Origin of the sequence: Kosakonia arachidis (genome assembly GCF_900116535.1) — a bacterium.
Taxonomy (GTDB): domain Bacteria; phylum Pseudomonadota; class Gammaproteobacteria; order Enterobacterales; family Enterobacteriaceae; genus Kosakonia; species Kosakonia arachidis.
This window is the reverse complement of the sequence record NZ_FPAU01000001.1, coordinates 343,312-458,654: the sequence shown is the minus strand read 5'-3', so window position 1 is coordinate 458,654 and position 115,343 is coordinate 343,312. Positions and strand designations below refer to the sequence as shown.

The 115,343-nt window shown below is 53.8% G+C and carries 101 protein-coding genes and 4 pseudogenes (1 of these 105 running past the window's edge); 46 read left to right on the top strand and 59 right to left on the bottom strand.

What is annotated here, in order from left to right:
* Positions 1-166 precede the first annotated feature (166 nt).
* Positions 167-1,129, top strand: coding sequence for a MurR/RpiR family transcriptional regulator (locus tag BM427_RS02180; protein ID WP_090118802.1), 963 nt, complete (start codon positions 167-169; stop codon positions 1,127-1,129).
* A 538-nt stretch (positions 1,130-1,667) separates the two neighbouring features.
* Here the strand turns inward: BM427_RS02180 and BM427_RS25170 are convergent.
* Together BM427_RS25170 and BM427_RS02175 are read right to left on the bottom strand one after the other, a co-directional pair.
* Positions 1,668-1,771, bottom strand: a pseudogene (locus BM427_RS25170) (VapC toxin family PIN domain ribonuclease); the annotation flags it as partial.
* A 119-nt stretch (positions 1,772-1,890) separates the two neighbouring features.
* Positions 1,891-2,685 carry a hypothetical protein gene (locus BM427_RS02175; protein WP_139234373.1) on the bottom strand — a complete coding sequence of 265 codons (795 nt, stop codon included), beginning with the start codon at positions 2,683-2,685 and terminating at the stop codon, positions 1,891-1,893.
* Between the two features lie 1,601 nt (positions 2,686-4,286).
* On the opposite strand from BM427_RS02175, the gene BM427_RS02165 reads away from it, so the two are divergent.
* Both BM427_RS02165 and BM427_RS02160 read left to right on the top strand, forming a co-directional pair.
* Positions 4,287-5,825, top strand: a complete 1,539-nt coding sequence (locus BM427_RS02165; RefSeq protein ID WP_090120652.1) for a methyl-accepting chemotaxis protein — start codon at positions 4,287-4,289, stop codon at positions 5,823-5,825.
* A gap of 408 nt (positions 5,826-6,233) precedes the next feature.
* The gene (locus BM427_RS02160; protein WP_090118795.1) at positions 6,234-6,539 is read left to right on the top strand and encodes a transposase; all 306 of its coding nucleotides are present in this window, start codon (positions 6,234-6,236) and stop codon (positions 6,537-6,539) included.
* Between the two features lie 152 nt (positions 6,540-6,691).
* On the opposite strand, the gene BM427_RS02155 is transcribed toward BM427_RS02160, so the two are convergent.
* Positions 6,692-7,093, bottom strand: coding sequence for a winged helix-turn-helix transcriptional regulator (locus BM427_RS02155; protein WP_090118793.1), 402 nt, complete (start codon positions 7,091-7,093; stop codon positions 6,692-6,694).
* Positions 7,094-7,178: 85 nt separating this feature from the next.
* Here BM427_RS02155 and BM427_RS02150 point away from each other — a divergent pair, with 85 nt between their 5' ends.
* Together BM427_RS02150 and BM427_RS25165 are read left to right on the top strand one after the other, a co-directional pair.
* Complete coding sequence (locus BM427_RS02150; RefSeq protein WP_090118791.1) at positions 7,179-8,114, top strand: aromatic alcohol reductase; 936 nt, start codon at positions 7,179-7,181, stop codon at positions 8,112-8,114.
* 80 nt (positions 8,115-8,194) lie between these two features.
* Positions 8,195-8,326 (top strand): annotated as a pseudogene (locus tag BM427_RS25165) (IS30 family transposase); the annotation flags it as partial.
* A gap of 163 nt (positions 8,327-8,489) precedes the next feature.
* Here the strand turns inward: BM427_RS25165 and BM427_RS02145 are convergent.
* The gene (locus tag BM427_RS02145; RefSeq protein ID WP_090118789.1) at positions 8,490-9,485 is read right to left on the bottom strand and encodes a LacI family DNA-binding transcriptional regulator; all 996 of its coding nucleotides are present in this window, start codon (positions 9,483-9,485) and stop codon (positions 8,490-8,492) included.
* 264 nt (positions 9,486-9,749) lie between these two features.
* Between BM427_RS02145 and BM427_RS02140 the strand changes: the two genes are divergently transcribed.
* The 7 genes from BM427_RS02140 to BM427_RS02110 all read left to right on the top strand — a co-directional run bounded on the left by BM427_RS02140 (position 9,750) and on the right by BM427_RS02110 (position 19,182).
* Complete coding sequence (locus tag BM427_RS02140) at positions 9,750-10,988, top strand: MFS transporter (RefSeq protein WP_090120651.1); 1,239 nt, start codon at positions 9,750-9,752, stop codon at positions 10,986-10,988.
* A 19-nt stretch (positions 10,989-11,007) separates the two neighbouring features.
* The gene (locus BM427_RS02135) at positions 11,008-12,444 is read left to right on the top strand and encodes a glycoside hydrolase family 32 protein (protein ID WP_090118788.1); all 1,437 of its coding nucleotides are present in this window, start codon (positions 11,008-11,010) and stop codon (positions 12,442-12,444) included.
* Positions 12,445-12,538: 94 nt separating this feature from the next.
* A complete protein-coding gene (locus BM427_RS02130; protein WP_090118786.1) occupies positions 12,539-13,813 on the top strand; it encodes an OmpG porin family protein in 1,275 nt (424 codons plus the stop codon).
* Between the two features lie 15 nt (positions 13,814-13,828).
* Positions 13,829-15,322: a glycoside hydrolase family 32 protein gene (locus BM427_RS02125; RefSeq protein ID WP_090118784.1), complete on the top strand. Its 1,494-nt coding sequence runs from the start codon at positions 13,829-13,831 to the stop codon at positions 15,320-15,322.
* 12 nt (positions 15,323-15,334) lie between these two features.
* Complete coding sequence (locus BM427_RS02120) at positions 15,335-16,348, top strand: OmpG porin family protein (protein WP_090118780.1); 1,014 nt, start codon at positions 15,335-15,337, stop codon at positions 16,346-16,348.
* Positions 16,349-16,468: 120 nt separating this feature from the next.
* Positions 16,469-17,425 (top strand): PfkB family carbohydrate kinase, encoded by a 957-nt coding sequence (locus BM427_RS02115; protein ID WP_090118778.1) that lies wholly within the window; start codon positions 16,469-16,471, stop codon positions 17,423-17,425.
* A 554-nt stretch (positions 17,426-17,979) separates the two neighbouring features.
* Positions 17,980-19,182, top strand: a complete 1,203-nt coding sequence (locus BM427_RS02110; protein ID WP_139234372.1) for a dienelactone hydrolase family protein — start codon at positions 17,980-17,982, stop codon at positions 19,180-19,182.
* A 92-nt stretch (positions 19,183-19,274) separates the two neighbouring features.
* Here the strand turns inward: BM427_RS02110 and BM427_RS02105 are convergent, their stop codons facing one another.
* From BM427_RS02105 to BM427_RS02080, 7 genes and pseudogenes are all read right to left on the bottom strand, one after another.
* Complete coding sequence (locus BM427_RS02105; RefSeq protein ID WP_090118776.1) at positions 19,275-19,556, bottom strand: hypothetical protein; 282 nt, start codon at positions 19,554-19,556, stop codon at positions 19,275-19,277.
* A gap of 36 nt (positions 19,557-19,592) precedes the next feature.
* A pseudogene (locus tag BM427_RS26420) lies at positions 19,593-19,703 on the bottom strand (IS481 family transposase); the annotation flags it as partial.
* A gap of 53 nt (positions 19,704-19,756) precedes the next feature.
* On the bottom strand, positions 19,757-20,302 hold the full coding sequence (locus tag BM427_RS02100) for a DinB family protein (RefSeq protein ID WP_244316598.1): 546 nt from the start codon (positions 20,300-20,302) through the stop codon (positions 19,757-19,759).
* A 227-nt stretch (positions 20,303-20,529) separates the two neighbouring features.
* Complete coding sequence (locus BM427_RS02095) at positions 20,530-20,781, bottom strand: hypothetical protein (RefSeq protein ID WP_090118770.1); 252 nt, start codon at positions 20,779-20,781, stop codon at positions 20,530-20,532.
* A gap of 312 nt (positions 20,782-21,093) precedes the next feature.
* The gene (locus tag BM427_RS02090) at positions 21,094-21,372 is read right to left on the bottom strand and encodes a MafI family immunity protein (RefSeq protein WP_175539120.1); all 279 of its coding nucleotides are present in this window, start codon (positions 21,370-21,372) and stop codon (positions 21,094-21,096) included.
* A complete protein-coding gene (locus BM427_RS02085) occupies positions 21,369-21,698 on the bottom strand; it encodes an SdpI family protein (RefSeq protein ID WP_090118768.1) in 330 nt (109 codons plus the stop codon). Before BM427_RS02085 ends, BM427_RS02090 begins: the two co-directional genes overlap by 4 nt.
* Positions 21,699-21,846: 148 nt before the next feature.
* Positions 21,847-22,827, bottom strand: coding sequence for an AraC family transcriptional regulator (locus tag BM427_RS02080; RefSeq protein WP_208809150.1), 981 nt, complete (start codon positions 22,825-22,827; stop codon positions 21,847-21,849).
* A gap of 82 nt (positions 22,828-22,909) precedes the next feature.
* Here BM427_RS02080 and BM427_RS02075 point away from each other — a divergent pair, with 82 nt between their 5' ends.
* Entirely contained in the window at positions 22,910-23,935 is a 1,026-nt protein-coding gene (locus BM427_RS02075) for an SDR family oxidoreductase (protein WP_090118766.1), read from the top strand.
* A gap of 109 nt (positions 23,936-24,044) precedes the next feature.
* Here the strand turns inward: BM427_RS02075 and BM427_RS02070 are convergent, their stop codons facing one another.
* The 10 genes from BM427_RS02070 to yiaK all read right to left on the bottom strand — a co-directional run bounded on the left by BM427_RS02070 (position 24,045) and on the right by yiaK (position 32,806).
* Complete coding sequence (locus BM427_RS02070) at positions 24,045-24,818, bottom strand: hypothetical protein (protein ID WP_090118764.1); 774 nt, start codon at positions 24,816-24,818, stop codon at positions 24,045-24,047.
* Positions 24,819-24,820: 2 nt separating this feature from the next.
* Positions 24,821-25,012 carry a hypothetical protein gene (locus tag BM427_RS02065; protein WP_090118762.1) on the bottom strand — a complete coding sequence of 64 codons (192 nt, stop codon included), beginning with the start codon at positions 25,010-25,012 and terminating at the stop codon, positions 24,821-24,823.
* 215 nt (positions 25,013-25,227) lie between these two features.
* Positions 25,228-25,923 (bottom strand): L-ribulose-5-phosphate 4-epimerase, encoded by a 696-nt coding sequence (araD, locus tag BM427_RS02060; protein WP_090118760.1) that lies wholly within the window; start codon positions 25,921-25,923, stop codon positions 25,228-25,230.
* Positions 25,917-26,777 carry an L-ribulose-5-phosphate 3-epimerase gene (locus BM427_RS02055; protein ID WP_090118759.1) on the bottom strand — a complete coding sequence of 287 codons (861 nt, stop codon included), beginning with the start codon at positions 26,775-26,777 and terminating at the stop codon, positions 25,917-25,919. Before BM427_RS02055 ends, araD begins: the two co-directional genes overlap by 7 nt.
* Complete coding sequence (gene ulaD, locus BM427_RS02050; protein WP_090118757.1) at positions 26,777-27,433, bottom strand: 3-keto-L-gulonate-6-phosphate decarboxylase UlaD; 657 nt, start codon at positions 27,431-27,433, stop codon at positions 26,777-26,779. Before ulaD ends, BM427_RS02055 begins: the two co-directional genes overlap by 1 nt.
* Complete coding sequence (locus BM427_RS02045) at positions 27,430-28,935, bottom strand: FGGY-family carbohydrate kinase (protein ID WP_090118754.1); 1,506 nt, start codon at positions 28,933-28,935, stop codon at positions 27,430-27,432. Before BM427_RS02045 ends, ulaD begins: the two co-directional genes overlap by 4 nt.
* A gap of 69 nt (positions 28,936-29,004) precedes the next feature.
* A complete protein-coding gene (locus tag BM427_RS02040; RefSeq protein ID WP_090118752.1) occupies positions 29,005-30,324 on the bottom strand; it encodes an MFS transporter in 1,320 nt (439 codons plus the stop codon).
* A gap of 55 nt (positions 30,325-30,379) precedes the next feature.
* Positions 30,380-31,306, bottom strand: a complete 927-nt coding sequence (locus BM427_RS02035) for a DUF4862 family protein (RefSeq protein ID WP_090118750.1) — start codon at positions 31,304-31,306, stop codon at positions 30,380-30,382.
* 24 nt (positions 31,307-31,330) lie between these two features.
* Positions 31,331-31,798 carry a YhcH/YjgK/YiaL family protein gene (locus BM427_RS02030; RefSeq protein ID WP_090118748.1) on the bottom strand — a complete coding sequence of 156 codons (468 nt, stop codon included), beginning with the start codon at positions 31,796-31,798 and terminating at the stop codon, positions 31,331-31,333.
* 9 nt (positions 31,799-31,807) lie between these two features.
* On the bottom strand, positions 31,808-32,806 hold the full coding sequence (gene yiaK, locus BM427_RS02025; protein ID WP_090118746.1) for a 3-dehydro-L-gulonate 2-dehydrogenase: 999 nt from the start codon (positions 32,804-32,806) through the stop codon (positions 31,808-31,810).
* Between the two features lie 245 nt (positions 32,807-33,051).
* Between yiaK and BM427_RS02020 the strand changes: the two genes are divergently transcribed.
* Entirely contained in the window at positions 33,052-33,849 is a 798-nt protein-coding gene (locus BM427_RS02020) for an IclR family transcriptional regulator (RefSeq protein ID WP_090118744.1), read from the top strand.
* 40 nt (positions 33,850-33,889) lie between these two features.
* On the opposite strand, the gene BM427_RS02015 is transcribed toward BM427_RS02020, so the two are convergent.
* On the bottom strand, positions 33,890-35,167 hold the full coding sequence (locus tag BM427_RS02015; protein WP_175539119.1) for an oligosaccharide flippase family protein: 1,278 nt from the start codon (positions 35,165-35,167) through the stop codon (positions 33,890-33,892).
* A gap of 385 nt (positions 35,168-35,552) precedes the next feature.
* Between BM427_RS02015 and BM427_RS25905 the strand changes: the two are divergent.
* A pseudogene (locus BM427_RS25905) lies at positions 35,553-35,825 on the top strand (tetratricopeptide repeat protein); the annotation flags it as partial.
* Positions 35,826-36,026: 201 nt separating this feature from the next.
* Here BM427_RS25905 and BM427_RS02000 read toward each other — a convergent pair.
* Positions 36,027-37,301, bottom strand: coding sequence for an MFS transporter (locus BM427_RS02000; RefSeq protein WP_090118738.1), 1,275 nt, complete (start codon positions 37,299-37,301; stop codon positions 36,027-36,029).
* Positions 37,298-38,722 (bottom strand): M20 family metallopeptidase, encoded by a 1,425-nt coding sequence (locus BM427_RS01995; RefSeq protein WP_090118736.1) that lies wholly within the window; start codon positions 38,720-38,722, stop codon positions 37,298-37,300. Before BM427_RS01995 ends, BM427_RS02000 begins: the two co-directional genes overlap by 4 nt.
* 164 nt (positions 38,723-38,886) lie before the next feature.
* Between BM427_RS01995 and BM427_RS01990 the strand changes: the two genes are divergently transcribed.
* Positions 38,887-39,810, top strand: a complete 924-nt coding sequence (locus tag BM427_RS01990; RefSeq protein ID WP_090118734.1) for a LysR family transcriptional regulator — start codon at positions 38,887-38,889, stop codon at positions 39,808-39,810.
* Between the two features lie 3 nt (positions 39,811-39,813).
* On the opposite strand, the gene BM427_RS01985 is transcribed toward BM427_RS01990, so the two are convergent.
* From BM427_RS01985 to mtnA, 4 genes are all read right to left on the bottom strand, one after another.
* Positions 39,814-40,602, bottom strand: a complete 789-nt coding sequence (locus BM427_RS01985; protein ID WP_090118732.1) for an ABC transporter ATP-binding protein — start codon at positions 40,600-40,602, stop codon at positions 39,814-39,816.
* Entirely contained in the window at positions 40,599-41,627 is a 1,029-nt protein-coding gene (locus BM427_RS01980) for a FecCD family ABC transporter permease (protein WP_167518579.1), read from the bottom strand. Before BM427_RS01980 ends, BM427_RS01985 begins: the two co-directional genes overlap by 4 nt.
* Before the next feature lie 44 nt (positions 41,628-41,671).
* Positions 41,672-42,790: an ABC transporter substrate-binding protein gene (locus BM427_RS01975; protein WP_090118730.1), complete on the bottom strand. Its 1,119-nt coding sequence runs from the start codon at positions 42,788-42,790 to the stop codon at positions 41,672-41,674.
* Positions 42,791-43,094: 304 nt separating this feature from the next.
* Positions 43,095-44,117 (bottom strand): S-methyl-5-thioribose-1-phosphate isomerase, encoded by a 1,023-nt coding sequence (gene mtnA, locus BM427_RS01970; protein ID WP_090118728.1) that lies wholly within the window; start codon positions 44,115-44,117, stop codon positions 43,095-43,097.
* 101 nt (positions 44,118-44,218) lie between these two features.
* On the opposite strand from mtnA, the gene mtnK reads away from it, so the two are divergent.
* Positions 44,219-45,418, top strand: coding sequence for an S-methyl-5-thioribose kinase (gene mtnK, locus BM427_RS01965; RefSeq protein WP_090118726.1), 1,200 nt, complete (start codon positions 44,219-44,221; stop codon positions 45,416-45,418).
* Positions 45,419-45,867: 449 nt separating this feature from the next.
* Here mtnK and BM427_RS01960 read toward each other — a convergent pair whose 3' ends face one another.
* From BM427_RS01960 to BM427_RS01945, 4 genes are all read right to left on the bottom strand, one after another.
* Complete coding sequence (locus BM427_RS01960) at positions 45,868-47,112, bottom strand: LVIVD repeat-containing protein (protein ID WP_090118724.1); 1,245 nt, start codon at positions 47,110-47,112, stop codon at positions 45,868-45,870.
* Between the two features lie 66 nt (positions 47,113-47,178).
* Entirely contained in the window at positions 47,179-48,243 is a 1,065-nt protein-coding gene (locus BM427_RS01955) for a sugar ABC transporter substrate-binding protein (RefSeq protein ID WP_090118723.1), read from the bottom strand.
* A 19-nt stretch (positions 48,244-48,262) separates the two neighbouring features.
* The gene (locus tag BM427_RS01950) at positions 48,263-49,258 is read right to left on the bottom strand and encodes an ABC transporter permease (protein ID WP_090118721.1); all 996 of its coding nucleotides are present in this window, start codon (positions 49,256-49,258) and stop codon (positions 48,263-48,265) included.
* On the bottom strand, positions 49,255-50,757 hold the full coding sequence (locus BM427_RS01945) for a sugar ABC transporter ATP-binding protein (protein WP_090118719.1): 1,503 nt from the start codon (positions 50,755-50,757) through the stop codon (positions 49,255-49,257). Before BM427_RS01945 ends, BM427_RS01950 begins: the two co-directional genes overlap by 4 nt.
* A 161-nt stretch (positions 50,758-50,918) precedes the next feature.
* On the opposite strand from BM427_RS01945, the gene BM427_RS01940 reads away from it, so the two are divergent.
* Complete coding sequence (locus BM427_RS01940) at positions 50,919-52,007, top strand: oxidoreductase (RefSeq protein ID WP_090118717.1); 1,089 nt, start codon at positions 50,919-50,921, stop codon at positions 52,005-52,007.
* Between the two features lie 71 nt (positions 52,008-52,078).
* Here BM427_RS01940 and BM427_RS01935 read toward each other — a convergent pair whose 3' ends face one another.
* Positions 52,079-52,666, bottom strand: a complete 588-nt coding sequence (locus tag BM427_RS01935) for a TetR/AcrR family transcriptional regulator (RefSeq protein ID WP_090118716.1) — start codon at positions 52,664-52,666, stop codon at positions 52,079-52,081.
* Positions 52,667-52,777: 111 nt separating this feature from the next.
* On the opposite strand from BM427_RS01935, the gene BM427_RS01930 reads away from it, so the two are divergent.
* Positions 52,778-53,521 (top strand): SDR family NAD(P)-dependent oxidoreductase, encoded by a 744-nt coding sequence (locus BM427_RS01930; RefSeq protein ID WP_090118713.1) that lies wholly within the window; start codon positions 52,778-52,780, stop codon positions 53,519-53,521.
* Positions 53,522-53,540: 19 nt separating this feature from the next.
* On the opposite strand, the gene BM427_RS01925 is transcribed toward BM427_RS01930, so the two are convergent.
* From BM427_RS01925 to entC, 7 genes are all read right to left on the bottom strand, one after another.
* On the bottom strand, positions 53,541-53,738 hold the full coding sequence (locus BM427_RS01925) for a YbdD/YjiX family protein (RefSeq protein WP_090118712.1): 198 nt from the start codon (positions 53,736-53,738) through the stop codon (positions 53,541-53,543).
* Positions 53,739-53,786: 48 nt separating this feature from the next.
* Complete coding sequence (gene cstA / locus BM427_RS01920) at positions 53,787-55,892, bottom strand: pyruvate/proton symporter CstA (protein WP_090118710.1); 2,106 nt, start codon at positions 55,890-55,892, stop codon at positions 53,787-53,789.
* 167 nt (positions 55,893-56,059) lie between these two features.
* Positions 56,060-56,473 (bottom strand): proofreading thioesterase EntH, encoded by a 414-nt coding sequence (gene entH / locus BM427_RS01915; protein ID WP_090118707.1) that lies wholly within the window; start codon positions 56,471-56,473, stop codon positions 56,060-56,062.
* Positions 56,474-57,229, bottom strand: a complete 756-nt coding sequence (entA, locus tag BM427_RS01910) for a 2,3-dihydro-2,3-dihydroxybenzoate dehydrogenase EntA (RefSeq protein WP_090118705.1) — start codon at positions 57,227-57,229, stop codon at positions 56,474-56,476. It lies immediately after the preceding gene.
* Positions 57,229-58,080, bottom strand: a complete 852-nt coding sequence (locus BM427_RS01905) for an isochorismatase (RefSeq protein WP_090118703.1) — start codon at positions 58,078-58,080, stop codon at positions 57,229-57,231. The genes entA and BM427_RS01905 overlap by 1 nt, the downstream gene beginning before the upstream one ends.
* A 10-nt stretch (positions 58,081-58,090) precedes the next feature.
* Entirely contained in the window at positions 58,091-59,689 is a 1,599-nt protein-coding gene (entE, locus tag BM427_RS01900) for a (2,3-dihydroxybenzoyl)adenylate synthase EntE (protein ID WP_090118701.1), read from the bottom strand.
* 9 nt (positions 59,690-59,698) lie between these two features.
* Positions 59,699-60,874, bottom strand: a complete 1,176-nt coding sequence (entC, locus tag BM427_RS01895; protein WP_090120644.1) for an isochorismate synthase EntC — start codon at positions 60,872-60,874, stop codon at positions 59,699-59,701.
* Between the two features lie 188 nt (positions 60,875-61,062).
* Between entC and fepB the strand changes: the two genes are divergently transcribed.
* Positions 61,063-62,022 carry a Fe2+-enterobactin ABC transporter substrate-binding protein gene (fepB, locus tag BM427_RS01890; protein WP_090118700.1) on the top strand — a complete coding sequence of 320 codons (960 nt, stop codon included), beginning with the start codon at positions 61,063-61,065 and terminating at the stop codon, positions 62,020-62,022.
* A 79-nt stretch (positions 62,023-62,101) separates the two neighbouring features.
* Here fepB and entS read toward each other — a convergent pair whose 3' ends face one another.
* Positions 62,102-63,337 carry an enterobactin transporter EntS gene (entS, locus tag BM427_RS01885; RefSeq protein WP_090118698.1) on the bottom strand — a complete coding sequence of 412 codons (1,236 nt, stop codon included), beginning with the start codon at positions 63,335-63,337 and terminating at the stop codon, positions 62,102-62,104.
* A gap of 113 nt (positions 63,338-63,450) precedes the next feature.
* Here entS and fepD point away from each other — a divergent pair, with 113 nt between their 5' ends.
* From fepD to fepC, 3 genes are read left to right on the top strand one after another with little or no spacing between them, the layout of a single operon-like run.
* A complete protein-coding gene (fepD, locus tag BM427_RS01880) occupies positions 63,451-64,455 on the top strand; it encodes a Fe(3+)-siderophore ABC transporter permease (protein ID WP_090120642.1) in 1,005 nt (334 codons plus the stop codon).
* Positions 64,452-65,444 (top strand): iron-enterobactin ABC transporter permease, encoded by a 993-nt coding sequence (gene fepG, locus BM427_RS01875; RefSeq protein ID WP_090118696.1) that lies wholly within the window; start codon positions 64,452-64,454, stop codon positions 65,442-65,444. The genes fepD and fepG overlap by 4 nt, the downstream gene beginning before the upstream one ends.
* Positions 65,441-66,247, top strand: coding sequence for an iron-enterobactin ABC transporter ATP-binding protein (gene fepC / locus BM427_RS01870; protein WP_090118695.1), 807 nt, complete (start codon positions 65,441-65,443; stop codon positions 66,245-66,247). The genes fepG and fepC overlap by 4 nt, the downstream gene beginning before the upstream one ends.
* Positions 66,248-66,371: 124 nt before the next feature.
* Here fepC and entF read toward each other — a convergent pair whose 3' ends face one another.
* From entF to fes, 3 genes are read right to left on the bottom strand one after another with little or no spacing between them, the layout of a single operon-like run.
* Positions 66,372-70,259, bottom strand: coding sequence for an enterobactin non-ribosomal peptide synthetase EntF (gene entF / locus BM427_RS01865; protein WP_090118693.1), 3,888 nt, complete (start codon positions 70,257-70,259; stop codon positions 66,372-66,374).
* Complete coding sequence (locus BM427_RS01860; RefSeq protein ID WP_090118691.1) at positions 70,256-70,474, bottom strand: MbtH family protein; 219 nt, start codon at positions 70,472-70,474, stop codon at positions 70,256-70,258. Before BM427_RS01860 ends, entF begins: the two co-directional genes overlap by 4 nt.
* Before the next feature lie 27 nt (positions 70,475-70,501).
* Positions 70,502-71,710 (bottom strand): enterochelin esterase, encoded by a 1,209-nt coding sequence (gene fes, locus BM427_RS01855; RefSeq protein WP_090120640.1) that lies wholly within the window; start codon positions 71,708-71,710, stop codon positions 70,502-70,504.
* Positions 71,711-71,961: 251 nt separating this feature from the next.
* Between fes and BM427_RS01850 the strand changes: the two genes are divergently transcribed.
* Both BM427_RS01850 and entD read left to right on the top strand, forming a co-directional pair.
* Positions 71,962-74,217 carry a TonB-dependent siderophore receptor gene (locus BM427_RS01850; protein ID WP_090118689.1) on the top strand — a complete coding sequence of 752 codons (2,256 nt, stop codon included), beginning with the start codon at positions 71,962-71,964 and terminating at the stop codon, positions 74,215-74,217.
* Positions 74,218-74,500: 283 nt separating this feature from the next.
* A complete protein-coding gene (entD, locus tag BM427_RS01845) occupies positions 74,501-75,163 on the top strand; it encodes an enterobactin synthase subunit EntD (RefSeq protein WP_090118688.1) in 663 nt (220 codons plus the stop codon).
* 333 nt (positions 75,164-75,496) lie between these two features.
* Here the strand turns inward: entD and BM427_RS01840 are convergent, their stop codons facing one another.
* Positions 75,497-77,167: a methyl-accepting chemotaxis protein gene (locus BM427_RS01840; RefSeq protein ID WP_090118686.1), complete on the bottom strand. Its 1,671-nt coding sequence runs from the start codon at positions 77,165-77,167 to the stop codon at positions 75,497-75,499.
* A gap of 828 nt (positions 77,168-77,995) precedes the next feature.
* Here BM427_RS01840 and BM427_RS01835 point away from each other — a divergent pair.
* The 4 genes from BM427_RS01835 to BM427_RS01820 are packed head-to-tail and all read left to right on the top strand — an operon-like array spanning position 77,996 to position 82,319.
* Positions 77,996-79,564, top strand: a complete 1,569-nt coding sequence (locus tag BM427_RS01835) for an ABC transporter substrate-binding protein (RefSeq protein ID WP_090118684.1) — start codon at positions 77,996-77,998, stop codon at positions 79,562-79,564.
* Between the two features lie 55 nt (positions 79,565-79,619).
* Positions 79,620-80,669: an ABC transporter permease gene (locus BM427_RS01830; protein ID WP_090118682.1), complete on the top strand. Its 1,050-nt coding sequence runs from the start codon at positions 79,620-79,622 to the stop codon at positions 80,667-80,669.
* A complete protein-coding gene (locus BM427_RS01825; protein ID WP_090118680.1) occupies positions 80,669-81,502 on the top strand; it encodes an ABC transporter permease in 834 nt (277 codons plus the stop codon). The genes BM427_RS01830 and BM427_RS01825 overlap by 1 nt, the downstream gene beginning before the upstream one ends.
* Positions 81,495-82,319, top strand: a complete 825-nt coding sequence (locus BM427_RS01820; protein ID WP_090118678.1) for an ABC transporter ATP-binding protein — start codon at positions 81,495-81,497, stop codon at positions 82,317-82,319. Before BM427_RS01825 ends, BM427_RS01820 begins: the two co-directional genes overlap by 8 nt.
* Positions 82,320-82,329: 10 nt before the next feature.
* Here the strand turns inward: BM427_RS01820 and BM427_RS01815 are convergent, their stop codons facing one another.
* The 4 genes from BM427_RS01815 to BM427_RS01800 form a co-directional block, all read right to left on the bottom strand.
* Complete coding sequence (locus BM427_RS01815; RefSeq protein ID WP_090118677.1) at positions 82,330-82,683, bottom strand: hypothetical protein; 354 nt, start codon at positions 82,681-82,683, stop codon at positions 82,330-82,332.
* 122 nt (positions 82,684-82,805) lie between these two features.
* Complete coding sequence (locus BM427_RS01810) at positions 82,806-83,522, bottom strand: T6SS immunity protein Tli3 family protein (protein WP_244316599.1); 717 nt, start codon at positions 83,520-83,522, stop codon at positions 82,806-82,808.
* Between the two features lie 33 nt (positions 83,523-83,555).
* Positions 83,556-85,796, bottom strand: a complete 2,241-nt coding sequence (locus BM427_RS01805; RefSeq protein WP_090118673.1) for a T6SS effector phospholipase Tle3 domain-containing protein — start codon at positions 85,794-85,796, stop codon at positions 83,556-83,558.
* Entirely contained in the window at positions 85,793-88,357 is a 2,565-nt protein-coding gene (locus BM427_RS01800; RefSeq protein WP_090118671.1) for a type VI secretion system Vgr family protein, read from the bottom strand. Before BM427_RS01800 ends, BM427_RS01805 begins: the two co-directional genes overlap by 4 nt.
* A gap of 178 nt (positions 88,358-88,535) precedes the next feature.
* Here BM427_RS01800 and BM427_RS26280 point away from each other — a divergent pair, with 178 nt between their 5' ends.
* Together BM427_RS26280 and BM427_RS01785 are read left to right on the top strand one after the other, a co-directional pair.
* Positions 88,536-88,811 (top strand): PAAR domain-containing protein, encoded by a 276-nt coding sequence (locus BM427_RS26280; RefSeq protein ID WP_090118669.1) that lies wholly within the window; start codon positions 88,536-88,538, stop codon positions 88,809-88,811.
* 407 nt (positions 88,812-89,218) lie between these two features.
* Complete coding sequence (locus BM427_RS01785) at positions 89,219-89,923, top strand: ABC transporter ATP-binding protein (protein WP_090118665.1); 705 nt, start codon at positions 89,219-89,221, stop codon at positions 89,921-89,923.
* A 34-nt stretch (positions 89,924-89,957) separates the two neighbouring features.
* Here the strand turns inward: BM427_RS01785 and BM427_RS01780 are convergent, their stop codons facing one another.
* Positions 89,958-90,665 (bottom strand): GNAT family N-acetyltransferase, encoded by a 708-nt coding sequence (locus tag BM427_RS01780; protein ID WP_090118663.1) that lies wholly within the window; start codon positions 90,663-90,665, stop codon positions 89,958-89,960.
* Between the two features lie 156 nt (positions 90,666-90,821).
* On the bottom strand, positions 90,822-92,159 hold the full coding sequence (locus tag BM427_RS01775) for an aspartate aminotransferase family protein (RefSeq protein ID WP_090118661.1): 1,338 nt from the start codon (positions 92,157-92,159) through the stop codon (positions 90,822-90,824).
* 182 nt (positions 92,160-92,341) lie between these two features.
* Here BM427_RS01775 and BM427_RS01770 point away from each other — a divergent pair, with 182 nt between their 5' ends.
* From BM427_RS01770 to BM427_RS01720, 11 genes are all read left to right on the top strand, one after another.
* The gene (locus BM427_RS01770; RefSeq protein WP_090118659.1) at positions 92,342-93,109 is read left to right on the top strand and encodes an SDR family NAD(P)-dependent oxidoreductase; all 768 of its coding nucleotides are present in this window, start codon (positions 92,342-92,344) and stop codon (positions 93,107-93,109) included.
* 513 nt (positions 93,110-93,622) lie between these two features.
* Positions 93,623-94,462 carry an ABC transporter ATP-binding protein gene (locus BM427_RS01765; RefSeq protein ID WP_090118657.1) on the top strand — a complete coding sequence of 280 codons (840 nt, stop codon included), beginning with the start codon at positions 93,623-93,625 and terminating at the stop codon, positions 94,460-94,462.
* Positions 94,452-95,333 (top strand): ABC transporter permease, encoded by an 882-nt coding sequence (locus tag BM427_RS01760; RefSeq protein WP_090118655.1) that lies wholly within the window; start codon positions 94,452-94,454, stop codon positions 95,331-95,333. Before BM427_RS01765 ends, BM427_RS01760 begins: the two co-directional genes overlap by 11 nt.
* A complete protein-coding gene (locus BM427_RS01755) occupies positions 95,330-96,409 on the top strand; it encodes an ABC transporter permease (protein ID WP_244316600.1) in 1,080 nt (359 codons plus the stop codon). The genes BM427_RS01760 and BM427_RS01755 overlap by 4 nt, the downstream gene beginning before the upstream one ends.
* A 47-nt stretch (positions 96,410-96,456) precedes the next feature.
* The gene (locus BM427_RS01750; protein WP_090118650.1) at positions 96,457-97,470 is read left to right on the top strand and encodes an ABC transporter substrate-binding protein; all 1,014 of its coding nucleotides are present in this window, start codon (positions 96,457-96,459) and stop codon (positions 97,468-97,470) included.
* 41 nt (positions 97,471-97,511) lie between these two features.
* Entirely contained in the window at positions 97,512-98,159 is a 648-nt protein-coding gene (locus tag BM427_RS01745) for a TetR family transcriptional regulator C-terminal domain-containing protein (protein WP_090118648.1), read from the top strand.
* Between the two features lie 206 nt (positions 98,160-98,365).
* Positions 98,366-99,757: an NAD(P)-dependent oxidoreductase gene (locus BM427_RS01740; RefSeq protein WP_090118646.1), complete on the top strand. Its 1,392-nt coding sequence runs from the start codon at positions 98,366-98,368 to the stop codon at positions 99,755-99,757.
* Entirely contained in the window at positions 99,750-101,054 is a 1,305-nt protein-coding gene (preA, locus tag BM427_RS01735; RefSeq protein ID WP_090118643.1) for an NAD-dependent dihydropyrimidine dehydrogenase subunit PreA, read from the top strand. The genes BM427_RS01740 and preA overlap by 8 nt, the downstream gene beginning before the upstream one ends.
* A 25-nt stretch (positions 101,055-101,079) precedes the next feature.
* Positions 101,080-102,528, top strand: a complete 1,449-nt coding sequence (gene hydA, locus BM427_RS01730) for a dihydropyrimidinase (RefSeq protein WP_090118641.1) — start codon at positions 101,080-101,082, stop codon at positions 102,526-102,528.
* A gap of 15 nt (positions 102,529-102,543) precedes the next feature.
* Positions 102,544-103,830: a Zn-dependent hydrolase gene (locus BM427_RS01725; protein ID WP_090118639.1), complete on the top strand. Its 1,287-nt coding sequence runs from the start codon at positions 102,544-102,546 to the stop codon at positions 103,828-103,830.
* Between the two features lie 283 nt (positions 103,831-104,113).
* On the top strand, positions 104,114-105,349 hold the full coding sequence (locus tag BM427_RS01720) for an EAL and HDOD domain-containing protein (RefSeq protein ID WP_090118637.1): 1,236 nt from the start codon (positions 104,114-104,116) through the stop codon (positions 105,347-105,349).
* Between the two features lie 159 nt (positions 105,350-105,508).
* On the opposite strand, the gene BM427_RS01715 is transcribed toward BM427_RS01720, so the two are convergent.
* The gene (locus BM427_RS01715) at positions 105,509-106,405 is read right to left on the bottom strand and encodes a LysR family transcriptional regulator (RefSeq protein ID WP_090118635.1); all 897 of its coding nucleotides are present in this window, start codon (positions 106,403-106,405) and stop codon (positions 105,509-105,511) included.
* A gap of 464 nt (positions 106,406-106,869) precedes the next feature.
* Between BM427_RS01715 and BM427_RS01710 the strand changes: the two genes are divergently transcribed.
* The 4 genes from BM427_RS01710 to BM427_RS01695 all read left to right on the top strand — a co-directional run bounded on the left by BM427_RS01710 (position 106,870) and on the right by BM427_RS01695 (position 109,832).
* Entirely contained in the window at positions 106,870-107,124 is a 255-nt protein-coding gene (locus BM427_RS01710) for a YdgH/BhsA/McbA family protein (RefSeq protein ID WP_090118632.1), read from the top strand.
* A 103-nt stretch (positions 107,125-107,227) separates the two neighbouring features.
* Positions 107,228-107,584, top strand: coding sequence for a helix-turn-helix domain-containing protein (locus tag BM427_RS01705; RefSeq protein ID WP_090118630.1), 357 nt, complete (start codon positions 107,228-107,230; stop codon positions 107,582-107,584).
* 659 nt (positions 107,585-108,243) lie between these two features.
* Entirely contained in the window at positions 108,244-109,371 is a 1,128-nt protein-coding gene (ompC, locus tag BM427_RS01700; RefSeq protein ID WP_090118627.1) for a porin OmpC, read from the top strand.
* Positions 109,372-109,577: 206 nt separating this feature from the next.
* Positions 109,578-109,832, top strand: coding sequence for a YdgH/BhsA/McbA family protein (locus BM427_RS01695; RefSeq protein ID WP_090118625.1), 255 nt, complete (start codon positions 109,578-109,580; stop codon positions 109,830-109,832).
* A gap of 84 nt (positions 109,833-109,916) precedes the next feature.
* Here BM427_RS01695 and arsC read toward each other — a convergent pair whose 3' ends face one another.
* From arsC to BM427_RS01660, 7 genes are all read right to left on the bottom strand, one after another.
* On the bottom strand, positions 109,917-110,342 hold the full coding sequence (arsC, locus tag BM427_RS01690) for a glutaredoxin-dependent arsenate reductase (RefSeq protein ID WP_090118623.1): 426 nt from the start codon (positions 110,340-110,342) through the stop codon (positions 109,917-109,919).
* Positions 110,343-110,354: 12 nt separating this feature from the next.
* A complete protein-coding gene (locus BM427_RS01685) occupies positions 110,355-111,644 on the bottom strand; it encodes an arsenic transporter (RefSeq protein ID WP_090118621.1) in 1,290 nt (429 codons plus the stop codon).
* A gap of 43 nt (positions 111,645-111,687) precedes the next feature.
* A complete protein-coding gene (locus BM427_RS01680) occupies positions 111,688-112,008 on the bottom strand; it encodes a metalloregulator ArsR/SmtB family transcription factor (RefSeq protein ID WP_090118619.1) in 321 nt (106 codons plus the stop codon).
* 178 nt (positions 112,009-112,186) lie between these two features.
* Positions 112,187-113,593: a heavy metal sensor histidine kinase gene (locus BM427_RS01675; RefSeq protein ID WP_090120638.1), complete on the bottom strand. Its 1,407-nt coding sequence runs from the start codon at positions 113,591-113,593 to the stop codon at positions 112,187-112,189.
* An 11-nt stretch (positions 113,594-113,604) separates the two neighbouring features.
* Positions 113,605-114,297: a heavy metal response regulator transcription factor gene (locus BM427_RS01670; RefSeq protein WP_090118618.1), complete on the bottom strand. Its 693-nt coding sequence runs from the start codon at positions 114,295-114,297 to the stop codon at positions 113,605-113,607.
* Between the two features lie 156 nt (positions 114,298-114,453).
* Positions 114,454-114,786, bottom strand: a complete 333-nt coding sequence (locus BM427_RS01665) for a helix-turn-helix domain-containing protein (protein ID WP_043954427.1) — start codon at positions 114,784-114,786, stop codon at positions 114,454-114,456.
* Positions 114,787-114,902: 116 nt separating this feature from the next.
* Positions 114,903-115,343, bottom strand: partial view of a methyl-accepting chemotaxis protein gene (locus BM427_RS01660; RefSeq protein ID WP_090118616.1) — the final stretch only. Its footprint extends 1,173 nt past the window's final position; only the last 441 of its 1,614 coding nucleotides appear in the window; its start codon lies off the right edge, out of view — the gene reads right to left on this strand; its stop codon occupies positions 114,903-114,905.

Sequence of the window (115,343 nt, the reverse complement as noted above, 5' to 3'; positions counted from 1 at the left end):
GTTTTATTTATGAAAAAAATTTTCACAAGTGTGATAACCGTCAACCAAACAGGCTAAATAACCATCACTTAACTTTAAAAAAAACGTCTAACTAACGAAAAAAAAAGACGCAATGAAAAAAATTTTCAAGCACAATGGATCTTTAACTAAAGTGGAGTGACAAGTGATGGATTTACTCTGGCATTTACAACAACCTTCGCAGAGCTTTGATACTCAGGAATCTAAACTTGCTCAGTTCATTCTGAATAATTTACCTGAGCAGGCCACCGCGACCCGGGAAAGTCTGATAATTAAGACCGGAGTGAGTCCGGACGTGTTATCACGGTTTGCACTTTCAGCTGGTTGCCGGGATTTGGATGACTTTTTTCTTCAGTTGCGGCAAGCCGGCCAGCTCCGCGGTAGTGAGCCTAAAGAGATTCTTGATATAATCCGCAATCGCCAGGCTGTTTTAAGCCAACAGGAGAGCCGGGTTGCCAGCACGATTCTGAAAGATTTGGAATTTGCCGCATCAGCCACAATTGAGCAGTTAGCTTCCCGTGCCAAAGTCAGTGCAGCAACCATTACCCGTTTCGCCCGGTCAGTCGGTTGTGATGACATTCGTGACTTGCGAATGCGTCTGGCCTTTGCAAGCGCACACTCTGAACGTGTTAATGAACATATATCGCCACAACTGGCACGCATTAATGTGGCTCTCCAGCAGCAGTGGCAGGATGGAGATACCCGCTGCTGGCAACAGGCAGCAATTGCCTTGCGTAAAGCACGAAGCGTTCTGATGATTGGCGCTGCGGGACCAGAAACGTTACTGGTGGGAGAGGTGATACGGCGATTGAAAAGCGCGAATCTTAATATTATCTGGATCCCGGATGATAGCTTACTCCGGATGACAATAAGCCGGCTTCAACCTGACGATTTACTACTAATACTGGCACCGGATGTGAGCAATAATGACGTCGATCGTGCCGTGCACCATGCGCAAATTCAGCATATACCGGTTATCGCATTTTGCCCCCCGGGACAGGCTATAATTAACCACATCAGTTACTGGTTACCATTACCTGAAGATGTTTCCATGAGTAACTACGGTATACTGTTTGCTCTAGATCAGCTGGAGTCTGCGTTACTAAACTGAGTGTTTAAATAGTCACGTTCCGCACCATTAATAATTGCAGACTTATTTTTATACCTGTTTTATTCGCGGCGATTAAAGCAGGAAGTTTAAGGTTTATGTTAATATAAGCTCTCTTTTTATGTCGATACAACCTTATTCCTATGCCATGATAATTTTTAAATTCGATTATCTGGCGACCCTTATCAATTATTTCAGTTATTCGTAAATAGTTTGTTATTCCCTTATATTTCAGTTGCTGAAAGCGTAAACCTCATACCTTTATTTAATTACTAACATAATTAATACAATGGTTTTATGATTCAGGGAGCTAAGGATAGTCTAAGCATGACTCACCCCGTTAACGTTTATGATAATGCAACTACAAGTGAGGGCAATTTCTGCCTCTGGCAGAGCGTGGAAAAATTGTCTTCCCTTACCTGTATAATACGGCCAGGCAGTGCCATAGCGCACGAGTCGGGTTAAGAAATCCCGCAGTCTCTGCGACGGATTATCGATTTTCAGCTCACTCATTCCTTTTATACCCTGCTATATATTTTTATTATTTTACCCAGTCTTCCAGCGTCAGACCCGGCACCCGCTCGAACTCCCTCACATTGTTCATCACCTGCCATTGCCGGCAGCGATGGCATGCCCGGCAAGGGCTGGCAGGGAATGTCATTCTGCACCGTCTGGACTGATGGTCCTGTCGGGTATCCCTGAGTGATACCCGACAGATAAATAACTGCAGAGGGATCCCTCACTAAAGTCTGCATCCATCGATATCAGTCTTGAGCCTTTTCAGTTAAACCGGATGAATACAGAAAATCGAAGAGTGACGACGGCTCACTGGTAAACTTACTTTTCGGCCAGACCGCATCCAGCAGTGACTGTGTCATGCTCTGCTCTGTCGGGATATGCGATTTGTCAGTGGATGAGGTCATGTTCTGAGTCGGCTGGCCGTTTACCAGGCTGAACCCGTGTTTTTTCCCTGTTTCTGTCACAGAAAAAACACCATCCACAGAACTGAAATCAGGCTCCGTCGTATCCAGCGTCACTTCATCAGCGGTTTTAATCACATAATTATTTTTCCCCTGACTCTGGTACGTGGAAAACCGCGACGCGGCATCTCCGTGCATCGCCGGGTTATTTACGACCAAAGCCAGAAAATCAAAACTCGCCGTATGATTGAAAGCGAACCCGGGATCAAGTTCATAGTCCAGAAAACCGGAAGGCAGCACGGAGCCGGAGAGCTTGTTACTGTCCTGTATACGGCTGGCGGTGGCCATGTCTGTGTCCGTGAACGAAAAGGTCAGCCTACGCCCTGCCATATCGTAAATGCCTGTATTTGAATTGCCTTCCACGGGGCTAAACATACGGTAGTCGCCCAGATCCCTGGCCAGGCCGTCGACATAACGAAGGTCAATCCCCTGCTCCTGCGCTGTGGCATACAAATTCGACAGCATGTCACGGTCACCAGACGTCAAGAAATTGTAGGAGCTCATTGATATATTGTTCTTCGTCAGCGTTGTTTGCACCGCCAGCTCGGTGTCAGCATCGCCAAACAGGCGGGACATCATGTTCGCCCTGCCACTTATCCTGGTCTGTACTGATGAGGAGGAAGCAGGCTCCTCATTAGCGGACTCAGACTGGAGGGATAAAGCGGTTTTAGTTACCCCCGAAGATGTCTGAAACCTGGTATAAGCGTTGGTGGATGGACTGATAATCATGCTGTGTTTCCCTCCGGTCTGCTTTCAGATGAAATAATTAATAGCTGTATTCCGCTGTCATGCTCTCCTTACAGGAGGGGAAATTTTTGTGTTAAAAAAACCATCCGGGAATATCCCTCCCCTTTTGCAGTATCCTGCCATACAAGAAAAAAACATGTTATTTTTGTGAGCATTGACATGACAGCAGACTACATGGCTGATTTCTTAATCTATAAAACCACTCGACAAATATGGACAAAACTTTAGGGCTTTAAAAATAAAGCCGGAAGGCTGAATTGCCTAAAGCCGCTTCTGGCGGTGCGCGGGAGTGCTGGCGTGGATTTTTTGCCACCCATTCCAGGGGGAAACTGAGGGAGAACCATTCTGCTCAGGGCGTAAAGTTCCGGATGACTTCACAGCAAACATGAATACAACGGTAACCAATACGTTGTCATCTGGTTGGCATGTTGTGAGTGGTATAACTGTTGGGCAAAGCATCAGATACGGTATTACAAAGGTGGTGAAACCTCCTTTGTAAATACCCCCGATGGGGTCTGAATGGTGAAGTCTCTGAATTTTTCTCACTAAGTACCGGGTCTGTGTAACCCTTCAGTTGGATCCATTAATAATAGCCAACAAGTGTAAGCAAGAGTCCAGGTATAATATGTGTCATATTTAAATGGCCTTGTCGCTAAAAATGATACCCCGCGTCACAACGCGGCACCATTTATAGGTTATCGGGTTGTATGTATACTGAGAGAGCTCAGTAACTCAAACTCTCGTACATATACCGAAACAATAACTATAGGGATGTACTCAAATGTTCGAGTTGAACTTATGGATAAAGAAACAAAGCGTTTATTATGGACAATCTGGCTCGATGATTAAGTTATTCCCGGAGGGATCATTGTTCCGCAACCTGAATTATGACAGGCATGCCAAACTCAACCGTTTCTCCAAAATAATAACGATAAACCAAAGAGCTATGACTATGCTCTGCTAATAAAAATGTTATCCAAAGTCACGTTCTTAAATAACGGCTAAACCAACTGAGAATAAATGTGCTTAATTACTGAAATTGTTAATAAAAAATTTACCGTATGTTGGTGTGCGATTGTGGTTCAGCCCCCTCTTGTAAGCACTCAACGCATCACCTGTCGATGGCCTATCAGATAGCGTTAATCATTATTTTTTATGCTGCTCCATAACTGTATTGCAATAACACTACATTATTCGTTAGTAATATGTAAAAATATAGAATATATTTATCGGGAGAAAACAAACAGAACCGATAATATATCATACAAGCACCATAACAAAACCCTACCACGCACACTTACCCATTGTATTACATGGTTTTTCTTGAACATTTATAAAAAATGATTATTTATTATTTTAACTATGAAGATTTCCCTTTAGTCGCCGATAAAAATAACGTTACCCCTGGAGATGGAATGTTACCTGAGGCCGTTATGACTATTTTAAAAAAACTGCTATTTGTTTTTGCCATTACCTTTGTCGCCATGCTTCTGCTCGGCGGTTTGAGTATTCGCGCATTAGACAAAGCACAAGAACGCTTTGATTATGTTATTGATAATAGTCTGCCAAGTATTAGTAAACTCAGCGAGGCACTACAACATCGCGAAGAGGGAAGGCGGCAAATCCTGATGTCGTTACTGATTAATGATGAAGCCGTTTTTACCAGGCATATGGCACAAACAAAAGATGAATTGAATAAAACCAAAGAGATACTGGAATATTACAAAGCGAATCTCATCAGTGATGATACTGATGCCCAACAATTGGCCAGCACGCAACAGTCCTTTAATGATTACGCACAGAAAGTAGAATCGATGACAGCGGTTTATCACCGTGACGGCATTGATGCCGCACGGCAAATGGTATCGGATGGCGGAGCTACAACCAATGCTTCCGTCGCATTGAGTGCGAATATCGCTGAAATGTTGAAACATAATTATACTATTGCCAAGGAATATGCTGTAAATAACCATACGCAGTATCAAAATACGTTCTGGTTATTACTTTCAACAATTATCTTTTTATTAGTGCTGATTGGCGTATTTACCTATATTATTCTTAGCTATCTGAATAAGGGGTTGAAAAATTTACAAAACAGCATGGGCACCATCAGCGAATCACTGGATTTAACCCTGAAAGTGGATCTCGATAAAAAAGATGAACTGGGCGCTACTGCGGCGAGTTTTAATGGCCTGATGGAGAAAATCCGCAACGTATTAAACAATGTGAAAGAGGCCAGCAGTGAGGTCGATACCGCCGCCAGTGAAATCGCCAAAAGCAACGACGACCTCTCTTCACGCACCGAATCACAGGCGTCCTCGCTGGAACAGACGGCCGCCAGCATGAACCAGCTTTCAGCGACGGTGAAACAGAATAAGGACAACGCGCACGAGGCAAATGCCTTTATTGGCCGTCTGCAATCGATGATGAATGAAAGTCATCTCGAATTGAATTCTCTGCAAAAATCGATCGACGATATTTCCGCGTCATCGGCAAAGATCTCTGAAATCACGGATATTATTGACAGCATCGCCTTCCAGACCAATATTCTGGCGCTGAATGCGGCGGTGGAAGCCGCCCGTGCGGGCGAACAGGGCAAAGGCTTTGCGGTTGTGGCGGGTGAGGTACGTTCGCTGTCGCATCGCTCATCCGTCGCCGCACGGGATATTCGCGGGTTGATCGATGAAGCGATTAAGAATGTCAGTGAAGGTGTCAATTATGCCGCCAGCGTCACCACGAGAATGAATAATGCGCTGGGTGCCGTGGACGAAACCACATTGCTGATTAATCAGGTGAACAACTCCTCCAGCGAGCAGAGCCACGGTATTGAGCAGGTGAATATCGCCGTCAGTCAGATGGAGGGTAACCTGCAACAGAACGCCGCAATGGTCGAAGAGATGGCTACCGCCGCCAATTCGCTCAGCCATCAGGCCGGAAAATTGCTGAATGGCGTAAATGCGTTCAGGCTGTAGCCGAAATGCCGGATGGCATACGCGCCATTCGGCTATCCTGCTTAAGATCTGAATCCGTCTCTGGCTGCGGAATGGCCGCGCCAGAGGGCTTTAGGTGGATTCGTATGATTACCAAGGGATACTGACGATTTTCACTGGTAGCACACAATCAAATCTGACTGGCTACTTTGAACAACGGAAGTTCGGAATGCATACTTACATCAAGGTGCCTTGAGTCATAGGGACAAGTCACTTCAGCTAGCTATAAGGCGAGTCAACGATTAAATTTTTGCGCACACCTTTGAAAATTAAAAATATAATTCAACTAGTTATAATGCATGTTAGGCTATTTTAGATTTCCCTGCCTTTTGTATTGTATCTCCTATCTTCGGTTTGTATATTCATGCAGACAAACTATGGAGAATCACCATGATTTACATTGAATCCCTTGAATTTATTCATAAAAGTGGGGACGTGCTGTATCCTGTAAAGATGACCAGAAAATCATCGGGAAAAACCGCCTTTCACCTTGTACCATTCGGTCTGGATAAGACTGACGACCTTGTAGAGGTGGAAGATCCTTCAGAAGCAATTAGGCTGGTTATTGATGAACGTCATTCCATTCGCTGTAGCACACTTACCGCCACTATTACTGATAAAAAAGGTAAGCGGATTAAGCGAACAGGTTTATACAGCATTAAGGGCGTTAACATCAGAGAATACAACGTCAGGTAATGTCACGGAGCGGACAGCCTAGGGGTATGATGTCCGCTGTGAGCGAAGAGCGGACCTGGTGCCTCTCAGCGCAGGCTGCAATATCGCGTTGCAGCCTTCTTGATGAGAGTTTCAACTTTCATAAATCTTTTGCCATGTTGTCACCAAAAGATTCAATCACTGTCATACTTTGCTCTTGTTTCCCGGAAATAGTTGGCGGATGTGATAATCCACGACCACAAAGGTAGCATCCGCAGAAGCATTTCTTTGCCCATATCTGTAATCGCATAAACCACCCGACGCAACTTTTCCTCATAATCATAGCGGGATATAAGCCCGTCCCGCTCCAGATGGCGCAGTGTTCGCGTCAGCATTCTTTGAGTGACACCCGTAAGGTAGCGGCGTAACTCTCCGTAGCGAAGAGGTCCGTTGGTACCAAGAATATGCAGCACGCCCAGCGACCAGCGATTACCTGCGTGGGCCAGGATCTCACGTTTCAGGCCCTCATCATCGTTGCTTAATTCCTCACAAAATTGACTGGAAAATTGCAATAGCGCTTCCCGCTCAGACTCCATATCACCTCCGGTATCATGCGTGTGCCTAATTGAACCCGTCCATGTCAGCTGTCAGGATGATGCTTTAATACAACAGGAAGCAACAATGAATACCGAAAAAAAACCTACAAATAGGGTTCTAATACTGGGTGCAGGCGAGCTTGGTATTCAGGTATTGAGAGCGATGAGCAATAAAGCGCAGAAACACGCCGATGTAAAACTTAGCGTGTTACTCAGAAGCGAAGCTGCTCATGCCATTTCTGGTTCGCGCAAGGCACGACTGGATGAGCTGATGAAGCTTGGAATCGCTGTAGTAGAGGGCGATCTGCAGGAGAACAGTGTTGATGAACTGAGCGAGCTATTTGCTGCTTTCGACGCCGTCATCAACTGCAGTGGTTTTGTCGGCGGGCCAGGAACGCAGATAAAAATTACGCAGGCGGTATTGAAAGCGGCTGTAGCCCGCTACTTCCCATGGCAGTTTGGCGTTGATTATGACGTAGTGGGTAAAGGTAGTGGGCAACAAGTCTGGGATGAACAGCTCGACGTTCGCCACCTTTTACGCCAGCAAAACGCAACAGAGTGGGTCATTGTATCGACAGGTATTTTTACCAGCTATCTGTTTGAGCCTGGTTTTGGCGTGATTGACGCGCAAAGTAAAACGGTCTGTGCTCTGGGAGAGTGGCAGCACGCGGTAACGCTAACCACACCTGAAGATATTGGCAAGCTGACTGCGGACATTTTCTTCCATCAGCCCACTTTCAAAAACGAGATTGTCTATATTGCAGGCGATACGCTGACTTACAGTGAGCTTGCTGATTTAATGCGTGCTCACTGGGGCACTGAAGTAAACAGAAAATTACTGGACCGGCAAAAGCTTCGGGATGATGTGCAGCACAATCCGCAAGATGTTGGTGCACATTACCGGCTGGCTTTCGCACGGCCAGACGGAGTAGCCTGGAGTAAGCGCAATACTTACAATTACCGTCAGGGAATTTCAACTACAACGGCCAGTCAATGGCTGGCAAAACAGCACGGCATTTAGCATTTAAGTACGGTTAACGTTGTCCGTTATCCTGATGGATACCCGGATTTTACACCGTATGAAAGACAGAGTGTTGATTCACTGACTTATCGGTTCACAGCCAGCAAAGACTTAACAGGGTTGCCAGACAGCTCAACGAAAGGCCGAGAAAAACGCTAGACTATGAATCGCCCGCAGAACGGTACAATAAGTGTGTTGCGTCCATCAGTTGAACTCACAGCACGAAGAAGGCATTAATTTTCTCAAAATATAAAAAACTAACCTTTTGAGTGAAAGCAAGCAATGCTGCGATTGCTTGCAAAATCCCTCAATACTCCATTTCAGACGGCCATACAGCATGGTTACAGCTTGGGCAAACATCCAGCCAATCCGCTTTTAAAATGACTCGCGGGATAACCAGGGGCTATCGACGAGTACCTTTCCATTGCTGTCATCGCCGTTAATAATATGCAATGTACTCAGTCGGCCAATTTCGTAATGCGGTAACTGAACCGTCGATAACGGGGGTAAAAACAGGTTGCCGATGCCTACAAGGTTATCGTACCCAATAACCCCGATATCCTGCGGGATACGTATTCCTTTAGCCATAAGGGTCTGATACACCATGAATGCAATGCGGTCATTACCGCAAATAACTGAATCAAACTGCGGTATCCCCTGATGAATATGAGCCAGGAGGATGTCGGGAATATCACGGTAGTGTTCATCGCCAAACTGCATATAGCAATGATCCAGCGTATCAGGATCGATGCTTACCTCACGACAGGCACGCTCCAGTCCCTTTCGGCGACGGGACGTCGCAAGGTGATTGACCGGTAAATGCAGACAGATGGGCCGACGATATCCTGCCGCCAGCAATGCCTGCACCGCAGTATACTGACCCTGTTCGTCGTCAGGGATGTAACAGGCAACCGGCTCATCTTTATTTTCACAGTTTGCCAGAACACAAGGATGCGTCAGCAACTTGGGTGGAACACGTACTTCGCGAAGCCCCATGGTAGTGAAAATAATTCCTCCGGGACGATGGGCAAGTAGCAGATCGACAATGTCGTCAGGATTATCATCAGAGAACATATTAACCACGAAGCTATTCCAGCCATGCGCGCGAGCAGTCTCCTCGATTGACAACGTGATTTCGACCGAAAAAGGTGTGGTTACCGTATCCAGCGCCAGTACGCCAATCGTTTTATTTTTAGTACCCACACTGCGGATTTGTTTTGCAGACAAATCGGGTACGTAGTTCAGATGCAGAATCGCCTCCTGCACCCGTGCAAGTGTCTCAGGCTTCACGCGTTCAGGGCTATTCAGTGCCCGCGAAACTGTCATTAACGATACATTGGCCATTCTGGCCACATCTTTTAAAGACGCCATAACCTTCCATTTAGCAAAAACACGGCTACATCCTCGTGGCGCAAGCGAACCGCCGCACTTAAAGTAACCGTAAAAATGAACCTATTATTCTAAGCATTGAGCTCGTCATTTTGGGAATTTGGAACAAAAATTTGACGCAGATCTCACATGAATAATGTTAACGTTAACTTTTGTGATTAACATCGAATATTGCGTAAAAACCGATATAAATAATATATGTTAACGTTACCATAAGTGCATATGATCCGCTATGAGATTGCTCAGATGAAAAAAAGGCCTTCCCGCAGCTATTTGCTGCTCAGTGCTTTGCTGTTCTTTTTCTTTGTCACCTGGTCTTCATCCAGCTCACTTCTTTCTATCTGGCTTCACCAGGAAGTGGGAATGAAAGCATCGGAAACAGGCATTATCTTTTCCGTTTTATCGGTATCAGCCCTTTTTGCTCAGGTGTTCTACGGTTTTATCCAGGATCGCCTGGGTCTGCGCAAAAACCTGCTGTGGTTTATTACAGCATTGCTGATCTTCTCCGGCCCTGCTTATCTCCTTTTTAGCTATCTGCTCAGCCTGAATATTCTGCTGGGGAGTGTTTTTGGTGGCTTGTTTATTGGTATGACGTTTAATGGCGGCATTGGCGTGCTGGAATCTTACACAGAGCGCGTTGCGCGTCAGAGTACCTTTGAATTTGGACGGGCCCGCATGTGGGGCTCTCTCGGGTGGGCCGTCGCTACGTTTTTTGCCGGGCTGTTGTTTAATATCAATCCCGATCTCAACTTTCTGGTGGCATCATGCGCCGGTCTGGTCTTCTTCTGTCTGCTGGCCCGGTTAAAAGTTGCCGCACCAGCGAGCATGGAAAAACTGGAGATTGGAGCGAAAAAAGTTTCTCTGGAAGATGCCCTCCGTCTGCTAAGGTTACCGCGTTTCTGGGCACTTATTTTCTTCGTGGTGGGAACCTGTATTTACGGCGTCTACGATCAGCAATTCCCGGTTTATTTTTCCTCACAGTTTCCTACCTTACGGGAAGGAAACGCCATGTTTGGTTATTTAAATTCCTTCCAGGTATTTCTGGAAGCAGCTGGCATGTTCTGCGCACCGTGGCTGGTTAACAAAATTGGTGCCAAAAATGGCCTGATATTCGCAGGCATGGTAATGGCGATGCGTATGATCGCCTCCGGCCTGGTTGAGGGGCCTCTGCTCATTTCGATTACAAAACTGCTGCACGCCTTAGAACTGCCGGTACTGTTGGTGGCCATTTTTAAATACAACAGCCTGAATTTCGACAAGCGTTTGTCTTCCACTATTTATCTGGTGGGATTTGCCTGCACGAGTTCGGTTATTGGCACCGTGTTATCACCACTGGCGGGTTTCAGCTACGAAAAATTTGGCTTCGCCCAGTCCTATCTGATTATGGGTATTATGGTGTTCTGCACCACGTTTATTTCCATTTTCCTTTTGCGCCCCAATAAGCCCTCAACTGAGCAACCCTTTTTACAGCAAGGTGCTGTGTAAATTATCGGGAGAAAACACAATGACATCCTTATTAAAACAGGCCGAAGAGACGCTTGAAAAAGCACATGCCGGGATTAACCCCCGCTGGTATCCGCGCTATCACCTTGCCGCAAGAGCAGGCTGGATGAACGATCCTAACGGACTGGTATGGTTTGACGGTTGGTATCATGCATTTTATCAACATCACCCCTATTCAACGAAATGGGGACCGATGCACTGGGGGCACGCCCGCAGTAAAGACCTGGTTCACTGGGAACATATGCCTGTAGCTCTGGCACCGGAAGGTCCGGCAGATAAAGATGGTTGTTTTTCCGGTTCCGCAGTGGTGGACGGCGACACGCTGGCACTGATTTATACCGGGCATAAATTCCACGGCCCGGCTGATACTGATGACAATCTCTATCAGGTGCAATGTCTGGCAACCAGCCGTGACGGCATTCATTTTGAGCGTCATGGTATGGTGATTGATACCCCTCCAGGACTGCATCATTTTCGCGATCCGAAAGTGTGGCGCGAAGGTGAGTTCTGGTACATGGTTGTGGGTTCACGCGTCGGAAATACCGGCCAGGTGCGCCTTTACCGTTCCACCAATCTTCAGGAATGGCATGATGAGGGCATTCTTGCCGAAGCTGAACAAGGTATGGGCTATATGTGGGAATGCCCTGATTTCTTTGCCCTGAACGGCAGTCGTGTGCTGATGTTTTCACCACAGGGACTGGTGGCAGAAGGTTATAAAAACCGTAACCTTTTCCAGAGCGGATATTTACTGGGAGAATGGCAGCCAGGCCAGCCGTTCAGCCATGACGGGCAATTTATTGAGATGGATAGCGGTCACGATTTTTATGCCCCGCAAAGTTTCCTTAGCCCGGATGGACGCAGAATTGTTATTGGGTGGCTGGATATGTGGGAATCGCCGATGCCTGAGCAACAGGATGGTTGGGCCGGAATGCTCTCACTGCCGCGCGAAGTGAGCTTAGGCGATAATAATCGCCTGATGATGAAACCCATCGCCGAAGTGACCGCCCTGCGAGGCAGCTATTTTCCTGTCCCTGCCCATTGCCTGAATAATCAGCGGGTATTTGTCGCTGCAGAGGCCGAAGCCGTGGAGTTATTACTGGAATGGGAGCGTGGCACGTCTCTGGCGGAACAATATGGCATGGTGCTGGGAGATGGGCTGCGTATTTACGTTGATAATCAGGCTCAGCGCTTAGTGTTAGAGCGTAACTACCCTGATTTCTCGCTTATGGGAACGCGCAGCATTCCCCTGCCCGAGGGCAGTATCCTTTCACTGCGAATTTTCATTGATCGCTCATCCGTGGAAGTATTTGTTAATGAAGGCGAAGCCTGTTTAAGCAGTCGAATTTATCCGCAGCCAGGGCAGCGCGACATAATGCTGTTTGCAAATAGTGGAGCCGCTGCATTAAAAGAAGCCGGATACTGGTCTCTGGATAAATAATTCCATCAGATATCATCTTACTTTTTATATTGCCTGTCTTTATTTCTGCCAGTCTCTGGCTGGCATTATATTGTCTGAATAACGAGATAGAAAAATGGATGAAAGAGTAGAACAACCTCAAGATATAATTAAAAGCAGGACAAAACCATCTCCCGGGGAAATAACACTGGCACTCCTTTTTTCTTTTGCCACTTTTCCCGCTATTGCTGAAAAAAAAGCTGAGATACCGGATAATTATACGGGGAACTATCAAAGCTATTTTTACGATGAGACTGAAAACCAGCAGCACAGTAATTCCGCCGCCAAAAGCGGATCTCAGGATGTAACTGTGCGCGAGCCTTCCTCTGCTATAGCTGGAAACACAGCAACCGTACAGAGTGCCCCTTCTGCCACTGCGGTACAACCTTCTGAGAGTAAAAACACGAATCAGAACAATGCGGTGGATGATTCTGAGGATGTAAGCCTGTTACGCTTAAGGCAGGAAGCACCGCCGGTTCACTGGAACAGTATCGGGCGAAATATGGAAGCTGGCGGTCTGCACGGAAACATCGGTAGCCAGATTGAAATTGATGATGTCCGCTGGAGCAATTCTAAGAAAAATAGTGGGAAATTTAAGCTTGCCACCATGCAGGCCTTTTTAAGACATGATGAATTGCCAAACTGGTACTTCGGTTTCTGGAATGCCAGGGAAGATGATTATAAAGGGCAGTTCAGCAATCAGGATTATAGCGGTGCCACCAATACTATTAATGAGTTTTTTGTCGGACATATTTTTGAAACATGGCGAGGGAATATCGGTACAGAAGTCATGGTCGGCTCCGAAACGGCAACCAAACGCTGGAAAAGTCGCTTTAAGCTCTGGCAGGACTTACGCTTGTCTAATAAATGGAGCATTGCCGGATACGCTTATGGCGAATATCAGCCTCAGGGCAATCAACCGGGCAATGGCGACCTTGAACAGTATATCTTTGAAACTGAACCTGCGATCCAGTATCGGGTGAATCCGGATCTCGGTTTGTATTTACGTCCTTACTATTACTATAACCGTCAGGTGCGTGAAAGCTGGGGTGATATTGTTGAGCAGGAATGGAAAGTGACAGCCGGCTTCTGGCGCAACTGGTATCCATTATTAACGTCACTGTATATCGGTTTTGGACAGGACAAAATTGATAACGCCAGTAACGCCAAAGAACTCTTTTACGACGGCCGCTACAAATTTATTGGTGGCACTATCAGCTATCCCGTCTTTGGTGAAGTTCGCCTTTATGGCGAATTCAAAGCTTCATTCACTAAAGAAGCAGGGCTCTGGACGTACACAGGCCACTCCTGGAATCCGTACACCGTAGTTGGTGTTACTTATAACTTCTGATACTCAGGGGATAGTATGAGAACCTTTATTTCGGCGACTTTATTCGTTCTGCTGGTGTTTTTTGGTGGAAATGTACCTGCGTATTCACAGATGTCTAAAGAAACATTGCAGAACAAGAGCATCACCCAGGTTAGTGACTTTTTCCCTCGCATCGAGGGGTCATTTATTGGCGATCCAATGCCTGTTTATAACGACGGCGTGTTTAATATTTTTTACCTGAATGACGTGCGCGGCGGCAGCGATTTAGGAGTACATGCGATTCACCTGCTCTCCAGCACCAACTTATATAATTACCAGAACCATTCTGAAGTCATTCCTTACGTTAATAACGTCAACGATCCAGAGTTGCTCCTGGGAACCGGCTCCATTATCAAAGTGGGTGATACCTGGCACGCATGGTACACAGCCCATAATGAAAACGTATTTCCGGTCGAGTCCGTCATGCATGCGACCAGTAAAGATCGTCTTCACTGGGTGAAACATCCGCAGGACACTATCCTGCCGGGCAATAACTATCGCGGCAATGACTTCCGCGATCCTCACGTTGTCTGGGTTGAAGAAAAGAAAGAGTACTGGATGCTGATCACAACCCGCAGCAACGGTCGCGGCATTATCGCGCGCTACAGCTCAACGGATTTAAAAAACTGGAAAGATCGTGGTGTATTTTTTGACAACGATACCATTACCAGTAACTCAAATCTTGAATGTCCGACACTTGTCTTCTTTAACGGGCGCTGGTATCTGAGCTTCAGCGATCAGTGGCCACTGCGCCTGACGCAGTACCGCGTTGCAGATAATCCGGAAGGACCGTGGCATAAGCTGGATAATTATGTTGTGGATGGCTCTGGTTTTTATGCCGGTAAACTGGCTATCAAGGATGGTCGTTTATTTATTTTCGGCTGGATCCCAACGAAAGCGGGAAACAATGACAGGGGTAATATCGACTGGGCAGGAAACCTGGCCGTACATGAACTCACCGCAGATGCAAAAGGTGAGCTCAATAGCATTATTCCGCAGGAACTTCAGAAGGCCATAAAAGATAACAATGGCCCGGTTCAAACCATAAAACCTGCTAAAACGGTCAAAACATCAACGCAGTTTGGCCCCTTACAGTCATCAGTTTATCCTCCTTTACCCAAGCGTGGAGAGTTGTCCGCAACGGTGGAGATTCCCTCTTCGGGAATGGTCATGAGCTTTGGGCTGACTGATAATAATGTGAGTGACTCAACACTCAACGTTGTTTTCAACAGGAGTAAGGGCAAAGCCTATTTCTTTAACTCTCCGTTAGCATCGATTAATCAGAGTAATGCAGAATCCTGGGTCGATATTCCGCTTGGTGAGAAAATTGATTTACGCGTGCTTATACAGAATTCAATAGCCGTTTTTTATATTAATGAAAAAGTGGCATTTAGCACTCGCATGTATTCTATGCAGGGGAAACCCTGGAGCATTAGCTTGCCTCAGCATGATAGTTTACATGCAATATTAAAATTTAAAGAAATGATCTAAAGGGATATTGTTATGAAAAACCATCTTACCCTGGCTGTTATTTTCGCGCTTATGCTCCCGACGCTGGCCAATGCAAGTATGAGCATCATGAAGGATTTATCGGGAACGGTCATTGCCGTTGATCCATGGTCATATCTTGATGAAGATGTCATGTGGACCTCAACACGTTCCTCTAATCCTGCTGGAGGCCGCATTCATGGTCAGCTTAAAATAAAATATGCAATTGAGGATAATAACTGGAGTAATAGCCATTTTCATAACGGTAATGATTCCCTGACTTTTGTGCAAGGAGTCATGCGTAACGATGATTTACCCGGTTGGTATCTGGCTTTTTCTGAAGGTAGAACGACGAACTATAACGGTACGTGGGAGAGTCAGACTTACCTCAGTCAGAATCAATGGACACAACTTATTGTCGGTCATGAATATTTCTATAAACGCCTGCGCTATGGATGGGACGTTATGGGAGGAAGTGCGTCAGTTGATGATCGCTGGCAGGCACGCGTCAAATTCTTTACCGATCTGCGTGTAACAGACAAATTTTCGGTCTTCAATTATCTTTACCAACAAATTGATCATCGCCGCAGTGGAGGTTCACAAAATGACCGTGACATGCGCTCATTTCAAATCGAACCAGGTGCTCAATATATTATAAATAACACAACAGGTATCTGGTTCCGGCAACAATTCGCCTCTGCAATTTTAGACAGAGCGCAATGGGGTGATATAGATGATAAAAGTTGGACCACGTCAATGGGTATCTGGCACAACTGGGGAAAACTTTCCACAACCTTTAGCGGGGGGTATGGGCATTACAAGAAAAATAATGCCCGGAGAGAAGATGGAGAAGTATTCCAGAATACCCGCAATCGCTTCCTGAAAGTATCTGCAAATTACCCTCTGACCTCCCGCTTCACCGTTTCTGGAGAGATAACAGGCTCATTAATTAATCAGAACGGGAGTTGGGTAACTCACGGCGATGCCATCACTACCGACTATAAACTCATGCTGGATTACAACTTTTAAAACTCTCTTTTATACGACCAGCGGAGCAAGAGACACGGATATTGCCTTGCGGGAATAACCTGATCCCTCACCGCGGGTCATTCCAGGGTAAGAATAACTAATTACTTTTGAGGAAATGTCATGAACATTTGGACTCTCGGCGATGCGGTAGTCGATCTCTTACCGCTTTCAGATATGCAATATCAGGCTTGTGCTGGAGGCGCCCCCTTTAATGTAGCGGTAGGAACAGCACGTCTGGGCTGTCAGAGTGGGTTTATCGGCCGGGTAGGCGACGACGACTTCGGCTATTTTTTAAAGGAGACGCTCTGCGCATCGGGCGTCTCCGTCCAGAGTATGCAGATGGACCCTCTTCACAGAACCAGTACGGTATTAGTTTCTCTGAATAATAGTGGAGAGCGTGGATTTACCTTTCTGACGAATCCGTCTGCAGATCAGTTTTTAACGCCTGATGCGCTTCCCAATCTTAGTGCAGGAATATTGCATTTCTGTTCTCTTGCGCTGGTCGCCGAAGCCTGTTGCCAGACGTTAGTTACAGCGATCAGGAAAATAAAACAGAGTGGAGGCTTGCTGAGTTTTGATGTGAATTTACGTGAGCAAATGTGGAGTGATAAGCAGAGAATGCACGATGCTGTACACCATTTCTCGCGACAGGCTGATATCCTGAAATTATCTGAAGAAGAGTGGTACTGGTTGGCAGCCACGCATGATTTTACCCTTGCACTGGATTTTCTTAAGACGCTACCAGCACGTCTGAAAGTTGTGACCTATGGTGCTCAGGGGGCCATGATACTCCATGACGATATGGTCATTCATTTCAATGGCTACATCGTCGATAGCGTTGATACAACGGGAGCGGGAGATGCGTTTCTGACGGGTTTGCTTGCATATATAGCTCGCGCTGGAATGCCATATAACCTTGACCAAATCAGCGATGCTATGACTCAGGCCAGTGCCTGTGGTGCGCTGGCGACAACCCGGAAAGGTGCCCTGACAGCGCTCCCGGATAGCCAAACGCTTAACGAATTTATTAGTCAATATCCTCTACCGGACTACGAGATAAAAGAGTTGTCGAATTGATAGCCAGATACATTGTAGTCTGAAACGTGTTGATAAAATAAAGTGAAACCTCACTCTATTCAGTTGAGTGCATATGCAGTCGTAGCGTAGATTCTTAAGTCGCGTTTCTGGTGTACATTTTCGGGTGGTTTGTCACTGCTTTTACCGGGCATACGCCAGAAACGCACTCAGGGATTTTTGCGGTGCGTATAATTAAGGAGGGTATGGTAAATCTTCTGACGTTATGTCAGCTTTGCGCGAACGTCCACAGTTATTATCAACACAGGTAAATAATTACTTAAAATGTGTGTATTAATCAGGGAGAGCTGGGCAATCAGCTAAAAAAAGACCAAACAACCTTAATAAAATAAGGTAACGAAACGTAATATTGTCAGAACAAAGATATCCTGTAATAAATACCTTACCTCCGGCGTGCTACATTGTTCTGATTTCTTGTTTTTAAGGATAGTAGTACTTAATAACGGCAAGAAATAGTAGGCTGCTTTCTATTTTATAAATTCCGTACTACATGATTTCTCTGCTTAAAGGACATCAACCTGGAGAGTGAGTTAAAAATGCATAGAATATATGACTGGGGTCTTATAGCCAAATTTACTATTTTAAGTGTTTTTTGTATAAGTTTTCACAGTAATGCAGATGTAAAAAATTCCTTAGTGAACCAACAGTTTGAAGGGCTTATTCGTGAGCCAATGACAATTCAGGTCGTCCTTGATAATGGTAAACCCGCCATACTTGATGCTTTCGTAACACGGCCAGCGGGGCCTGGAAAATATCCAATAGTAATTATTAATCATGGCACTTCCGAAAGTCCTGAGTTCGATAGAACGGAAATGACACCAAACCGAACATCAGCCACGGCTCTGGCATTTGCAACACATGGTTATGCGGCTGTTTCACTATTACGTGAGGGATATGGCTTTTCTAGTGGCGGTGCTGAATATACCGGAGGTTCCTGTAAGGAACCATTGCATAAGCTAGCCGGGAAAAGGGATGTAAGGGATATACTTGCGGCACTAGAAGTTATCAGGAAACAACCCTGGGCTTTACCTGAAAATACTGTCCTTGCAGGTATGTCTGCAGGTGGTTTTGCAGTCATAGCTACGGGTGCTGTTAATCCTCCCGGCGTAACGGCTGTTATCAGCTTTGATGGTGGCAGAGGTTCAATTGATGGAAGATCTCTTTGCGACCGAAAAGGTTTGCTGGCGGCATATTCATCCTACGGGAAGACTGCGCGTATACCATCCTTATGGCTTTATTCGATAAATGACAAATCTTTTCCGCCCCAGATGGGAAAAGATTTCTTCAATGCGTACCATCAGTGGGGAGCTGATGCTACCTTCATGTTAATGCCAGCTTTCGAAAATAATGGGCATGCTTTTATGGATTCAGCTCCCGGTCGTTTTTGGTGGTCACATATAGAACCTTTTCTCAAGGAGCATAATTTGCCTTATAAGCAAATCGTTTCAATTCCTGAAAATCATCTGCCTATGCCCGAGAATCTCAATAATGAGCAGGGCAAGGCCGCATTTGAGAAATATACGGCATCTGAACTCTATGAAAAAGCATTTGCAACCGGAAAAGATGGTGCATGGGGTGTGGCTTACTGGGAACGAGATGGTCATACAGCAGCAGCAGATGCAATCGAATCCTGCGAAGCGCATCAACCAAAAAATGCGCAGCATTGTAACATATACGCAATCAATAACATTATTGTGAATGGGGGGCAAAAGATAAATAAACCTCTATTATTTAAGTAAGAAATAGTTTAAAAGTCTTATAAAGCGCAGGTGGCTATACTTCATCTGCGTTTCTTTTATAAAGTTTAAGCTTATTTGTAATATATGGCAACTCACTTTAAAACTGCCCCTTTAAAAGCAATAAGAAGAGCCACTGGTTTTTCGTTTAAGTTAACAGAAATATATTTCTTGTTAGCAGGTACGTAAAAAAAGCACCCCTCGTCGAGTTTTTCTTCAACCTCCTGAATTTCCCCATGTATTATTATATAGCATCCTTTTAATGCATATAAAATCGTTTCAGGTGATGTTTTTGAATTATTTCCTTGCCGAGGATCAGAAGCTAAATAAACCAACTTTATAATAATTTGACTATTTTTACATTCGTCATCGATCATGCCAGGATAGTCATTAAATCGGTAATCCCTCCATTTTTAAACGGGCAGATGAGTAAAATCGGATAAGCGCTGAATATGCTGCATTGGTGTGAAGCCATTCAGTGCCATATTCGGTCGTTCATGATTATAGAATCATTGCCATTGTGTATCAGATGTTGGACTAACACTGGCATGTGATAATCAACCTTGAGCAGGTCAATTCAGGGGGCTCCGACAAAATCGCCAAACTCATATTTATCGTGTAGATACCTTTGATATATCAGCAAATCCAGTTCAGGGGCTTCCCCGGATACGCGGGTCAACATTGCATGGACCTGCCCTCTGTGATGGGTCTGATGATTAAACCAGTGAGCCAGAGCAGACCAGATTGCCTGCTGCTTAAGTTCTGGTGTTGAAGCCCGCCGGTAGGAGACGATGCCGTCTAAATCGGTTTCTGATAATCCCATGATAAAATCAACGATCTTTTTATCTTCTTCTCTTCGCGCCATTTCCAGACCGGGAAAATCACTGTCGAACAACATCTGGTCCAGCCGATACCCTGTTTCAGGTAATGCGTTTAAACGATGCCGCCATATCCTGTCCGTCACGAGCAGGTGATTCAGAGTCGCCTCGATAGACCCAAAAAAAGCGCCGCAGTTTTTACGGTAAGCATCTTCCCCAATCTTTCCAACGCTGGAATACAATCGTTCATTCGTCCAGGCGTTGTAACCGGCAAGAATGTTGAAATGCATTTTGAGTGAACTCATGATTTCATCCATTTAAAAGAACAACCGTCATAATTATAGTTGCGCATTTAGCAGAGCAAAAAGATGCTTTGACCCGTTCCCTTTTAGTCAATGCTGTGCGGACTCAGTAATATCTGCTGGCACAGAGCTGCCTGTCAAATTAAGTTTAGATCTGTGCCATAGCTGTGTCAGGTCAAATCTGAGCTAATACATATGATTGGCGGTGATCAGGTCACCGCCTCTACTCTTTAAAAAAATGACGCCACCCCAACAAGACCAACAAAAAGAAGGCTATCAGAATAATCTTTTAATTCTTTCAGATATTCATCGTCATTGTTTTTCATCTTCGCTATAGCGTCCTGAGCACTTTCAGCTTCGACCTCGAAAAAATGTTTTTTGTAACCCTTCTCTTTGAGAAGCTTCCTTGCTTCTTTATTTACGCTACTTTTGGTAAAGACTCTTGCACCAGACTCGTTGTAATAGAAAACATATACACTCACAGTAAACCTCCATGAATAGTACGGCTATTTCCTTTACTAACTTAGCACCGCACCCTATATGAGTGGAGTAATATTATTAAATATAATAATTACCCTGTGCTGGCCCCTCGGATTTCTTGACTCCAGCTCTGCGACGCGTGCTATCAATGCGTCAATCCACGCCATTAACGCTTTATGGTGTAACGCTTACCTGCTCCCCCGTTGATTAGCAGAGATTGATTTTGCAACTTCCGCTCCTGGCACAGAGCCGCCTGTCAGATAGGTTTAGGTCTGTGCCATAGCTGTGTCAGGTCAAATCTGAGCTAATACACGTTAGGATTGTTGTGCCAGGTTTCCTGTTACGATCTGTGCTTTCATAAACTTCAGACAACTGCCGCCCCATTTCATTTCCATATCGCGGTACAGCTCTTCCGCCAGCCGGTACTCTTCTTCGCTGAGAGGAGCATCCATTTCAATGAGGTAATCGCAGATCGTTTCAAAGGCCAGCCCGCTTTCGTTGTAATCCACATAATCGATGGCAAATTGCAGCCTTTCAGCATCCACGCGCCCGAAAAAGCGCGCACCAAAGGCTTTTACTCTTGCGCCCATCATCGCGCTTCTCCACTTTTGGTCGTCACCCGCGCTGTTATCGTCGGAACCAACACCGCAATCAAAAACAATACGACACTGCTCGCCGGGCTACTCGCCTCGCGCCAGTTGCCGAACAACACCGAGAGCAGAAAAAACACCGCGCCGCAAAGCAGCATCGCCACGCCAAATACGCGGTTCGCCCGGTACCAGACCACCTCATCGTGCAGCGTTCGCGCCGTGCGCACACCGTAAAAACGGTTCGGTTTAATGCGCTGCCGCGCCAGCGGGATCGCCAGCGCCATCAGAACCAGACAACCAATGCTGAGGGAGATAAACGTGTCATTCATGGCGCTTCCTTACAGCAGGACAGTAAGCAATGAAAGCTCGCTGATTTTCATACTTTCGCCTACCCCTAACAAGTGGTGTCATAAATAAGCATCGGCACTCTTCACCGACCACGAAGGAGCTAATGGCATCTTAAACTAATCATGTGCGTCAAACGTTTACCGAAGCTGATGCAGGAAGCGTTTGACGATCGCTGTCATAACCGCCAGCTTCCCGCCAGGTCTTCGGTGACATGCCCGTGACTCGGCGAAAGGCATTGCTGAATGCGCTGGCGGAGGCATAACCGAGGGTTTGCGCAATCTCCGCCACTGATGTGGTCTTCTTGCGCAGTGCCTGCTTGCCCAGGTGCATACGCCACTCCTGCAAGTACGTGAGTGGCGCACAACCCACCGACGTTCGAAAACGCAGGGCAAAAGTGGTACGTGACATCGCGCAGGCACTGGCAAGCTCTTCCAGCCGCCAGTTATGCGCCGGATCGCCGTGCAGCATTGACATCGCCGGGGCAATACGCCGATCGCACATCGCCCGTAACCAGCCAGCCGGTAAGGCATCGGCTTTTTGCATATGCACGCGCAGCACCTGAATAAACAGCAACTGTGCCAGTTGTGCCGAGGCAAGCTGCGCACCGGGCTGGCCGTCGGCCTGCTCCGCCACCAGTTGTTGCAGCAGCCAGCGGATCGTCGTAGCCTGTGGCGATGCCGCGTGAATCTGGATCCACGAAGGCAACATTTCGCGCAGCACCGGGCCAAAAACCGGATCGAGCAGTACATGGCCGCCAATCTGCCGGAAATCACTGCCATCCCCCAACTGCGTGCTTTTCTTCCCGCCGCCGGAAAACAGGCTCATCGCGTCCAGCGGCTCAACGTCGGTGTGACTTGCCAGCACAAAACCACGCTGCGCCGACAATAGCCCAACGTCGCCAGTGGCAAAGTGCAACGCTTCGGGCTCGTCATCAATCATTACGTAGCATTGGCCTTGCACTATGGCGAAAAACTTAATCGTGGTGGGCGCAGGAAAGCGGATCGCCCAGCGACCGCCTGCAGTAAATCCGCCGGTGACCAGCGAACGGGCCTCGGCAACTTTGAGGATGTCAGAAAAGATATCAGTGTTCATTTCCGTACTATCACGCATCTATTCCGTACGTTCAACTATTCTGCGTACGGTTCAAGCGACCTAAGATAACCCCGTACTCTACGCTATCTGAGGAAATAACATGAGCATTCAAACCACACGCGTACTGGTCACCGGCGGCACCGGTTTTATTGCCCAGCACTGCATGCTGGCGCTACTGGCACAAGGTTACCGGGTGCGCACTACCGTGCGAGTGTCAGGCCGGGAAGCGGAAATCCGCGCTAACCTGCAAAACGGCGGTATCGACGCAGGCGATCGGCTGGAGATTGTGCTGGCCGATTTAACCCACGATGAGGGTTGGGCGCAAGCCGCTGACGGCTGTCGCTATGTGCTGCATGGCGCGTCCCCTACTCCCTCCGGTCCGCAGGTCAGCGAAGCGGATTGGGTAAACCCTGCCGTTGACGGCAATTTGCGGGTGTTACGCGCCGCCCGTAGCTCAGGAGTGAAACGTGTGGTGCTGACCTCGGCGTTCGGTGCCGTTGGCGTCGGACACGCCGCCGATTATCGACGCCCGTTTGATGAAACGGACTGGAGCGAACTAAACAGTGATGTCGCGCTGTATCAAAAATCAAAAACCTTGTCAGAACATGCAGCGTGGGAGTTTATCGCCCGTGAGGGGAATGGGCTGGAGCTGGCCGCCATTAATCCGGTGGCGGTGCTTGGCCCGGCGCTTGGCGCGGATTACTCGCATTCCGTACGCCTGATCAAAAACCTGCTGGAAGGCCAGCCAGGTTGCCTGCGCATTAACTCCGGTTTTGTCGATGTACGCGATGTGGCGGACCTACATTTGCGAGCAATGACTGACCCGGCAGCCAGCGGCGAGCGCTTTCTGGCAATCGCCGGTGAAAGCATGTGGATGGAGGAGGTCGCGAAAGTGCTGCGCGACAGCTTAGGTGAGCAAGCCCGCCGGGTTTCCACCCAACAAATCCCCGATGAGGTGGTGCTAAAAAACCCGGCGCTGGTTAATGGGCTGGTATCGCTGCTGGGTGTGAACATGAACGCCACTAGCGCCAAAGCCATCCGACTGCTCGGCTGGTCGCCGCGCCCACGCGAAGAGGCTATTATCGCCTGCGCCGAAAGCCTGTTCCGCTTAGGACTGGTGACTTAAGCAACGGTGTACTGAATGTTGCTTACCCAGCGTCGTCTTATCCAGTTGCGCATACTGCGGGAAAAACCCAGCAAACCCCACCGCGCCGAACGACGGTTTGGCCAGCGGTTTACGCTTGTTGTTCCCGCTGGCGATGAATCCCCATTGCCAGCACCTGCGCCGGATCAAACAGCGACAGACTCTCAACCTGCGATAACAGTAACACTTTGCGGAAATCCAGCGCCGGACGCGGCCCGGAAGCCAGCTCAATATTGTGTTCGGCGTACCATGCGCTGTAATTGTGCTCGACATGCAGATCCAGCGTCTTTGCATCGCGATAACCGCTCAGCATTGGGATCAACACAATGTTGTTCGCATCGCCGCTGTCAAAGGTGGCTGTGTGGATCATGCCGATGTAAATGCGCTGCGACTTAAGGGTTATCCACGCCAGATCGCCCGTTTCCATGCACTGATAAATCAGCCCTTCCACACCGTTGGCGCGCGACAGGTGTTTATACAGTTCACGGCGGCCTGCACTGTCCAGCCGCGCGCTGCCGGACCAGTTTGACCGCCAGAAGCAAAACAGAACGGCAAACGCCAGCATCATCACCACGGGTGCCTGAATACCTAAAAAGCTCCAGTTCATAAAGCTCATCTGCAGATGGTGCGTTTGCGGGCCAAATTCCGCAGGCAGTTGGTTCATCACAGTGGATGCGATTAACAGACACAGCCATAACAGCGCCATGGCCAGAATGCCCTGCAGGACAAAAACGCAGCCGTAAAGCGCCACCAGAAAATAAACATCCCAGCCGAAGCTGCGTTTGAATTTAAAGCGCGTGGAGAGATCGTGCGAGGTATACCAGTAGCCGCAAACCATTAATACCATGAAGATGGCGGTTCCCATATTTACACCCTCTTCAAGGCAGCAACATGACGTTTAAAATCATCCTGCACCTGCTGACAGTGAACATTCACCGAGGTATTACCATCGACAACGATACGATCGCCATCTTCAATCGAATCCTGGATCTCGCTATGGCTCATCACCTGCAATAACCGATCGGGACTGGCAAACAACGAATACAACATTTTTTTCATTCATAACCTCCGCTGTCAGTATAGAAACCGACAGCGGATTATGTGATTTTTTATACTCACAGAAGCCGATAGCGAGTGATGAATCACGGCGATGTGCAGAGACGCCGCCATAATGGCAGGTTAATTAAAATCGGTGATGCGCGAAGCGCAAGCAGGAAGAGGCCGCGGAGAATTGTGCGTAAAAAGCCGGAGAAGTCTCCCCTCCGGCCTGGCGTTTACTGGCCGTAATAGGCGTGCGAACCGTGCTTACGCAGATAGTGTTTGTCCATCAGTGCTTGCTGCATATCCGCAAGGTGCGGAGCCAGTTGGCGCGAGAACAGCCCCATGTAAGCGCACTCTTCCAGTACCACCGCGTTATGCACCGCATCTGCCGCGTTTTTACCCCACGCAAACGGGCCGTGAGAATGCACCAGCACCGCCGGGATCTGCATCGGATCAATATCGCGCTGTTCAAAGGTTTTGATGATCACTTCCCCGGTTTCATACTCATATTCGCCGTTGATCTCTTCTTCGGTCATCAGCCGCGTACAGGGGATGGCACCATAGAAATAATCGGCGTGCGTGGTGCCCCACGCGGGCAAATCCAGCCCGGCCTGTGACCAGATAGTGGCGTGGCGCGAGTGCGTATGCACAATGCCACCAATCTGCGAAAAACGGCGGTACAACGCCAGGTGCGTCGGCGTATCGGATGATGGTTTCTTGCTGCCCTCTACCACGCGCCCGCTGGCAATCTCTACCACCACCATATCGTCGGCAGTCATCACGTCATATTCCACACCGGACGGTTTGATCACCATCCGCGTACGCGTGTCATCCACGGCGCTGACATTGCCCCAGGTAAAGGTCACCAGATGATGAGCGGGCAACGCCAGGTTGGCGGCCAGCACCTCGGCTTTCAGTTGTTCTAACATACGAATCCCCCCTCCTGCATACGGGCTTCAATCCAGCGCCGCGCCTGAATAATCTCCAGCACTGGCTCTTTGGCTTTTTCGGTCCACATCTCAATCAAAAATGCGCCGCGGTAGTTCAGTTGTTGCAGCGTGCGGAACACGCCGACAAAATCGACGCAGCCTTCACCAAACGGCACATCGCGAAACTGGCCGGGGCTGTCATCGGTCACCGGCTGCGTATCTTTCAGATGAATGGCAGCAATACGGTCGATACCCAACGACAGTTCGGCACTGACATCGTTACCCCACGCGCTGAGGTTGCCGACATCCGGATAGACGCTGAACCACGGCGAGGCGAGCATCTCATCCCACTTTTTCCACTTGCTGATCGAGTTCATAAAGGCGGTATCCATGATCTCCACCGCCAGCATCACCTGTGCGGCGGCGGCCTGTTCCACCGCCCACGCCAGCCCTTCGGCAAAACGCTGCTGCGTGCCTTCGTCATGCTCTTCGTAATAGACGTCGTAACCGGCAAGCTGAATCGTGCGAATACCGAGATCCCGCGCCAGACGAATCGCTTTGCGCATGATGTCGCGCGCCCGCTCGCGCACCGCTTCATCGCGGCTACCAAACGGAAAACGGCGGTGCGCAGAGAGACACATCGAGGGAATCGCGACACCGGTCTCCAGCATTGCTTCCACCAGCGATGCCCGCTGCGTGGTGCTCCACTCCAGCCGTGATAAGCGCTCATCGGTCTCATCTACCGACATTTCGACAAAATCGAAACCACAGCTTTTCGCCAGCACCAGCCGCTCCGGCCAGCTCAGATCTTTCGCCAGCGCCTTTTCATAGATGCCTAACGGATGCGTACGCATTAGTTGTCTCCCCAGATTGCGCGGATTTGCGCGTGGAAATCGCCCGCGGTCTGCGCCGGATCCGCCGCGCCGGAAAGCGCGCGCCCGGCAATAAAGGCTTTCACGTTGATATCTTTAAACAGCGGCAGGTCGGCAGGCTGCAGACCGCCGGTCACCGACAGTTCAAGGCCGATATCCGACAGCGCTTTCATCCGCGCCAGATCAGCCTCGCCCCACTGCTGGCCGCTGGCCTGCGCATCGCGTCCACGGTGGTAAATCGCCTGACGCACGCCAATGCGGTACCAGTCGCGGGCATCATCAAACGTCCAGTTGCCGAACAGTTCGATTTGAATTTCGCCGTTGTGTGCCTGCGCCACGGCGTGGCCTTTCTCAATAGTCGCCAGTGGCGCAGCACAGATAATGGTCATCCAGTTCGCGCCCGCGCGCAGTGCTTGTTGCGCCAGCGTTTCTCCGGCATCGGCCACTTTCCAGTCGGCAACGATAATCTTCTCCGGAGACTGCGCGCGCAGGGCGCACACGGCGTTTAACCCTTCGCTAAGGCACAAAATGGTGCCAGCTTCAACGATGTCTACGTGATCCTGTAACAGCGCCACATCGCGCTGGGCGTCCACAAGGCTGGTATGGTCGAGCGCCAGTTGCAGTAATGGTCGGCTCATAACGTCTGCTCCTTAATGCGGGCGTGAAAGCCCTGCAGTGCTTCAATCAAAAACTGGTAATGCGCGTATTTGCGTTGGTAGGCGGCGTGCGCAGCCATATCGGGAGTGAGCGTGTGAATGTCGTGCTTCAGCGTTTGCTGCGCATGGCGGAAATCACGGAATACACCGGTGCCGACCAGCGCCGCCAGTGCCGCACCGAAGCAGCCGGTCTCTTCCACCTGCGGTAATTCCACCGGTAAGCCGCTGACATCCGCCAGCATCTGCATCCACACGTCGGAGTGTGCCGGGCCGCCAGTGACCCGCAACGCGCGCACCGCAGTAAAGCGTTCCCGCATGCGATTGAGGTGAGTCATATGGCAGAACACCACGCCTTCATACACTGCCTGTAAAAGATGCGCGCGGGTGTGCAGCGCCTGCATGCCGTAAAAACCGCTGGTCATCTCCAGCCCGGCATTGCTGCCGTAGAGAAACGGCAGGAAGAACAGCTCACTGCCCGCTTTCGGCAGGCTGGCTACCGCCTGGTTGATTTCGTCGAAAGAGATGTCGCCCCATTGAGCGGTGAGCCACTCCAGATTGCCGGAGGAGGTCGGGCTGGCTTCATGTACGATGTACTGGCCGTCATTAACGTAGCGACCGTAAACATAAGGATGCGCTTCATGGTCGCGAAGCCCATTGGCAATACCGCTGGTCACTGCCCATGTTCCCATTACGGCGTTGAGCCGTTGCTCATCCTGCAATCCGGCGCAGAGTGCGGTGGAAACCACATCAAACAGACCGCCAACGACGGGGGTCCCCGCCGCCAGACCGGTTATGGCGGCTGCATGAGCGGTGATTTCCCCGCAGATTTCGGCGCACTGGACAATCGGCGACAGCGCGGCGTCAATTTCCTGAATACCCAGCCACTGCGACAACCGTGTGTCATAGCGCTGGCTTTCCATGTTGTAGAGATTGGATTCGGAGATATTGCTCTCTTCACAGCCTTTGCGACCGGTCAGGCACCAGCGCAGATAATCGTGCCCCATCATCACGCAGCCAATTTGTGCGTAACGTTGCGGTTCGTTCTCCTTCACCCAACGCAGCAACGAAACCGGGTGTCCGGTCCATAACGTCTGGCGGGTGAGCGGATAAAGTTTTTGCGGGATGTCATCCTGCTGCCAGCGCCGGACAATATCCAGCGCACGGCGATCGGAAGATAATATTGCCGTCCCCAATGGCTGGTCGTTTTTGTCGAGCAGAAATAACCCTTTCCCCTGAGCCGAAATCCCCACGCCGCGAATGAGTTTCCCTGGTGTGTGGGTCTGTTTTAGCAGGCGAGAAATCGTTTCGGCACAGGTTGTCCACAGCGCATGCATATCGCGCTCGGCATAGCCTGGTTGCGGGCTGAGCGTTTTCAATGGCTGGCGCTCAATGCCGTGCTCCCGGCCCTGGCTGTCATATAAACCGGCTTTCAGATAAGTACCGCCACAATCGATACCCAGCCAGAAGGTCTCTTTTTCACTCATCTTTATGCTCTCGTTGTTATTGCCGCTTATCTGTATGCCCGGTAAGCACAGCGCCACCGGGCATCGCGGTCAGGCTTCGCGTTTGTGCGTGCCGAGCGGGTTAACAGCAGCGTTTCCCGCATCGCACTTCACTGGCAGCAACAGCGCCATCAGTGCGGCAAGCGCCAGGGAAATCGCCAGGCAGTAGACCCCGGCATCTTTGCTGTAGAGGTTGATCAGCACGCCTACCGCATACGGGCCGCAGAAACCACCGAGGTTACCCAGTGCGTTAATCACGCCACGCGCACCACCGGCCATTTCCGCGCTGAACAGCCGCGCAGGAATAGTCCAGAACACGCCCGCCGCCGATTGCAGGAAGAAGCCGCATCCGACCAGCGCCGCATAGGACAGCCAGATGCTCTCTTTCAACGCCACCGACAAGAACATGCACAGCGCAAAACCCACCAGCGGCAACGAGACAAACAGCTTGCGTTTACCCGTACGGTCAGAGAGGGAGGAGAAGATAAACATCCCGGCAATCGCGCCGATGTACGGCAGAATGGCCAGCATGCCCACCTGTCCCATGGTGCTATGAGTGAGTTCTTTCAGAATGGTGGGCAGCCACAGGGTGTAGCCGTAGATGCCGGTCTGGTAGAAGAAGTTGAGCGCAATCAGTTGCCACAGGGTTCTGTCAGAGAGCACAACGCTCAGCGAGGCATTTTTCACCTCTTTCCCGGCGATGGCGCGCTGCTCTGCCGCCAGCGTCTCAACCAGATATTTTTTCTCAGTCTCAGAGATCCAGCGCGCTTCCTGAGGACGGTCATAGATGGTCATCGACCACAATATCAGCACCACAATGGAGAGCAGGCCTTCAATGATAAACAGCCAGCGCCAGTCCAGCGCGGTGATGATCCAACCGGAGAGCGGCGCGGTGACGATACCGGCAATCGGTACAAACATGATCACAATCGCGTTGGCGCGGCCACGTTCCGCATCCGGGAACCAGTTGCTGATCATCGTCAGCACCACCGGCAGCATGCCGCCTTCCGCCACGCCGAGTAAAAAGCGCAACGCCAGCAACTGATACTGGTTGCTGACCAACCCGGTCAGTACAGAGATCACCGCCCAGGCCACCAACGACCAGCCGATAAATTTCTTGCCGCTACCGTGCACGGCAATTTTGCCGCCAGGCACCTGCAAAAAGAGATAACCGATAAAGAAAATTCCCCCGGCGAGACCGGCCATCGACGCGGTAATACCGAGTTCCTGATCCATTCCGCCGGGCATGGCAAACGCGATATTCACGCGGTCCATATAGGAAATAATGCAAGCGATAAGAATCGGAGGAATTATTCTTAACCAGCGCTGATGCGGAATATCCGCAGATGTAGAGTAAGAGGATGTATTCATAATTAGCATCTCGTTAAAAGTAACAGGTATGCGATGACAGAGGTTGTTGTATTTATTATCTGGCTTTATTTAATGCATTAATGCCGTCACGTAATATCGCGACACGATGGTCAATAGTGGCTTCAGCATCAATTTCCAGTAATTTAATGCCGCTGAATAATAAATTATCGTTTGCTGTGGCTTGAAATAACCCACTGGCACGTTCGACAGTTAATAAACTCTCAGTGCAAAACGGAGCAAATGGTGCGTGCAAATCCTGCCATTCACCGTACGCACCTTGCTGCGTAGTGCCGGAGAACATCAAACCGCGTAGTTTTCCTGCCTGCTGCGCCCGTTGCACATGGGTGAGCGGTAGTGTCGTATTGCGCCCTTCAATGGCGGAGCGCGCCCAGTTAATGCACACGCCAATCTCCACGCCTGCCAGCGTTTCCAGTACATTTCCCAGCGGTAAAAAGCCTTTACGCGGTGCGGGCTGGTTCATGGCATCGCAATGTTCAAGCACCAACTCGCAATCCCAGTCCCAGTGGGCAATTTCCGCGATTGAACGGGCAAATGCCTCGGTGGCTTGTTCCACACTGGCATTCCCCGCCAGCGGCGCGGCCTGCATCTCCAGCGCGATGATTTTGCCGGGAAAACGGGCATTGACTGCGCGGATTTTGTTGTGCAGATGGCGGTAATAATCAACGCAGGCGCGACGCTGTTCTTCATCGCTGGAGGCGAGGCCAAAAGCGCCGTTCAACGCGCGACGACGCATGGTTTCCATCACCGCCGTCACCACCATTTGCCACTCGCCCGGCGTGTGTTTCAGCAGCCACTCATCGCCAAGCGGGTGCAAATTCTCCAGACAAGGCTGTTCCAGCCCGGCAATATGCGGCGTATCCGCCAGTTGCCGCCAGAAATCCCGTTCCTGCTGTTCACCCTGTTGGTGAAACGACGGCGCGCAGGGATACGCACCGATAATATAACCGGCATTATTATTCATATTTCACTCCTGTTCAGTGACGAATTAATTCAATGCAGAAATTGCCACCTTCACAACAATTTTACGAATAGACGTCGCGCAATGCTTATTACAGGCAGGTCGATGAACATCCTGCGGGAAAAATATCGCGTAACTGCCTGGGACCATTTCAAAAAAGGATTCGTTTTCACTGCCCTGGTAATAAATAATATCGCGCTGGGCCAGCAATTCTTCCTGCACAACGTTATTTCCTCGGTCAATAGCAATACCGATCTCTTCCTCACCCCACGCCAGAAACTGAATATCCAGATAGCGGCGGTGAACTTCCGGTCTCTGCTGTTCTCTTGGCTGGGTGGTCAGGTCAAGGATCTGCGCGAAGACCGTGCGCCCGTCAATTTCCACCACGCCAGGTTGCAGGGTACGGAAATCGGTGGTGCGCAGAAATTCCAGCGCGGTTTCAATCGCTGCCGGTAAGCGGCAAGGATTGGGCTGTGAAATATGGCCGAAGATCATCATTCCTCCTTACAGCGCCTGGATTTTGGCCCACACGCTGTCATCCACGGTGATGCCATTGCGGCGGTTCTCTTCCAGCAGACGAGTAAACTCGTGGCCCGGCAGGCGAACCGGCGTATTTTCATCGGCACGTTCCGCGGTGGTGATGTAATCCATAATGCGTTGCAGCTTGGCATCCCGCGAGGCGCCGTCTATCAACTTATCGACTTCAATGGCGATAAAGACCTGCGAAATACCGTATTCATCGCTGTTATCCTCCGTCACTTCTGCGACAGATGCGCCATCAGAAAGCAGCGTGGCAATCATATCCAGCACAATCGACAGGCCAGAACCTTTCCAGTAACCCATTGGCAGAATGCGGCGGTTTTTCTCAATCACACCCGGCTCTTTCGTCAGATTGCCATCATCATCAAAGCCGCCATCCACCGGCAGTTCGCGTCCGGCCAGTCGGTTAACCTCCAGCATGCCGTAGGAGAACATCGACATCGACATATCCACCATGGTGATCGGCGTGGAGGGAATGGCGACAATCAGCGGGTTGGTGCCGATACGGCACTCTTTAGCCCCCCACGGCGGCATCACGGCAATGGAGTTGGTCCAGCAGATACCAATGTAACCTCTCTCTGCCGCTTGCCAGCCATAGCTGCCGCCGCGCATCCAGTGGTTGGCGTTACGCACCGCCACCATGCCAATGCCGTGATCCGACGCCAGTTCAATGGCGCGATCCATCATCTTTTTCGCCGTCAGATTGCCAATCGAGCGCTGTGCATCCCACTGTTCAATCGCACCAAGATTGGCGATGCGCTTAGCCTGTGCCTCCGGAATGATGTCACCGGCATCCAACTGCTGAATAAAACGCGGAAAGCGGTTAACGCCGTGGGAATAAACGCCGGATTCGGTGGTGCGAGCGAACATCTCTGCGCAAGCATCGGCAGTCTCTTCACGCACCTTGCGGGAAAGCAGCACGCGTTTGAAAGCATGTTTCAGCTCTTCGAAGGTTACCTTCATCTTTTTCTCCTGATTGCATCAAACATCTGTACCGTTTTTATACTCCTGAATTTCAAAATACGAAATATCATTCCACATACCAAAACGAGGATATGTGATCCACGCGCCACTTTAAATTTCGAAGTTGATTACTATCAATTAGTTACAAACATATTGCGATGTTGTGTGGCCCGTTCCATTTTGCGTTAGTATTGAAGCTGGCAAATTTAACGGGTCCGTAAGTGGCAGGAAGCGAGAGTGCATCAATGCAAGAAGAAAAAGAGAAACCGTCGGGTAGCCAAAGCCTGTTTCGGGGATTACAACTGCTGGATATTCTGAGTAACTACCCAAATGGATGCCCGTTAGCGCATCTTTCTGAACTGGCACAGTTGAACAAAAGTACCGTGCACCGCCTGTTGCAGGGGTTGCAAGCATGCGGCTATGTCAAACCCGCCCCGGCGGCGGGCAGTTACCGTTTAACCACCAAATGCATCGCCATCGGGCAAAAGGCGTTGTCGTCATTAAACATCATTCACGTTGCCGCGCCGCATCTTGAAGCGCTGAACCTGGAGATCGGTGAAACCATCAACTTCTCCACCCGCGAAGATGATCACGCGATCCTGATTTATAAACTTGAGCCAACCACCGGCATGCTGAGAACGCGGGCATATATCGGCCAGCACCAGGAGTTGTACTGCTCGGCGATGGGCAAAATCTACATGGCTTATGGCCGCCCGGAGTATGTTGTCGAATACTGGACAGACCACCGGGAGATGATCAAGCCCCTCACCCGCTACACCATCGATAAGCTCGATATGATGCAGCAGGAGTTGCAGGAAATTCGTGCGCAGCAGTGGGCAAAAGACAGGGAAGAGAATGAGTTAGGCGTCTCCTGCCTCGCGGTGCCGGTGTTCGACATTCAGGGCCGCGTGCCGTACGCCGTCTCCATTTCGCTCTCCACATCGCGGCTGGAGTTATTAGGTGAAGCGCGTCTGCTTGCCGCGCTGAAAAATACTGCCAGAGCGATTTCCCAGGAGCTGGGCTACGAAGAAAAAACAGCCTGATTGCGCGACACGCCGGAAAGTCATGGCTTTCCGGCCGATGTCATAAGATCCTTCGCACCATGCCAGGTAGCGCGCCAAACATCAGCAGGTGCATTTTCAGCACGGTACCTTTTTTGTAGCCGTAGTTCAGCAGTGTTAGCGAGATAAACTCCAGCACCACCACCGAGACGGCGGCACCGACAATCCCGTCATAGGTGATAAAAAAGAACGACAGCGGCACGCACAAGATGAGCGCAATGAGCGACTTACAGGAGAGATAACGGTAGCCCGACGTCTTTAAAATATAGCGTGACGAAATAGCCCCCATCGTGGAAAGCATCGTGGCAACACATAAAATCAGCGCCGGTAACCAGGCATCGGCAAATGCCGGGCCATACAACATACTAATAAACATTTTACCCACGGCAGCAAAACCGACAATCACGCACAAAGAAATACCCGCAATCGCAATATTCAGCTCCGTGGCTTTCAGTGCCGCCGCACTCTCATCTTTTTCATTGTAGACAGCCGGAAAATAGGAAGTCACCAGCGCCAGCACGACAAAGCTCCACGAGGTGGCTAAAGTGACTGCCACTGAGTAGATGCCTAATTGATGTGCATCACTTAACCCCGAGAGAAAAAACAAATTAATACGTGGATATATCGCTACAGAAATATTAGCAATCAACATCGAACTACCAGTAATAACCAGATACTTCAGGTAAGTTGCTGGTTTCTTTGTTTTCTCCGCCAGCGCTTTTTTATTGCCATGTCTGGCAAAATGGATCAATCGAAGCAAAAAAGGCAATACCGTTGTCACGATAATCGGAATGGTGAGTAATAAGGGGTTTAATTTCAGTTCGGCAATAAAAAAGCGTAGTATCAACGCCGCAATCAACCCGACCACGTTGAAAACTGCATTGATTTTTGAATTCAACGTCGTGTCATTGTAGGTAGCAATAACATCAATGGTGGTAAAAAAGCTGGCCAATGCCACCGCGCAAAAGAAGACAAATTCAATCATATCTTTACTGTGGCAGTACCACAGCACAGGAAGTGCAACAAGAATATAAATACCCGAACGTAGTAGCAGCGATATTCTGGCCAGCACTATGCCCGAATAGATATTTCTCGACAACCGTCTGATAATAATATTTTCACTACCAAATTGTGCAACCACCATCACGATTTGAAAGCTGGCTACAGCCAATGCTATTTTTCCCACCAGCGCTGGGCCAATATATTTAGCAACAAAAGCGCTGACCAAAAAAAGACCGACCATGGAAATAATTTTTTCCATAACCAGCCAGAAGGAATTTATCAGCGATTTACTCTTCATTTTATCACCGCCGCGTGTCATCATTATCTTTATAAAGTAACTCAATGAATTTCATGACATCCATTGAATCCCTTTGCTTTATAACAAAAATGACTAGCGCGGCTATGATTGCAATGAAAATCAATGCAATCCAGCCCATGATGATTACCTTTGCTGTGTGAGCCAAAAAAAAGCAAATAAAAAAATCTAATTTATAGACGCTAATTAAACTCAGCGTAATTTCATTATGACTACAAATTAATAGCAATATTAAAACATCCATTGTGGCTTCACCAGCGCTTTTAAAAATATAGGATTTTCCTTGATGCTTTATTATGATGAATTTACTGCGCCATGTTGGTTTAAGAGCCTATCCAGATGGAACAGGCTCTAAGGTAAGGAAGAAATGGATAACAGAATAGAGACAGCGATCGCGCTGCGAAAACTGGGCGAATACGAACAAAGCCGCCATGTGTTGAAAACGCTTGTCGGGGAACCGGGGCTTCGCGCGCTGGCGTTGCTGAATATCGCCTGGTCGTATGATAACGAAGGTCATGAGCAGGAAGCAGAAAAGTGGTACCGTGCCGCCCTGGAGGCGGGGCTGACCGGGGAGGATGAATTTGAAGCCTGCTTTGGCCTGGCCTCAACGTTGCGCTGCCTGGGGAAGTATGCGCAGGCAAAAACCCTGTTTGAAGAGATCCTTGCCCGCTGGCCGCGGCTACGGAAGTGCGGCCGTTTTATGCGTTGTGCCTGCACAATCTCGGCGAACACCAACAGGCGGTCAGCGTGCTGCTCAACTGTATTGCGCAGCACCCGGACGCGCGTACAGAGCCTTACACCAGGGCGCTATGCGAATATGCACAACACCCTGAAGGGTGAGCTACCGATGCTGTTTCTGCGCTTGCCACAGTGCAATTACGCTGAGAAATACCGTCACCATCAGATACAGCCCCGGTGCGAAATGGCTACCGGTGGCACTGATCAGCAGCGTACAGATAAACGGCGCGAAACCACCAAACACCGTCACCGCCACGTTATAGCTGATCGACATGCCGCTGGCGCGGGTCGAGACCGGGAAGATATCGGCCATCAGCGACGGAATGGTCGAAAAGTAGATCGATTTCAGCAGCGCCATCCAGCCGACCAACAAGGCCAGCGACAAAGGCGTGACGTTCAGGCTGGTCAGCCAGAACGCGGGCAGTAGCGTGAATGCCATCAGTACCAGCGCCACCCACAGCAACTTCACGCGGCCCACACGTTCAGCCAGCAGGCCGCCAATCGGCGTCACTACCGTCAGGATCACCCCGGCCAGTAACGTGGCGCTGTACGCGGAGGACGGCGGCAAACCGAGGCTTTTCGTCGCCCACGTCGGCACATAGTTGAGCATATAGTTGATCGCCGTCGATACCACCATCAGACCAATCGCCAGCAACACCAGCCGCTTCTGTGCCCCGAGCAGCAGTTTCACCGGATGTGCAGGTTTTTCTGCCTGAGCGTAAGCTGCCGATTCATGAATATGGCGGCGGATCCATAGCCCTACCGGGCCAATCAACAGACCAAAGGCAAACGGAATGCGCCAGCCCCACGCCTGCAACTGCTCCGCCGTCAGCCACTGCGCCAGCCCCAGACCAAATGCGGAGGCCAGCAATGTGCTCGCGCCCTGCGTGGCAAACTGCCAACTGGCGATAAAGGCTTTGCGTTCGGGAAAGTGTTCCACCAGAAACGCCGTCGAACTGCCAAACTCGCCGCCCGCCGAAAAGCCCTGAATCAACCGTGCGACCAGAATCAACAGCGGTGCGGCAACGCCCAGCGTGGCATAGCCGGGCATAAACGTGATCATCGCTCCACCAAGCATCATCAAATTGATCGACAGCAGCAGCGACGCCTTGCGCCCATGTTTGTCGGCATAGGCTCCCAGTACAATCGCGCCCAGCGGGCGGATCAGAAAGGCAACGCCAAAACTGCCAAAGGCCAATAGCAGCGACACCGTCGGGTTTGCGGCCGGGAAGAACACATGGGCGATATAGCTGGCAAAAAAGCCGTAAACCGCAATATCAAACCACTCCAGCGCGTTGCCAATACAGGTGGCGAAAAGGGTTTTATAGAGGCCCGGGCGAGTACCACCCTGCTCCATTTCACGCGCCAGCGTACTCATTGCGCACCTCCAGCCTGATGCAGGCGATGGCGCGCCAACAGTTCTGCGCCCTGCTCGCCTAAATCCCAGAATAAACGTGTCATGATCGCCAGCCCTTCGCGGGCGATGGCAACCGGCAGATGCTCATCAGGTGCATGCTGGCCACAGGCCGGATAAGAGTGCGGCACCCACAACGTCGGCAGACCTAAAATTCCGGCGAACACATCGTTGGGCAGGGAGCCACCAAGGTTTGGTAGCAGCGCCGGTTTGTTGGTGCAGGTTTCTGCCATCGCCTCCAGCACCCAGTGCACCAGCGGATCGGTCGGGTCAAAGCGGGTTGCTGGCGTGCCACGCAGGTCACTGATGGTGACCATTGAAAAGCCGTGCGCATCAAGATGCACACGTAGCGCGTGTTCCAGTTGTTGCCAGTCAGTGCCGACAACAAAACGTAGCTGGCAGACCGCCGTCGCCTGGCCGGGAATGGCGTTCATCGGCTGCGCCGGGTTGCCAGTGAGGAACGACAACACTTCCAGCGTGTTCCAGCCAAACAGTTTTTCAGCAGCGCTCAAGCCCGGTTCGCCCCAGTTGGCATCTGTAGCCGGATCGTTTTTACCGCGCGCAGGCGTGATCTCCGCGAGGATCGCTTTCAGTTCCGGCGTCAACGCAGGCGGTTTCAGCGCGGCAATCTGGATTTCGCCTTTGCCGTCCACCAGGCTGGCAATGGCGTTCGCCAGTTGCGTACCAGGGTTACTCAGCAAGCCGCCCCAGTTACCAGAGTGGTAATCTTTGGCGCGGGCATGAATGGTCAGACGGAAGTTGGCACAACCGCGCGAGCCAAGAAACAGCGTCGGGCGATCGGCGCTCAGGCGCGGGCCATCAGAGGCGATAAACAGGTCGGCGTTAAGGCGCGTTTTTAACTGCTTGCACACCTCTGCCAGCCCTGGCGAGCTTATCTCTTCACCCATCTCGCACAGCCAGACGCAGTTAAAACCCAAACGTCCGTTCCGTGCGTGATACACCTGCGCCAGCGCCGCCAGATTCACCGAGTGCTGGCCTTTGTTATCCGCCGCACCACGCCCGTACCAGTTGCCATCGCGTTCGGTCAACGTCCACGGCGAAAGCCCTTCAGCCCAGCGCACATCATCGCCAAATACCACATCACCGTGGCCGTAGCACATCACCGTCGGCAAAGCAGGATCTTCCTGATAGCTGGCGAGCAAAAAAGGCCGTGCAGCGTTCACTGGATTCGCAATGATCTCGGTTTGAAAGCCCATTTCGTGAAACGCCGGAATAAACGCCTCGTCGTAGTAACGACGTAATGCCTCATCACGATCGGTACGCTGGCTCTCGCTGGGGATCGCCACCCGTGTGGCAAGTGTCTCTTTGAAGTGGCCGCTATCAAACCACGCCAGCGCTTGCGCAATAATTTGTTGTGTTGTCATGTTGTTTGCCCTGTCTGATTTGCTGCCAGTGGCGCAAATGTCTGTTGTTGTCTTTTTGTTCTAAACCAGAACAGAGCGTTGCCACAATAATAATAATTGCAATTTGGCGTTGCTTTTTTGATAAGGGTAAACTGCACAATCCGAGGGCAAAGGAAGAAATCACGATGTTGACCAATGAACTGCGCTACTTTTTCGCGGTAGCGACCTCCGGCTCGCTGAGCACCGCCAGTGAGCAACTGTTTGTCGCGGGTTCCGCCATTAGCCGGCAGATCCAGAAGCTGGAAGCGCGGCTTGGTGTCACGCTGTTTGAGCGCCATGCGCGCGGGATGGTGCTGACCGATGCCGGGCAAATTCTGGCTAATCACGTGCGTAAAAGCATGCGCGACATGGAGTTTGCGCTGGCGGAAATTCAGGGGCTAAAAGCAGTACGCAAAGCACTGGTGCGCATTGCCTGCACCGACGGCATGGCGTTTGATCTGCTGCCCGGCTTGCTGGCACGTTTTCGGCAGCAACATCCCGGCGTCAATTTTGATTTGCAGGTTGGTACGGCGTTGCAGGTGGCGCAGTGGATACGCCATAACGAGTGCGATGTCGCGTTTCAGTTCAGTCTTGCACCGGAGCGCGACGTGGAGATCATTGCCGCATGGCCCGCGCCGGTATTGCTGTTGCTTGATGCAGGACATCCGCTAACGCAACAGCCGAGTGTTACCCTCGACCTGCTGCATCACTATCCACTGGTGCTGCCGGAAGCCGGAACGACGATTCGCCAGTTGTTCGATCTCTCCTGCCGGATGGCAGGCACCTTTCTGGAACCGACATTCAGCAGCAATAACTTCTCGGCGTTGTATGAGTTTACCCGCCATACCGCGCAGGCAATTACCGTATGCAGCCATTTTAGCGTGCTGTGGCGCGCCCGGCTGGATGCAATGACGCTGAAGGCCATCAATAACACCTCGCTCAGCCAGCGCACGCTACAGATCCAGGCACCGGGCAGCCGACATCGCCCGGCAGCGGTAGAAACTTTTCTGCAAATGGCCACACAGATGCTCGCCGGGGAGCACAGCAAATGGATGGCGCAACTGGCGTAATGGTCAGTGCGCCGCGTCAGTCAGTCCGTCGATAATCACTTGTTTCATGCCCTGCGAACAGGGTTCCACGCGCCCACGCACGCCATAGACCTGCGCCAGACTTTGTGGGGTGATCACCTCATCAGGTTTACCGTTGGCTAACAGCTTGCCCTGCTTCAGAATCAATACATGGTCGCCGTGGCGTAGGGCGATATTGATATCGTGCACCACCACCACCGTGACAATGTTACGTTGCTGCGTTTCACGCTTCACCAGATCCATCACATGGAACTGATAGTTGAGATCCAGCGCGCTCAGCGGCTCATCCAGCAGCAGCAGCGACGGCTGGCGGATCAGCGACTGCGCCAGCCCCACCAGTTGTTTCTGCCCGCCGGAAAGCTGATCGAGAAAATGCAGCGCCAGATGTTCGATTCCAAGTTGGCGCAGCAGCGTCATCACTTCCGCCTGCTTTGCTGCGCTGTGCAGGCCACCCGAGGCTCGCTGGGCGACGATAATCGACTCCAGCACATGCAGATGCACACCCGCGGGTAACGACTGCGGCAGATAGACCACCTGCTCCGCCCGTTTGGCAAACGACTGACTCAGCAGATCGACATCATCCAGCCGCAACTCGCCCTCGGCTTTGTTCAACCCGGCCATAGCCCGCAGCAGCGTCGATTTCCCGCTGCCGTTTGGCCCGAGTAAAATGGTGACTTTGCCGCGAGGTAACTCAGCGATATTCAGATCCTGAATAATCTGCCGTTTGTGATAGCCCGCGCCAAACCCGCGCAGGCTCAGACCGCTGTGGCTCATACACTCCCCCGATGACGCACGATGATGGTAATAAAGAACGGTACGCCCACCAGCGAGGTAACAATGCCAACCGGGATAATGACGCCGGAGATCAGATTTTTCGAAACGATGGACGCCAGCGACAGCACCAGCGCCCCGAGTAGTGCACTGCCCGGCAGGTAAAAGCGGTGATCCTCGCCAAACAGCAGACGCGCAATATGCGGCGCCACGAGGCCGATAAAGCCAATCGGCCCGACAAACGCCACCGACAACGCCGACAGGATACTGATGCGCAGCAGCGTTGCCAGCCGCAGACGGCGCACGTTAATCCCGAAGCTGATTGCCCGGTCTTCACCAAGGCGCAGCGATGTGAGCTTCCACGCGCTGAGCATCGACAGCGGCATAATCACCGCCAGCGCCAGCAGCAGAATGCCGAGTTTCTCCCACGAAGCTCGGGCAATGCTGCCCATCGTCCAGAACACCAGACCCTGCAAGGTGTCTTCGTTGGCAATAAATTGCAGCATCGACACCAGCGCGTTAAAGGTGAACACCAGCGCAATACCGAACAGCACCACACCGGAGGTCGCTACCTGCGTCCAGCGGGTGATGCCATCCAGCAGTAGGGCCGCCAGCAGCGCGAATATAAAGGCATTTGCTGAGATAAACCATTGCGCCGGAATGCCCGGAATACCAATGCCGAGCACGATCGCCAGCGCCGCGCCGAACGCCGCTGCCGACGAAACGCCAAGCGTAAACGGGCTGGCAAGCGGATTATTGAGAATGGTCTGCATCTCCGCACCGGCAAGGCCGAGCGTCAGGCCGACGATAATCGCCATCAGCGCGTACGGCATGCGAATATCCCAGACAATCACCCGCGTCCCGGCATCGACACTGCCCGGATCAATCAGCGTATGCCACAGCGTAGCCAGCGGCAGACCCGACGGGCCAAGGGTAAAATCAAGCAACATCGACGCCACAATCAATACCGCCAGCACGACCAGCAGACTGACGCGGCGGCGCAAAATCGCGCGGTAGTTGAGCATCAGGCCGTCGGTCTGCGATGCCCCCGCTTCAAGGGTTGTACTCACAGTTATTTACTCTGCTGCCAGCTAAAGACGAAATTGTCGTCCGGTAGTTTGGTGAAGTTTTTGATGATGTAGTGATACGTCGTATCCGGGTTGAGATCCGCGAAAGCCTGCGGATAGATATCTTTCGCCAGATACTCCATTCCCACAATGTTATACGGATGGTTGTAGAAGTGGTGATAAACGCCATAAACGTGTTTCGCTGCCACTGCCGGAATCTGACCAATGCCGGTACGCTGCAACAACACCTGTGCCTGGGCATTAACCTCCTGCGGCGAAGTTTTCAGCCCCAGCGGCAACACCTGGCTGTTACCGCGTTTCGAGCCAGTCATGATGTAAACATCCGGGTTTTCGCTAATCACCTTCTCCAGTGCGATAAAACCGCTGGCACCCGGCAGCAATTCAGACCCGATATTTTTCGCACCGACGGCTTCCACCAGCCCGCCCCAGCCGCTGTTGCCGTGAGTAAAGCAGCAAGCATCCGTGTTACCGGCCAGCGCTTCGACAAACACTTTCGCCTGCGGTTTGATAGTCGCGGTTTTCTGTTCGATGGCGGTTAATTGCTGGCGATAGTAGGTAGTATACGCTGCCGCATTGCTTTCGCGGTTCAGCACTTTTCCCAGCAGATCGACGCTGGAAGCGGTATCTTTCACCGGATTGACTTCATAATCGATAAACAGTACCGGAATATGCAGCGCTGCCAGCTTGCTAAGCACGCCGCTATCGGCGAGCGCCGGTTTAGCCCGTAGCTGAGCGACCATCAGATCCGGTTGTTTGGCCAGCACACTTTCAAGATCGACGTTGCCTTTATCGCTAAAGCCCATATCCATAATGCCGGTCGCTTCCGGCCACTGGGTTTTCAGCATCTCCCAGGTGGCAATATCCTGTTTTTTCGCGAGGTTGTTCCAGGCCACCAGGCGTTTAAACGGATCGTCACGATCGAGCAACGCCATCGACATAATGTCGCGGCCGTCCTGCAAGATCACGCGCTGCGGCTCATGCGCAATGGTCACTTTTTGTCCGGAAAAATCGGTCACAGTCAGGGGATATTGTGTCGCATGTGCCAGCAGCGGAACGGCGAGAAAAGCGGCGAGAACGAACTTACTGATGGATTTTCCTTGCATAAAAAACAACCTTGCTGAGAGTTGGATTGTAATGATTCTGATAATTATTATCATGTTAAACCAAATGAATCATATAAAACATCAATAATTCGTTGTCGCGCAATCCCGCTTTAACATCCTGATGCGTTTTCTCTCTGGCTGACATAATTTATTACGAATGCTCAGGAAAATGCCCGGCCGCGCGAACATTTTCCGGCATGGCGGCGATGCCTTATCCAGCAAGGGCTGATTTGCGAAACCACACACCGTCTAGTGTGCCAGATGGCGTTTGTGCCATCCGGCTTGTGAGCACGTCGGGTAAGCGTTATTTCGGCTGAAACGCGCCGTTTGCCACCTGCGCTGGCGTCACTACGCCACTGTCGAGCACCCAGCCGCTGATAAGTGCCGCGGGTGTTACATCAAATGCCGGGTTGTAGACCTGCGCACTCTCCGGCGCCCACTGCACCGCGCCGAAACTGCCCGCTACACCAGTGACTTCGGCAGCCGCTCGTTGCTCAATCGGAATCGCACCGCCATTCGGACACAGTGGATCAAGCGTGGTCTGCGGCGCGGCAACATAGAACGGCACATTGTGGAACGTCGCCAGCACAGCCAGCGAATAGGTGCCGATTTTGTTCGCCACGTCGCCGTTAGCAGCAATACGGTCAGCGCCGACCCACACCGCATCCACCTGCCCTTTTGCCATCAGGCTGGCGGCCATCGAATCGGTAATCAGTTGATAAGGTACGCCCAGTTCACCAAGTTCCCAGGCCGTCAAACGGCCGCCCTGCAGCAGCGGACGGGTTTCATCCACCCAGACATTCGCCACTTTGCCCTGCTGATGCGCCAGCGCAATAACGCCGAGTGCCGTCCCGACACCCGCTGTCGCCAGCCCGCCGGTATTGCAATGCGTCAACAGGCGGCTGCCACCTGTGACCAGCGCACTGCCCGCCTGCGCAATGCTGTCGCACAGTTGTTTGTCTTCATCGACCAGCCGCAGCGCTTCCGCCGTCAGCGCCGGAACAAACGCCTGCTGCGCCAGCGCCTGCTTCATACGATCAAGGTTATTCATCAGGTTGACCGCCGTCGGGCGCGCCGCGCGAAGCGTTTCCAGCGCCTGTGCCAGCTGGTCGCGGTTTGCGCCTTGCTCAGCAAGCAGCGCCAGTAACAAGCTGGCAGAGAGGCCAATCAAGGGCGCGCCGCGCACGCGCAAAGCGTGAATATGGCCGACAAGTTCCGCTACCGTATTCGCCGACAGCCAACGTTTCTCCTGCGGAAGCGCCTGTTGGTCGAGAATAAATAAGTGATTGTCGGCGACTCGCAGGCTGGTGGTCTGTAATGCATGCATATCGTTAAATCCCTGTTGCGTTGTTGTGTCGTATTGTGTCAGGATGACGTTCAGATGTATAGACGTCTAAATGGCTTAATCAGCAAAAGAGGATCGAGGCAATGTCGCAATACCGTACCTTCTCCGCCCGTGATGCCGTGGCATATGCACAACAATTTGCCGGTCTGGACAACCCGTCCGAACTGGTGGACGCGCAGGAGGTGGGCGACGGTAACCTCAATCTGGTGTTTAAAATTTTCGATGCGCAGGGCGTCAGCCGTATCATCGTGAAACAGGCGCTGCCTTACGTGCGCTGTGTTGGCGAATCCTGGCCATTGACGCTGGACCGAGCCCGGCTGGAAGCGCAAACGCTGGTGGAACACTACCAGCACAGTCCACAACATACGGTGAAAATCCACCACTTCGACCCGGAGCTGGCGGTGATGGTGATGGAAGATCTCTCCGACCATAAGATCTGGCGCGGCGAACTGATCGCCAATGTCTATTACCCGCAGGCGGCGGCACAACTCGGCAACTACCTGGCGCAAACGCTGTACCACACCAGCGATTTCTACCTGCATCCGCATCAGAAAAAAGCGCAGGTGGCGCAGTTTATTAATCCGGAAATGTGCGAAATCACCGAAGATTTGTTCTTCAACGATCCGTATCAAGTGCACGAGCGCAACAATTATCCGGCGGCACTGGAAGCGGATGTTGTCGCCCTGCGCGACGACGCGACGCTCAAACTGGCCGTCGCGGCGCTGAAGCACCGTTTCTTTTCTCACGCCGAAGCCCTGCTGCACGGCGATATTCACAGCGGCTCGATTTTTGTGGCTGATGGCAGCCTGAAAGCTATCGATGCTGAGTTTGGCTATTTCGGGCCGATCGGTTTCGACGTCGGTACCGCTATTGGCAACCTGCTGCTCAACTATTGCGGTTTGCCGGGGCATCTGGGTATTCGCGATGCCGCCGCCGCGCGCGAACAGCGCCTCGCCGATATTCAGACGCTGTGGGCGACGTTTGCTGAGCGCTTCCAGGCGTTGGCAACGGAAAAAACCCGCGACGTTGCGCTGGCGCAGCCCGGTTATGCTTCTGCTTTCCTGAAAAAAGTGTGGGCCGATGCCATTGGTTTTTGCGGTACTGAACTGATTCGCCGCAGCGTCGGGCTGTCGCACGTGGCAGATATCGACACCATTAAAGATGAAGAGATGCGCCACACATGTCTGCGCCACGCCATTTCGCTCGGCAAGGCACTGATCGTGATTGCTGAACGCATTGATAGCGTGGAAGAGCTGATCGCGCGGGTGCGCCAGTATTCGTAACACCATCCGGCAAATATTGTGACCCTATATTAAATGCCGGGTGGCGGCTACGCCTTACCCGGCCTACTCAGTCCCGGCTCTACAGCAACACATTCGCTATTTCCAGGCACAGCCCTTACAGCAATGGGGTTGTGTCTCCCGCTCGAAATCGGCGAACCGAAGCACAGATGACAAGGTCTGGACGCCATGGATGGCGGCCAGAGGCGAATCGAGACACGACGTCGAGTCGAGCCGACCGCAGGCAGATGCGCGGGAGGTGAGCGCAGTGCGCAGCACCGATTTCCCGCGGGCCGCGAGGGATTGAAAAGGGGGAGCGCGGCGGCGCCCCTTTTCCCGTTCACGTGCCACAGAGATTATGTGTCTGCCAAACGTCTGGTGAACGGAAACCATCCTCATACGCCAAACGCGCGGTTTTACCGGGTGCTGGCTTTGCCTTAACCTGCCTGCGTTTACCCCAGATACTCAATCACCGACAGCCCACCGTTATAATCAGTGCTGTAGATAATCCCCTGCGCATCAACAAACACATCGCACGACTGGATCACACGCGGACGTCCTGGCCGGGAATCCATCATCTTCGCGGGCGCAGCAGGTACCAGCGCGCCCGTTTCCACCGGACGATACGGGTTGGAAATATCGTAAGCACGGACACCTGCGTTCTGGTAGGTGGCGAAAATCAGCGTCGAACTAATAAAACTGCCGGGACGGTTTTCGTGCAGGTTATGCGGGCCGAAGTGCGCGCCTTTTGCCACATAATCTGTCTCGTCAGGCTGTGGGAAGGTTGAAATGCTGACGGGGTTCGACGGCTCACGAATATCAAACAGCCAAATCAGCTTCTCGCCATCTTCCTGATTGTCGAGCACCGCTTCATCCAGCACCACCAACAGATCGCGATCCGGTAGCGGCAACGCAGTATGCGTACCGCCGCCAAACGGCGGGCTCCAGTTCCGATGGCTGATCAGCTTCGGCTGGGTACGATCCTTCACATCCAGCAGCGTTAAGCCGCCGTCGCGCCAGCTTCCGTAGGCAGTATCGCCACTGATAATCGCATGGTGCAGCGCATAGCGTTTTCCTTCCGGCCATGTAGGTGTTTCTCCGTCCTGCTGGTTCATGCCCGGTAGCCACCAGCGCCCGGCGACCTGTGGCTTACGCGGATCGGCCAGATCGATGGTCAGAAAAATATAGTCGGTAAAACCGTCGATCAGCGCCGATACATAAGCCCAGCGCCCACCGACGTACCAGATGCGGTGGATACCAATGCCATTGAGCGACAGAAAGCCGATCTCACGCGGTTTATCCGGCGTGGAGATATCAAAAATGCGTAGCCCGGCACTCCAGCCTTTATCCTGCACGTCACTGACCGTGTCGCCTACCGAGCGGGTGTAGTAAACCTTTTCATCGGCAAAGCGCGCATCGGCGAACAGATCGCGGGCATTAATCACCAGCAGCAGATCGTCATGCGCCTGTAAGTGCACATTCCAGGTGCCCGGCGGCGCAGGTATGTAGCCTGCGGGTTTCGGTTTTTTCGGGTCACGGACATCAACAAGAGAAAAACCCTGCGACACCATATGGCCGATATACGCGAAACCGCGATGCACCATCAACTGGACGCCATCCGGGCGTCCCCCCTGATCGCTGTGCCCAATCAACCGCATATTACGGCTGTATTCGGGACGCGGAAGTTCAGTTGCCATGATTAATCCTTTCCGCTGCCGGATTTAAAATGCCGGATGGCGGCTACGCCTGATCCGGCTTGTGTATTATTTGTTTTTCGCTTCCAGCGTCGCGAACCACGGCGCAATAAAGTCTTCCGTCTGGCCCCAGCCCGGGATGATTTTGCCAAGCGATGCGACGTTCACTGCACCTGGCTGGCTGGCCAGCAGCGCCTGCGGGATCGCCGCCGCTTTAAAGTCGTAGGTTGCAGGCGTCTTCTCACCGGCAATCTTTTCGGCAATCAGGCGTACGTTTGTCGCGCCAATCAGCTTCGGATCCACCGCCACGCTCACTTTCCACGGGCTGTTAGCTTCGCGCATCAGTTGCAGATCCTGGTTGGAAATGTCGATGCTGTAGAGTTTGATCTCCGTGCGACCATTCTCTTTCAGCGCTTTATACGCGCCCTGGCTGAAAGCATCCCAGGTGCCCCAGATAGCATCAATCTTACCTTTCGGGTATTTCGCCAGCACCGCGCCGACCTTGTTAGCCGTATCACCCTGCACATCGGAAGAGACCGCACCGATGGATTCCAGCTCTTTAATGCCCGGATTGGCTTTCAACAGCTCGGCGTAAGCTGCCTGACGACGTTCCATCGGCGGGAAACCGGCGACCCACAGTTTGATAATATTGGCTTTGCCGTTGAAATCTTTTACCAGCGCGTCGAACGAAAGTTTGGTCAGCGAGGCGTCATCCTGCTGGGTGACGGTCACGCCCGGAATCTCTCCGTTCACCGCGGTATCGAACACCGACACTTTGATCCCGGCAGCCACCGCTTTTTTAATCAGATCGGTGGAATAGGGATCCCGGCCCTGTGACAGGATGATGCCGTCATACTTCTCGCTGATCGCCTGGTTTACAAAGTCCTGGAATTTGGCATCGTCGCCATTGCTCAAAAAGGTACTGATTTTGAAGCCGAGTTTTTTACCTTCCTGTAAGGCACCGGAGACGAACTGCGTCGTGTTATCGTCAGAGCCAAGGTTACGGATAAGCGCAATGCGCACCGGGCCGTTGTGATTGGCGATGGCATCCGGCACCGGCGCTGGCGTAGTCGCATGGCCCGGAAGCGCGCTCAGTAACCCCAGCGCTAACAGTGAGAGTGCAATTTTTTTCATGTCTGTTTTCCCCTGAAAATTAACGACGCTGGAAGTAAGTCAACGCAAGAGCACTGGCCAGCACCAGGCCCTTAATAATGTCCATCGCATAGTAGGGCACCGACAGCATCACCAGCCCGTTTTGCAGCACGCCAAGGATCACCGCGCCCACCAGCGTGCCGAGCGCATTTGGTTTGCCGGAACCGGCGAGCGAAAAGCCGATCCACGCCGCTGCCACGGCATCCATCAAATAACCGCTGCCCGCATTCACCTGCGAAGAGCCAATGCGCGAGGCAAGCAGAATGCCGCCAAGCCCCGCCAGCAGAGAGGCAATAACGTACGCCACCACTTTATAGCGCGTGGTGCGAATACCCGAGAGGCGCGCCGCTTCCGGGTTACCGCCAATGGCGTACATCCGGCGGCCGTGCGTCGTCAGCGACAAGCCAAGCTGCGCCACTACCGTCACCACCAGCATGATGATCACGATCGTCGGCACCTGGCCAAGCAGGCTAAAAGCAGCCGGAATCGTCCCTTCCGCCATATCACCACTCGGCAGCACCATATTTTCCGTGATCGAACCACCGTAGCTGTAAGTCATCGCCACACCCTGAATGACAAACAGGCTGCCTAGCGTTGCCAGCATGTCGGGAATACGCAGCACCACAATCAAAAAAGCATTGAACAGGCCAACCAGCGTACAGAGAGCCAGGGTAATAACGATGGACTCCGTCGTGCTGAAGCCGTGCCAGACAAACAGCGAAATCACCAGCGCATTCGCCAACGAAGCCGTCGAACCGACAGAGAGATCAAAGCCGCCGATAGTCAGCGAAATCGAGACACCTACGCCAATCACCGTCACAATCGCGATTGAGCGTAAAATGTTGATAATGTTAAACGGGTCGAGGAAGTTGTTCGACGCGACGCCAAAAATCGCGATCAACAAGACCACGGTGAGCAACATGCCCCATTTATACAGAAAATCAAAAAACTGCTGGCGAGGCGTTACCGCCGCACTGACTGACAGGGCCTTACTCACAGCGCCGTTCCTCCGGTGGAATAATAAAGTAATGTCTCTTCATGGGCCTCTTTACCCGCAACTTCTGCTACGATGCGCCCGTCCCACAGCACACAAATCCGATCGCACAGTCCAACCAGCTCGGCGAATTCGCCCGACGCATAAATTACGCCCTTCCCTTCCCGCGCCAGCCCGTCAATCAGTTGGAACAGATCGGTCTTCGCTTTCACATCCACGCCTTTGGTCGGTTCATCGAAAATCACGACGTTAGCGTTACCGCGCAACCACTTCCCAATGGCCACTTTTTGCTGGTTACCGCCAGAGAGGCGGCGCAGCGTCTGCGCCGGGCCGGTAGTGCGAATGCCGACACGGGCAATCACCTCTTCCGCCCAGCGCCAGGCCAGGCGATGACCAAACACTCCCCAGCGTGAAAAGCTGTTATCCGCACTGATGGCAAGGTTCATGCTGATCGGCTCGTCAACAAAGATGCCCTCTTTGCGCCGCTCTTCCGGCACCAGCGCCAGACCGCGTATCACTGAATCAGCCGGATCGCGCGGTCGCCACGGCTGGTTATTCAGCTCGCCACGATTGATACGGCTTTTACTTGCGCCAAACAGCGCTTTGCACAATTCCGTTTTCCCCGCGCCCGCCAGTCCGGCGATGCCCAGGATTTCGCCTTTGCGCAGGCGCAGTGAAATATCTTTCAGCAGCCCTTCGTCGTGCAGACCGTCAATACTCAGCAGCACTTCGTCGCTATGTGGTGGACGTGCAGGCGGATAGATATCGCTTAATTCGTGGCCGAGCATCTTCTCGACAATCTCTTCGCCGCTCAGCTCTGCCATCAGCCCGGATTCAATCAACTTGCCGTCGCGCAACACCGTTAAGGTGTCGCAAATCGCTTTCAGCTCGTGAATGCGGTGCGAGATAAACACGACGCCAATGCCCTGCTGTTGCAGGCGTTTCACCACGGTGAACAAGCGCTCACTTTCATGCTGATCGAGCGGTGCGGTGGGTTCATCAAGAATCAAAAAACGGCAGTGGTGTGACAGCGCACGCGCCAGCAAAATTTGCTGTTTCTCCGCCAGCGTACAGCTATCAATTGAGCGCTTTACATCAAGCTGAACGTCAAGCAGCACCAGCGCATCACGCGCCTGCTGGCGGATCACACGCCAGCGGAAGTGGTGTCCGGTTTCCGCCAGCGTATCGAGCATGATGTTTTCGGCGATGCTTAAACCGGGGATCAGCGCAACATCCACTTCCTGCTGCACCAGATGAATACCGAGTTGTTTGGCGTCGCGCGGGGTACGGATGGACACCACCTGATTGTTGATGCTGATTTCACCTTCATAGTGATCGTGCGTGCCACACAGCACTGCCATCAGCGTCGATTTCCCCGCGCCGTTTGCCCCGGTTAAGGCATGTACCGAGCCACCGTGCAGGCTAAAGTCCACTTGCGACAGCGCTTTGAAGCCGCCAAAGGCAAGGCTAATCGTGCGCATTTCGAGGTGGTTACGGCTCATGGTGCATAAATCCTGCAATTAATAGGTTGATTTAACGAATTTTTCACAGCCTCGCTTGACTGGCAACGACGGAAAATGCATAAGATAAAGCAAAATATTATTAGCCATCCGGATGTCCAGACATAACATCGGGTTAGCAAACACGCACAAGGACACTACACATGAGCAACACTGATATTCGCGTCGTACCCGGCCCTGCCAATTATTATTCCCATGCCGGAAGCCTTGCGCATTTGCACGACTTCTACAGCGCAGAGCAACTCTCACGCGCGGTGTGGATCTACGGCGAACGTGCTTTTGCCGGGGCCAAAGCCTTTCTGCCGCAAGCGTTTAACGCACCGGGCGCAAAGCACATTCTGTTTCAGGGTCATTGCAGCGAGCACGACGTGGCCGAATTGGTTCAGCAATCCGGCGATGACCGCGCGGTAGTGATTGGCATTGGCGGTGGAGCGCTACTGGATACCACCAAAACGGTGGCGCGGCGCCTCGGTTTACCAATAGTGGCGATCCCGACCATTGCTGCGACCTGCGCGGCCTGGACGCCGCTGTCCGTGTGTTACAACGATGCCGGGCAGGCGCTACATTTTGAGATTTTCGACGACGCCAACTTCCTCGTGCTGGTCGAGCCGCAAATCATCCTCAATGCCCCGGCAGAGTACCTGCTGGCGGGTATCGGCGATACGCTGGCGAAGTGGTATGAAGCCGTGGTACTGGCGCCGCAGCCGGAGAATCTGCCGCTGACCGTTCGGCTGGGGATTAACGGCGCACTGGCTATCCGCGATGTGCTGCTGGAAAGCAGCGGGCAGGCGCTGGCCGATCAACAGCGTGGCGAAGTGACACAGGCGTTTCGTGACGTGGTGGACGCCATTATTGCTGGCGGTGGTATGGTTGGCGGGCTGGGTGAGCGCTATACCCGCGTGGCGGCCGCACATGCCGTGCATAATGGCCTGACGGTACTGCCGCAAACGGAGAAATTCCTGCACGGCACCAAAGTCGCTTACGGCATTTTGGTGCAGAGCGCCCTGCTCGGCCAGGATGATGTGCTGGCACAACTGATCGACGCATATCAGCGTTTCAACCTGCCCACTACGCTGGCGGCGCTGGAGGTGGATATCAACAATCATGCCGAACTGGATAAAGTCATTGCTCATACTCTGCGTCCGGTGGAGTCCATCCACTACCTACCGATAAACCTCTCCGCCGATACGTTGCGAGCGGCGTTTGAAAAAGTCGAAGCGCTGTCGCGCTAATGATAACGCCGGATGGCGCTGACGCTTATCCGGCCTACGGTTTATCTGTCGTACTAACGTATCCGCCCCACTTAGGCAGGCCATAGCCCCATCGCCATTCGCGCGATGCCGAGCAGCGTTTCGCGGCTGGCGCCGTCCCGCGCCTGAATCGACATCCCCTGCTGAATACTGACATACAAACGCGTTAGCGCGTCGATATCGGTTGATAGCGGTAATTCGCCGCGCTGCAGTGCTTCACTCAGGCGGGCTTTCAGCAGTTCATAACCGCTGTTACGCAACTGCTGAACCCGCGCACCGAGCCGTTCGTTACCTTCGCTGGCGACGGCCGACAGCGTCACCATACAGCCGTGCGGCAAATCACTGCGGGTTAAGGTTTCCGCTGAACGCTCCAGCCACTGCGCAATCGCCTTTTTCGGTGACGGCTCGCTCTCCATGCCGCCCCAAATATGCGGCGCTACGCATGTTTCGTAGTGTTGCAACACCTCGTCGTAGAGATCCTCTTTGCTGCCGAACGCAGCGTACAGGCTGGGGGATTTAATCCCCATTGTCCCATAGAGATCATTCATCGACGTCGCGGTATAGCCCTTCTGCCAGAAGAGTTTCATCGCTTTGTTCAGCGCATCCGTGCGATCAAATTCACGGGGTCTTCCACGGCTCACTTCGGCATCCTCACATTTTGTGCTGATCGATATATTAATAATATTGACGAATATATGGAAGCGTGATTATTTTAATTATGTATCAATCGACACATAATTAAGGAACCACTCATGTCATACTCACTTGCAGGAAAACACGCGCTGGTCACCGGCGCGAGTCGTGGTCTGGGGAAAGCGATTGCCTTAACGCTGGCGCGCGCCGGGGCGGATGTCGCCATCACCTGGGAGAAATCAGCGGAGAAAGCCGAAGCAGTTGTCGCAGAAATCCGCGCCCTCGGGCGTAACGGCGTTGCTATTCAGGCTGACAGCGCCAGGCCGGAGGCGGCACGTGCGGCGGTTGCGCAGACGGTAGAACAACTGGGCGGGCTGGATATTCTGGTCAATAACGCCGGGATTGCGCGCGGCGGTTTGCTGGAAACGATGTCGCAGGAAGATATCGATGCGTTGATCAATGTGAATATTCGCGGGGTGGTCTATACGACACAGGCGGCCATCGCCCATCTGCCAAAAGGCGGACGCATTATCAATATCGGCAGCAACCTTTCCGACCGCGTACCGCTGGGCGAGATTGCGATTTACTCAATGACCAAATCGGCGCTGAACTCGTTAACACGCGGGCTGGCGCGGGATTTGGGGCCACGCGGCATTACTGTCAATATGGTGAAACCCGGTTCGACGGAAAGTGATATGAACCCGGTGGACGGTGAGACCTCCGATGCGCAGCGCCGCTTGATCGCGCTGGGCCATTATGGTGAAGCGCAGGATATCGCCGAAGCAGTCGCCTTCCTGGCCAGCCCGGCGGCGAAGCAGATCACCGGGGCTGATATCGTGGTGGATGGCGGTGCCAACGCGTAACGCCCGCAGAGACGGCGCGTCAGCAGCAGCGCGCGCCGCCTTTACCGCCGTAGCGCGCATCCTGACGTTCGCGGAAAAACGCCTCGTAGGTCATCGGCGTCTGATCCGGGTGCGTGACGCGCATATGCTCAACGTAGTTGTCATAGTCCGGCACGCCAATCATCATCTTCGCCGCCTGGCCCAAATATTTTCCGGCTTTTGAGAGTGTATCAAACATCTTTTCCCTCCGAGAAAAGCCTCTCCCGCAAGGGAGAGGGGGAAACCATTAATGGGCGTTTTTTGCATGGCCGACAATCTGCCCAAGGTTCTCCGGCATCGGCTCGTACGGTGTCTCTTTCGCCGTCGGTTCATTCATCTTCAGCGCCGCCAGCGCGGTTTTCAGCGAGTAAAACGCCAGCACCACCACAACCACCATAAAGAAGATGGTCAACCCCGCATCAAGACGGTTGTTAAATACTAGTTGTGCCAGTTGCGACTGGGTATACTGCGCCGGAATATTGCCGCTGTCGATCATCGTCTGGAACTTATTGGCGATCGCCAGGAAGCCAACTTTGCCATCCGGACTGAAGGCTTTTTGCCATCCCGCGGTCAATGTACACACCAGCAACCAGGCGGTTGGCACTAATGCCACCCACGCATAACGCTGGCGTTTCATTTTAAACAGCACCACCGCACAAAGCATCAGCGCCATACCTGCCAGCATCTGGTTGGCGATACCAAACAGCGGCCATAAGGTGTTGATGCCGCCGAGCGGATCAACCACGCCCTGATGCAGGAAATACCCCCACGCCAGCACACACAACGCCGTCGCCAGCAGGTTGGCAGGCAGCGATTCGGTCCGTTTCAGGTTCGGCGAGATAACGCCCAGCAGATCCTGCAACATAAAGCGCGCCGCGCGCGTACCGGCATCAACTGCCGTCAAAATAAACAGTGCTTCAAACAGAATGGCGAAGTGATACCAGAACGCAACGCCCATCATCCCACCAAGTGCGCCGTGCAGGATGTACGCCATCCCCACTGCCAGCGTCGGCGCACCGCCCGCCCTTGAGATGATCGACTGCTCGCCCACTTCATTAGCAATCTGCACCAGCGCATCCGGCGTAATGGTAAAGCCCCAGCTACTGACCACCTGGGCCGCCGAGGCGACAACATCCGCCGTGCCTGCGGGTGCCAGCACTGCCATCGGGCTGTTCATTGCGAAGTAAACGCCCGGATCGATAATGCACGCCGAGACCAGCGCCATGATCGCCACAAACGACTCCATCAACATACCGCCGTAACCGATAAAACAGGCCTGCCCTTCGCTGGCAAGCATCTTAGGCGTGGTGCCGGAAGAGATCAGCGCATGGAATCCGGACACAGAGCCACAAGCGATGGTGATAAACAGGAACGGGAACAGGTTGCCGGTCCACACCGGACCGGTGCCGTCGACAAACTTGGTCAGCGCCGGCATGGTCAGCGTCGGGCGCATAATCAAAATGCCAATCGCCAGGCCAATAATGGTGCCGATTTTCAGGAAGGTGGAGAGATAATCACGCGGGGCCAGCAGCAGCCACACAGGCAGTACCGAGGCGACAAAACCATAACCCACCAGTATCCACGTCAGTTGCACGCCAGTAAAATCAAAAAACGGTGCCCAGGTCGGGCTGGCGGCAACCCAGCCGCCGGAAATAATAGCAAACACCAGCAGCACAAGGCCGATCACCGAGACTTCGCCGATGCGTCCGGGGCGCAGATACCGAATATAAATACCCATAAAAATGGCGAGCGGAATGGTGAATGCTACGGTGTAGGTGCCCCACGGGCTATGGGTCAGCGCTTTGACGACAATCATCGCCAGTACCGCGAGGATAATCACCATGATCATAAAAGTCGCCACCAGCGCAATCACGCCGACGGTCGATCCCATCTCTTCTTTTACCATCTCACCGAGCGAACGGCCATCGCGACGGGTCGAGATAAACAGCACCATAAAGTCCTGCACCGCCCCGGCCAGCACCACGCCTGCGAGGATCCAAATCATACCAGGCAGATAACCCATCTGCGCCGCCAGCACCGGCCCTACCAGCGGCCCTGCCCCGGCAATTGCCGCAAAATGGTGACCGAACAGCACTTTCTTATCCGTCGGCACATAGTCGAGGCCATCGTTGTGCCGTACCGCCGGGGTCATGCGCGTCGGATCGACCTGCAGCACATTTTTGGCGATAAAAAGACCATAAAACCGATAAGCAATAAGGTAAATGCAGACGGCAGCAACCACGATCCACAGCGCATTGATCTGTTCGCCGCGATTGAGCGCGATATAGCCGAGGGCAAAGGCTCCAACGAGGGAGAGGATTGCCCAGATAAGGTATTTCCCTGGGTTGTTCATAGCGGTTATCCGTGTGAGAAACAGAGAGATGTTACATTTTGTATCTATATCAACCCACGGTTTTTAACAACTTTGGAACATGGAAAATTTGCCCTGCAGCCAGGTATTTACATGATTGTGTTAACGGGATCGCAAGAATGCCCTCTCCGCGAAAGGAGAGGGAGAAATTAGCCGAGCATGGCGGTGCTCAGGCGGCAGGTACAGCAACGACGCCCCTGTTCGTCAAACACCACAATTTCCCAGCTCTGGTTTTGCCGCCCAAGATGCAACGGCTGGCAGACGCCACGCACTTTCCCCTCGGCAACCGGGCGGTGATGGGTGGCGTTTAATTCGGTGCCAACCACGCACTGGCCATCACGTGTCATCATATAGCCCGCCATTGAACCGAGCGTTTCCGCTAGCACCGCTGACGCACCGCCGTGCAGCAGGCCAAACGGCTGATGGGTGCGGTCATCGACCGGCATTTCAGCCTCGATAAAATCGTCGCCGATGCGGGTATAGAGAATAGCCAGATGCGCCACCAGTGTGTTTTCACTACTGGCATTCAGTTCCGCAAGCGTTAAGTGACGTTTCCAGATCATCTACGCCCCCAGCGTTGAACCGCCATCCACCACAATATCCTGCAGGGTGATATGGCTGGCCAGGTCGGACGCCAGAAACAGCACGGTGTTCGCCACTTCCTGTGGACGGGCGATTTTGCCCAGCGGAATGCCGAGCTTGAATTGCTCGCCAAAGCCGCGAATGCGCTGCCGTTCAGCATCATCGCTCGACCACAGCATGCGTTGCATATCGGTGTCTGTCGAACCCGGCGAAACGACATTACAGCGCACGCGGCTTGCCGCCAGTTCAAGGCCGACGGTCAACGCCAGGCTTTTCAGCGCAGCCTTCGATGCGCCATAAGCGCTCATACCGATGCGAGGCGTATGGGCTGCATCGGACGCAACTGTGACGATCGCCCCGCCCTGTTGACGGCGAAACTGCGCCATCGTCTGCTGGAACAGGTTGAACGCGCCACCGACATTCACAGCGAAGGTGCGCTGCCAGGCTTCTGCGCTCAGCGTATCCGTCGCTCCCATATGTAAAATCCCGGCGGCATTGACCAGCACATCCAGCCGTTCGTTCTGCGCCAGCAGGCGTTTGCAGACAGCCTGCGCCTGTGCGGCATCCGCAATATCCACCGTTTCACAGGAGAAGGGATAATCACGGCCAGGAAATGCCAGATCGAAGCCGATAACCTGCGCGCCCGCCGCAACAAAGGCCAGTGCGGTAGCATAACCGATACCTCTCCCGGCACCGGTCACCCACACGGTTTTGCCGGTAAAATCCAGGCAGGTCATTATTTCACCTCGCGCGAGAGTAGCGCCCACCACGCATCGATAGTCGGTTTTTTTGCCAGCATGACAAAATCGATATCGCCGTGAACCTTGCGCCAGCGGGCGGCCAGCGCCATCATGCGCACGGAATCCAGGCCGTAGTCGATCAGGTTCTCGTCATCCAGCGGCTCGTCGGATTCATCCAGCAACGGCAATACGACTGCGCGCAACGCGGCTTTGCTGCCCGGCACCGACAGCAGCTGCTGGGTGAGCACCACGCGGCCGGAACGCCCGGCGACATATTGCAACGACATCAAATGTTCTTCGCGGCTAAAATCTGCCAGCGCATCGGCCACCATAAACGGCTTGATATCTCGCATGAACGCATCCGTGGCGGTGGTCATGCAGCCAATGTGCGAATAGACCCCGGTGATCAGCAACTGGTTGCGTCCGGTCTCTTTCAGCATCTGTTCCAGCGGTGAGCGATGAAACGCGCTGTAGCGCCACTTCACCAGCACAGTATCGGCTTCATCGGGGGCCAGCCCGGCAACAATTTTCTGCTGCTCCGGCGAACGGGTCATCCCCGGCCCCCACATATCATTCAGTAACGCACGGTCCTCGTCGCTCTGCTCTTTCGGCTGCGCCGTATAGTAAACCGGGATACGGTGCTGTTTGCAGAACGTGCGCAGCGCAGCAATGTTCGCCACCACCTGCTGCATCATTGGGCAGTTATCACCCCAAAAACTGACAAAATAGTCCTGCATATCGTGAATCAGCAGCACGGCACGCGCCGGCTCAAACGGCCAACTGACCTTGTTTTCCGGGATATCAGCCGCAGCAGGCAGTGCGTAATCCTGTAATTTTGGAATAGCCATCTTCTCTCCTTTACGCGGTGGTGCGCTCAGCCAGCCACTGGCGTAACTGTTTCTTATCAACCTTGCCGACCGGCGTCAGCGGCAGTGTCTCCAGGCACTCCACGCGATCCGGTAGTTTAAATTCCGCGATGCCCTGCTCACGCAGAAAACGACGCACCGCAACGGCACGCAGCGGCGCTTTCACCACCAGGCACGCGCAGCTTTTTTCCCCCAGCAGGCTATCTTCCAGGCTCACCAGCGCGGCATGGATAACCGATTCGTGTCGCAGCAGCAGGTTTTCTATCTCCTCGGCAGCGATCTTCTCGCCGCCGCGGTTGATCTGATCTTTTTCCCGTCCCTGCACGGTGATATAGCCCTGCCCATCAATCGAAATCAGATCGCCGGAGCAGTAAAAGCCATCCACATCGAAGGCGCTGGCGTTGTGCTCGGGGCTATTGAAATAACCGCGGAAGGTGTACGGACCGCGCGTCATCAGGCGACCGACATGGTCTGGCGGCAGCCGGTTGCCATGTTCATCCGCCACCCATACTTCATCATCCGGACACATCGGGCGACCCTGCGTATGGATAATGCGATCAAAGGAATCGTCCAGCCGGGTGTAGTTCACCAGTCCTTCAGCCATGCCAAATACTTGCTGCAACTGGCAACCGATCTCTGCCGGAATACGCGCCGCCAGCGTTGCTGACAGACGCGCGCCGCCAACCTGCAACAGTTTGAGCGATGCCAGTTGCGCATTGCTGGCCCCTTCGGCAATTGCCTGCAACCACAGGCTCACCGCAGGTGGCACCAGCGCAGTCACGGTGATCTGATGTTTTTCAATCAGTGGAAAGCAGAGCGTGGCGCTCGGATCGGCGGCCAGCACCACGCAACCTTGCGCAAGGAAGACGCCCAACGCGCCGGGAGAACTCATCGGGTAGTTGTGCGCTGCGGGCAGCGCGCATAGATAGCGGGTTTGCGCGGTGAAACCGCAGATCTCGTTGCTGCGCGCAATGCTGTAGTAATAATCGTTGTGGGTGCGTGGAATAAGCTTCGGCATACCGGTACTGCCGCCGGAAAGTTGGAAAAAGGCGACTTCCCCGGCCGGGGTCGGCGTGGCGACGAAGTTATCCGCCGGGCGGGCAATCGCCGCCTCCAGAGCGTGCTCGCCCTGTTCGCCACGCAGAAGTACGACGCGAACCGAATCCAGCGTGCGAATAAACGCGTCGTCGGCAAACAGCGCATGATCGCGATCGGCAATCAACAGTGCCGGTTTGAGCTGTGCGGCATAAGCCGTCAGTTCGCTGCGCTGATGGCTGAACAGCGCGTTCACCGGTGCAACGCCGAGTTTCAGCAGGGCAAACAGCGTGATATAGAACTCCGCCACATTACCCAGGTGCACCAGCGCGGTCTGGCCGCGTGCGATCCCCTGCGCCTGTAAGCTGCACGCCAGGTTATTGGAAGCCTGATGCAGTTGGCGGTAGCTCAACGGGCGCTCGCCGTCAATAACCGCTGTCGCATCGCTGTGCGCATGGCGGGTCAAAATGTCAGTCAGTGGCAGATCCTGCCAGTACCCTTTTTCACGGTAACGGCAGGCGAACGCTTCTGGCCAGCGGGTAAAAGGAATAGTCATCTTCGCTCCTCAGTGCAGACCAAATGCGTTCAGCATGGTGGTCAGTTTCACCCCGGTTTCGCGCCACTCCGCCAGCGGTGAGGAAGCGGGCACAATACCGGCACCGGCAAATAACCGGACGTGATTTTCATGAATGCGGGCGCAGCGGATGGTCACTACCCACTCGCCATTTCCTTCGTCATCGCACCAGCCGACAATGCCGCCGAACAGTTCACGGTTGAACGGTTCCAGCTCGGCAATCAGCTTTTTCGCCACCTGATGCGGAAAACCGCTCAGCGCAGGCGTCGGGTGCAGTAAGCAGGCGAGCGTCAGGGCGTTTTCCCCCGCCAGCGCTGTGCCTTCAATTGGCGTCGCCAGATGCCACAACGTCGGCGTGGCCACCAGTTGCGGTGAATCCGGTAAGGTCAGAGAGCGGCTGCGCGGTTGCAGCACTGTTTTCATCGCCTGCGTCACCAGATCGTGCTCATGACGGTCTTTTTCCGAGGCCAGCAACGTGTTGCCCGCTTCGCGATCCAGCATGTCAGCTGGCTGGCGACGGGCTGAACCGGCCAACGGCAATGAACTGAAATGGTCGCCCTCTTTGCGCAGCAGCAGCTCCGGGCTGGCGCCAAGTAGCGCGCCGCCATCCGGCAACGGAACGTGGAAGTTGAAACTGGCCGGGTTCTGGGCAATCAGTCGCTCCAGCAATACGCCACTGTCAATGCAGCTGTCGGCCGCAATATCTATCAGGCGCGAGAGCACCACTTTGTCCACTTCCGGTGTGGCAGTCTTTTGCGCCGCGCGCGCCACCATCTGCATGAAGGTTTCTTGCTGCGGAATTTCGCGTTGCTCGATAATATTCGGCATGTTGCTGGCGCTGAAACAACGGGAAGAACGCAGGCGCGCCGGGCGAGAGAAGGTTTGCCATGACGCCGGAATGAACAGCGCAGAAGGTTGCGTGGTATCGAACGGGATCGCGCCAACCATCACCGGCCGGACAACACCCTGCGCTTTCGCATCGGCAAAGGCTTGCACCAGTTTGGTCTGGAAAGCGCTATCTGGAGAATCACCATCAACGGCGGGTTCAGAGAAACGGGTAACGTACCCGGAGGTTATAAAACTACGGTACGGCGACATAAACAAAAACTGATCTGCGGCCAGAGTCTTCGCAGACTGCTGGATATCCTCAGCCAGGGACATATCCATATCATCCTCCCAACAATCGTAATTGATATTAATAATGATTATCATTTGTGTTTTGTTGCAATAAGATAAAAAGTTATTCCCTGCGCTGTCAACAGCAGATTCTTCTTCTGCACCGCTAGTGCTTGCATCCCCTTCATATAATAATGAAAATGAGAATCATTAACCTCAACGAAAACAGGACGCAATCCGTGAGATTTTCTTTTTTGTTCCGTAAATCCTTAGTGCTTCTGGGTATTTTTGTTTCAGGATTAACCTCAGCGACCGCCGCTGACTGGCCTCGCCAGGTCACCGACAGCCACGGTACGCATCAGATCGACAGTAAGCCGCTGCGCATTGTGTCAACCAGCGTCACCCTTACCGGATCGTTGCTGGCGATTGACGCACCAGTGATTGCCAGTGGTGCGACCACGCCGAATAATCGTTTTGCCGACGCGCAGGGCTTTTTGCACCAGTGGGGAGACGTGGCGAAACGACGCAACGTCGCGCGTCTTTACATTGGTGAACCGAATGCGGAGGCCGTTGCCGCGCAGATGCCGGATTTGATCCTCATCAGCGCCACCGGCGGCGATTCTGCCCTTGCCCTGTACGATCAGCTTTCCACCATCGCGCCGACGCTGGTCATCAATTACGACGATAAAAGCTGGCAGTCGCTGCTCACCCAACTGGGTGAAATCACCGGTCAGGAAAAACAGGCCGCTGTGCGCATCAGCGAATTCAACCAGCAACTGGCCGACGTCAAAGCGCGGATGAAACTACCACCGCAGCCGGTTACTGCGCTGGTCTATACCCCCGCTGCGCACAGCGCCAACCTGTGGACCCGCGACTCCGCGCAGGGCCAATTGATGCAGCAACTGGGCTTCGTCCTTGCGCCGTTACCAGCTATGCTGCAAACCAGCCAGAGCCAGGGTAAACGCCACGATATTGTGCAACTGGGCGGAGAAAACCTTGCCTCCGGGCTGAACGGTGAAGCGCTGTTCTTATTCGCCAGCGATCAAAAAGATGCCGATGCGCTGAGCGCGAATCCACTGCTGGCACATCTGCCTGCGGTACAGAACAAACGCGTTTACGCCCTCGGTGCAGAAACCTTCCGTCTGGACTACTACAGCGCCACCCGCGTGTTGCAGCGTTTCGCGGCGCTGTTTGGTTAACCTGTTTGTCGGATGGCGGCTACGCCGTGTACACACCTTGTCGGCCAGTACGCGGTAGCGCCATCCAGCTGTAGGCTTTCTATGCGGCAGACTGCGTTTGACGAAAACGGCGCAGCTCGCCGAGCATCACCACCAACACTAAACCGATCGCCGCCAGTACCAGCCCACCTATACTCGCCGATGAGGCGGGCGTCATTATCGATCCCATCGCCCCCAGCAACGCCGCGCCAATCGCATCGCCCGTCACGTTCTGCGCGGTCCACAGGCCGTTGATGCGCCCGAGCATCGCTTCTGGCGTCTGGGTTTGCAGCAGAGTGTATTGCAACAGTGAACTCACGGCAGTTAGCCAGCCGCCTAACGCCAGTAGCAGCACACCGAGCGCCCACACTGGCATCAGGCTGAACAGCCCTACCGCGACAAAAGCGCCGACGTTGGTCATCAGCATAATCACGCCAGGCCACTCGCTGTGCGCCAGCTTGCCGCTGGTCAACGCCCCGATCGCCGCACCAAAAGGTAATGCGGCATACAGCAGACCGATTTCCGCCGCCGACATGTTCCAGCTCATCGCCAGCGCCGGATAAAGCACGCGCACCGCACTGGCCATGGTTAACAGCCCGCCGAGCAGCGCAATCCCGCCAATCAACGGGTTACGAAATAAAAATTGCAGTGCTGTCAGCAGCGATTTCAGCGGATGCTCGCGCGGCTGTGGTGGTGGTGGCAGCGCAGGCAGGCTGAGTAATGGCAACAGGGTGATAAACGTCCCCGCCGCCGCCAGGCCGTAGTTCCACACCACACCGCCCGAGGCCAGCAGCAGACCGCCGCACATCGGTGAAATCACCGAGCCCAGACGTACCGTCAGCATGGTGATCGCACCCGCGTGCATCAGATTTTCCCGCCCAACCAGCGCAGGCGTTGCCGCCAGCAGCGCTGTCACGCCAAGTGCGCCGAAAAAACCGTCCCACAAACCAAGCAAGTAGATCGCCGCCAGCGAAGGCTCCGCCAGTTGTGCGTTCAGACACAGTCCGATAAACCCAACGCCGCAGGTGGAGCGCGCCAGTAAAATCAGTTTCTTACGTTCATAGCGATCCGCCAGTACGCCGCCAAACATCAGGCCAACAAACATTGCCGAACCCGTCAGCGTGACCGATAACCCCACCTGCCAGCTGGAGTGGGTCATGGTCTGAATCTGCACCGGCACCGCTACGCCAAGCAGGCCCAGCGATAAAATCGAGATAAAACGCGCCAGAAACACCGCACGAAAAGCCGGATGCGTGCGCAGCAGGCTAAGGTTCAACAGCCAGGATTGTTGTTTCATCACAGCACCTTAAATACGTACTTTTTATGTCCATATGCTGGTTTCGCATGTTAACATACCAAAACGAGATCGATAACGATAATTACTATCATTATCATGTTTTGGACGTTCTTATGTCGTGTTCTGCTTTTCCGGCGCGCCCCTTTGCACTCGCCGGACTATTGATACTGCTTATTGTCGCCGCCACACTCAGCCTGTTTATTGGTGCCAGGCCGATGCCTGCCACCGTGGTGTTCGACGCGCTCTTTGGTGCCTGCCAGAGCGCAGACTGCACCGTAATTCGTGATGCGCGCCTGCCACGCACGCTGGCAGGTCTGCTGGCCGGTGGCGCGCTGGGGCTTGCCGGTGCGTTGATGCAAACCCTCACCCGTAATCCACTGGCCGATCCCGGTTTACTTGGCGTTAACTCCGGTGCCAGTTTCGCCATTGTGCTCGGCGCGGCACTGCTCGGGATTTCATCTCCGGTGGAACAATTACTGCTGGCGTTTTGCGGCGCACTGTCCGCGTCGCTGTTGGTGGCCTTTACCGGCAGCCAGGGCGGCGGGCAACTCAGTCCGGTGCGTTTGACGCTGGCGGGGGTGGCGCTTGGCGCTGTGCTGGAAGGGCTCTCCAGCGGGATTGCGCTGCTGAATGCCGACGTCTATGACCAGTTACGATTCTGGCAGGCCGGATCGCTGGATATCCGCACCCTGCAAACGTTGAAAATAGTGATAATTCCGGTGCTACTGGCGGCGGCGATCGCGCTGGTGCTGAGCCGCTCGCTCAACAGTTTGAGCCTCGGCAGCGATACCGCCACGGCACTTGGCAGCAGGGTGATGCGCACGCAATTACTCGGGTTAGTCACCATTACGGTGTTGTGTGGCAGCGCGACGGCGGTGGTCGGCCCGATTGCCTTTATCGGCCTGATGATGCCGCACATGGCGCGCTGGCTGGTGGGCGCAGATCACCGCTGGTCGCTGCCGATCACATTGCTTGCGACACCAGCATTGTTGTTGTTCGCCGATATTATTGGCCGTCTGATTGTGCCCGGAGAGCTGCGCGTATCGGTGGTCAGCGCCTTTCTCGGTGCGCCGGTACTGATTGTTCTGGTGCGCCGCGCACGCGGGGGTGGCCTGTGATTTCCCCCTCCCGTCGTTTAGTCATCAGTTGCTTGCTGATGGTGTTTTGTACCGTACTGATGGCGGTCTGGAGCCTGCGCAGCGGCGCAGTGACGCTGGCATTGACCGAGGTGATACAGGCATTAACTGGCGATGCGCCACACGCGCTTCAACGTATGGTGACGGAGTGGCGTTTACCACGCGTCCTGTTGGCGCTGCTGGTTGGCGCCGCGCTCGGCGTCAGCGGCGCGATTTTTCAATCGCTGATGCGCAACCCGTTAGGTAGCCCGGATGTGATGGGTTTTAACACCGGTGCGTGGAGCGGCGTGCTGGTGGCGATGGTGCTGTTTGGTCAGCATTTAACCGCCATTGCGCTGGCGGCGATGGCGGGCGGTATGCTCACCTCGCTGGTGGTCTGGCTGCTGGCCTGGCGCAATGGCATTGACACCTTCCGCCTGATTATTGTCGGCATTGGTGTGCGTGCGATGCTAGTGGCGTTCAATACCTGGCTGCTATTGCGGGCGTCGCTGGAAACCGCCGTCACCGCCGGGCTGTGGAATGCGGGCTCGTTGAACGGTATGACCTGGGCGAAGACGCTGCCTTCTGCGCCAATCATTATGCTGATGTTTGTGTGCGCCGCCCTGCTCACCCGCCGGATGCGATTGCTGGAGATGGGTGACGACAGCGCCTGCGCGCTCGGCGTCAGCACCGAGCGTTCGCGCTTGATGTTAATGCTGGTCGCGGTGGCGTTGACGGCGGCAGCTACCGCGCTGGCGGGGCCGATTTCATTTATCGCGCTGGTAGCACCGCATATCGCCCGGCGCATCAGCGCCACCACCCGTTGGGGTTTAACACAGTCGGCTCTGTGCGGCGCGCTGCTGCTATTGCTGGCGGATTTTATCGCCCGGCAAGGGTTTACGCCTTATCAGTTGCCGGTGGGCGTGGTCACCGTCAGTCTTGGCGGTATCTACCTTATCGCCTTGTTAATTCAGGAGTCCCGCAAGAAATGACCGATTTATCTTCCCGTTTGCACGGCGCAGATTTAATGCTGGGTTATGGCAAAAAAATCATTGCTGAGCAGCTAAACGTTGCCATTCCCGACGGCCATTTCACCGCCATTATCGGCCCCAACGGCTGCGGTAAATCAACGCTGCTGCGAACGCTGAGCCGGCTGATGACACCCGTGCAGGGGCATGTTTATCTTGATGGCGAGCAGATCCAGCGCTTCGCCAGCAAAGAAGTGGCGCGTCGCGTCGGGCTGCTGGCACAAAACGCCACCACGCCGGATGATATCACCGTGCAGGAACTGGTTGCACGCGGGCGCTATCCGCATCAGCCCCTATTCACCCGCTGGCGTAAAGAGGATGAAGACGCTGTGGCGCGGGCGATGAAAGCCACCGGCGTCGATTCGCTGGCCAGCCAGAGTGTCGATACGCTCTCCGGCGGCCAGCGGCAGCGGGCATGGATTGCGATGGTGCTGGCGCAGGAGACGGCCATCATGCTGCTCGACGAACCTACAACCTGGCTTGATATCAGCTACCAGATCGATCTGCTGGAGCTATTAAGCGAGCTGAACCGCAAGCAGGGTTATACGCTGGCGGCGGTGCTGCATGATTTGAATCAAGCCTGCCGCTACGCCACGCATCTGATTGCGCTGCGCGATGGCAAAATTGTCGCGCAGGGCGCGCCAAAAGAGATCGTTACCGCCGAGCTGATAGAAACGGTCTACGGCCTGCGCTGCATGATCATTGACGATCCGGTGGCATATACACCGCTGGTGGTACCACTGGGACGCAGCGGAATTTTCCCCTAAGGATATGTCACTCCAGAAGTATTGTTCCGTTCATCTGGTATTCAAGAGTTTCAGAAAACTCACAGTGAACGGAACCGTTCCACAAACACCGGATGGCGGCTACGCCACCGGGCAACAGACAAAATTATTCCCCCAATATCTCTCTTAACACCGGCCCGATACGCTCAAACGCCTGCGGCGAAATAATATCAACATGGGCGCAATCCTGGCGATACACCGCCAGTTCCCGTACCCACGGCGCCCAGGCGTTGTGCGGATCGGTTCCTGCGGGCAACGTGCGCTCGGCAACAAACAGCGTCGCCTTACCGTCAAACGGCAGGCTGCGCGCGGTGGTCAACAAACGCACCGCATCAGCGTAGTTGTCCTCGATAGTCGAAAACAGCTCACCGGGACCTTGCCCCTGCCGGGCGGCAAGGAAGGCCTGCCGCTCACGCTCAATCTCTGCCAGCACTTGCGGATCCAGCCCGTTGGCCTCTTTCTCCGCCCAGTTTTGCGTCTCCGGCGGCCAGGTATCGAGCAGGCCAAGAAAGGCCACCTCTTCACCCCGCACCCGCAAACGCGCGGCAATGCCCTGCGCCAGCGTGCCGCCAAGCGAGTAACCGAAAAGGTGATAAGGCCCGTGCGGCTGCTGTGCCAGTAGCGTGGCAAGATGCTGCTCACAGGCCTCATCCAGCGTCGCCGCCTGCTGTAGCGGCCCGAAAGGTCGCGGCGATTGGATCCCGGTTATCGACCAGCGCGGTGCAAGGTAACGCGCCAGCACGCTGAACTGCCAGGCAAAACCGGAAGCTGGATGGAAGCAGAACAGCGTCGGGCCATCGCTTTCACGCAGCGGTAGCAGCGTTTCCATACCGTAGCGCTGCGTCTGCTCCGCCGTCAGGCTCTGCTCCAGCAGCGCGGCCAGTTTTTCCACCGTAGAAGCGACCATAATCTGCCCCGCCGTTACCGGCCTTTGCTGCTCGCGACTGAGTTGCGCCGCCAAACGCATCGCCAACAGTGAATGGCCGCCAAGCGCAAAGAAATCAGCCTGTGCATCCTGCACCTCGCAGCCCAACAGCGCGGCAAACGCCTGCGCCACATGCGTTTCCATACCGGCGTTCACCGGACGACCACGGGATACCGCTGCCCGTTCCGGCAACGGCAGCGCTTTGCGATCGCGTTTTCCGTTCGCGCTCAGCGGCAAGGCGCTCAGTTGCAGCAGACGCACTGGCACCATATGCGGCGGCAGTTGCCCACGCAGTTGATCCAACAACGCAGCGGTATCGAGCGGCAAACCCGATGAGGAAACCACATAGCCCACCAGTTGACGCGCATCGCCGCCACTGGACACCGCTTGATTAAAGACGCAGGCATGGGCTACCGCCAGCGCTACATCCGCCAGGGACTGCATCGCCCGTTCAATTTCCCCCAATTCAATACGCTGGCCGCGAATTTTCAGCTGATCGTCGCTGCGCCCCAGATATTCCACCGCGCCATTTTCCAGCCAGCGTGCCACATCGCCGGTACGGTACATGCGCTCGCCAGGGGCAAACGGATCGGCAATAAAGCGGCTGGCGGTCAGATCCGGACGTCCCAGATAGCCCTGCGCCAGTTGAACACCCGTCAGATAGAGATCGCCCGCCACGCCCGGCGGCACCGGGCGCATCATGGCGTCGAGAATGCGCAGCCCGGTATTCCACACCGGGAAACCAATCGGCACGCTGTTGCCGCGCACCTGTGCCAGCGCTTCGCCATGCGCCGGATACCAGCTCACGTCCACCGCCGCTTCCGTCGGGCCATACAGGTTATGCAGCGGTACACCAGTCAAGTGTTGCCACTCGCGGCATAATTCCGCTGACAGCGCTTCGCCACTACAGAACACCTGTTTCAGCGAACGACAGCCCTGCTGCGTACTCTGCGACGTCAGCGAAGCGACAAAGGCCGCCAACATCGACGGCACGAAATGGGTCGTGGTTACGCCATATTCGGCAAAGAAAGCCTGTAACGCCTGCGGATCACGGTGCGCTTCCGGTTCCGCCATCACCAGGCTCGCCCCGGCGATAAACGGCCACCAGAACTCCCATACCGAGACGTCAAAACTGCACGGCGTTTTCTGCGCCACCACATCCTGTGCATTCAACGGATACTGCTCCTGCATCCACAGCAGGCGGTTGACGATGGCGGTCTGGCCGACCATTACCCCTTTCGGTCGCCCGGTCGAGCCGGAAGTGAAAATGATATACGCCGTCTGTTCCGGGTGCGCCAAATTGAGTGCATCACTGCCCTGTGTGGCCAGCGGCTGCTGGTAGCAGAAGTGTGCCAGCCCCGGAATATCGCTAAAGCGGGAACGTTGATCTTCTGCGGTGATCAATAATTTCGGCTGCGCATCTTCCAGCATCATCCGCAGACGCTCGTCCGGGTAACCGGTATCCAGCGGCAGCCAGGCGGCGCCCGCTTCGACAATGCCGTGCAGCGCCAGCGTCAGAAAGACCGAGCGCGGCAACGCCACCGCTACGCTGTCACCAGGCTTCACGCCAAGCTGGCGCAGACGTTGCGCCAGCGCGACAACCTGTTCGCGCATTTCGCGGTAGCTGAAGTGCCAGCAGGCATCGCGCAATGCGGGCGCGTGCGGGGTTTTCGCCGCCTGCATCGCCACTAAATTGCTTAAGGTGGTGGTCGGCAGCCTCATGCCGGTATCGTTAATGTTTGCCAACTGTTGCGCTTCGTGCGGGGCAAGCAGATCGGCATCGCCGCAGCGCCGCGCCGGGTTTTCGGCAAACTGCGCCAGTAAGTGGCCCAGCCGCGCCACATGGCCGCGCAGCGTGGCTTCATCATAACGGCCGCGGTTCGCCAGCACTTCAACAGCAAGGCCGTCCTCGTCATCCGGGAGCAGCGCAATTTCCAGATCGTTAACCGGCCCGGTCGCCAGCGTGTGCGTAATACCACAAATGCCATCGACATCCAGCAGATAATCAAACATTTTTACGTTGAATACCGGGCCAAACAGCGGCTCATCGCCTGCGACATGGCCCGCATCGCGGACAATCTGTTCGGCATCGTAACGCTGGTGGCGACGCATTACTTTCAGGCTGGTCGCCAGTTGCGCAGCCAGTTCTGCAAGAGTTTGCGCAGCATCGATATGAATGCCTAACGGCAGCACGTTCAGTACCGGCCCGGTCGCCGTCAGTGCGGCGGAGCCCATGCGGCGCATAAAGATAAACCCGGCGGCGTAATCCATCCGCCCGCAGAGGCGGCCGAGCCACAATGCCACCAGCGCCAAACCCAGTTCGGCGGGCTGGCTATGCGGCAGCGCGCGGGTTAAACGGCGGACATTATCGGCATTGAGCGCAACGTTCAGGCGCAGGATATCGGTGGTCGCTGCACGTCCCGGCAGAGGCATCGGCGAGAGTGAAGCCGGTGGCGGCAGTTCGCTGCGCTGTTTCGCCCAGAAAGCAGCATCACGCTGCCAGCCGTCGCTGTCGCGATAACGCTGGTACTCTTCCACCACTTCCGAAAACGGCGTAAAGGGGGATGACGGCGTTTCGTCGCCGCGTCGCCAGGCGCTGTAAATTGTGGCGATCTGGCGGGTAATAGCCAGAAAACTGAAACCATCGACCAGTAAATGGTGATATCGCTGATACCAGTACCAGCGCTGTTCACCCACACGCAGGAGTTGATGACAGACCCGCGGTTTGCCACTCTCGATACGCAGATTTTGCGTCAGGTCGGCGCGCATAATGTTCAGCGCAGCGGCATGCGCATCGCGGTGGGTACGTAAATCGGTGATGGCGGGCAGTGTAAACGGTTGTGATTCATCCACCCACTGCCAGACGTCGCCATTATCTTCCACAAAACACATGTGCAGCGTATCGGCCTGCGCCATACCGGTGACAATCGCCTGCGCCAGCAATGCGGCATCGATATCCCCCTTCAGTTCAACATAGTGCGCCACACTCCAGACATTGGGCAGCGACGAGAGTTTTTCCGCCATCCAGATCCCGGGCTGTGCGGCGACCAGCGGTAAACGTTGCGTCATTGGCCGCTCCTTGCTGGCACATAGTGCATCGGGGTTAAGCTCTGCCAGTGAGTGTGAAGCCACATATTGCAGGCTTCCTGCGGTTGCGGTTCGCACACCACGTGCCAGCCGCCAGGCAATGCGCACTGTGCAGGCCATAAACTGTATTGCTGTTGGTCGTTTTGCAGAATATAAAACTGCCCTTGCGGATTATCGAAAGGGTTCGTGAACTCCATAGCAAACTCCTGTCATAGAACGGCGCATCAGCGGGTGCAGGTCAATGGCTGCCAGAGGGTAATCAGCCCGGAAGTCAGCCCGCCGCGCCAACAAAGCGCATCATGTCCACCGTCAACCTGACGCCAGAAAACCGGCTGCTGTATGCGTTGTAACAGAGAAAAAAGTGCCTGATTGGCGCGAAAAATAAGCGGTTCGCGCACACCCGCTTCCAGCACAATGCGCAGACCGGAGGGGTGCAGTTCACCACGTTGAAGTTGTTGGATAATGATGCCGTCCTGCTCTGCGCCGCGATGCGGCCACCAGTAAGAACCGGACTGACTCAGTACACAGCCAAAACGCTGCGGCCAGTGCAGCGCGGCGTAAAGTGAAGAGAGACCGCCAAAACTCTGCCCGGCCACCAGCGTATGCTCGCTGCGATCGCTGAACGGCGACAGCGCCTGCACCTGAGGTAGCAGCTCTTCCTGCACCGCCAGCCAGAAATCGGCATTGCAGGGCAGTTCGCGCGTGCGGTGTGCGTTATCAATCACATCGATCAGCACATAGACGGCCGCCGGTAATCGTCCCTCGTTGGTGAGCGCGGCCAGAGCGGGCCAGACCGGCATACTCTGCGCCCAGAATTGCCCGTCGAGCAGCACCGCCAGTGGGCGTTCAGCGGCGTTTTCCTCACCAGTGGTGTAGATCCACACCCGGCGCGTGTTGTTCAGCCGTTGGCTACGCCAGTGCAGTAATTGCGGCTCATTAAAAGGGGTATCAGATGCCTGCCAGCCCGGCTGTGGCGGCGCATCGGGCATTTCCAGCGCAGAAACCGGATGTCCACGCCCACCACGCCAACTTTGCGGGTTAAGCGGATCGGCAATCGCCTGAGCCAGCAATTTGCGCCAGCCTTCGCGCAGGGCGACGCGATCCGGCGGAATGGCAGCAAACACAGCGGGTGGAAAGTCGTCGTGATTTTGTGAAGGCATCAGGCAATAGCTGCCCCGCCAACCCGCTTCAAGGCGGATCTCCCGCTGCCAGACATCGGTACCGGCAATGCGCTCAAGCGATTGCGGCCGGGCATTTTGATGATGATCGGTCACGCCGGTGATATAGAGCCAGACCCGTTGAATGGGAGACGTGGTTTCCGTGCCTGCCGGATCCCGCCACCAAAACGTGACGCGGTATTCATCCGCTTCCTGCACCCATTCTGGTCCCTGTTTTGACTCCCACCAGGCATCACTTCCCGTTGTTGACGTCACGTCTATTACCCCAAATATGCTGTGGAAACTTTTGCTTGCACCTCGGAATTTATTGATAATAATATTGATAACAATTTTCATTTGCAATAGCGTATTTATGCGCTGTGGGAAGCGCATCTTCACTACATTAGCCACCTTTGTCGATGCTGCTCAGGGCTGAAATAGCTCGCTTTGTGCTGGCTCCACTATGCCGCCTCCTCTCCCCCTGGGAATGGATAACCGGGGAAGCGGCGATGAAAAGCAGGTAAAAAATGAATAACAAAATCAATACGTTGACTTTATTGGTCAATCTGGGAATCTACGGTGCTGCTTTGCCCGCCATGGCAGCAGACAGCAATACCAGCAACGCCACCGCGAAGGATGACACCATCGTCGTTACCGCCGCGCAGCAAAATTTACAGGCGCCGGGCGTTTCCACTATCACCGCTGACGAAATTCGCAAAAACCCGCCAGCGCGCGACGTTTCTGAAATTATCCGTACCATGCCAGGCGTTAACTTAACCGGTAACGCCACCAGCGGTCAGCGCGGCAACAACCGCCAAATCGATATTCGCGGTATGGGCCCGGAAAACACCCTGATCCTGATTGACGGCAAACCGGTTACCAGCCGCAACTCCGTGCGCCTTGGCTGGCGCGGCGAACGTGACAGCCGTGGTGACACCAACTGGGTGCCGCCAGAAATGATCGAACGCATCGAGGTTATCCGCGGCCCGGCAGCGGCGCGTTACGGTAACGGCGCAGCCGGAGGCGTGGTGAATATCATCACCAAAAAAGATAAAACAGACGAATGGCACGGCGCGTGGAACACCTATTTCAACACGCCGGAACATAAAGACGAAGGTGCCACCAAACGTACCGACTTCAGCCTGAGCGGCCCGCTGGGCGGCGATGTCAGCTTCCGCCTGTACGGCAACCTGGCAAAAACCCAGGCCGACGCGTGGGATATCAACCAGGATCACCAGTCTGAACGTACCGGGATCTATGCCAACACCATGGCCGCCGGTCGCGAAGGTTCGATTAATAAAGATATCAACGGCGTGGTGCGCTGGGATTTCGCGCCGTTGCAGTCGCTGGAGTTCGAAGCCGGTTACAGCCGCCAGGGGAACCTCTATGCGGGCGATACGCAGAATACCAACAACGACAGCAGCACCAATAACTACGTGAAAGAGAACTACGGCAAAGAGACTAACCGTCTTTATCGCCAGAACTACTCTGTAACCTGGAATGGCGGCTGGGATAACGGCGTGACCACCAATAACTGGCTCCAGTACGAGTACACGCGCAACTCGCGTCTCGGCGAAGGTCTGGCGGGGGGGCTGGAAGGGTTATTCAACACCAATACGTTCACCGATATCAATCTCTCGGATGTGATGCTGCATAACGAAGTGAACCTGCCGCTGGAGCTGCTGGTCAATCAGACGCTGACGCTGGGAACCGAGTGGAACCAGCAGCGAATGAAGGATATGGCATCGAATAAGCAGGCTTTCCAGGGCGGCCCGATTTCCGGTCTGAACAGCACCAACCGCAGCCCCTACTCCAGCGCCGACATCTATTCAGTGTTCGCGGAAGACAACATGGAGCTGACCGACAGCACCATGCTGACGCCAGCCCTGCGCTTTGATCATCACACCATTGTCGGCAATAACTGGAGCCCATCGCTGAATCTCTCGCAGGGGCTGGGCGATGACTTCACGCTGAAAATGGGTATTGCCCGCGCTTACAAAGCGCCGAGCCTCTATCAGACCAACCCGAACTACATCCTCTACAGTAAAGGTCAGGGGTGCTACGCCAGCGGCACCGGCGTGGGTTGCTATATGATGGGTAACGACGATCTGAAAGCGGAAACCAGCATCAACAAAGAGATTGGTCTGGAGTTCAAACATGAAGGCTGGCTGGCCGGGGTAACCTGGTTCCGCAACGATTACCGCAACAAGATTGAAGCCGGCTATTCACCGCTGAGCCAGACCTCTGTCGGCAGTACCAAAACCGATCTCTATCAATGGGAAAATGTGCCAAAAGCAGTGGTGGAAGGTTTAGAAGGCACGCTGAACGTACCGGTCAGCGACGCAGTAACGTGGAGCAATAACTTTACTTATATGCTGCAAAGCAAAAACAAAACAACCGGTGAGCGCCTGTCGATCATTCCGGAGTACACGGTAAACTCCACCCTGAGCTGGCAGATTGTGCAAAATGTTTCTGTTCAATCGACCTTTACCTGGTACGGCAAACAGGAGCCGAAAAAGTATGACTATCAGGGCAACCGCGTGACCGGTTCCGCCACCAATGAAGTCAGCCCTTACAGCATTGTTGGCCTGAGCGGCACCTGGGATGTGACCAAATACGTCAGCCTGACGGCCGGTATCGATAACTTGTTTGATAAACGCCACTGGCGCGCGGGTAACGCCCAGAGCACCGGCGGCAGCACTGGCTGGATGTATGGCGCTGGCGCAGAAACCTATAACGAGTCTGGCCGCACCTGGTATATGAGTGTGAACACCCACTTCTAAGAGCCCATCCCATTAGGTTATTTTATTTGCCATTTTGGTCCTGGGCTGTGCTCACATAAAATGTATTGGCATTTTGAACGCCGCTTGCGGCGGCCATATAGGCCGAGCGAAGTGAGTCATCCTCACGTACGGCGTGTATGCTGCGGTTGTTGCGCGCTGTCCGTGTCCAGACTGGCTGCAACCCTATACGCCTGGCGGGAGAGGCTCTAAGTTGCCCCCACCCTCTCCTCCAACGGAAGATCCCCCGCTTCCCGGCGGGGAGAGGAGCGGGCGAGGAAACGCTATGCACACCACTCATCACACTGTTTCCCTCGCTGGTCATACGCTTCATCTGATTGACTTTCTTCCCGCGACGTTTACCCACGCCGATCTGTTCTGGCTACCCCATCACAATGCGCTTGCGCACTGCGCGTTAAAACGCCAGACCGAGCATCTGGCCGGGCGTATTGCCGCGCTGCACGCATTACAAGAACATGGTTTCAGTACGATTCCGGCCATTGGACTTGCAGGTGAACCCTGCTGGCCGCAGGGCGTATCAGGTAGCATCAGTCACAGCGGGCAGCGGGCCGTTGCCGTGGTGGCGCCGCATCCTGTCGGCGTTGATATTGAGGCGCAATTCAGCCCGGCACTTTGCAATGAACTGGCCGTAAGCATTGTTACCGCGCAGGAACAGGCGCTGCTTGCCGACTGCGCCCTGCCGTTTACGTTGGCGCTCACGCTCGCCTTCAGCGCGAAAGAGAGCCTTTATAAAGCGTTTTCCTCGCTGGCTCAGCCCTTCCCCGGCTTTGCCTGCACCCACATTACCGCCATTGATGAACAGCATCTTGAGTTGTGTTTTCTGGCGGAATTTTCTCCGCAACTGATTGATAAAAAAGTAAACATCTACTGGCAAGCCGACCATGGGCAGGTGATGACGCTGGCAGTGGATTTGCCGTTCGGAGCATGATCCTTTTCTCCTTTTTAGAATGCATTCTTCGACACCCGCTCCGCACGGTATCGACAGGGGGTATCTGGAGCTGAATCTGTTTGAAAACTTCAACGTCGCGGGGAATATTTTTCTCCCCTGCAGACTGCAAAAAGGTATGACGTCAGTTAACGAAGTGCAGCAGGAAAAACGGAAGCGGAGATCCTGTTCCGCGTGAGCCGCAAACTCACGCGCCAGGGGGCGAGTATCGTGGCGATGATGGAAAGTAAATAAGGTAAATATACCCGATTGCCCGGCGCTGATGCGCCGGGTTTTTATCGCCCGGTTCGCACGATGCGACCGGGCAGTTTTTTATTAGAACGCTTCCCATTCGGTATCCGGCACTTTGCTGGCGCGGGTTAACGTCGGTTTTCCGGTTTTCGGCGCCCGGGATGCGGGTTTGCTGGCGGTGCCTGGCGCAGAAACATCGCCCGGCAGTTTAAACACCGACACGATTTCAGTCAGTTGGTAAGCCTGCTGCTCCAGAGAGCCTGAGGTGGCGGAGGACTCTTCCACCAGCGCAGCGTTCTGCTGGGTAACGCTATCCATTTGCGAAATCGCCGTGCCAACCTGGACTATCCCTTTACTCTGCTCGCCGGATGCCGACGCGATCTCGCCCATGATGTCCGTCACGCTGGTAACTGAACGCAGGATGTTATCCATCGATTCGCTGGTCAGCGTCACCTGGTCGTAACCGTTATTAACGTTAACCACTGACTCGTCGATCAACGCTTTGATCTCTTTCGCCGCACCGGCGCTGCGCTGCGCCAGGTTACGCACTTCACTGGCGACGACGGCAAAACCACGCCCCTGCTCACCGGCACGCGCGGCCTCCACGGCGGCGTTTAGCGCAAGGATATTGGTCTGAAAAGCAATACTGTCGATCACGTTGATAATGTCGGTGATTTTCTGCGAACTTTCAGTAATGTTCTTCATGCTGGCGATGACCGCGTGCACCCGTTGTTCACCGGTGTTCACCGCTTCCGACGCGGTTTTCGCCAGTTGGCTGGCCTGACTGGCGTTGTCGGCGTTCTGTTTCACCACGGCGCTTAACTCTTCCATGCTGGCGGCGGTTTGCGTCAGTGCCGCAGCCTGCTCTTCTGTGCGCGAAGAGAGATCGGTATTCCCGGAAGCGATTTCGCTGGCACCCTGATAGATTTCTCCGGCGCTGTTACGGATCTGAGTGACGGTTTTCACCCAGTTCTCCTGCATCGTTGCCAGATACGGGATCAACTGCCCGACTTCGTTGCGCCCAAGGTCCCTGGTCGGTTTATCCAGACTCCCGACCGACAGCACCTGCAAATGCTGTTTCACCCACTCCAGCGAACGCCCCAGGCACAGCGCCAGGTAACGTTCCGACAGTACCAACATCCCCAAGCCAATAACCATCGCGATAATAATGATGGTGCGTGTCACCGACACCCAACTGGCTATACGCCCGTTCGCCGCCGATTTCAGATCGTGGATCTCCTGGTTGTAAGCGACGATAGCCCGCGAAAAACCGCTGCGCAGCGGGCTGAACTGATCTTTCGACAGTTGCGCGTAACTCGCGGCGTTGTTCCCCTTGACAGCGGCAAACATAGGAGTAATGGCCTGGTTAAACAAGGTCAGCGAACTGTTATAGATATTATCTATGGCAGTGGTGCTGATATTGGCGTGGTCGGTGACTTTAAACTGATTCAACCCGCCCTGTAGAAAGTTGATATCGTTGCCGATTTGCTCGATGGTTTGTTGGTAGTTTTGGGTATCGTTATTTGCCTGGTAAACCATCGCGCGATCCATCAGTAGTTTCACCTGATAGTAGCGGTCACTGGCATTATTGATAATGTCGCCGTTCACCTGCTGAACGTTGGTGAGTTCAACTTCACCCGTTAAGCCGTTTAATGAATGCAGTGAGAAAAACGACACACAACCCCAGAGCAGAGTGAAAATGATCAGGATCGTAAGCATCACGACTTTGATTTTTAGATTTCGAATAAAGTGCATAAAAACCCCGGTAAATTGCTGTGAAGAAAAGGAATAGCAGTCATACAGCGCTGCTTAAATCTCCATCGGCGTTACGGCGGAGTTAATTAAGATTAAAAAGAAGTAAAGCAATCGCTTTTAATGAAAACAATGATAACAACCACTGCGGATGTTGTGGTAGGAAATGCCCGCTGACGCTGCGCGAACCGGGCTGACGCGATTACAGCGATGAATAAGCGTTTTTCAGGCATAACTTTCGCAGCGAGGGGTTGTGTCCCCGCTGAAATCGGCGAGCCGGAGAGTGAATGGCAAGGTCTGGACGCCATGGATGGCGGCCAGAGGCGAACCGAGACAGGACGTCGAGTTGAGCCGACTGCAGCCAGACGCTCGGGAGGTGAGCGTAGTGCGAAGCGCCGATTTCCCGCGGGGCCGCGGGGATTGACAAGGGGAGCGCGGTAGCTCCCCTTGTCCCGTTCACGTGATGCCCTATTCCTGAAACTCCAGAACATCTGGTGAACGGAACCCTTTCGCATATGTTGAGTTAGCAATTTTGCTGGAAAGCGAGCAGGCCTTATCCGGCCTGTGGCTTATGCATTGTTGTGTATAGCTGTAAGTGCATAGGCCGAGCGAGCGCAGCGATACCCGGCGCGGTGCAACTGGCGCGCTCGACGAAGTGATCCTCTCTTCGCGAGCGCTCGCCCTGCGCATTTTTCCCCTAATGACAAAAAAATCTGGCTTATGCGCATGCAGCATATAGAAAGATGAATTTAAACTTTAAAAAACGACGGAAGCTGACCTACCTTAGCGGTATAAAATAATTACATCATATTAACTTTTCAGGGATTTCTTATGACTAAAAAACTGCTGTCTGTTGCCATCCTGGCGCTCCTTTCTGCTGCCAGCTATGCGGCAACACCGCCGGATACGTTGGTCGTCGCCCAGGGTTTAGACGATATTGTGAGCCTTGATCCGGCGGAAGCGAATGAGCTTTCCAGTATTCAAACCGTGCCGAGCCTGTACCAGCGGCTGGTGCAGCCTGATCGTGAAAATCCGGAAAAAATCACCCCGATTCTGGCCGAAAGCTGGCAGGCGGACCCCGCGGCAAAAACCCTTACCATCAAACTGAAGAGCGACGCGAAATTTGCCTCCGGCAACCCACTGCGCCCGGAAGATGTGATTTTCTCTTATACCCGTGCGGTGACACTCAACAAATCCCCGGCGTTTATCCTTAACGTCCTCGGCTGGCAGCCGGATAATATTGCCAGCCAGTTGAAGAAAGTGGATGACCACACACTGCAACTGCACTGGACAGCGGATGTCAGCCCGGCGGTAGCACTGAATATTCTCTCCACACCGATTGCCTCGATCGTGGATGAGAAGCTGGTCAGCGCAAATGTGCAAGGCAATGACTTCGGTAACGCCTGGTTGAAGATGCATTCGGCGGGCAGCGGCGCGTTTAAAATGCGCGTCTACCAGCCACACCAGGCCATCGTGCTGGATGCCAACGCCAGCTCGCCTGGCGGCGCGCCGAAGCTTAAAAATATCATCATTAAAAACGTGCCGGAACCGGCTTCCCGCCGTCTGCTGATCCAGCAGGGCGATGCCGATGTCGCGCGCGATCTGGGCGCCGATCAAATTAGCGCGCTGGCGGATAAGAAAGGCGTGAAAGTATTGAGCATTCCGTCCGCCGAGCAGAATTACCTGGTGTTTAACACCGGCAACAGCGCCAACCCGCTGTTGAACAACCCGGCGTTCTGGGAAGCCGCGCGCTGGCTGGTTGATTACAACGGCATCACCAAAGATCTGCTGAAAGGCCAGTATTTTGTTCACCAGAGCTTCCTGCCGGTTGGTCTGCCGGGTGCGCTGGAGGATAACCCGTTCACCTTTGATCCGGCGAAAGCAAAAGCGATCCTCGCCAAAGCGGGCATTAAAGATGCGCACTTCACGCTGGATGTCGAAAACAAACCGCCGTTTATTACCATTGCCCAGTCGATGCAGGCCAGCTTCGCCCAGGGCGGCGTGAAAGTGGATCTGCTGCCCGCAGCGGGTAGCCAGGTATACGCTCGTGTGCGGGCAAAACAGCATCAGGCGGCGATTCGTTTGTGGATCCCGGATTACTTCGACGCCCACTCGAACGCCAGCGCTTTTGCATGGAACGATGGTAAATCCAGCACCGTGGCCGGGCTGAATGGCTGGCAGATCCCACAACTGAATAAAGAAACGCTGGCTGCAGTGGCCGAACCGGATGCGGCAAAACGCCTCGAACTGTACAAGAAAATGCAGCAGGAATTGCAGCACAACTCGCCCTATGTCTTTGTCGATCAAGGTAAAACACAGATCGTGGTGCGCGATAACGTGAAAGGCTACCAGCAAGGGCTAAACGCCGATATGGTATGGTACGACCACGTCACCAAGTAACGTTTCCTCCTCCCGCCCGCGCGGGAGGGTTCTTTCGCTGAAGATGAGTTTGTCCATGTCAGTGGTCTTACCCAACAGAGCAGAGCGGCGCGTAAAACGTCCTCTGCTCGCACTATTTCAGGGGCTGCTCACGTTAGCCCTGACACTTTTTGGCCTACTGCTGGTGACCTTTTCTTTGTCGGCCTTCTCGCCCGTTGACCGGGTTTTGCAGATTGTCGGCGATCATGCCAGCCAGTCCACCTACGATCAGGTACGTCAACAACTGGGGCTGGACCAGCCTTTGCCGGTGCAGTTCTGGCACTACCTGGTGAACCTGGCACATGGCGATTTAGGCACGGCCAGCGCGACTGGGCAGCCGGTGTTGCAGGATCTGCTCGCCGCATTTCCGGCGACGCTGGAGCTGGCAACGTTGGCGCTGGTTGTCGGCAGTGTGCTCGGCGTGCTCGCAGGCGTTTTATGCGCGCGCTTTAAAGGTTCACAGTGGGATATCGCGGTGCGCACCTTTACGCTGCTCGGCAACTCGGTGCCGATTTTCTGGCTGGGTTTGTTGATGCTGGCACTGTTTTACGCTCGCCTGCAATGGAGCGCCGGGCCAGGCAGACTCGATGATATCTACCAGTACACCGTCACGCCGCGCACGGGCTTTGCGCTGATCGACACCTGGCTTTCCGGCGACAGCGGCGCGTTTAAAAATGCGCTCAGCCACCTGCTGCTGCCGGTGCTGCTGCTGGCCTATTATTCGCTGGCAAGCATTACCCGCCTGACACGCTCTGCCTGCCTGAGCGAGATGAACAAAGAGTACATTTTGCTGGCGCGCGCCAAAGGCGCAGGCGAGATGACCATTCTGCTGCGTCATGTGTTGCCGAATATTCGCGGTACGCTGCTGACCGTGATCGCGCTGGCCTACACCAGCATGCTGGAAGGCGCGGTCCTCACCGAAACGGTCTTCTCCTGGCCCGGCATTGGCCGTTATCTCACGACGGCACTGTTCGCTGGCGATACTACCGCCATCATGGGCGGTACGCTGGTAATTGGCGTCTGTTTTGTGCTGATCAATAACCTGACCGACCTGCTGGTACGGTTAACCGATCCGAGGGTGCGCTGATGCCGACGACTCTTTTTCTGCGCCGTCTGCGCCGCTCGCCCGCCGCGTTTAGCGGGCTGCTGATTGTCGCCATACTGCTGCTGATTGCGCTGTTAGCGCCGTGGCTCACGCCGCGCGATCCCAACTGGCAGGACGCCGCCGCACGCTTACAAGCACCCAGTGCGCAATACTGGCTCGGCACCGACAGCTACGGGCGTGATTTACTCTCGCGGCTAATTTACGGCACACGCCCGGCACTCGGTCTGGTAGCGCTGGTGACCGCCATTACACTGCCAGTCGGGCTGCTGATCGGTATTGTTTCCGGCTATTATGGCGGCTGGCTGGAGCGCGTGCTGATGCGCTTTACCGATGTAGTGATGTCGATGCCCCGCCTGATCCTCGCCTTTGCCTTTGTCGCTATGCTTGGCCCCGGCCTGGTAAACGGCGCGCTGGCGCTGGCGCTCACTACCTGGCCCGCTTACGCCCGCCAGGCACGCAGCGAGATCCAACGTTTACGCCACAGTGATTATCTGGCCGCCGCCGAGATGATGGGCATTCGCGGCTGGCGGCTGCTGTTTGGCCATATTCTGCCGCTCTGTTTGCCTTCGGCGATTGTGCGGCTGGCGCTCGATCTTGCGGGCATTATTCTGGCTGCCGCCGGGCTGGGTTTCTTAGGGTTAGGCGCCCGGCCGCCGATGGCGGAATGGGGTGCGATGATCGCCGACGGTATGCAGGTGATTTTCGATCAATGGTGGATTGCCGCAGCGCCAGGGGCGGTGATCTTACTGGCAAGCCTCGCCTTCAACCTACTGGGCGATGGCCTGCGTGATGTGCTGGAGCCGCAACATGACTGAGACTCGCGTCGCGGTAAGCGACCTGAATATTAACTACCCCGGCGCGCGGGTGGTGAAAAACCTGAGCTTTACGCTTGGCAACGAGCGGCTGGCGCTGGTCGGCGAATCCGGTTCGGGAAAATCGATGACCGCACGTGCCCTGATGGGGCTGGTGCGCAAGCCGGGTCACGTCAGCGCCACCACGCTGAATGTATTGGGACGGGATGTCACCACGCTCAACGATCGCGGCTGGCGCGCACTGCGTGGTAACGATATCGCGATGGTATTGCAGGATCCGCGCTACGCCCTGAATCCGGTGAAAACCGTGCTGGCACAGCTGGATGAAGCGTTAACGCTCCACCAGCGGCTGAACCGTAAGCAGCGGCTGGAGAAGATCAACGAAGCGTTGCGGTCTGTAGAGCTGGAATCGGCAGTGCTGCAACGCTACCCCGGCGAACTCTCCGGCGGTATGGGGCAGCGGGTAATGATCGCCATTGCGCTGGTTAACGATCCGCATGTGCTGATTGCCGATGAACCCACTTCCGCACTGGATGCGCGTCTGCGTAACCAGATCCTTGAACTGCTGGTTGCCCAGTGCGAACAACGGCAAATGGCGATGCTGCTCATTAGCCACGATCTGCCGTTGGTGGCGCAGCATTGCCACCGGGTAATGGTGATGTACCAGGGGGAATGTGTGGACACAATGGCAGCGAGCGGTCTGCCTGATGCGCAGCATCCCTACACCCGCACGTTGTGGACCTGCCGACCGGGCGCAGAAACCTGGGGCCAGATGCTGCCGACGCTGGATCGCAGCCATGGCTTTTTGCCTCGACGATAGCGGCTTCAGCCTAATCATCCCAGTCATAGTCGGGACTGACGATCAGCTCATTACGTCCATCGCATAGCCGCAAGGTCAGCACGCAATGGCATGCAGACAGCACGAGGGGCTGATTGTCTTCCTGACGTTCGCTCAATATGCACCACGGCTGATAGTTATTGGCCGCAGCATAGAATACTTCAGTGACCGTATTACCCTCAGTATCGAGGTTGTGGGTCATTTTCACGGCCAGTTGAGGCTGAGTGATCTCCACCCTTTCAATTTTGCGACACAGTAGGTTATCAGGCACGGAAAGCTGTATCACATCCCCGGCCACCTCTCTGCACCAGACCAAAAAAGCCTGTGCTGCGTACTCATTTTCCAAACCAGCTCCTGATACTCGTTATCACTGCATCTGTATGCCCATAGACACCGTGGGATGGGGAACCGTCGCATTCGCCAGCATCGTCCTGCAACCGTTCAGCATCGCACCTCTGAACACGCTATTCATGGCTGTAGCCCTTTATCCATATTGCAGCGCATACGATCCCAGCCCTTATAATTGATGACTTCCGGTACGCGGGTCGGCAAATCCTGCCAGTTAGTCAGGAACTGGGCAGTCAGTTGGTCGATTGTTTTAGGCGGAATGTACGACATTCCCCAGGCGGCTCCTGCAAATCCTGGACGCATGTGGTGCTTAACGCCATACACATCGATATAGTCAACGCCTTTTCCGCCGGGCAATATACGCGGGTCCTCGAACGGCTTTGAACTCATGTAGAGATTGCCCTGACGGGTCAGTAGAAAGCCCTGGTCATTAATAACAGTAAACGAGAGGATATTTTCTCTGGAAGGACTGGACGAACCATCCGGCTCGACCTTATGATAACCAGTGCCAAATCTTGCAACTCTCCATGTAGCCCCATAGTTTTTAGATACCAGAAATGCACTGGTATTCCACGAAGGTATTGCGATATAACGCTCTGATGGATGTACGAATTTTTCTCCAAACGCCCGGTAAAATTGACTTACCACTTCCGAACGAATACCCCGCACCGGGTCAACGTAGAACAACGCCCCTTCACAGTACCAGCCCTGTAGTTCAAGATAACGATGATCGTCGAACCGGTAAATCACCTGGCTCGGCGGCTCCTGCGGCTGCGCGCATCCGGTCATCAATACCAGCCCCGTCAGTATTGCCAGACTCATACATATATTTGTCATGCGAATTTCCTTTTCTGCTAAGTGGACGCGGTTTTAAAGCCGCCTAACTGGCGGCATAGGCCATTGCAGGTTTGCCACTTCCTGATGATGCACTTCCGGATAACGAGCCGGGATCACGCGGGTAGCATTCATAAACTGGTTCACCACCCCAAATTCACCTTTTGGTAAGACCTGATCAGGCTTGTTCATGAAAAGCTTGGTATCAGACTCCGGTAATTGCCCTGACCTGTAATAGTTCGAAGCCTCTATGTCTTCATATCCGCTACGCCAGTCGGCCAACCGAAGTAACTTGCTCCAGAAAGCCCCATGGTCGTAATCAAACGACTTACAGGGGCCAATTGCCAGGTCATAGGCCATTGCCAGCTCAGGTACTTTAGGTGACATAACAATGGCGGAATGCTGGCTGAACATCACATCATCAGAACGGGTAAACAGGTTATGCAGCTCGGCCTCGGTCAGATTGCGCCTCACGACTATCTTTTTGTTAGCATCGTTAACGCCCGTGACCTCGCCGCTGACAATATCCATGTTTCGCCAATACTTGAGCACGTCGATTTCCCTTCTGGTGAGGACGTGGCCAGGCCGAAGATGCTTGAAGGGAGCGCACTGAGGGCAATTAAAAACTTCCTCTTTCGTGCGCTGGGTGTTACTGGCGGCTCCGGCTTTTGCGTTGTACGACACCATTTCATCATTACCACTGACCGGCGCTTTATAGGCCTTATCCTTATCCGCATTATCATCAAGCGGATCACGTTGCCCCATCAGCGTAAAGATAAACGGCTCAGGCAGAGCTTCGCCAGTGGGAACCACATCATGAAAATTCCAGTTGGCATTTGTCAGCGAAGAGTAGGTGAAATCGCCCTTGCCTGCTGCCGGTTTGCGGAACGGTTGGCCGTCCGGCGCATGGCCGACGCTGCTGTTCTGGAAAAAGACTCGCTGGCGCAGATTAGGGATTGTCTGGGCCAGTTTTTGCGGTATGCCTCGCCAGCCAAATCCCTGGATGGGCAGTAATGATACCGTGCCATCATTCGGACAAAAGTAGTTATAGACCTTGCCGAAATTGTTCCGCTGATGTAACGGATTGTCATACCAACTGCTGCTGAACGCCTTACGCGGAAGAGCCATCGTATCGAGTAGCGCTTTCTGATCGTCAGCACTCATCAGACCGTCGCCGCTGGCCGCAAACCTATCATTCGTCGCCATCAGACGGCAAAAATTCTCAAAGGTCTGCTGTCGGGCGGCATCCGTTTGATGATGACCTGGTTGGCTGCTTTCAAGCCAACGATTCTCCAGAGAGTACGGCGAGTGATTGAGGATCACGCAGTCAACCGGAGACTCCCTCTCCTGCTTAACCAGCATATTTGCCAACATGGTAATGATGGTTCCCTGGCTATGCGCAACAATGTTAATAGTATCGGTGCGAGTGGCTGGGTTACTTCTAATTGTTAATATCAGGTTTGCCAGCCTCTGAGCGGCATAAAACTGGTAAATTCGGTGTGGGTTGCTGTAAACAGGGTGGGTAAAATCACCGCCATTAGCCAGCTCAATCCGGCTCATAAACCCAACGATGCCCAGCGCTGCGCCACCGGCGCCCGGCCCCAGCATGTCAGGTATGTTGGTCGTCGCATTCGCAAAGGTTCCACCTCCCCAAACGTTATTTACATCCAGGGTATTGTGAAAGCAGTCCATCGGATATTTGCCACCGAAGCGCTTGAGAATTTCGGGGTCATTTTCGCAATAGGCGTCATACGGTAAGGGCGTTTGTGGACTGTTATAGCTGCTTCGCATTGCTTCGCTATATCGGCGCTGATCGTCATCCCAGACAGGCTTATCAACCGGGCGATAGCCCCAATAAAAGGGGATAACGGGCGAACGCGCAGCAGTACGGGTGCATACCATCTGTTTTTTTTGCGGGTCGGCACACTCCTCCATTTTCCCTTCTGCATTGCGGATTGTGTACGTTTTTTCCTCCCACTCATGGGGCCACAGATCATCACGGCCAAGCCTTTTCTTAAGCCCCTCGATAATACCGCGCTCCTGGTTCTGATAGGCCTCACCCACATCGTTAACACCATGTACCAGAATAACGATGCCGGGCATCGGTCGGTGAACGGGGCAGTTGGTGGTGTACATCTTTTTGCCAGCATTCACCGGCACACCAATACACTGAGTCGCGAGAAAACGCTTGTTGTGCGCCCCGTTGCTATGTGGATCGTGAGGTTCGGGTATCTCATCAAACGGATTCGCATGCGATACTTCAGATGACTCACTCATACGGTTCCCTCCGGGTTTTCAATGTCATGCACTAATTCCAGTGACCATGTGTCCAGCTCAGACGTATTCAGCAGCGGAGACTCACCATTTTCATCAGTAATGCCATCAATGACTTCGCCTTTCTTATGCAGTCTGAAGCGCTGCTGCTTGAGAATATGATCGGGGTCGCCTGGTGCATGCAGCCGGAACTGTTGCGCAAGCTCCCCCTCGGCAAAGGTGGGTTTCACATGATCGAGGCTCGCCTTTGCCATGTAATCGACAGCAGGTGCTCTAAACTGAATGTATTGTGGCGCGATAAATTCTATTTCCCCATGTTTGAGGCGAATGCCTGCGCCGCCACACATGAGCAACAACTCATCTTTCGCATTCAGCACAATCTTGCCCTGCGAACTGGTCAGATTGATATTCTGATTGGCAACGGCGGTGATTTCACCTTTCTGCGCGGTGAGCCGGATAGCCCCTTTGGCGGCAGTAAACACCATCCCTGCCTTGCGCACGAAGACGGAGAACACTTCGCCTGTGGCCAGCGTCATACGCCTGAATGCGTTAACGTTCATATCCTGCTTAGCTGTCGTGGTCAGGTTCTTCCCGGCATGTATCAGCGCAGATTCAGGTGATGTAACGGCCACGCCAGCCTCGCCATGCATTGATAACGTGGCCTGTTCCTGTTTAGCCACTTTCTGTCGCAGTTCTGTCACCGGCGCGAGATCAGCGGAAGGCGTGTCTGCCATTTCGGTACTGGCCTGCAGCGAACGAGCCAGTTGCAACGCTGATTCCAGCTGTGCAATCGTGGCCGCCATATCATTTTGTTTACCGGTCGCTTTCGGCTGCGCTTCCGTCGTTATGTGAAAACCTTCGGCCGACCGCAGCGCGGCCTGCTTGTCAGTACGCAGCTCAACGCCTTCACCACGCGGCTTGCCAGCGGAATCGACCAGGTGCCCCAGATTCAGTTGCGATTTGCCGTATTCCGTCGCGACCTTGATATGCTCCTGGCCGCGCTTGTCCTCCATCCGAAACTTGTTGTTTCGCGGAGTCCTGATGACATTCCGGGTGCTGTTGAGATCTGTCACCAGATCGGGATTAATTTCGTCATGGAAGGCATGGGCTATAAACGGGCGTTCAGGGTCGCCATTTTCAAACGCAATGCCGACCTCGGTGTTATCGAGCAGTGGAAAATGGATGCCATAAGTATCACCGGCATATTGCCTTCCCAGCCGGACGGGCATACTTTCCATGCCCTTTTTCCATTCGGCCTGATCAAAGTTAAACCGGACGCGATATCGCCCCTGATTATCTATTCGTGACAGCTGGTCATTGAGACTGATTCCCGATATTCGCGCCGGGATTGTGCCGGTTATGACCGGGCGGGGTAAGCGTTCCGGTCGGAAAGTCCAGATCTTACTGTAAGGAACCCCGCTAAGCTCACTTTGGAAACTCCTTTTGCGCGATCCCGCAGACAGCATCCGTGTCACGACCATTCCTTCCACGAACGCCGCTGGTGCTCCACCGCTGATATCGATATCGTGACCAGGCACAATCATGGGATCGTCAGTAGTTGCTTCCAGTGCAATCATCTTTGTCAGCAGATATTCATGACGTATACGGGCATAGTGCCAGCTGGTTTCAGCCTCTTGCCCTCGTCTGTTGCTCCATCTGTCTCCCGCACTAAGATGAATATCCCCGTAGTGATATTCTCCACCGCTGACCAGTTCTGGCTGACGGGATAAATCGGCCCATTCCTCCAGCGTTCGGAGCATTTTACTCTCGCGGTAGTTATAGTTTCGTACACTGACGGATGCAGGAACGACAGCATGCCGCGTCATCAGATTGCGCACGGTAAACAGATCACCGGTCATTCCCGCAGGATTGATAGCCGCAATTTTGTAGCGGCGAATATAATGTGCCCCCGAATCACCAAAAAACATGACCATAATATGGTCATGCTCAGGATGCAGCTCAAAGCGAAACCAGATGCCCACTTCTGACAGCAAACGGCGAATAAAGGCCAGATCCGTTTCTTTCCACTGAACTATCATCTCTCGCTGCGGATATGCCCAGAAAAGCCGATCAAAATTGATTTCGTACCCTTCGAAGCCATTCTCTTTTAATATGCTTTTGACCAACTCCGGTACAGAAACATTCTGGTAGATGGCGCTTCGATAGCGCATATCCAGCAACGCCAACGGGTGTTCCAGCACGGCTTCATACAATGTTTCATCTGCGCTACTGCTTATCCTGTTAATTGATGTAATCACACCGGGTATTTTGCGCAGCACGGTCCATTTATCACGGTCGGGAAGGTATTTCGACCACTCTGGGTTTGCCGCACGGAGGGTAAAGGTGGCTTTTTTCTGCACGATATGAAAGGCATCATCGCCATTGCTCGCAGAGGTAAAGCGGATTGAGTAACGGTAAGGCGAACTCAGCGCTTCCTCACCGGTGAATGATTCCACATCGGCAATCAAATCTGAGCGGCTGATGTTGAGCAGGTATTTGTTCAGACTTTCTTCTGGGTTGAATAACACTGAGTTATTCGAAAAACGAATTTCGCTTCCATTCATAAGCATCCCTTGCAGTCACATGACTGACCTTTCAGCAATAAGAAATTTGCGTTAAGTTCACATCAGGTGACAAACTATACAGCTTAATCCCTTTATTTTTTAAAGGTTAACTGTATATATATGCGCCAATGCATCTTTTTGATGCATTTTAAGAAATTTCTCGCAAGGATGATTTCGGATGAACCAGCCATTTATCGTCGTCGGAGACACCACCACCCATGGCGGTACGATCTGTCAGGGGATATACAGCCACACAATTGACCGCGCTCCTATGGTCGTTACGGGTCATAAGTTCAATTGCCCGGCGTGCGGCGTAGAAGCCACGCTCATTGGTTCCAGCCATGTCACTGTTAACGGACAACGACGCGTGCTACAAGGCGACAAGACGACATGTGGAGCGAAAGTCCTGAGTCGTTATAAAACGAGCGTCTCAGAAACCGGGGCTTCGACATAAAACGGGGCAGTATGCAGGGGGAATTTCAACGTGCTCCCAATTTGCTGGTAAAATATCGGCTGTCCGCACATTATTACGATCACTGTTTGTATCCCAGGAATCAATAATGCAGTCCCCACAAATTCATCTGATTACCTCCTGTGCGAAAGGAAAAAACCTGCTCATTCCCGATTCCCCGGCGCGGGATATACACGAAGGAACGTCACCTGAATCAGCCTTCAGGCGATGGCTGGAACAAACACCCCCGATCCGCAACTACATAGCACTCCCTGCTATCAGTCTGTATCGAGGAGCACACGGGTCTATAGCCACAGAAATCCCGCGCTCAACGCAACACCTGGATTTGTCGGTCATTTCTGTCGGAATGGGCTTTTTGCATAGCAGCCAGTCCGTCACGGAGGTGAATGATGAGCATCGTTAATCTCGCGCAGTTGCAGGTCACTTTTGGTGAAAAAACGGTGGTGAAAGGTGCCAGCTTGCGCGTTGAAGAAGGTGAAACCTTCAGCCTGATTGGGGCGTCCGGCTGCGGAAAATCAACACTGCTGCGCGTGCTGGCAGGTTTGCAGCGCGAATGGCAGGGCCAGTTGTCGCTGTTCGGTCAGCCGGTGAAGGCCGGAACGCGTTATCAGGGCGCACTGCGGCGCAATGTGCAGATGGTATTCCAGGATCCTTACGCCTCGCTTCACCCGAACCATACGCTTTGGCGCACGCTGGCGGAGCCGTTGAAAATCCACGGCGAACCGGAGATTGACCAACAAGTGGCTACCGCGCTGGAGCAGGTCGGGCTTCCGGTTGATGCCGCACGGCGTTACCCGCACCAGCTCTCCGGCGGCCAGCGCCAGCGCGTGGCAATCGCCCGCGCATTGTTACTGCGACCCAAAATTCTGCTGCTGGATGAACCAACGTCGGCACTGGACATGTCGGTACAGGCCGAAATTCTTAACCTGCTTAACCGCCTGAAGCAGCAGCACGGCATGAGTTATTTGCTGGTCAGCCATGATGCCGATGTGATTGCCCATATGTCTGACCGGGCAGCATCTATGGCTAATGGCGTGATTGAGCGCTTCTTTGACCGTAGCGCACTGGTGCGCGGCGAACACCGGATGGGGTAATACTGCGCACCGCAAGACTTCGGTGCACTGTAACTTACTGCTGTTCGTGGAAGCTATCGAGTTTCTGTTTTTGCTGCCCCTGCGCGTCAAAGTTATCCGCGTTTAACCACGCGGAAATCGCGGCGTCGCGCAGCGGCCACTCGCTGTCCAGCATCGATAAATAGTCGGTATCACGATTGCGTCCTTTGCGCACCATATGCTGACGGAAACGCCCCTCCCAGGTGAAGCCGATGCGCTCTGCCGCGCGGCGCGAGGCGGCGTTCAGCGAATCACATTTCCACTCCACGCGGCGATAACCGCAGGCAAAAGCGTGGCGCAACATCAGCCATATCGCCTCCGTGCCGAGAACGCTGTTTTGCATCTGCGGCGACCAGGTGACATGGCCAATCTCTACCGAACCGTTATCGGCGTTAATCGTCAGCCAGGCAATCACACCGAGCGCATCGCCGCTGGCATTTTCCACCACGGCAAAAGGTGCTACGCGGGGGTCGATGATTTTACCGACGATCCAGCGCGCCATGCTTTCCAGCCCGCCAGGCCGTTCGCCTGCCAGCCAGGTCCAGCCGCTGTCATCTTCTGCCTGTGAGTAAGCCTGCAAGAGATCGTGCGTATGCGTTCTGGCGTCGAGCGGTTCCAGCCGACAATATTGGCCTGCTAACACACTGCGCGGCAACGGCTGAACGCCGTTCCAGTGCGGCAACCTGTCGCCGACTGTTTGACCGAACTGATTGGTTTCCGGCACGTTTCTCTCCCCGGCAAAAAGGACAAATGTAAAGAGATGTTTTATCAAGTCTGCGCGGTGGAATACAGTGCTAAAAATGAGGGGTGTTATTTAAAAATTCTTTTAAATCAGAGAAATGATCAGATTTGGCGTCAGAGAATTCTGACGCCAGAAGAATTATTTCGCGAAGTGACTAAATTGCGCCAAAACACGGTCAAAAATGGCCAGGCCTTTATTCACCTCTTCCGCGCTCATGGTGCAAGGCGGCACAACGTGGATGCGGTTTTCGACGATAAAACTCAAAATACCGGCCTGCGTGAGCGCCGCTTTGATAGCCCCCATCTCTGCCGCTGCCAGCGGGGTTTTGCGTGTCCGATCGCTGACCAGCTCCATGGCCTGAAACATACCGCGCCCACGCACGTCGCCAATCAGCTTATGTTTCTCCGCCAACGCATCAAGCCCCGGACGCAGCACGCCGTTACCCACCAGCGCCGCATTCTCCACTACGTTCTCCTCTTTCATCGCATCCAGTGTGGCGACAATCGCCGCCATCGCCAGCGGATGGCCGGAGTAAGTCAGACCACCCGCGAAGAAATGGTCATCAAAGTAACGCGAAATCGGTTCTGAAATCAGTACGCCGCCAGCGGGTGCATAACCGGCGTTAACGCCTTTTGCGAAGGTGATCAGGTCCGGCACGATGCCATCCTGCTCAAAAGCGAACCAACTACCGGTGCGGCCAAAACCGGCCATCACTTCATCAAGGATCAGCACAATGCCAAACTCATCGGCCAATGCACGCACGCCCTTCATATAGCCTTCCGGTGGTACCAGAATACCCGCCGTTCCCGGCACGGATTCGAGCAGGATCGCGGCAATAGACGTCGGCCCTTCGACTTCGATCATGCGGCGCAGATGCGCCAACGCGCGTTCACACTCTTCTGCTTCCGTCGTGGCGTTGAATTCACTGCGATAGAGGTACGGGTTAAAGAAGTGCACATGCCCGCGTGAATATTCGTTCGGTACACGCCGCCAGTCGCCGGTGGCGGCAATCGCGCTGCCGGTATTACCGTGATAAGAACGGTAGGCGGAGAAAATCTTGTCTCGCCCCGTGTAGAGACGCGCCATACGGATGGCATTTTCGTTGGCATCTGCACCGGCGTTGGTAAAGAAGACTTTGCTGAAGCCTTCCGGCGCCAGCGAGACAATGCGTTTGGCCGCTTCGCCGCGCGCCAGGTTGGCCGTTGCGGGTGCGATCGTCACCAGTTCGTCGAGTTGCGCTTTCATCGCCGCCAGCACGCGCGGATGCTGATAACCAATATTGACGTTCACCAGTTGGCTGCTGAAATCGAGATAGGTATTGCCTTCGTAGTCCCACAACTCGCAGCCTTTCGCTCCGGCAATCACCATCGGGTTAAGGTTGCCCTGCATCGACCATGAATGAAACACATACGACCGGTCCAGTTGACGTACGTCGTCGTTGGTTATCGCCATCTCGCTCTGAAGTGCCAGTTTCATATCCTGCTCCTCTCATGCCGTTATTGTTGTCTGTATCATGCGGCGCGCGGGCAAACCCCGGATAGAGCCAGTCGTGCTGGCAACATGTGACACAGGTGTCACACCGCGACATAACAACTGGCACTGTCTGGCACGGACGGGCGTTTTTATAGTGACATCACAACCCCGCACAGGAGAAGACGATGAGTGAAGCAAAGAAAGTGGTGTTTATTACCGGCGCAACCTCCGGTTTTGGCGAAGCGGCAGCACAGGTGTTTGCCGATGCGGGCTGGTCGCTGGTGCTTAGCGGGCGTCGTCTGGCGCGCCTCGAAAGCCTTAAAGACCGCCTTCAGGGAAAAGTACCGGTGCATATTATTGAACTGGACGTTCGCGATAAAGATTCAGTGAAAAGCGCTGTAGCAACGCTGCCAGCTGAGTTCGCCGATATTACCGCGCTTATCAACAACGCTGGGCTGGCGCTGTCGCCACAACCTGCACAGCGCGTGGATCTTGAAGACTGGCAGACCATGATCGATACCAACGTGACCGGGCTGGTCAATGTGACCCACGCTCTGCTGCCCACGCTGATTCAACACGGCGCAGGCGCTTCTATCATCAATATCGGTTCGATTGCCGGGCAGTGGCCCTATCCGGGTAGCCATGTCTATGGCGCGACCAAAGCCTTTGTGAAGCAGTTCAGCTATAACCTGCGCTGCGATTTACTTGGTACCGGGGTGCGCGTGACCGATCTGGCTCCGGGGATTGCGGAAACGGAATTTACGCTGGTGCGCACCAAAGGCGACCAGAATGCATCGGATAACCTCTACCGCGGCACCACGCCACTGACCGCGCAAGATATTGCCGAACAAATGTTCTACATCGCTACGCTGCCGGATCATATGAATATCAACCGCGTGGAAGTGATGCCGGTACGCCAGGCCTGGCAGCCATTTGCCATCGACCGCGACTAACTGAGTTACCGCCCTCTTCCTGCGGGAAGAGGGTTTGGCTGATATACAAAATAAAACGCCCCGGCTGATGCCAGGGCTTGGTGTTTTAAGTCTATCTAAATACTTGCAAGGTTTTACCCCGCCCGGCGCTTATCTCCGGCACTCACATTGATGTGGTGTTAGCTCTGTAAGGGGTATGGACATAGTAGTAAATCGGATTAATCCTGGCAATATGTTGAGCGTACAGCGCGAAAGATGTATGACGTCGATCATTCTTTTCGCGCTACTGGCACGCAGAAATACGACAACTGTCACTAACCACGCGCACTGCGCCTGTTTATGCTGCCCTTTCTCGCCCAACTCCCCTTCCTGCCCCATCACAAAGCAAACGCGCCGACATCTGCACTAAATTGATGAGAAAAATTCATTATCTTGCAGCCAAATGCAGTAAAAATGCGGAAATTAACCCCTGGCACAAAAATGGCATGGTGAAAAAGAAACCTAACCAGTTAGTCAAAAAACAGGGGGAGCAGGATGAGCCAGGTGATGTTTGCTGAGGAGAGCGCCGTGGTGTCCTTAAAAACGACCAGCGCTACAACGCGGCCCGCCATAACCGTTAGTCAGGCCAGCGTTATCTATCCGGCGGCGGATAAACCCGTACACGCGTTACAGGACATTAATCTGACAATTCGCCAGGGCGAGTTTGTCTCGTTTATCGGGCCATCCGGCTGCGGCAAAACAACCCTGTTGCGGGTCATTGCCGATCTTGAACCGATTACCTCCGGCGATGTCCTGGTGAACGATATGTCGCCGTCAGAAGCGCGCCAGGCCGGGGCTTACGGCTATGTCTTTCAGGCACCGGTTCTGCTGCCGTGGCGCACCGTGGTAGCCAATGTCAAATTGCCGTTGCAGATTCAGGGCGTACCGCCAGAGCGCTGCGATGAGATCGCCCGTGAGCAACTTTCACGCGTTGGCCTGAAGGGCTTTGAGAAAAAGTACCCATGGCAGCTCTCGGGTGGCATGCAACAGCGTGTGTCTATCGCGCGGGCGCTCGGCTTTGAACCAAAGATTTTAATGATGGATGAACCCTTTGGCGCGCTCGATGAACTGACCCGCGACAACCTCAACCAGCAGCTTCAGCAACTGTGGTACAACGAGCAGCGCACAATGGTATTTGTCACCCACTCCATTGCCGAAGCGGTCTATCTATCGACCAAAATCGTGGTGATGTCGCCGCGTCCGGGGCGCATTGTAAAGGTGATCGACTCCCCACTTCCGGCACAGCGCGATTTGGCGATCCGTAATACGCCCGCGTTCCTGGCGCTGGCGCGCGAAGTGCGCGAAGCGCTGGTGGAGGGGCATCATGATCATTGACCGGCGTTTTATTGCGAACGTGCTGCCGGTGGGCACGGTGCTGCTGGTCGCGCTGGTGCTGTGGTATTTGCTGGCTCTGGCGCTGAATGCGCCCGGCGTGATTGACCGCGTACTGGCACCGCGTGGCGCGTGGAACTATCACGATGTGATGCAGGCGGCGCTGAATGCCAGCCGTCCGCTGCTGCCCGCGCCGCACCAGATTGCCATGGATATCTGGAGCAGCATCACCCAGTGGCCGCTCACCTCGCCGCGCAACCTGCTATTGCATACCTGGGTCACGGCCAGCGCAGCACTGACGGGTTTTGCCATGGGCGTCGTACTCGGCGTGGTGCTGGCGGTATGCATTGTTCACTCTCGCACACTGGATAAAGCCCTGCTGCCGTGGATCGTCGCCTCGCAAACCATTCCGGTGCTGGCGATAGCACCCATTGTACTGATCATCCTGGGCAGCATCGGCATCACCGGTATGCTGCCCAAAGCCACTATCGCCATGTATCTCTGTTTCTTCCCGGTCACCATCGCCACCGTGCAGGGGCTGCGTTCGCCGCAAAAAATGGAGATGGAACTGATGCACACCTGGGCGGCACGGCGTGTCGCTATCTTCTGGACGGTGCGCCTGCCCTCTTCGCTACCGTATCTGTTTCCGGCGTTTCGCGTGGCAATTGCCAGCGGGCTGGTCGGCACGATGGTGGCAGAGCTGCCCACTGGGGCGCAGGCCGGGCTGGGCGCACGCCTGCTGACCGGCTCCTACTATGGCAACACCATTCAGATCTGGTCCGCGCTGGTAATGGCCTCGCTGCTTGGGCTGGCGTTAACCGGGCTGGTCACGCTCACGGAACGGCTGGTGATGCGCCAGCGTAAGGGGGGATGATGAAACGCACTGCGATACCCGGCACTTTTTTACTGGTCAGCGCGCTGCTGTTGTTGATGCTGTCACTGATCCAGTTGAGCGGGCAAACGCCGTTATCGGCTCCACTGCTACTGGTCAATGTCCTGCTGGTACTGTGTGCGCTGGCAGGTTGCACCGCCACCTTCAGCCGTCTGCGCGGCGGTCTGTTCGCCGTGACTTTGCTGGCGAGCGTACTGTGGCTGGCATGGCAACCGATTCACGGTCTGACGCTGTGCGCTATGGCACTGTTGGCAATGGTCAGCGTGCAGCGTCTGGCGCGTTCAACACTTCCGGCAGCCAGCGTCGCGGCACTGCTCGGCCTGTGGCTGCTGTGGTTCTGGCAGATTCTGGTCACCGGTTTTGCCGTTCCGCAGGTCATTCTGCCTGCGCCACTGGACATTCTTGCCGCACTGGTCAATAGCGTGCCGCTGCTGGCAGGTGATGTACTGCAAACGGTGATCAAATCAGTGCTGGCAGGTTATCTGCTCGGCAGCGGTCTGGGGATTAGCGTGGCTATTCTTATTGACCGCCTGCCGTTTTTACAACGCGGATTACTGCCAGTCGCCAGCCTCACCAGCACCGTACCGCTGGTCGGCGTCGCACCAATTGCGGTGATGTGGTTTGGCTTTGACTGGCCTTCCAAAGCCGCCGTGGTCACGCTGGTGACCTTCTTCCCGGCGCTGGTCAATACGCTGGCCGGGTTAAAAGCCAGCGGTAAGCTGGAGCAGGAACTGATGTATTGCTACGCCGCCACGCCGGGACAAAGCCTACGGGTGCTGCGGCTGCCTGCCGCGATGCCGTTTATTTTCAGCGCCCTGAAAGTGAATGCCACACTGTCGCTTATCACCGCGATTGTGGCGGAGTTTTTTGGGTCGCCGACTGCCGGGCTGGGCTTTCGCATCTCCACCGAGTCGGCGCGCATGCATATGCCGGTGGTGTGGTCCGCGATTGTTGTCGCCTCGGTCGCCGGTTCCCTGTTCTACAGCCTGCTGGTTCAGCTCGACCGGCGCGTGAATTTCTGGCACCCCACGCTACGTGGGAGCGCCGCTCAGAAGTAAACGATGATTAGCACCAATGTAGGCTCACTAACCCGAGGAGTTATCTAATGATAAAAAGTTTCGCTTTGCGCCGGGGTTTATTGCTGGCGGCAATGTCTGTACTGGCCTTTCAGGCGGCCGCCGCCGAGAAAGTCACACTGCAACTGAAGTGGCTGCCGCAATCGCAGTTCGCCGGTTACTACGTGGCGCAGCAAAAAGGGTTTTATAAGGATGAAGGGCTGGATGTCACCATTAAACCCGGCGGCACAGATATCTCCCCGGTGCAGGTGATTGCCGGTAAATCCGCAGATGTGATTGTCGACTGGCTGCCAGATGCGCTGGCCTCGCGCGAAGCGGGCGTACCGCTGGTGAATATTGCCCAGGTGTACGATCGTTCCGGGATGATGCTGACTTGTAAAAAATCGAGCGGTATCAAAACCCCGGCCGATTTCAAAGGTAAAACCCTTGGCGTCTGGTACGGCGGCAACGAATACCCGTTCTTTAACTGGATGAACAAGCTGGGCCTCAAGCCAGGTAAAGACATCACCATTTTAAAACAGGGCTTTAACGTTGATCCGCTGTTGCAGGATCAGGCCGCCTGTATTTCGACCATGAACTACAACGAATACTGGCAGTTGATCGATGCCGGGCTGAAGCAGGACGACTTAATCACTTTCCCGTATGAAGATCAGGGTGTTTCCACGCTGGAAGATGGGCTGTATGTCCTCGGCCCCGATCTGAAAGATCCGGCGTTCGTCAGCAAAATGGCGAAATTCCTCAAAGCGTCGTTTAAAGGTTGGGATTACGCAGTGAAACACCCGGCTGAAGCGGCGAAAATCGTGGTGGCTGAAGATGCCTCCGGCGCTGCCACAGAAGAGGTGCAGACTCGCCAGATGGAGAACGTGGCGAAGCTCATCACCAATGCCAATACGCCGAAAATCGGCTATCTCGATCCGGCCGCGTACCGCCGCACCATTGACGTGTTGCTGCACAGCGGCGGCGATACCCCGGTTATCAAAAAAGATCCGGGCGACAGTGGTATGACGCACGAAGTCTGGGACGCCGCCGCCAAACTGAAATAACCCCCGCCGCCAGGGAGGGCGGTTTTCTCACGGAGCACACTATGAATGAGGTTCTTCTCCCCGGCGTGGTGGAGTCACCCGATAAGGGACGCATTCGTCAGGATAACGAGGCCATTATCCTGCCAGCGGCGGAGCGCGTGTTTGCCCGCTACGGTTTTCGCGGCGCGACGATGCAACAGATTGCCGACGCCGCGGGTCTGCCAAAAGCCAATCTGCACTACTACTTCGGCAACAAGCACAATCTTTATCTGCGGGTGCTGGAAAACATTCTCCACGACTGGTTGTCGCCACTGGAGAGGATCCGCGCCAGCGCCGAGCCGAAAAACGCACTGGCGGAGTATGTCGGGCGCAAAATCCACTTCAGTTTCAGCCGCCCGGAAGCCTCCAAACTCTTTGCCAACGAGATCCTGCAAGGCGCGCAGATCGTACATCCATTACTGAAAAGCGAACTACGCCAACTCGTGGAAGAGAAAGCGCACATTCTTGATGGCTGGATTGCCGCCGGCAAAATGCGCGCGCTGGATACCACCCACTTCTTCTTTACCGTCTGGTCGATGACGCAAACCTATGCCGATTTCGATATCCAGGTGGAAGCCGTCTGCGGCGAAGATGCTCATAGCGACGCGATGCAAGCGCGCGCCACGCAGCATGTGCTGAGCGCCGTCTGGCGCATCTGCGGCCTGGAATAACATCTTGCTACTAAATGCAGCAATAATCGGAAAAATTGGTGCGAAATGCACCAAAATGCGACGATCATTTTAGTGCAATCGTTCCTGAAGATCCCCCGAACCGCTGATTTCGCCTGCCCAACTGCCGTTGCCGTCAAGATGGCATATAAATCGCATGGCTATTTCTGAAAACTTAACCATCTGGTCAGGATTATTCAGGAGGCATAATGAACACACTCGATACGCCGGGGATCTGCTCCGGTCGGCTGACGCCCGCGGAGTATGCCCGTGCATTCAGCGATTGCGACCCCGCGCTCTCTTCCACTCATGCAGTGCTGGAAGCGGAACGCTGCTACTACTGCTTTGATGCCCCCTGCACCCGCGCATGCCCGGCAGAGATCGATGTGCCGAGTTTTATTCAGCGCATTGCGCAGAGTAACGATCGCGGCGCGGCGGAAGTGATCCTGCGGGCCAATATTCTGGGCGGCACCTGCTCACGCGTCTGCCCGACAGAAACCCTGTGCGAACAGGCCTGCGTGCGTAATGCGCAGGATGGCCGTCCGCTGGATATCGCCCGTTTGCAGCGCTACGCCACCGATCGCTTTTTCGCCGCGCCCGGCCAACCGCTGTTTACCCGCGCCGCCAGCAGTGGAAAACGCGTGGCGATTGTCGGTGCCGGGCCTGCCGGGTTGACAGTGGCACACGCACTAGCACTCGCCGGGCATGAGATTGACCTGTTTGATGCCCGCGCGAAAGCCGGTGGTCTGAACGAATACGGCCTGGCCCGTTACAAAGTGACCGGGGATTTTCCGGCGCAGGAAGTGGCGTGGTTGCTGTCGGTAGGCGGTATCACCCTGCATTGCGGCAAAACCCTGGGCCAGCACTTCACGCTGGCGCAACTGCGCGCAGAGTATAACGCGGTATTCCTTGGCCCCGGTTTAGCGGGCGTGAATGCGCTCGACAGCGACATGCCAGAGCCACACGGCGTGCGCGAAGCCGTCGAGTTTATTGCCGAACTGCGCCAGTGCGCCGATCTCAGCCAGATGCCGGTGGGCCGCAATGTAGTGGTGATTGGCGGCGGGATGACGGCGGTGGATGCCGCGGTGCAAGCGAAAAAGCTTGGCGCGCGCGAAGTCACTCTGGTTTACCGCCGTGGCGAAAGCCAGATGAAAGCCTCATTGAAAGAGCAGCAATGGGCAAAAGCATGCGGTGTCACATTACGCTTTTTGGCCGCGCCGCTGCGCTTCGAACAACAAGATAACCGTTTGACCGGCGTGACCTTTTCCTTGATGCAACAGACTGATTCAGGGCTGACGCCTGGCGGTGAAACCTTCACGCTGGCGGCGGATATGGTACTGAAAGCGATTGGTCAAACCTACGATCCGCGTCCGGCGCAGGGTGTGGCGTTAAGAGGCGGACGCATCGCCGTTGACGAGGAAGGACGCACTTCGCTACCCGGCGTGTGGGCCGGTGGCGATTGCTGCGCAGGCGGGCTGGATCTCACCGTCGATGCGGTTAAGCAGGGCAAGGCCGCCGCCCGCTCCATCATACTGGCACTGACCATTTCGCAGGCCGACGCCGCCAATGCCACCTTTTACCAGGAGCCTTCTCATGGCTGATCTACACAGTAATTTTCTCGGTATTCACAGCCCCAACCCGTTCTGGCTGGCTTCGGCACCGCCGACCGATAAAGAGTACAACGTCGAACGCGCGTTCCAGGCTGGCTGGGGCGGCGTGGTATGGAAAACGTTGGGCCTTGATCCCCACGTCGTCAATGTCTGCGGGCCACGCTACAGCACCCTGCGCGGCGCGGATCGCCGTATTCTTGGGCTGAACAATATTGAGCTGATCACCGACCGCTCACTGGAGACCAACCTTGAAGAGATAGCGCGCATTAAGCAGCGCTGGCCGGATCGGGCGGTGGTCGTGTCGATCATGGTGCCCTGTGAGGAAGCGGCGTGGAAATGGATCCTGCCGCAGGTGGAAGCGACGGGTGCGGACGGCATTGAGCTGAACTTCGGTTGCCCGCACGGAATGAGCGAACGTGGCATGGGCGCAGCGGTCGGCCAGGTGCCGGAGTATATCGAAATGGTCACCCACTGGTGCAAGCAGTATTGCAGCCTGCCGGTGATCGTCAAACTAACGCCGAACATTACCGATATTCGCTACCCGGCGCGGGCGGCAAAAGCGGGCGGCGCGGATGCCGTTTCGCTGATTAACACCATCAGTTCGGTGATGGGCGTTGATCTCGACCAGATGCTGATGACGCCGCACACAGGCAATCAGGGTTCACACGGTGGCTACTGCGGCCCGGCGGTGAAACCCATTGCGCTGAATATGGTGGCGGAAATCGGCCGCGATACGCCAACGCGCGGCTTGCCGATCTCCGGCATTGGCGGTATCTCCACCTGGCGCGATGCCGCCGAATTTATCGCGCTGGGCTGCGGCACCGTCCAGGTCTGTACGGCAGTGATGGTGCACGGCTTCCAGATTGTGCGCGACATGATTAGCGGCCTGGAAAACTACATGGATGAGAAAGGGTTTCGCACGCTGGAAGATTTTCGCGGCATGGCGCTGGGCAGCGTTACCGACTGGCGCTACCTCAACCTCAATCACGTCGAAAAAGCCGTCATTGACCAGACAAGCTGCATCAAGTGCGGGCGCTGCCACCTGGTATGCGAAGACACCTCACACCAGGCGATCTCCACCAGCCTGATGGGCGAGCGCCATTTCGCCGTACGCGAGGAAGATTGCGTTGGCTGCAACCTCTGCGCCTCGGTTTGCCCGGTAGAAAACTGTATTTCGCTGCGCCAACTGCAACCCGGCGAAGTGGATAAACGTACCGGAAACGTGGTTTCCGACCAGTATGCCAACTGGACAACCCACCCCAATAACCCGATGGCGACCACGGCGTAAACCGGGTCAGGCACAGGAGAAGAGCATGCGTAATGTGTTGATTAAAGGCGGTACGGTGGTTAATGCGGACTGTCAGCGCCGTGCCGATGTGTTGTGCGTTGATGGCCTGATCGCCGCCGTTGGCGACGCCTCGCAGTGGGATCTTCCGGCACATACAGAAGTTGTCGATGCCGGAGGCCTGTACGTGATGCCCGGAGGTATCGATCCACATACTCATATGAATTTCCCGTTTATGGGTACGACAACGGTCGATGATTTCTATAGCGGTACCGCCGCCGCGCTAGCGGGCGGAACCACGACGATTATCGATTTTGTTATCCCCAATCCGCAGCAACCGCTGATGGAGGCGTATCAGCAATGGCGCGGTTGGGCAGAAAAAGCCGCCGCCGACTACAGCTTCCACGTCGCCATTACCTGGTGGGATGAGAGCGTCCGCAAGGATATGGGACAGCTTGTACAGCAGGAAGGGGTGAACAGTTTTAAACACTTTATGGCCTACAAAAACGCCATCATGTGCGACGACGAAACGCTGATGAACAGCTTTCGCCGCTGCCTGGAGTTAGGCGCCATGCCAACGGTGCATGCAGAAAATGGCGAGATGGTATATCTGCTGCAACAGGAGATGCTGAAACAAGGGATCACCGGCCCGGAAGCGCATCCTCTTTCGCGTCCGCCTGAAGTGGAAGGCGAAGCAGCCAACCGCGCGATTACCGTCGCCAGCATTATGGGTGTGCCGATTTACGTCGTGCATGTCTCCTGCCGCGAATCAGCAGAAGCGATTGCCCGCGCGCGCGGCCGTGGTCAGCGCGTTTACGGCGAAGTGCTGGCGGGCCATTTGGTGGTGGATGACAGCGTTTACCGTCACCCCGATTTTGCCTTCGCCGCCGCCCATGTGATGAGCCCACCGTTTCGCGATAAATCACATCAGGCTGCGCTGTGGCACGGTTTGCAGTCCGGTCAGCTTCATACCACCGCCACCGATCACTGTACCTTCTGCGCCAGCCAGAAAGCCGCCGGACTGGATAATTTCACGAAAATCCCGAACGGCTGCGGTGGCGTGGAGGAACGTATGGCGGTGCTGTGGGATGCAGGTGTTAACAGTGGCCGTCTGACGCCGAGTGAGTTTGTCGCCATCACTTCAGCCAATACCGCACGGCTCTTTAACATCTACCCGCGTAAAGGTGTGGTCACACCCGGTGCAGATGCCGATCTGGTGCTGTGGGACCCGCAGGGCAGCAAGGTGCTGTCTGCGGCGACCCATCATTCTCGCAACGACTTCAATATTTTCGAGGGCCGCGTCGTCACTGGCGTCCCGGCCTATACCCTCAGCCAGGGCGTGGTGGTCTGGGCTGACGGTGAACTGCGCGCACGTGAAGGCGCAGGACGCTATATCAAACGCCCGGCCTTCGGACCGGATTTCAGCGCCGCTGCGGTCTGGGAGCGCCATCGCGCGCCGCAGGCTGTACAACGTTAATTTAGGAGAAAAAAGATGAGTGAAACGATCTCCGCGCCGGACGCCGTGGTTGCGACGGGCGACCTGCGCATAAATGGCCAGCGTCTGTGGCAATCGCTGATGGATCTGGCGCAAATCGGCGCGACACCGAAAGGCGGTTGCTGTCGCCTGACACTCACCGACCTTGATCGCCAGGGGCGCGATTTGGTGGTCGGCTGGGGCAAAGCGGCCGGGTTGTCGGTGGAAATAGACCAAATTGGCAATGTCTTTATGCGCCGTGGCGGGCGGAATAACAGCCTGCCGCCTATCGTCGCGGGGAGCCATATCGATACCCAGCCGACCGGTGGCAAATTCGATGGTAACTTTGGCGTGTTGTCCGCACTGGAAGTGATTCGCACACTCAACGACAACGGCATTGAAACCGATGCCCCTGTCGAGATGGTGTTCTGGACTAACGAAGAGGGTTCGCGCTTTGTTCCGGTGATGATGGGGTCAGGTGTTTTTGCCGGGATCTTTCCGCTGGAGCAAGCCTATGCAGCGACCGATACCGCAGGCAAAACAGTACGTGATGAGTTGTACAAAATAGGCTATGCGGGCGAGCATACGCCAGGCCAACATCCGATTGGCGCCTATTTTGAAGCGCATATCGAGCAGGGGCCGATTCTGGAAGAACAGGATGTCACCATCGGCGTGGTACAGGCGGTGCTGGGGATCCGCTGGTATGACTGCACGGTCACAGGTATGGAGTCGCACGCTGGCCCAACGCCAATGGCAATGCGCAAAGATGCGCTGCAAGTGGCCACCGGCCTGATGCAGGAGGTGATCGCCATCGCCAACCAGTTTGCCCCGCACGGGCGCGGAACGGTGGGCATGGTTCAGGTGCATCCTAACAGCCGTAACGTGGTGCCAGGCAGCGTCACGTTCTCCATTGATTTTCGCAATATGACCGATGCAGAGGTCGATAAGATGGATGCCGCGCTGAAAGCCGTTATCCAGCAAACAACGCAGAAAACCGGGCTGGATATCGCCCTGCGCCAGGTGTCGCAGTACCCGGCAGCGCCCTTCCATGCCGACTGTAAGGAGGCGGTACGCCGGGCGGCGCAGAAATTAGGTTATTCTCATATGGATATTGTTTCAGGAGCAGGACATGACGCCGTATATATGAGCATGCTGGCACCGACCGGAATGATCTTTATTCCCTGCAAAGACGGCATTAGCCATAACGAAATTGAGTATTCATCACCAGAACAAGTGAGCGCCGGAGCCAATGTGTTATTGCACGCGATGCTGGAAAAAGCCGGTGTTGTGGCGCGCAATACCTGATACCAGCATGGAAAATAGCCCGATTATCTACCGTCGGGTTATTTTCTTGTCTCAGTTGCCGATAAATATCGCAATACTGTATGATTCAGCCATTCTGAATTTGACTTAAATCCCTCAGAAGTTTACAAAAGATACTGCCTTCCCCAGCTCCGACTTGCGTCTTTTCCGTTTTCGTCCAGGCTTCCATTTTACCCTACGGAAAAATGGTGGGGGATTGACCAGGTCAAATACTCGCATTACCGACTTTTAAAAGATTTGCAGGCATCTGTAAGTGGAGTTTCACATGTTCTCTTTTGTCGCCCGCCAGGCGATTTTTGATGCAAATATGAACACAGTCGGTTACGAGTTGTTGTTCAGAGATAGTATGACAAACCGATTCCCCGACGTAACGCCGGAGTATGCGACTGCTCAAATTATTGTGGAACAATTCCTCGGCTCGCCACTGGGACGTCTGAAAGAATACAGCGCTATTTTCGTCAACTTCCCCTATGAATTACTGGTGCAGGGTATGGCGGAAACATTGCCGAAAGACAGGGTGATCGTGGAAATCCTCGAAACGGCCAAACCGACACCGCTGCTGCTGCACACGGTAAAACAGCTCTCTGCGCATGGTTTTCGCCTTGCGCTGGACGACTTCGAACCTGGCGATGCCTGGAATGACTTTCTCCCCTACATCAACATCATCAAATTCGATGTGCGGGTAAACACCCCGGAAGAAATAAGCAGCTATATCAAAGACAAAGGTACCTTACTAAAAGATACGGTGTTTCTGGCAGAAAAAGTCGAAACGCAGAACGAGTATGAGTGCTTTAAAAATATAGGCTGCACGCTGTTTCAGGGCCATTTTTTCAGCCGGCCAGTGATCCACTCCGCCAACAAGCTGATTCAGAACCAGGCCATCACCCTGAGACTGATGAAAGAGGTGAATGCCGATTCGCCGGATTTCAGTAAGATCGAAGCGTTGCTGAAGCAGGATCTGGCGCTGTCGTTCAAAATCATGCGTTATGCACAAAATATTGTCTTTAACGCCCGCGGCATTAAACATATCCGTAGCCAGTCGTTAAAAGACATTATTTTTTATCTTGGCACCAATGAGTTACGCCGCTTCGTGCTGGTCTCCTGCCTGACATCGGTGAATAAAGATGAGACCGATGATATTTATCGCCAGAGCCTGATCCGCGCCAAGTTTTGCGAACTGGCCTCAGCGCACTCGATCAGCCGCCACTCCGCAGATGATGCATTTATCGTTGGCCTCTTTTCACAGCTCGACAGCATTTTTGAAATGCCGATGGCGGATCTGATCAGTCAGATCGATATCTCAGCCAATGTCATGCTGGCGCTGCGGGAAAAAAAAGGCGCATTGTACCCTTACCTGCGCCTGATCGAACTCTACGAACAGCACCAGTGGGAAGAGGTCAGCGCCCTTGGTCACCGTCTTTGTTTCAATCGCAGCATGATTGCGGAGCTGGTTAACACGGCAACCAAATGGACCGACGATATTCCTTCTGACAGCCTCTGAGGCCTCTGCTCCAGCCAGCGTTTGTGGCAGATAATGAATAATCTGAAGCGCAAGCTGGAGCCATTTGATTTAGCAGAAGATTTTATACTGCGGGCGGCGGAAAAGGTTACACGCTCCCTGAAAAAAGGGGGCTTACGCTTTATTATCGGGAAGGTTTTTTCAAAGCGGATGGCGACGCACGGCTTCAATAAATAAATGGAAGGCATTACTGTGCTGTTGCCGGTTCGGATAATAGAGAAAATAACCGGGGAAAACCGGGCACCACTCATCTAATACTTGTACCAATTCGCCGGATGCCAGCGCATCGTTAACAAGATCCTCAGGGACATAAGCCAGCCCAAGCCCGGCTTTCGCCGCTTCAACACATTGCCTCACAGTATTGACAATAAATCGCCCTTTCACTTTCACTTTTTTTTCCTGCCCGGCCCCGGCGAATTCCCAGCAATAAATACCTCCGCTCGTCGAGAGACGAAAATTAATACACTCATGCTGATGTAAATCATCCGGTATCACAGGCGCGGAATGCCGTAAAAAATAATCGGCAGAGCCGACGACTTTCATACGAAAATCAGGGCTAATGCGTACCGCAACCATATCTTTTTCAATGGATTCTCCCAGCCTGACGCCAGCATCAAAACGTTCAGCGACAATATTATTAAAACCATTGTCGATAAACAGTTCGATATTAATTTTTGGCCAGGCTCCCAGGAATTCTCTTACCTTTGGCCATAAATAAGCGTCCGCCGCATGTTCACTGGTGGCAATGCGAATATTCCCCACTGGCAGACTGTTATTGCTCGACAGATCGTTGAGCTTTTCATCAATTTCGCCCAGACGTGGAACAAGGATATTAAGCAACTGTTCGCCAGCCTCCGTCGGCGCGACATTACGTGTGGTGCGGATCAGCAACTTCACCCCCAGACGCTCCTCCAGCGTTTTCACCGAATGACTCAATGTCGATTGGGTAACGCCGAGTCTTGCCGCCGCTTTCGTAAAACTGCACTCACGAGCCACTTCAATAAACGATAATAGATTGACAATATTCTCTCGTAGCATTGATTTTATGCACTATTCTCAACATTCATTTTTATGTGCAGAAATCCTTTTCAGGCAACACCCGGCGTCAGCATACGCTGATATTTCAACAATAGTTTTAACACTTCAAGCTATTATTCTTACCAATTGAAATATTGCATGCATACCTAATCGGGTATCATCAGGCTGTCAGTTTGTTGTTAGATTGCGTTTTTCTGCCCCTTTGTCAGATTACATCATTACGGGTTATGCTACACTCTGCCTGCCATTAAATATATGTTCATAATTCACGAATTGTGCGGCGAAATGGCTCTAATTGCGAAGCAAGTTACTTATTCTCGTGTTATGACCGCCTTCCGGGACCACCTTTAATGAATTAACTTCATAACCTCAAGTAATAATCACATCTTAATCAACGCTCATCCGGACGGTAATATCACGATCGTTATGGCAGTAATATTCCCCACAAAACTGGCGAGGTTTTTATGCAACGTTTTACTTTTATCATGACCACTCTGTTTATTTTAGGTTCAGCACAACAGGCCTTTTCGGCTGAGCAAATTAGCGACAGAACTGGCAAACAAAGAATTGGCGTAGTCACTGTCAGCAATGCGCTGACGCTGGATGAATTGGTGAATAAGCTTGCCGAAAAAGCCGATCAGCAGGGCGCGAGCGCCTTCCGGGTATTAGCAACGACCGGCAATAATAAACTGCATGGTGATGCCGAAATCTATAAGTGACGTCACGGCGATCCCCTACGCTCATTCACCGAAGACGTCTGGCATTTTAATCAACCAGGATTGTAATTGGCAAAAAATCAAGGTTACTAAAAAGGATGCTTCAGTGGTTAAACTCGAACATATCATTGATGAGTTAATAATCTGGATTGACAACAATATTCATAAGTCACTGAAAATAGAAGATGTGGCACAGCGTTCCGGCTATTCAAAGTGGCATCTGCAACGCGTTTTTTATCAAGTAAAAAATACCAACCTGGCGAACTATATTCGCGACAAAAAGCTGGAAATGGCGGCATACGATTTAATCCAGAGTGACGAAAGCATACTCTCAATTTCGTTGAAATATGGCTTCGACTCGCAGCAGTCGTTCACCCGTAGTTTCGCAAAAAAATACCATTTACCCCCCTCCCGCTTTCGGCGTTTAAACGGCAAAACAGACACCGCCCACGCGCCAATTTGATTCTGCCTGTCCTTTGCTTTTGAGGCTTCATTGATGTTGAACTTTTCATCAGCCGCCCCATTTTTGCCTGGGTGTTGAAGACGGTACAGATCCGGTTCAGGTACCCTGCAACTGGCATTGCCGTTTCCCCGGCACGCAAAATCATGATGAGGATGATGAGTAATTTCAGGCAAGAGGCCGGAAATTCCGGCCTTTCTTATTTGCTGCCATTTAATTTTTTACTTATCTTAATTATATTTAGCCATGCAGCAGCAGTAGATATTTAAAAGTAAAATATCCACTATTGGCGAAAAAACGCATAATCGCCCCTGAGAATTTAATAGCACACATTGCCAATAAAATTCCCGGGGAATTCCCCCGGGGATATAAAAAAATAAGCAATAGACAGCTAAAAAATGCAATGAGGTTAATAAAACGCTGTTAACTTACCCCACTTATGGCTGAAAAATATTATCGATATGTGCGATAAAAAATAGTTCAACTGAATCAATGTAAATATTTATCAATCTGTGCTAAAAATAATTTACATATTTACAGCAGTGGATTGCCGGTGATAAACAGTGTGCTACAACCTGAATTAACCATGAGCCATTTTCATAAATGGTGGTGGATTCTTGTTGCTATTAAAAAACAGTGGCAATTTCTAAGGGTTTATTTATATGAAAATTTCTCAACTGAGTCTTTTAGTCTCTGCTGCGGTGCTGTGCTCTTCTGTACAGGCTGCAGAAATTTATAATAAAGACGGTAATAAGTTAGACTTATATGGTTTAATTTCAGCAGAACATTATTTTTCTGATAATAGCGGCTGGAATGGTGACCAGACTTATATGCGTCTTGGCTTCCGTGGCGAAACCCAAATCAACGACCAGCTCACGGGTTACGGCCAATGGCAGATGCATATCGATGCCAATAAATCCGAAGGCGATACCAATACACCGCGTACTCGTTATGGTTTTGCTGGTTTAAAATTCGCCACTTATGGTTCACTGGATTACGGCCGTAATAAAGGCGTTTTGTATGACTCACTGGGTTATACCGATATGCAGCCTGAGTTCGATGGCATGACCTACGGTTCCGATCAGTTTATGTTCAGCCGTGGTAACGGCATGCTGACCTACCGCAATACTGATTTCTTCGGCCTGGTTGATGGTCTGAATTTCGCCCTGCAATATCAGGGTAAAAATGATGGAGCGGGAGAATCTGGTGCCGGTCGTAATGTGCTGCGCCAGAATGGCGACGGATACGGTATGTCGCTGGAATATAACATTGGCGCAGGCGTGAGCGTTGTCGGTGCGATGAGTTCTGCCGATCGTACTAATGCGCAGAATGATACGGCCAATATTTATGGCAGCGGTAAACGCGCTGAAGCCTATTCCGGCGCAATCAAATATGACGCTAATAATATTTATCTGGCGACCATGTTTACTCAGGCTTATAACGCATCTCGCTTTGGTAGCTCATCCAGCGATACACAAACCTTCGGTTATGCTAACGAATCGCAGATTTTTGAAGCCTACGCCAGCTATCAGTTCGACTTTGGCTTACAGCCGTTCGTTGCGTATAACGCACTGAAAGGCAAAAAAATCGGCAGCAATACCAACGGTGTTAGCTACGGTGATGAAGATATCGAAAAATATGTTGACCTGGGTGCAACTTACTATTTCAACAAAAATTTCAATATGTTCGTCGATTATAAAATTAACCTGATCGATGACGATAAATTCACCCAGGCGGCTGGCATCAATACCGATGACGTTGTTGCTGTAGGTATGGTTTATCAGTTCTGATGCTGTATAGAGGCGGCGCTCGCCGCCTCTTTCCCCCGCTGTTTTTGTATTTTTCTCTGTGCGTAACCTCTTTTTATTAAAAGAATTGTTGAGTTTTGTTATCTGACAAGTTCGTAATTTTCAGGTCAGAATCTTGTCAGCCTCGCCGCGTAAAATAGCAGCTGTAAGAACGATTTTTTACTTCTGTATAATATGAGGTGGTTAAGATGAAAAAGGTTACAGCAGCGCTTTTCGCAACGACTCTGGTTATCTTCTCTACGGCAACATGGGCTGCAACGGAAGTGACGTCCACAGCCGGTTTGAACCAGATTGGTAGTGTCTCCGTGTCCGGTGCCGATACGTTAAGGGACCTGCAACATCAGCTGCGGCAGAAAGCAACACAAGAGGGTGCCAGCAGCTTTAAAATCGTTTCTGCCGGAGGCGATGATAAATATTATGGCGTTGCAACACTGTATAAATAAGCAGCAGGCCGGATATCCGGCAGACAGTGAATGAAAAGGGAGGCCAGCCGTGCCTCCCTTCTCTTTTCGCACGCAGAAAAGTCGTTACGCGATCCGCTTACCTGCGGCATCCACAACCTGCTCGCCATCTTCTTTCGTGAATACCCCTTTTTGCTGACCGGGCAGAATATCCAGCACCACTTCCGAAGGGCGACACAGCCGTGTACCCAGCGGCGTCACCACGATCGGGCGGTTAATCAGGATGGGATACTGCAGCATAAAATCGATTAACTGCGGGTCAGTGAAGGTCTCCTCCGCCAGCCCCAGTTGTTCGTAAGGTGCGACGTTTTTACGCAGCAGTGCCCGCACCGAAATCCCCATATCGGCAATCAATTTTTTTAGTTCATCGCGCGATGGCGGTGTTTCAAGATAGAGAATAACGGTCGGCTCTTCGCCACTGTTATGGATCATCGCCAGCGTATTGCGTGAGGTGCCGCACTCCGGGTTGTGATAAATGGTAATGTTGCTCATAGCGGTGTCCCGTTATAGATGAATTGAGAGGCGCAAGGCCAGCGCTACCAGCGTGACAAACAGTACCGGCAGCGTCATGACTATGCCGGTACGGAAGTAGTATCCCCAGCTTACGCGTATATTTTTTTGTGCAAGCACATGCAGCCACAGCAGCGTCGCCAGGCTACCAATCGGCGTGATTTTTGGCCCCAGATCGCAGCCAATCACGTTGGCATAAACCATCGCTTCCTTCATCACGCCGGTTGCCGAACTGCCATCAATAGCCAGCGCCCCCACCAGCACCGTCGGCATATTATTCATTACCGAAGAGAGGAATGCCGTGATGAACCCTGTTCCCAGCGTGGTCACCCATATTCCTTTATCAGCCAGCATATTCAGAATGTCGGTGAGATACGCGGTTAATCCGGCATTACGCAAGCCATAGACGACGAGGTACATCCCCAACGAAAAAATCACGATTTGCCACGGTGCTCCGCGCAGCACTTTCCCGGTATTGATGGCATGACCTTTTTTCGCCACCACCAACAGAATCAGCGCGCCAGCTGCCGCAATAGCGCTGACCGGAATGCCCAGCGGCTCCAGCACAAAAAAACCGACCAACAGCAGCAGCAGCACAACCCAACCGGTGCGGAATGTTGCACGATCTTTAATCGCCAGTACAGGCTCCCGCAGTTTTTGCAGATCATATACGGGCGGAATATCCCGACGAAAGAAGAGATGCAGCATGACTAGCGTCGCGATAATCGCCGCAAAATCCACCGGGGCCATCACTGAGGCATATTCCCTGAACCCGAGTCGGAAGAAATCGGCCGAGACGATATTGACCAAATTCGAGACAATCAGCGGCAGACTGGCGGTATCCGCAATAAACCCGGCTGCCATCACAAAGGCCAGCGTGGCGCGCTTGCTGAACCCCAGCGCCAGCAACATGGCGATGACGATCGGCGTCAGGATCAGCGCAGCGCCATCATTAGCAAACAATGCTGCCACCGTAGCGCCAAGCAATACGATATAGGTGAACAGGAGCCGACCGCGCCCGTTTCCCCAACGGGCAACATGTAGCGCCGCCCATTCAAAAAAACCGGATTCATCCAGCAACAGGCTGATAATAATGACCGCAATAAAGGTGGCCGTCGCATTCCATACAATATTCCATACCAGCGGAATATCGCTGAGGTGAATCACCCCACTCGCCATTGCCAGCCCGGCACCAATCACCGCACTCCAGCCAATACTCAACCCCTTCGGCTGCCAGATAACCAGCGCCAGAGTGAGCAAAAAAATTGCCCCTGCCAGTAACATCGCTTACTCCATCATATCTGAATTTATAAATATATTTGAAACTTCAACACATGCCAGACGCTGCGGCTTTTAGCCTTTTACGCGTTTCTTCGCGCAGACAGTTCCAGCTGGTATCGATAACGCCAGCAGCCCAGGCTGGAATATATGGGGAGAGTCGATAATGAACCCATTTCCCCTCTCGCCGATCGATAACCAGGTTGCATTCGCGCAGGATCGCTATATGACGGGAAATTTTTGGCTGAGACTCTTCCGTCGCAGCACAGAGATCACAGACGCAGAGTTCTCCGGCGTCGCGGAGCAGCATCACAATTGACAGGCGAGTTTCATCAGAGAGCGTTTTGAAAAGCTGAACAGGATGCAGCATACTGAGCCTCGATGGCATTCATTTACACATATGATAAACCACATACGTAATGATTTAAAGCAATGCCTTGAGGTAATGAATCTGACGTAGAAGAACGACATGTTGCGCTTCTGAGTAACATGCATCGCACGGAATGCGGCGGGATATTCCCCGCCGCTTCAGCATAAGGAAAATACCCTTACCGCTTTTCCTCCTCGCGGTTAGACGCCTCGCGCTGCAGCGCCAGGGTAAAGCCGAAAGTATTGATCCCATTTACACTGGTGGCAAACACATCGCCCCGATGCATATTCGCCACCGCGCGGACAATTGACAGCCCCAGCCCGTGGTGTGTATCGCTACGGGTGCGGGAGGCATCGACGCGATAGAAACGTTCAAACAGCCGCGCAAGGTGGCTTTGTGCGATCTCCTCGCCGTTATTCGACACTGCGACATGCGCCAGTTCACCGACATTTTGCAACCGCACAATGATTGTGCTGCCCTGCGGCGCATGGCGGGCACTGTTTTCCAGTAAATTCGCCAGCGAACGGTGGAACAGACGGCGGTCAATGGATGCCGTTACATCCCCTTCGACCTGCACCTGAAGATTCTTCTCGGCAAACGAAGGCTCGACATACTCAAAGGTTTTGTAAGCTTCTTCGCGCAGAGAAACCGTAGTGAGTTGCGTGGCGTGTTCGCCCGCCTGGGCATGGGATAAAAACAGCATATCATTGACGATGGAGGTCATGCGCTCCAGCTCTTCGAGATTGGACTCCAGCAGATCCTGCAACTCTTCGACGGAACGCTGACGCGACAAGCCAAGCTGCGTCTGACCAATCAGGTTGGTCAGTGGGGTGCGCAATTCATGCGCCACATCGGCATTAAAGCTCTCCAGTTGGCGCCAGGCGATCTCCTGGCGCTCCAGCGCGCCATTAAACGAGACCGCCAGCGTTTGCAGCTCGTCCGGCAAGGTGTGCGCTTGCAGACGCTGGCCATGATTACCCGGCGCAAGCTGGTGCGCCTGCTCGCTCAATGTATTCACCGGGCGCATACCGAAACGGGCGATCAGGTAACCCAGCAGCGCAATCAGGAAGACACCAATACAGCTGACGAGCACCAGTGCGCGGGTAAATTCGTACAGCGTACCCATATAAGGCGTGGAATCGATCGCCACCACATAGCGCATCGCCGGGCGTTCGCCGCTCGCCGGGATTTCGCGAGAGTAGAGGAACAGCAAACAGGATGCTTCCGTTTCGCCAGGCGCAGTGCTGAACCCCTCTTTCAGCGAAGCCCAATCAACGCCTTTCGGCGGCGGGCCGCCCATATCAAAGTGAGCGTCATTGGCCACCAGCCAGTACTTCACGCGCCCGCCCTCATAGGAGGAGAGCGTGTTAAATTTGGTGGACAGGGATTTCCAGCCATCAATCGACTGGCGGTTTTCTACCCACGGCGCCATCAGCGATTCGCGGAATAATAATTCGTTATGCATCTGGCTTTGCAGTGACTCATACAATGAGCTTCTGAGTACAACGCCAAAGGTGACGACGACAAACACATACGCCACGGCGAACATCAGCGCCATGCGTCCGGCAATCGAGCGTTTACACAGAGAGATCACGTTCAACTGGCTTTGCTCTCCATGCGGGTTTCCAGCACATATCCCATACCACGCACCGTATGCAGCAATTTAACGGGATAGGGATTATCAACTTTCGCGCGCAAGCGTTTAATCGCCACTTCGACCACATTGGCATCGCTGTCAAAGTTCATATCCCAGACCTGTTCGGCGATCATCATTTTCGACAAGATTTCGCCCTGATGACGTGCCAGCAGGCTCAGCAGCGCGTACTCTTTCGCCGTCAGCTCCAGACGGTCACCGCCGCGCGTTACGCGCCGCGCCAGCAGATCGAGGTGCAGATCGTGAATATGCAACTGAGTGATGTCCGCGCCGTCGCCAGGTCTGCGACGCAGCAGCGCCTGAATGCGTGCCACCAACTCGATCAGCGAAAAGGGTTTTGGCAGATAATCATCCGCGCCGTGGCGCAGCCCTTTTACCCGCTCCTCGACCGAGCCGCGCGCAGAGAGCATCAGCACCGGCGTCTGTTTACAGGCACGCAACCGCTCCAGAATCTGATATCCGTCCATGCCGGGCAACATGATATCCAGCACAATCGCGTCGTACTCGTACTCCAGCGCCAGGTGCATCCCTTCGACGCCATTATCAACGACATCGAGAGTGAAACCCTGTTCGCTCAACGCACGATTAATATATGACGAGGTTTTTTCCTCGTCTTCGATGAGTAACAGCTTCAAAGGGGCGACTCCTTCAACGTTCCGGCACCTGCCGCAAACCTATTCATAGCCGCAATGTTACCGCTGTTGGCCTGAAATTTAGCTGACATTTTTTCACCGTCCTTGCGACAAAATGCAACCTGATGATTAACCACATATCGTGACGTCAATTCTGCGCTAGCCTTGATGATACCGACGCCATACGCCCGGCGGCATATGGTATTTACGGGCAAAGGTACGGGTGAAGGTTTGCTGTGAGTCATAACCATAACGCGTAGAAATGGTGATGATAGAATCTTCCGTTGTCAGCAACGCTTCAGCGGCGCTTTCCAGCTTCTTATTGCGGATATATATCCCCAACGGCACCTGCATCACTTCCTGAAAAAGACGCTGCAAATGCCATTTTGAATAACCGGCCCGCGTGGCAACATCGCGAATTCTGAGCGGACGGTCGAGGTTTTCATCGATCCACTGCTGGATCTCATGTACCACCATCTGTTGCATACCCATCAAGAAAGCCTCCTTATTAAGGAGCTTTCAGCTTAACGCAGGGATACTGACTCAAAAGTGACGCGAAAATGATAATCCTGTCAGTTTTGTTACGCCTGAAGGCAGAGGTAAGGTTTTCAGGCGTCAGCAAACCGTGCCGTGTTGAGCAACTGTGCAGAATTTTCCCGCCGGGCGTGTTCGGTGCGGAAAACGCTCATCAACGCCACCAGATTCTGTGACTGATCGCGCAAATGATCGACCGCCGAACTGGAGGCGCCCACCAGCGCGGCATTCTGCTGCGTCACCTGATCGAGTTGGGCAATCGCATCGTTTACTTGCGCAACACCCAGCTCCTGCTCCTGAGTAGTCATGCCGATTTCGTTTATCATTTCCGCGACATGGTGCGATTGCTTCACCAACTCGCCGATGGTGAACCCGGCATTGTTGACCAGTGTTGCGCCGTTATCCACACAATCAATACTGGCCTGAATCAACCCTTTGATCTCTTTCGCCGCTGTGGCGGAGCGCTGCGCCAGTGAACGCACCTCCCCTGCGACCACGGCAAAGCCGCGCCCATG

What these genes read in the sequence shown, in the direction of transcription:
- BM427_RS01715 (WP_090118635.1), bottom strand. Translation starts at nt 106,405, where the DNA reads ATGCTACGAGAGAATATTGTCAATCTATTATCGTTTATTGAAGTGGCT.
- BM427_RS01905 (WP_090118703.1), bottom strand. Translation starts at nt 58,080, where the DNA reads ATGGCTATTCCAAAATTACAGGATTACGCACTGCCTGCTGCGGCTGAT.
- BM427_RS01685 (WP_090118621.1), bottom strand. Translation starts at nt 111,644, where the DNA reads ATGTTACTGGCAGGGGCAATTTTTTTGCTCACTCTGGCGCTGGTTATC.
- BM427_RS01750 (WP_090118650.1), top strand. Translation starts at nt 96,457, where the DNA reads ATGATAAAAAGTTTCGCTTTGCGCCGGGGTTTATTGCTGGCGGCAATG.
- BM427_RS02020 (WP_090118744.1), top strand. Translation starts at nt 33,052, where the DNA reads ATGCAAGAAGAAAAAGAGAAACCGTCGGGTAGCCAAAGCCTGTTTCGG.
- BM427_RS02180 (WP_090118802.1), top strand. Translation starts at nt 167, where the DNA reads ATGGATTTACTCTGGCATTTACAACAACCTTCGCAGAGCTTTGATACT.
- BM427_RS02040 (WP_090118752.1), bottom strand. Translation starts at nt 30,324, where the DNA reads ATGAATACATCCTCTTACTCTACATCTGCGGATATTCCGCATCAGCGC.
- BM427_RS02085 (WP_090118768.1), bottom strand. Translation starts at nt 21,698, where the DNA reads ATGAATGACACGTTTATCTCCCTCAGCATTGGTTGTCTGGTTCTGATG.
- BM427_RS01765 (WP_090118657.1), top strand. Translation starts at nt 93,623, where the DNA reads ATGAGCCAGGTGATGTTTGCTGAGGAGAGCGCCGTGGTGTCCTTAAAA.
- BM427_RS01985 (WP_090118732.1), bottom strand. Translation starts at nt 40,602, where the DNA reads ATGAGCCACAGCGGTCTGAGCCTGCGCGGGTTTGGCGCGGGCTATCAC.
- BM427_RS01930 (WP_090118713.1), top strand. Translation starts at nt 52,778, where the DNA reads ATGTCATACTCACTTGCAGGAAAACACGCGCTGGTCACCGGCGCGAGT.
- BM427_RS02175 (WP_139234373.1), bottom strand. Translation starts at nt 2,685, where the DNA reads ATGATGTCCCGCCTGTTTGGCGATGCTGACACCGAGCTGGCGGTGCAA.
- ulaD (WP_090118757.1), bottom strand. Translation starts at nt 27,433, where the DNA reads ATGAGCCGACCATTACTGCAACTGGCGCTCGACCATACCAGCCTTGTG.
- entH (WP_090118707.1), bottom strand. Translation starts at nt 56,473, where the DNA reads ATGATCTGGAAACGTCACTTAACGCTTGCGGAACTGAATGCCAGTAGT.
- BM427_RS02115 (WP_090118778.1), top strand. Translation starts at nt 16,469, where the DNA reads ATGAACATTTGGACTCTCGGCGATGCGGTAGTCGATCTCTTACCGCTT.
- ompC (WP_090118627.1), top strand. Translation starts at nt 108,244, where the DNA reads ATGAAAATTTCTCAACTGAGTCTTTTAGTCTCTGCTGCGGTGCTGTGC.
- BM427_RS02160 (WP_090118795.1), top strand. Translation starts at nt 6,234, where the DNA reads ATGATTTACATTGAATCCCTTGAATTTATTCATAAAAGTGGGGACGTG.
- BM427_RS01825 (WP_090118680.1), top strand. Translation starts at nt 80,669, where the DNA reads ATGCCGACGACTCTTTTTCTGCGCCGTCTGCGCCGCTCGCCCGCCGCG.
- BM427_RS02140 (WP_090120651.1), top strand. Translation starts at nt 9,750, where the DNA reads ATGAAAAAAAGGCCTTCCCGCAGCTATTTGCTGCTCAGTGCTTTGCTG.
- BM427_RS02130 (WP_090118786.1), top strand. Translation starts at nt 12,539, where the DNA reads ATGGATGAAAGAGTAGAACAACCTCAAGATATAATTAAAAGCAGGACA.
- BM427_RS01695 (WP_090118625.1), top strand. Translation starts at nt 109,578, where the DNA reads ATGAAAAAGGTTACAGCAGCGCTTTTCGCAACGACTCTGGTTATCTTC.
- BM427_RS01830 (WP_090118682.1), top strand. Translation starts at nt 79,620, where the DNA reads ATGTCAGTGGTCTTACCCAACAGAGCAGAGCGGCGCGTAAAACGTCCT.
- BM427_RS01745 (WP_090118648.1), top strand. Translation starts at nt 97,512, where the DNA reads ATGAATGAGGTTCTTCTCCCCGGCGTGGTGGAGTCACCCGATAAGGGA.
- BM427_RS02015 (WP_175539119.1), bottom strand. Translation starts at nt 35,167, where the DNA reads ATGAAGAGTAAATCGCTGATAAATTCCTTCTGGCTGGTTATGGAAAAA.
- BM427_RS02045 (WP_090118754.1), bottom strand. Translation starts at nt 28,935, where the DNA reads ATGAGTGAAAAAGAGACCTTCTGGCTGGGTATCGATTGTGGCGGTACT.
- BM427_RS01775 (WP_090118661.1), bottom strand. Translation starts at nt 92,159, where the DNA reads ATGAAACTGGCACTTCAGAGCGAGATGGCGATAACCAACGACGACGTA.
- entA (WP_090118705.1), bottom strand. Translation starts at nt 57,229, where the DNA reads ATGACCTGCCTGGATTTTACCGGCAAAACCGTGTGGGTGACCGGTGCC.
- fepD (WP_090120642.1), top strand. Translation starts at nt 63,451, where the DNA reads ATGTCGTGTTCTGCTTTTCCGGCGCGCCCCTTTGCACTCGCCGGACTA.
- BM427_RS01835 (WP_090118684.1), top strand. Translation starts at nt 77,996, where the DNA reads ATGACTAAAAAACTGCTGTCTGTTGCCATCCTGGCGCTCCTTTCTGCT.
- BM427_RS01860 (WP_090118691.1), bottom strand. Translation starts at nt 70,474, where the DNA reads ATGGAGTTCACGAACCCTTTCGATAATCCGCAAGGGCAGTTTTATATT.
- BM427_RS01990 (WP_090118734.1), top strand. Translation starts at nt 38,887, where the DNA reads ATGTTGACCAATGAACTGCGCTACTTTTTCGCGGTAGCGACCTCCGGC.
- BM427_RS02030 (WP_090118748.1), bottom strand. Translation starts at nt 31,798, where the DNA reads ATGATCTTCGGCCATATTTCACAGCCCAATCCTTGCCGCTTACCGGCA.
- BM427_RS02135 (WP_090118788.1), top strand. Translation starts at nt 11,008, where the DNA reads ATGACATCCTTATTAAAACAGGCCGAAGAGACGCTTGAAAAAGCACAT.
- BM427_RS02090 (WP_175539120.1), bottom strand. Translation starts at nt 21,372, where the DNA reads ATGATGGGCGCAAGAGTAAAAGCCTTTGGTGCGCGCTTTTTCGGGCGC.
- BM427_RS01945 (WP_090118719.1), bottom strand. Translation starts at nt 50,757, where the DNA reads ATGAGCCGTAACCACCTCGAAATGCGCACGATTAGCCTTGCCTTTGGC.
- BM427_RS01680 (WP_090118619.1), bottom strand. Translation starts at nt 112,008, where the DNA reads ATGCTGCATCCTGTTCAGCTTTTCAAAACGCTCTCTGATGAAACTCGC.
- BM427_RS02110 (WP_139234372.1), top strand. Translation starts at nt 17,980, where the DNA reads ATGCATAGAATATATGACTGGGGTCTTATAGCCAAATTTACTATTTTA.
- entC (WP_090120644.1), bottom strand. Translation starts at nt 60,874, where the DNA reads ATGGATATGTCCCTGGCTGAGGATATCCAGCAGTCTGCGAAGACTCTG.
- BM427_RS02150 (WP_090118791.1), top strand. Translation starts at nt 7,179, where the DNA reads ATGAATACCGAAAAAAAACCTACAAATAGGGTTCTAATACTGGGTGCA.
- BM427_RS01785 (WP_090118665.1), top strand. Translation starts at nt 89,219, where the DNA reads ATGAGCATCGTTAATCTCGCGCAGTTGCAGGTCACTTTTGGTGAAAAA.
- BM427_RS01960 (WP_090118724.1), bottom strand. Translation starts at nt 47,112, where the DNA reads ATGGCAACTGAACTTCCGCGTCCCGAATACAGCCGTAATATGCGGTTG.
- BM427_RS02055 (WP_090118759.1), bottom strand. Translation starts at nt 26,777, where the DNA reads ATGCGTACGCATCCGTTAGGCATCTATGAAAAGGCGCTGGCGAAAGAT.
- BM427_RS02100 (WP_244316598.1), bottom strand. Translation starts at nt 20,302, where the DNA reads ATGAGTTCACTCAAAATGCATTTCAACATTCTTGCCGGTTACAACGCC.
- BM427_RS02070 (WP_090118764.1), bottom strand. Translation starts at nt 24,818, where the DNA reads ATGGGAACCGCCATCTTCATGGTATTAATGGTTTGCGGCTACTGGTAT.
- BM427_RS02065 (WP_090118762.1), bottom strand. Translation starts at nt 25,012, where the DNA reads ATGAAAAAAATGTTGTATTCGTTGTTTGCCAGTCCCGATCGGTTATTG.
- BM427_RS01760 (WP_090118655.1), top strand. Translation starts at nt 94,452, where the DNA reads ATGATCATTGACCGGCGTTTTATTGCGAACGTGCTGCCGGTGGGCACG.
- BM427_RS02165 (WP_090120652.1), top strand. Translation starts at nt 4,287, where the DNA reads ATGACTATTTTAAAAAAACTGCTATTTGTTTTTGCCATTACCTTTGTC.
- BM427_RS01955 (WP_090118723.1), bottom strand. Translation starts at nt 48,243, where the DNA reads ATGAAAAAAATTGCACTCTCACTGTTAGCGCTGGGGTTACTGAGCGCG.
- BM427_RS01925 (WP_090118712.1), bottom strand. Translation starts at nt 53,738, where the DNA reads ATGTTTGATACACTCTCAAAAGCCGGAAAATATTTGGGCCAGGCGGCG.
- BM427_RS01820 (WP_090118678.1), top strand. Translation starts at nt 81,495, where the DNA reads ATGACTGAGACTCGCGTCGCGGTAAGCGACCTGAATATTAACTACCCC.
- BM427_RS01710 (WP_090118632.1), top strand. Translation starts at nt 106,870, where the DNA reads ATGCAACGTTTTACTTTTATCATGACCACTCTGTTTATTTTAGGTTCA.
- preA (WP_090118643.1), top strand. Translation starts at nt 99,750, where the DNA reads ATGGCTGATCTACACAGTAATTTTCTCGGTATTCACAGCCCCAACCCG.
- BM427_RS02000 (WP_090118738.1), bottom strand. Translation starts at nt 37,301, where the DNA reads ATGAGTACGCTGGCGCGTGAAATGGAGCAGGGTGGTACTCGCCCGGGC.
- BM427_RS02120 (WP_090118780.1), top strand. Translation starts at nt 15,335, where the DNA reads ATGAAAAACCATCTTACCCTGGCTGTTATTTTCGCGCTTATGCTCCCG.
- BM427_RS01770 (WP_090118659.1), top strand. Translation starts at nt 92,342, where the DNA reads ATGAGTGAAGCAAAGAAAGTGGTGTTTATTACCGGCGCAACCTCCGGT.
- BM427_RS01940 (WP_090118717.1), top strand. Translation starts at nt 50,919, where the DNA reads ATGAGCAACACTGATATTCGCGTCGTACCCGGCCCTGCCAATTATTAT.
- BM427_RS01805 (WP_090118673.1), bottom strand. Translation starts at nt 85,796, where the DNA reads ATGAGTGAGTCATCTGAAGTATCGCATGCGAATCCGTTTGATGAGATA.
- BM427_RS01720 (WP_090118637.1), top strand. Translation starts at nt 104,114, where the DNA reads ATGTTCTCTTTTGTCGCCCGCCAGGCGATTTTTGATGCAAATATGAAC.
- BM427_RS01840 (WP_090118686.1), bottom strand. Translation starts at nt 77,167, where the DNA reads ATGCACTTTATTCGAAATCTAAAAATCAAAGTCGTGATGCTTACGATC.
- BM427_RS01995 (WP_090118736.1), bottom strand. Translation starts at nt 38,722, where the DNA reads ATGACAACACAACAAATTATTGCGCAAGCGCTGGCGTGGTTTGATAGC.
- cstA (WP_090118710.1), bottom strand. Translation starts at nt 55,892, where the DNA reads ATGAACAACCCAGGGAAATACCTTATCTGGGCAATCCTCTCCCTCGTT.
- hydA (WP_090118641.1), top strand. Translation starts at nt 101,080, where the DNA reads ATGCGTAATGTGTTGATTAAAGGCGGTACGGTGGTTAATGCGGACTGT.
- arsC (WP_090118623.1), bottom strand. Translation starts at nt 110,342, where the DNA reads ATGAGCAACATTACCATTTATCACAACCCGGAGTGCGGCACCTCACGC.
- BM427_RS01755 (WP_244316600.1), top strand. Translation starts at nt 95,330, where the DNA reads ATGATGAAACGCACTGCGATACCCGGCACTTTTTTACTGGTCAGCGCG.
- BM427_RS02035 (WP_090118750.1), bottom strand. Translation starts at nt 31,306, where the DNA reads ATGAATAATAATGCCGGTTATATTATCGGTGCGTATCCCTGCGCGCCG.
- entS (WP_090118698.1), bottom strand. Translation starts at nt 63,337, where the DNA reads ATGAAACAACAATCCTGGCTGTTGAACCTTAGCCTGCTGCGCACGCAT.
- entE (WP_090118701.1), bottom strand. Translation starts at nt 59,689, where the DNA reads ATGACTATTCCTTTTACCCGCTGGCCAGAAGCGTTCGCCTGCCGTTAC.
- BM427_RS01850 (WP_090118689.1), top strand. Translation starts at nt 71,962, where the DNA reads ATGAATAACAAAATCAATACGTTGACTTTATTGGTCAATCTGGGAATC.
- BM427_RS01665 (WP_043954427.1), bottom strand. Translation starts at nt 114,786, where the DNA reads ATGGGTATGCAACAGATGGTGGTACATGAGATCCAGCAGTGGATCGAT.
- mtnK (WP_090118726.1), top strand. Translation starts at nt 44,219, where the DNA reads ATGTCGCAATACCGTACCTTCTCCGCCCGTGATGCCGTGGCATATGCA.
- BM427_RS02155 (WP_090118793.1), bottom strand. Translation starts at nt 7,093, where the DNA reads ATGGAGTCTGAGCGGGAAGCGCTATTGCAATTTTCCAGTCAATTTTGT.
- BM427_RS01975 (WP_090118730.1), bottom strand. Translation starts at nt 42,790, where the DNA reads ATGCAAGGAAAATCCATCAGTAAGTTCGTTCTCGCCGCTTTTCTCGCC.
- entF (WP_090118693.1), bottom strand. Translation starts at nt 70,259, where the DNA reads ATGACGCAACGTTTACCGCTGGTCGCCGCACAGCCCGGGATCTGGATG.
- BM427_RS01740 (WP_090118646.1), top strand. Translation starts at nt 98,366, where the DNA reads ATGAACACACTCGATACGCCGGGGATCTGCTCCGGTCGGCTGACGCCC.
- entD (WP_090118688.1), top strand. Translation starts at nt 74,501, where the DNA reads ATGCACACCACTCATCACACTGTTTCCCTCGCTGGTCATACGCTTCAT.
- yiaK (WP_090118746.1), bottom strand. Translation starts at nt 32,806, where the DNA reads ATGAAGGTAACCTTCGAAGAGCTGAAACATGCTTTCAAACGCGTGCTG.
- BM427_RS02125 (WP_090118784.1), top strand. Translation starts at nt 13,829, where the DNA reads ATGAGAACCTTTATTTCGGCGACTTTATTCGTTCTGCTGGTGTTTTTT.
- araD (WP_090118760.1), bottom strand. Translation starts at nt 25,923, where the DNA reads ATGTTAGAACAACTGAAAGCCGAGGTGCTGGCCGCCAACCTGGCGTTG.
- BM427_RS01800 (WP_090118671.1), bottom strand. Translation starts at nt 88,357, where the DNA reads ATGAATGGAAGCGAAATTCGTTTTTCGAATAACTCAGTGTTATTCAAC.
- BM427_RS02080 (WP_208809150.1), bottom strand. Translation starts at nt 22,827, where the DNA reads ATGCGTGATAGTACGGAAATGAACACTGATATCTTTTCTGACATCCTC.
- BM427_RS26280 (WP_090118669.1), top strand. Translation starts at nt 88,536, where the DNA reads ATGAACCAGCCATTTATCGTCGTCGGAGACACCACCACCCATGGCGGT.
- BM427_RS02075 (WP_090118766.1), top strand. Translation starts at nt 22,910, where the DNA reads ATGAGCATTCAAACCACACGCGTACTGGTCACCGGCGGCACCGGTTTT.
- fepC (WP_090118695.1), top strand. Translation starts at nt 65,441, where the DNA reads ATGACCGATTTATCTTCCCGTTTGCACGGCGCAGATTTAATGCTGGGT.
- mtnA (WP_090118728.1), bottom strand. Translation starts at nt 44,117, where the DNA reads ATGCATGCATTACAGACCACCAGCCTGCGAGTCGCCGACAATCACTTA.
- BM427_RS02105 (WP_090118776.1), bottom strand. Translation starts at nt 19,556, where the DNA reads ATGATCGATGACGAATGTAAAAATAGTCAAATTATTATAAAGTTGGTT.
- BM427_RS01810 (WP_244316599.1), bottom strand. Translation starts at nt 83,522, where the DNA reads ATGACAAATATATGTATGAGTCTGGCAATACTGACGGGGCTGGTATTG.
- BM427_RS02145 (WP_090118789.1), bottom strand. Translation starts at nt 9,485, where the DNA reads ATGGCGTCTTTAAAAGATGTGGCCAGAATGGCCAATGTATCGTTAATG.
- BM427_RS01725 (WP_090118639.1), top strand. Translation starts at nt 102,544, where the DNA reads ATGAGTGAAACGATCTCCGCGCCGGACGCCGTGGTTGCGACGGGCGAC.